The organism is Streptococcus hepaticus (genome assembly GCF_043656315.1).
In the GTDB taxonomy this organism is placed as follows: domain Bacteria; phylum Bacillota; class Bacilli; order Lactobacillales; family Streptococcaceae; genus Streptococcus; species Streptococcus hepaticus.
Genome location: NZ_JBINIY010000004.1, coordinates 1 through 115,343 on the forward strand (window position 1 = coordinate 1; position 115,343 = coordinate 115,343).

Sequence of the window (115,343 nt, forward strand, 5' to 3'; positions counted from 1 at the left end):
CCCCTGTGATTCCATCCCTAGCCTAAAACCGCCTATCCCAGCAAATAAATCTAAAAATTTCATTTTTCCTCTCTTTCCAACTAAAAAAGAGCCTTACACATGTAAAACTCTTGCTTATATATGATCATCCATTTCTGGTGCACGGATGATTTCAACAGTCAAAATGATGATAGAAATCAGATAGATTCCACCTAGTATCCACCAAATCACCTTATTCACCTCCCTTTACTTCTTGTCGTCTCAGTTGCTTGGTCCACTCTGACAGCACACCATTAAATACGTATTCAGCTATTACTTCCGCTGACCGAGCAAATCGCATATGTTCCAAAGCATACTGATAACGGTCACTAAAATAGAGCATGGCATAGTCACTAGCCGACTGAGATAGACCTGTCTGTCTTAACTGGTCATGAACCAAACCCCAAATATAGTCTCGATCGTACTTGGTCACGCCATCGACTTTTGAAGTAAAGTTTTCTTCTTGTTTCTCATCTACTAGCTGCCTTTCCTCCTCATCCTCAATAAGGAAATCACTCCCTTTAGTTTCACTATATTTAGTCTCACTTCCTTCAGTCTCACTAGGGACTGAATTTAAGACCGGCCCCGTCTTTCTTTGAGACTCCCCTAGTGTTTTTTTAACACTAGCCCTGTATGTAAGACTGGGGTAGTTTCATGTTCTAATTCCCCCAAGTAAATTTTATTTGCCATTCGACCTTTTTCACTAGAGGACTGTTGGACTTCATCAATTAAGCCATAGTCACGTAAGGTTTTCTTGATAGAGAGTAGTTTTGACTTTGAACAGCCTAATAGTGTCATCAGATTTGAATTGGAATAAATCAAGTAAATTGCTCCATCCTCATCAATCCAGCCCTTACTCAAAGACAGCTCCAACCTATCTTTTAAAACCGCGTAGGCTACCTTAACCTCCAGCTTCATATCCTTATAACGTTCACTCTCAAACAAAATTTTAGGGAGTTTATAATAACGTTCTGATGTCTGATATTGATTAGCGGTAATTCGTTTCATGATTGTCCCTCCAAGACTAAAACTCCAATATTTCCAAATTCATCAAATCGGATTAAACCTACTTGTTCTAATTCATCAACCAGATGAGTTGCTTTCTCAATATCAACTCCTAAAATAGCCACGAGATGACACATCACCATTTGGCGTGATGATTGTTCAAACTTTTGCATGATTACCTCCTGAAAATAAAAAAACGAGAACACTTATTAAAATGTTCTCGCTGAACTATTATATTTTATGACGTATCTATTTTTTGTCTACGCAGTCGACATCCAAACAGACGTTCACATCAATGTACTTTTTTTGAACCTTTTTTATGTCAAAATCACTCTTTTCAATAAAGACAAAATGCTTGAAAAAGTGCTTAAAATAAAGGATTTTTACCCGTTGCTTCGTTGTAGCAACACTACGCACTCCACGTGGCTCGAGAGGACAGAATGAATGTCATTAGAGTATGTCCGTTCTCGGAAACATATCCACTGCGTTTTTGGGGCTATCGGTAGACGGAAACATATCCATAGGCTTCGCTGTTTTTTGAAAAACTGAGGTATGCTGTTAATTTTCAGTACCCAATACTGTAAATAACGTTACTCTCCTATTCACTAATGTAATTCAACAATCTTTCTAAAATGTCATGTGTAATTTTTAAGTTATATTGTTCAATAAGGTGACTTTGCAAATCCATAACTAACAGCAAAGAATTTTTATAGGCTTCAAATAATTCTACCTTATCTAATCGAGCAGTGGTCTTTGCAAATTTTTTATAATTTTCAAGGCTAATTTCTTCTTCAAGGTTTTTACTCATGTTTAGCCAATTATCAGCATTTTTTTCTGCCATACGTATAAGTTGTAGTGTATTTTTTTGAAGTTTTGATAAGAGTTCTAATGAACGAGCATATTCTCCTCTTTTTAGAACGTTGATTCCCATCAACCATAGATTAGAGAAATTACACAACAAAAAATTAGCATTTTCTTCAGTAAGTCTATTTGGTCTTGCACCACTTATCTCTGATAAATAATTTTCTAATTGCCCTGTTTCATCGTAAATAAGCATAGCCTTCGTATCAGGAATATAACCTGAATCTTTAAACGAGGGGATTATGTTCATATCTTTTTCAGAAAGGAAATGAAATTCCCCACGTATAAGATTATCAAAAATAACTACCTCTGTTCCGTACTCATTTTTATAAAGCATCAAGTACGGAGCTACATCAAACAACCAGTTGGATGAATCAAAGCTCGAGGTTATACTATCTTTCAAAAATATATAGAACTCTATATCAGAGTATTGGTCACCTTCTCCTTTGGTAAACGATCCATACATCATACAAGCTGTAATTCGTTCATCTGACTCAGTAAGATTCTTAACGTTTGCAATTAATTCTTTTTGTTTTAACATTTCTTCACCCTTTCATGTAAATATCTTTTAGTTATTGTGGCAACTCAAAATCTCTACAAATATAAATTAATATTTTTCGTACAAATATTATTGCAAAAAGCATCATCATGCTCCACAAACAATAGTGTAGGACAATATTCCAAAATCATTTTTTCAATTTGGATACGTGAAAAAATATCAATATAGTTCAATGGCTCATCCCATATATACAAATGTGCACTTTCACAAAGGCTTTTAGCAATTAGTACTTTCTTTTTCTGACCAGCACTAAAATCCTCCATGTTCTTATCAAACTGATCTCTATTAAAATCCAGTTTACGAAGAATCGTTTTAAATAGAGTTTCATCGATCTTATTATTATAGGCAAATTCAGATAGATTACCTTTTAAATATGAAGTATCTTGCGAAATATAAGAAATTTTTAGTCCACTTGCTAACATAAAATTTCCGGTAAATTTAATATCATCTCCATTAATCAATTTTAGGATACTAGACTTACCACTCCCATTTTTTCCGATAATGGCAACTCTATCACCAATATTGACTCTGAAATTAAGATTACTGCATACTTCTTTATCTCCATAAGACAATGATAAATCATTCGCTTCTATTAGCCACTCTTTGTGAAATTCAAGTGGCGAAATTTTTAAGTCGTCATATTGTTCAATGTTGTGGAGCAGTTCTGATTTTTGTGAAACAGCTTCCTGATGTCTTGACTCAATATTTTTGGCACGTTTCATCGCTTTTGCAGCCTTATGTCCAACATAACCCTTATCCAGTTTTGAACCAGAATTTGTTGTTCCATATTTACTTTTTTCTACTTTATTTGACCAGTTTGAACTACGTTTTGCTGCATAAGACAACCTTCCTATTTCTTTAAGGAGTTTCTTGTTTTCTGCCAGTTCAAATTTATCTTGTAACGTTTTGTTCTCCCACCAAGAAGTAAAATTTCCCTTTTGGATTTCGATATTCGTTTTATTGATAGATAGTATATGGTCAACACATTGATCAAGTAAGCTTCTATCATGAGATACCAAAATAAACCCCTTCTTGCGTTTCAAATAGTTTTGCACTACATTACGTGCATCGATGTCAAGATGGTTTGTAGGTTCATCAATAAGCAGGAAACAACTCGCTGTAAGGAATAAAGCTGCAAGAAGGACCTTTGTTTGCTCACCATTTGATAGTGTATTAAACGGACGATATAAAGCATCTTCTTGAACATCAAGCAATGATATTTCACGAAAAATCTCCCAATCCATACATTCCGTACAAATACTCTTCATTACTTCAATTGTATATAGACTCTTATCTTCCACATCATAAGGAAAATACTCAAACTTAACTGTAGAACTTATATTGCCGGAATACGCATATTTGCCAAGCAGTAAATTTAAGAAAGTAGTTTTACCGCGTCCGTTTCTTCCAATAAAACCGAGTTTCCAATCTGTATCTATCTGAAAACTTACATTTTCAAAAATATTGTCATAACTTCCTTCATATGAAAAAGTTAGATTTGAAACATTTATTAAGGACATATATTTCTTTCTCCTTTACATTATAAAAATTTTATAAGCAAAGTCGGTTTTCGGCATTAATTACTCTATAATGTTATCCAACTCTGCATGGATTTTGTCATGAATGACATAGTATCATTGTCTATCACGTTTATGTTCCTTTCTTTTACCAATATTAAAAGCCGCAAGAAAGTAAATTCTTACGGCTCAAAAACAAATACTATTATTACCTTTTGTTAAACATAAGGTTACTGTAATGTATTATTGAGTGTCGAATACTTAACTTTCTTGCAATTTGCATAACAAAACAAACGGTTCTATAGCCGTTTCTTTAAATATCTTATTATGCATCATATAGTTAGCAAGAAAAGTTATACATTCTTCCACCTCCAAATAATTTTATTGTATCATATTATCTTCGAAAATCCAATATAATTTTTCTGCTTTCTTTCTAAAGATTACAACTCTATATCAATTCTGACTTTTGATTTGAATTTAACGTGAGTTTATCTTCATATATCACAACATTTACATATTTCCATTTCAATGCCAGATTTGAAAGTTATGATGAAGTTATCTTCGTAGACTGTAACATTCTGGATTATCTTCCTTACAAGCTTATCATCATATTCTAAGGTGCGGAATTTGTTCTTGCGAATAAATTCAATCAACTCATCGATTCACTCGTTCTCGCCACTGAGGGATGCATCTTCTACTAAAAGAGTCTGTCGCTTATCTCGTAGCTCATCAATCTCATCTGCCAGGCATTCATAGTCTTGACCCTTGTTAGCCAACTTGATTAGTTCTTTTTGCTTTTCCTCCAGTAAGTTGTTAATCTCTGAAATTTGGTATTCTGTCGTTTCACCAATCACCGCATGAATATTTTCTTCCAGTGTCTTTATCATGTTGTTGCCACCTGCAAGTAGCTTATTAATTGCGGTCATTACAGTACCCTAGAGCTTATCTTCTTTTACGGTTCGGTTCTTACAAACTTAAGGACCTTTCTCGATTCTAGTCATGCATCGCCAGACAAATTCTTTTCTGCCATGAATATTCCAATAGGTTCTCCTATAAATATCGCCACAATCTCCACAGAAGGTAATGGCACTTAAAGCGTACTTGCTACTATAAATTCGTTTGTTCTTGCTTGCTCCTGTGTAGATATTGCTTCTTCGATGAATTTCCTCCTGAACTTGTAGGAATAATTCTTTGGGAATAATCGATTCATGACTATTTTCAACATAATACTGCGGAACATAACCTTCGTTCTTAACTCGGTTCTTGGTAAGAAAATCTACAGTAACAGTCTTTTGTAAGAGGGCATCTCCGATGTATTTTTCATTTTGGAGGATTTTTTTAACTGATTCTGGTCGCCATCTTGGTTTTCCCGCTGCTGTTAAAATACCATCCTTCTCAAGACCTCGACCAATACCCACTAGACTCTGACCTTCAAGGTATTCTCGGTAGATGCGTTTAATAATCTCAGCTTCTTCGGAGACAATAATTAAATTTCCGTCTTCATCTTTGGTGTAGCCCATAAATCGCTTATGGTTGACCTGTACCTTACCTTGTTAGTATCGCCAAGCTACCATTATCTTGCCAATGATCTTATCAACTCACCACATCAATAAATCTATCAGTGGGCAATCGGCTTTCCATCAATCTTGGATTACTTCCCTCAAAACAAAAACCGTGATTATCCTTTACTTATCAACCCTTGACATCAATACTACCGTCTCAACGTGAAACGAGCGTATATCTTACTTTACAAGTCATTTTTGGAGTTCAGATAAATCTGTCGACAGTATTAGATTAACTATTTCTTTATATATATTCTACCAAGAAATAAAAAAAGTGTCTTGCACTAAGTACAAAACACTTAATCTATTAACCTTTTTACTTTCATTGATTGTCCTGATTTGAATACTACCTCTATGCTCTTGTCTCCTACTACAACTTTGGTAATAATTTTCCGTACAATATCTTCATCAAATTCATCTATTAAAGTTGACTGTGATTCTATGAAATCATTAATTTCAGATAACCTATTTTGAAAATTCTCCTGTTCGTTGTTCTGTATTTGAGTGTTATTTTTTATACTTAATAATTCATCTATCTCTAATATGATATGCTCATAGTTTGTATTCTGATTGATGCAAGACTCCAACTCTCGCTGTAAATCTTTGATTCTTTTTTCTATTCCAGAAAGACTTCCACTATCCAATACTATAACTTCCTCAATATCATTTTTTAAGGATTCTAACATATTCACTCTATTACCTAACATTCTATTTATCACTCGTATAATATGATTTTGAAGTTCTTTTTCAGAAATAGATTCTGAGTTGCACTTACAAATCCCCTCTGTAATTCTAGTTTTGCATCGCCATCTAACATAGTGTTTCCCTTTTGAGTTATGTTCAACTCTTCTAAGGTAATTCCCACATTTTTCGCATTCCAAAATGCTAGATAAGGCATATTTACTATTGTATGCCGTTCTACTAATTTTCTGCTGTTCATGTAGCTTTGATCTTCTTTTTAATTCTTGTTGAACTCTTTGGAACATCTCCTTGGATATAATTGCTTCATGACTATTTTCTACATAATATTGTGGTGCTAATCCATTGTTTACTACTCGCTTTTTATTTAGCACATCAACTGTGCAAGTTTTCTGTAGTAAAGCATCTCCCATATACTTTTCATTTAATAATATCTTTCTAATGCTTTCACCTCGCCAAGTTGGTTTATTAGCTGCAGTCAAAATATTATCTTTCATCAAATCTTTAGCGATTTTGTTTAGGCTTTTTCCTTCTAAATACTCCTTGAAGATTCGTTTGACTACTTCTGCCTCAGCATGATCAATAACTAAGTTCTTGTTTTCATCTTTGGTATATCCTAAGAATCGGCTATGGTTTACTCTAACCTCACCTTTTTGATATCGATACTGAATACCCATTCTAACATTCTTACTAATAGATTCTGATTCTTGTTGTGCTAATGAGGCCATAATGGTTAGTAACACTTCTCCCTTAGAATCCATTGTGTTGATGTTCTCTTTTTCAAAATAAACGGGGACATTGTATTCTTTTAATTCACGTATATATTTTAGACAGTCTAATGTATTTCTTGCAAACCGACTGATGGATTTAGTAATAATCATATTGATTTTACCGTCTTTACACGATTGAATCATACGATTAAATTCAACCCTCTTTTTAGTGTTTGTTCCACTAATGCCGTCATCTGCAAAAATTCCTGCAAACTCCCAGTCATTTCTACTATTGATATAGTTAGTATAAAACTCCACTTGGGCATCATAACTGGATGCCTGTTCTTCACTATCTGTACTAACCCTACAATAGGCTGCTACTTTCTTCTTTATGACTTTGTTATTTGTTAGTCCAACATTATGATTTGTTGATGCTGGAATGACAGTAACGACACGTTTTTCTACCAATTTATATCCCTCCAATCTTTATTAAACTATATTTGTAAGATGATTCCTCGTAGGGATCATCAAACTCTCTATCTTTTGCCTCAATTATAAAATCCAGCGAGATTTTTCTATCTTTGACTTTTTCCTTGAAATTATCTCTTCCTAGTTTTTTTGCGATTTCGCTTCGTCTTGTTTGAACCTTTTCAAATATTTCTTTTGAAATAATTGGTGGGTAGTTCAAAGCACCGATGTATTTTTCGTTCTCAAGTATTCTGCTGATGGTTCCGTGACTTCCTTTTATACCTACAGTCTCTGCTGCTTTTACTAAATTAAAACCCTCAAGATATTTTTCAAATAAAGACTGTATTTTTAATGCTTCTTCTTTGCTGACGATAATTTTCCCATTTTCAATCTTGTATCCTTTTGGTAAGTGTTTCATTCTAATCCAACCTTTCTTCTAGAGCTAAGCCACATTTCAAAATAAACTTAACCTTAGTACGGTTTATAACTTCAATGTTTTCTATAAACTCAGAAAATACTACATCGTCAAACTCTGCAAGATAGCATGATTTTTGGACAAACTCTATAAGCTTATCTAAATACATTTTTGACTTCTTTTTATTGTAATCATTACTCAACAAATGATTACTTTGTGCATTCAATCTTTCTTGATCCGATAATAGCTGATTCTTAATTCTAGAGTATGATTTAAAATCTAAGTATTCCCCATAAAATAGTTTTTCTGTTTCTTCTAACTTGATTTGTTTTTCAACTATTTTTTCCTGTAATGCTTCTAATTGCTTGTCGATAGAACGACTGTTAAGTTTTGCTAATTGCTTTTTTAGTGGATTCAATAAATAGTCACGTCCAAATATCAACTTGTTCATCATCATAATAAAAGCATGTTTAATCGCTTCTTCTTCAACATACTTCATGCTGCATTGTTCTTTATCCTCAATATGCCTACCACAGCACCAAGCGATGTACTTTCTACCTTTTGCTTTTGTATGCGTACGCCTTTTAAAAGTTCCCTTACATTCTCCACATATTATTTTGCCTGACATGGCATAACGATTGGCAGATTCTCCTTTGGCTTTATTTCCTTTTTCTAATCGTCTTTGTTCTAAAATCTCATTAGCTTTTTTATAGGTTTCCTTGGAAATAATTGCCTCATGGTGATTTTCAACCAAATAACTATCGACTTCTCCCTTATTGTGTTTTCTAGTGAAATCATCTTTTGTATATGTCTTTTGAAATATGGCATCCCCGGTATACTTTTCATTTTTTATAATTCCGTTGATAGTTCCTGCTGACCATTTTTTCTTTCGTTTCGTTTGTATATTTCTACTGTTCAAATCAGCTGAAATACTATGAGTGCTAAACCCCATAAGTGTTTTACTAAAGATTTCTTTTACAACATCTGCTTCTTCAGGAATAATCTCCATCACCCCATTGTTGTTACAGTAGCCATAGGGTGGATATGAAATAATGTAAGTTCCATTTTTAAATCGATTTTTAATTGACCATTTTTCATTTTCTGAAATGCTTTTTGATTCGTTAGCAGCAAGTTCTGCCAAAATCGAAAGCATAAGCTCGCCGTCCATATCATCAGTTTTGATGTTCTCTTTTTCAAAAAAAACAGCAACATCATAAGCTAAAAGCTTTCTAACCAATTTCAAGCAGTCTACTGTGTTTCTAGCAAATCTGCTGATTGACTTGGTTAAGACTAAATTGATGAGCCCTTTTTCACAGTCATCAATTAACCGATTTAAACCCTCTCGATTTTTTAGTTTTGTTCCACTTATCCCTTCATCAAAATACACATCAACGAATTCCCAATCTTTATTAGAATTAATGTATCTTTCATAATGCTCTTTTTGAGCTTTCAAACTAGATAATTGTTCTTCCGTATTAGAAGATACTCTAGCGTATGCTGCTACTCGAACTTTATGATTTAGCGGTATTTCTAAAGGCTTTATGGGATGAATTTTTTTCATACGATCACCTCCATTTTTGTTATGGACATATTCCCGTAATAAGTACTATTTATCAAGTCATTTGGGTGATTATTTCTGATAAATATGGTGTAAACTGGTCAATGATTTTTTGCGTGATTTTAAGCTTTTCATCACTAGTAATAAGTCCTTGTTCAAACATGTTTTTTACTATACTTAATGAAAGAAACGCATCGTACTCGTTCTCTAAATCTTTGAGGGTATAGGTAATCTCGTAGTCTCTTATTTTTGTATCTTCAATTTTGATTACTTCCATAAAAAAAACACCTCCTACAAGGTAGCCTTGAGAGGAGGTAAAATCGGACGTTTCCCTTATTCTTTTTTATAAAATTCGCAAACATATCCATCAGAATCTAGCAGTAGACCACTTGCCCAAGTTGGAACAATGGACATGGTATTACAAATAGATTCTATCGTTACATCTGATGGTGCTTCTATGATAATCTCATCATGAACATGAGCCACAATTTGGTAATCTCTTAGATTATTCATCGCATACATTAAAATATCTCTAGCAATCCCCTGTACGATGTTTTCTACAAACTTAGGACCATAACTTTCAATTCTATCCCATTTCTTTGTTGTTCCTACACCTTCATAAGTTACTGACTCGCCACCAAATTTGTTCTCTCCAATTCGCGGTTTAATATATGAGAGCTTTCTTCCACTAGGAAGTGTGATAAACAACATACCACTTTTGTATGAAAACAAAATGCCATGAGTCGATGTTGTCATTCGTTCTTTAACTGTTTGTTTGACACAGCGATCAACCGACCACCACAAATCGACAATCATAGGATTTGAACTTCGCCAAGCATCTACTAGTGGTTTTAGTTCATCTTCTTCAATGCCCATATCAAGTGCTCCCATTGCAGTTAAAGCACCAACTGAACCACCATATCCTAAGGCAAGTTCTGCAATTTTTCCTTTCTGTCTAAGTCCAGCATTCACACCATGCTTTTCCACAGGAACACCAAACATCTGACTAGCTGAAGCACAATAAATATCTCCACCATCTTTAAACACGTTTAATCGCCACTTTTCTCCTGCAAGCCATGCAATCACCCTTGCTTCTATGGCTGAAAAATCGGCAACATAAAATAAATGTTTATCTTTTGGTATAAATGCTGTTCTAATTAATTGAGAAAGTAAGTCTGGGATATCATGATATAAGATATCAACTGCTTCAAAATTTCTACTAGCTACTAAACTTCTGGCTTCACTTAAATCTCCTATATGATTTTGTGGCAAGTTTTGAAGTTGCACTAACCTTCCTGCAAATCTTCCTGTTCGATTGGCTCCTAAAAATTGAAACATCCCTCGACACCTTTTATCCCTACAAGCAACCTCCTTCATTGCTTCATACTTTTTCACTGAGGACTTTGATAGTTGTTGTCTAATTTTTAAGACCTTTGATGATTCTTCATTGGCATCTTTTAATAGCAGTTTGACTGACTTTTTATCTAGGCTTTCTGTTTCTATCCCGTTATCTGCTAACCATTTTCTAAGTTGAATGACAGAATTAGGATTTTCTAGTCCAGTGATTTCAGATATTTGATTCATTAACGTTTCTCTTGTTTTGTTATGAAGGCTTATCGCATGATTTACAAATGTTTCTTCAATCATAATGCCTCTATCATTAATTTGTTGATCCAAGTGATATTCAGACCATAATTCATCTGCCACAGGAAACCTTTGAAGTTTACTTGCTATTTCCATTTCAACTTCCACATCACGAATGTTGTAATTCTTAAAATCAGTCCATTTATTAGGATCATGAGAAGGAAGGTTTCTTGTTCTTTGTCCATTTGCTTTAGTTGGAGTACAAGGCATGCAAAAATACCTTACTAATTCTTTTCCTTGTGTCAATTTTTGTTTATCAAGACCAAGGACACTTCCTACCCCTTCAAGAGATAAAGGAAGTCCAAGTGTTGCAGACCACACCATCGTACATCTCCAAGATAATGGATTAAGATATTCTCCATTTGAAAACTTGAGATACCGAGATAAACAAATTCTTTCAAATTGGGCATTAAATGCCCATTTCACAACAGATTCATCAACTAAAGCATTCATTATCTTACTTGGTATTTCTTCTCCATTTTTTAAATCAACCACCTTAACATCGCCATCATTAACGCTATATGCAAATAACAGGATTTCAAAATCATCGGATTCAGCATATTTGTAAACACCTGATTTTTGAAGATTGACACTACTATATGTTTCAATATCACAGCTAAGCTTTTTTATTTTCTCCAAAAAATCACCTCCTAAATAAAGGTGATAGGAAAATACCTACCACCCATTTAACCTACTTTTTATTAAGTTTCTCTTTGATATCTATATAGAGATTAACCATTGTTTTTGCCACGATTTCAAACAGTAATGTCCCAATAAAAATCGTTAGAAATACTTCCATTATTTTCATCTTTTTGCTCCTCTAGTCTTTTTAGCTTTTCTATCTGCTAACCAATTACTGATGACAATTAACAATTGACCTAGGATCATTCCAACTGTTCCTCCAAAAGCAATAGATAGCATCATTTTTTCAATACCATTCATGCTTAACCTCCTACGCTAAAAAGTCATCATCTTCTAATGTCGTGAAATCATCACTCGCACTGCTACGTCCACCAAGTGGTGCTCCATCTTTAATTTTTTGAATATTTCCAAGTCCACAAGCAACCCCCTTATTGCCATTTGAATTAAAGGCATAAAAGTTAAGTGACACTCTTGCATAACAGCCTGAATAGACTTCGCTTTGGTCTAAAATCGGCTGTACTTGTTTATCTACAATTTGTGGTGCTTTGATGGAATTTGCATTTATAAAGTAATGTCCTTTATATGCTTCATCTTCTTTTTCAATATCACCATCACGAAGTGGTAATTTAATCGCCGCTTTATTTGGTTTCTTCCCTCCAAATTTCGCAATACCTTCTTCAATAGCAGCATCAATTGCTTTTTCAATTTTTGATAATGTTTCTTTGTCATCTTTTGGAATTAGAACAGATACAGAATACTTCTCAGCTCCACCATTAATCGATACTGGTTCCCATCCATTAAAATAAGATAATCTTGTGTTTACTCCTGTAATTACTTTTGTGTTGTTAAACTTTGCCATATTAGTTGTCCTCCTTGATTTCATTAAATTCTTGTTTGGCATTTACAATAGCTTGTCTTTTATCCGTTGATGTAACAAGCGTTGGTTTTCCTAATTGTTTGACGAGTTGTTCTTTAAATAATGTTTCGAATTTGGTCTTACCCATTAACTTTTGTAACTCGGTCATTGACAGTAGTGACTGTTTGTAGATATTGTCGTATCCATTTTCTTTTGCGATTGCGACAACCGTTTCTTCGTCTTTAAATTTTCTTGTACTTCTTCCATGAACGAGTTTATAACCCGTCCATTCTTTTCCACTTTGAACGGCCAGTTTAGTCGCATATTCTTTGACTTCATTTGACCACTTTACTAAATCATCAATGTGATCTAAAACTTCCTCAATCTCACTATCCGTTAGTAAATGTGGTGATTTTAGTTCAAAACGTTCTAGTTTTTTATGGTGGTCAAACCTTGCACGTAGTACAGCTCCACAGCTTGAAAATTGACACCAAGGACCATAAGTGATGACACCCTTTCCTTCAAAGGCCGCTTCTGCTTTTTCTTTTAATTCGGTTTCTGCCCATGTTGTTAGTTTATCTACTCCTAATTCAAAGGTTGAGATGTTGTATTTTCTCGGTTGAAAAATAGTCATCTTCACGGTTTCAATATCATAAAGTGCATCATAAATATTTAATGCTCCAAGTCCATATAACATCATTTGTGGATTGTTTTCTGCACTTACCTCTACTCCTTGACCATACTTAAAATCAATAATATGAAGGTTTTTATCCGAGATAATAATGCAGTCACCTGTTCCAAAACCTTCTGGTACATAATGTGAAAAGTCTAAGCGTTGTTCAATGAGTACAACAACATCTTTTGTTGTTTGTTTTTCAAGTTCTACTTGTTCCAAGATATAAGAAACATAATCATCTGTGTGCTCTTGCATTTCCTGATTAAACTTCTTCCTTTCTAATGGTGCTACTTCTTCTTTCAAAGCAACCCTTAGCTTATATTCTGCTAACTTATGAGCTAATGTCCCTTCGATGGCTGCATCGCTGATTTCATTTTGGAAAAATGATTCAAGCCTTGGAAGTGGTGGACAACTTAACCATCTGTGACTACTTGATGCACTTAATAATGCGTGTTTACTCATGAGATAGCTCCTTTGCTTTTTTAAGTAACAAAGCATAGTCTCGTTGATTAACATCGCTTAGTTTATTGACCCCAAAAGTTTGAATGAGCGCTTTGACGTCCTTTGTAAATCCTGCTCTACTTTTTTCAGCTAGCACACCTCTAACTTCTTCAAGTGTAATCACTGTTTCTTGCTTTTCTTTGATGTCACTTTCTTCTCGATTCTCACCAACAGCATTTACAAGCTCTGAAATACTTTGATTAAGATTGTCTAAGTCATCTAGCACTTGTTTAAGCAATTTCATCCTACTCATCTTGATCTCCTTTCTTTTTAATGGCTACTTCTTCAATCCTGTCACTTGGAATCAGTACAACAATGTCTCTTTTATTTCCAAATAGAAATCTTAGAAGTCTTTCTCTCATAGAAAACTTTCGACATCTCATCACACTGTCCGAGGATGGATTTTTTGAAACACTGACTTTTAATTGATGTTTCATAGTTGGTTCTCCTTTCTAGAGAGTGTTTATTTATCTCTCTAATAGTTAGCCTTGGGAGAGGACAAAATCGGACGGTAGTTTAAAAATTTTTTTCAAAAAAAAAAAAAAAAAATACCTATCCAAGTACCACGACTTAGATAGGTTTATTTCTTAAATCATCTCATTTACTTTTCTTTGTATAGCGCTATAGTCATAACCTGCTTTTGATAGACGGTTCTTTCTATCTTGCCCGTTACCCCATTTCCCATTAATGACTTCCTTAGCAATGTCATCGATGGTCTTTAGTGCTTTACTAGATTGTTCGCTTAATAACTCATTTACTTTTGCCTGAACTAGATTATAGTCATATCCAGCATGTAATAGAGTTTTCTTACGATCTGATCCATTCCCCCACTTCCCATCAATCACTTCTTTTGAGATATCTAGTATATCTTTTAGGTTTTCTTTTGAAACGGGATAGACTGTATTTCCTTTTTCATCAAACACACGATAGCCATACTTATCTGCACAAGCCTTTGCATTTTCAAAATGTCTAAATGCACCCTTTTGACTTTTCGCATCATTCCATGAAGCTCGTACTCTAAATAAACCTTCAGGTGTCACTTCTTTAGTCAACTTTTGATTTAATCTCTTGTTTACTTCAGATGCAATGTATGGAAACTTACTTCCAAGATAAGGTCCTGGACAGTTGGTATTGGCAAACCATTCATGTTTGGTTAAATTTCCTTTGGTATCTCCTGTATAATTTAATGCCTTGATGCCATTTCTCTTACAAATATCGACACAAAGCTCGATTATCTTTTCCAATGCCACATTACTAACATGCCAAGACCCACCAATCTCATCGTTGGCAACTTCAATGGTAATCGCTCTATGGTCATTTTCTGGACTAGAAGAACACCAAGAACGGTTATGTTCTTCCACATACATTCCAACTCTTCCTTTTGAGTCAACTGCGTAATTAGAACTTGCTTGTCTTGAAACAGCCTTAAATACAAGCCCACAAGTTTCAACCGATAAATTACCTGCCATATGATGGATTGTAATTCTATCGATCTTATGTTTTCTTCGTCCACTATGATTTGGACTTAAATTTACATGATTAACTAAGGGACTATTACTCATTATTTTCCACTCTCCTTATCTTTTAATTGTTCAAGTATTGATTGCAGTTTTTCAGGAATGGGAAGTCCTAAATGTGCTGCATTTTCAATGATTGAAATTCCTTCATTGGATAAATAAAAAAAGATCACAACAGAGCGTAGTACACCTGCATGACCTAATATTTGAACATCTAACAGATGACCAATTCCTACTAAAGAAAAGATGATGACTTTTCTTGCGATTCCATTAAATCCTATCTCGCTAGATAGCTTTCCATCTGATATAGCACATAGAACACCTGTTAGATAATCAACGACTACAAAAGCAATTAATGTATATAACAGCCCGTCCATTCCTCCTAATAAATAACCAAGTGTTCCACCTACTGCAGATAGTAACACTTGTATGCTTATCCATAACTCTTTCATTATTTTCCCTCCTATTTATTTCCATCTTCCGATGGCATAATAATTTAATATATAATTCGCATTTGTCGCTTCAACTCCTCTTGCGATTTGAAATGCGCCTGTGTTTGATGTTGTTGATGAATGTCCCGTAGCATTTACCAAAAAACCTACCCATGACAGTGATGATAAATTTACAATTAATGTTGGTACATCCTTAAATGCAAAAGGGTATGTCAAATTCGTATCGGTTATTGCCCCAGATACAAACAGACCACCCCATTTTGTTTTGATATCAATAGTTACTTGTTTTCTTGTTGTCATTTCCATTAAGCCACTGTTCCATTTTCTCCATCTCCAACCAAATGTTGTGCCTGTCGATTCTATAAAATCTGCGATTTGACTTCCCTTATATCCAATAGTCCAACTCGGAGAGAGGTCAAATAACAATGGCTCTTCAGATACTTTTCCGACACCGATTCCTTTACCAGTTTTGTGAAAATCTAGTAACACAAAAGCTGTCCCGACATTGACAACTGCCCTACTTGTTGTGAAAGCATCTGTTAATTGGATGCTTACTTCCCAAGTATTCTCTCCACTTGCTGGAAAAATGACACTACCTGTTTTATTAAAAGTATCCATTGTAATACTTCGTGTTGTTTGAGTTGATTGATTAAGCTGTCGATAACTGTAGGTCAGTGTCTTTTTATTTCTGTTATTAACCGGTGCAACAGCACAGGCATACTCTAGTTTGATGTGATTACCCGTTTCATCGATTGTTCCATTGGATTGACATCGATTTGCCTTTATCATTGTAATTTTAGGTTCATACCAATCATAAACAATCGGTGTTATAACCTTTGTACCAGTTAGACCTCTTGAGTCTGTTACTTTAGCTTCGATACGTTGTGTCGTAGATTTTATTATTTCTGATGTTTGGTCATTACTTTGATAAGTAATCCCATTTAATAGTAAACTCCTTGTGGTAACAACCGCTTGCTCGTAAAGGGTCTCTGTTACTTTGGCTCGAATCTTTGATTTTCCTTTTACAAACCCGCCGTATGTTGTGTAAAAGTTGTTTGCATCAGTTAAAGCGATATTGACAACAGGTGTCATATCACTTGTTGCTCTGACACTAATTAATGGCGCTTCTTTAGTTCCTATATGCTGCGATCCTGAATAGGTTAATACTCTAATTCTTAATTTATCTGTTGAATGGGTTAAATACCTCGCCCAAGTTTTAGGCAAGGTATACGTAAAGCTTGTGGCAATATTAGTTGCGATATTCGTATAATTTAACTTCCCATCAACACTTGCTTGTATGGTGTGCGTAAAAGTCGTAGATGCTCTAGGTGTACTAACGATGATACTTTCTCCAAATGCCATCGATGTTTTATTAACTGATGGCTGTGTCGCTCTTGCGATCATAGGTAATGTCCATGAACCACTTCCTCTTGAGTTTACGGCATAATAGTAAATTCCAGCTTCACAGCTGGCACTAAAGGTTTTATTCCCATCAGCATTATGGGTTATGGTATATTGGCCTGATGCAACGGTCGTAGTTCCTGTTAATTGAATACGAGTTTCCGATTGATAAACTGTCCGCCCTTCAATAACCACTTTAAAATTTCCAGACATATACCAAGTATAAGGATTTGTTCCATTTCCTCTTAATTTCCAATTTATTGTGGTTTGATTGGTTGCGACATTTTGACTTGCCACACTCCATTCAAAGGTTAAATACCTCACTTCATAGGCATTTGTATTAAATGATCCACTCATCTTAGTCCTCCACTTTTGTAAAACTTAAATTTCCAGTTTGTCTAGGAATAAAAGCAAATTTCCCTAATTTCAAACTGTTAATGAACTCTCCATCTACCGCATAGAACTTACGATTATGCCAGTAGGCACTTTCAACACCACTTTCTAAAAAGACAATTCGTTCATTTTCTATTCTTAAAACAATAGGACTATTTTGTTCTCCAAGAATGATGTTTCCATTTTCAAATCTGATATATTTGCTAAGTTCCGTAAACTTCTTGGCGTTTTCTCCATATAGCCTTTCTTGACTTTGCTTATATTGATTAAACTGAAAAGTAATAGCATTTGAGGTTTGCGTCATCAGCGTTTGAACTGATTGAAGCAGTTCATCTGATTTTTCTTTGTTATAGTATTTTTCAGACACTTCAAGCTTAATATCATTGGCAGATTGCTGGATGTATGAATTGGCTTCTCTAATTGCTCTAACAATCGCTAGTGCATTTAACTCTTTCATGTTTTCTTTTATATTTTGATGCATCGTTTCAATGGAATGAATCGTATTAAACTGAGTGGTTGTGAGTGTTTTTTCTTCACTACCGATTGTTAGAACATTACTTTCAGGATGTAGTAAATCAAGAGATAAGCCACTAATTAACATCCGCTCATTAATGTTTAAGCTTGGAACATTAACTTTTACTTTTTGTCCTAGATAAAAGGATGATACATCCTCTTCCGTTTTTGAAAGGTCCGCTGCTGTTAGCGTGATTTTGCTAAGTAGTTTTACAGAGTCAGCTAAATCTTTTCTTCCTACTCTAAGAAGATTTTGTGGGAGTGTAATGCCATCATGATGAACAACCTTTGTGATTTCGCCATACTTTTGAATCGCAGTTTCATCCCTTAAAGTCATCAAGCCATCATTAACACTTTCTATGGTTAGATAGGTTTCCTCGTCACTTTCTTCATCACTCATTTTTGCGCCAAGTGGAAGTATGATGGTTGCTAAATCTTCACTTAACCACTCCCTTTTAGCATCTAATAAGTTAACCGTTTGAGTGATTTCTTGCTCTCCTACATAATTTAGATCAGATACATAATCTAAGTACGCTTCATTGTTTTCATAACGAACATAAAAATAACCACCTAGTTTCTTTAAGAGCTTATCTCTTAAAAAAGACCATGTGGTTAAATACTCTAAGCTACCTCGAACAATATCACCACTTTCCGTATCGTTAGTAACGCTGATTGTTCCTAGCTTAAATTGTTTATCTTTTTGAACTTGCTTATTGTGTTCACTTAGTACTTTATTTAATACCGTTTGAACACTTTGTTTTCCAAAATGAAATGGTACTTGTATCGTATCATTGAAAAAGGCTAAAGCTCCTTCACACTCGATGGCTTCATTTTGAAATAGATCCACGCTCGGTGAAAAAGCACGACCTCTAAAAATGAGTTTACTATCGTCAAAGACTTTTATAATTGATTTCATATACTGTATACGACCATAAGACGGATTTGTCTTTGGAATAGTAATCACTAAATTCCCAGAAGCATTAATTTCAATATCAAGTCTTGCATCTATGACATCATACTCAGAAATCAGTGGATGATAAATCAATTCATCATCACAGTAGATTCGATACATTATAGCTCCTCCATTCTATACTGATAACTTAAGGTGCCTGACCCCGATAGGGTAAATTCGTTATTTCCTACTTCTAAAACAATACCTAGCTTATGTTCTCCTTGTGCAACTGAATACCTGTTTCCTTTATGTTCAATAATCGCATTTCCTGTTGTCTTAATTAAAATAGGAACGGGCATTCCTAGGTAAAGCACATGAATCGTTCTTGGAGTAGAACTTAAAGCAATACTTGATGACACTTCTTCATTAGAAATCTTAAATGGATAACAGTCAACACTTGCTTGAATGGTTGATTTCGCAGGATTTCTCTCATAAGAATGAAAGGTGATATTGCCTAAAAAGTAGCCATTTAAATGCGAGAACTCTACTTTTACTTGTTTATTCGTGGTGATTTGAAATAAAGCTGAACGCTTTTCTTCCCTATCTGTTTCACTTCCTGTCAGTCCAAGTGTCAAATTAATCGTTCGGTTATGAAAATGAGTAAAGCCTGTTAATGCTCTTGTCATATCTAAGTCACCATTTCGTCCAGGCACTGATACTTTATGAATTTTAGGCTCAGGAATGCCAATATCAAAGTGTTCAAGCACAATTCCCATCTCGTCATTAATATTAAAACCATCGATTGCTAATGTAATCATCCCCTTGACCTCCTTACAGCTAATTTACCTAAGCCACTATCAATGCTTGGAAGTAGCTTCCCAACAAGTGTGCCATCATCTAAATAAATGTTTTGTGTGCTGTTTTCTGCGATTATCGCTAAATATTTCTCCATTGTTTCCGTACTTCCAAGTCGCTCTGAAAACAGCTTATCCAAGTGACTATAAAACCCTTTTAATGGTAGGATGGCTTCTGCTCCTGCCTCACCACCTGCCATAAGAGATGACCCATTTAGGCCAAATACTGTTGGCTTTGTCATAATTCCACCTTCTTTGTACCAATCAATTGATAACCTTGGTACAGATGGTGGCATTAATGAAAAACTTCCTTTAATACTAAAATGTGGCAGTTTAATTTTAGGAAATGAAATCTTCATACCCGAGAAGAATCCCACAACTGAATCAATTGCTTTTTTGACGGTGTTCTTAGCCGCCTCAATTGGAGTTACAATCGCTGATTTAATGCCATTCCATACATTTGTTGCAGTAGATTTAATGCTATTAAATACTGTGCTGATCGTTGAAGAGACGGAATTAAAAACGGTAGAAACACTGGTTTTTATTCCATTAATAACCCCAGTAATGACTGATTTAATGCCATTCCAAATGTTACTAGCAGTCGTTTTAATGGAGTTAAATACGCTCGATACCACATTAAAAATAGACGACAACACAGTTGAAATAACGCTACTAATAGAATTCCAAATCGTTGTAAGGATACTGTGTATCGTACCCATCACCGTTTCAATCACACTGGATACAGCACTAATCGCATTACCTACAATGTTTTTAATGCTCTCCCATACAGACATAATAATCTCTTTACAGTTTTCCCATATAAATTGAAACGGTAGTGTGATGAGCGCAAATGCGCCTTGAATAAGAGCTACTAAAAACTGCAATCCAACATCAAGAATATTTTTTATTAGTTCCCAAGTGGTAGTAAAAAAGCTAACGATTCCATTCCAAGTTGTCATGAAAAAGTTAGCTATATTTTGGACGACAGTCATTACTGTTTGTGTGATGGTTTCCCACACACCTTTAAACCACTCAGTAATAGCACCCCAATTTTTAATCACTAAAATGATGGCTGCAATAGCAGCAATAATACCAGCGATAATTCCTATAATCGGTAATAACGATAGATTTAATGCTCCAAACCCCGTTGCAGCTCCTGTTGCAGCAACACCAGCTGCTGTAGTTCCAGCTGCACTTGCGCCTCCAGCTACCCCCATTGCAGTTGTCGCAGCACTTGTTCCAGTAATTAAACCAATAAGCGGTGCTAAAAGTCCTGTAATTGTTCCAATAGCCGATATTACTTTTCCAATGACAACGACAATTGGGCCTAATATAGCCACTAAAACACCAAATGAAACAATGGCTTCTTGCATACCTGGAGATAAGCTATCCCAACCCTTTTTGATATTCTTAAAAACTTCTGAGAGCTTTTCAAGCATAGGTTTTAAGACGGTCATCAACGTATTCCCAACTTCAGCACCGACAATTTTTAATTGGTTCATTGTAGTTTTGAAACTATCAATTGGATCAATGGTATTTTCAAAGGTTATTTCTACATTACCCAGATTATCTTGTAGGGAAGTGCCAAGTTCATTAAAGTTAAGTGATCCATTTTTACAAGCTTGATAAATTGCACCACCTGCTCTTTTACCAAAAAGTTCATAGGCTTTTTCTAAACCTTCTGTATCTGATTTCGCATTAACCATGCTATCTTGAATCTCTGCTAGTGCCTCATTGAGTGGTTTACCTTCAGCCGTTGCAGTCGCTAATGCTTTTGTAAGTCCTGTCATCACTTGAGAAGTATCTGCACCAGACATTTCGACATTGCCTAGAAAGTTTGCAGCATCACTTGCATTAAATCCTAGTTGTTGGAGCGATGCAGCATTTGAAATCATGGCACTTGTTAAAGTATCCATACTGATCCCTGTTCTCTGACCTACTGCATTCATCGTATCCAATAGGGCTCCAGCATCTTCTGTTGTAAGTCCAAAGGCTGCAATCACTTTTTGCGTGTTATCAATAGCATTAGATACATCAATGTTATTGATTTCGGCAAACTTGATAAACTTACTGGATAATTCTTCAAGCTTATCTCCTGTGACACCAAATCGAGTATTCACTTCTCCAATTGCAGCCCCTGCAGTAGCAAAGTCAGTCGGAATGCTTGTTGCAATGTTCTCCATGATGCCTTTCATTTCTTCAAGCGCATCACCACTTGCCCCTGTTTTAGTAACAATGGTATCTAAGCCTGCATCGACTTCATTAAAAGCACTAATAGATGCTGCACCAATCCCAACAAGTGGTAGTGTAAGATGGGTACTTAGTGTTTTACCAACTTCCTGTGTTTTATCACCTATCTCTTTAATTTTATCTCCAGCTTCTTTTACTGATAACGTGACAGCATTGGGTACTTTCTTGAATTCATCTTGTAGTTTGGATAATGACTGCTCTGTTTCGATAATTTCACGCTGTAAAGCATCATACTTATCTTGACCTAAGTCCCCATTTTCAAGTTGGACTTTAGCTTGTTTGTCAGCTTCTTTTAAGGCATCCAGTTTACTACTTGTTTCCTTAATGGCTTGTCCGAGTAATTTTTGTTTTTGCGATAATAACTCGGTATTCTTAGGATCAAGTTTTAATAACCTGTTCACGTCTTTTAATGCTGACTGCGTTGAACGAATGTTGTTATTGACTGATTTTAATGACTTATCTAATCCTGTCGTATCACCACCAATTTCAACAGTAATTCCTCTAATTCTTCCTGCCATATTGTCCTCCTTTCTTAAAAATGGGTATTAAAAAAGACCTTCTTTAAGGCCACTTATTCTTTAAAACCTATCAAACTCACTTTGTCCTGCTACTTTTTGATATTTAACACTATCGTTTCCTTTTTCAGTCCAAATATCTAAAACCATCCCGATAGATAATAAATCAAGTTCACTGATAGAAATACCTATCTCGACACATCGAAGTAGGAATAATGCTGTTGTCATTTCCCTACTACTTGATTGAACTTTTTTTTACTCTCAACTTCGACCCTAAGATTACTACCCCATAATTCTAGAATTTCGGGTAAGACTTCATAGATTGAAAACATCTCAAATTGATCTAACCATTCTTCAATAGTTGGTGGGATTGTGTTGTCCCCATGAAATGCCATAATATAGGCGACATTTTCAAAAATCTCTAAATCTTCAATCTCAAAATGACTATTATCTCCTTTATAGGATTTTTCTAGTTTCGATAAATCTTTAAAAATGTCACGCTTAAATTTCAAACGATATAGCCTTGGAATGGTGGCTGACGATTTGAATACTACCTCTTGGTTATTAATCATTATTTTCTTTTCTAACATTAGCTACCTGCCCTTCCTGTAGGTGATGCTGTTTCTGTTTTTGGTGTAGGTAAATACACACTCTTATACCAATTTTGATAACTTGTATCCTGAGTAGCATCTCCTGTTCTTGATTTCACTAAGCCATCTTCTCTAGGATCAGCGGTTAATGTTAATTTTTCTGTACCTGGGGAAATAGACTCTTCCTTCGTTTCCGATTCAATTGATGGTCTAGAAGTTGAACAGTTATATAGAACATGACGAATCGCTTTTTCATCGCCATCAAATTCAAAGAGTAATGCAAATTTTTCTGTTTCCTTAATGGATGCCTTCTCCACAAGCACTCCATTTTTGTCTAATTCTTCTTTTAAGATATCAGTTCTAAACCATTCAGGGATAAGTGCAATCTCTAAATCCCCACTGTATCCATTATTAGATGTCGACCTAAAATAGACGATCCCATCGGCATAAAATGGACTTGATTCTCCTTCAGCCTCTAAACTAATACTGACCGCACCTGGTATTGGCTTAGGTGTTTCGTAAGTAAATGTACCTTCTTGCGATTTTGTTAGTTTTGCAGCGTGTACATTTTTTAAATTATATTTGACTTTGTTTGCCATAATTTTTGCTCCTCCATTTCAAATGTATATAAAACTTCGTAGAGCGTTTCGCTCTCTATCCAAGTTTCATGTTTGTCATAGACAATCTCATACTTTTCTAAAATACTTTCTATCTTGCTTTCTAAAGTGATGTCTTTTTTATCTGTATAAAGTTCTAGATGAACCACTGATATTTTATGATGGATTTTCCCATCTGCTTTGAAGTGATTGGTACTTGGTAACAGATAAATTAAAAAAGGTGGACTTACCGCATTACTTTCTGCAAAGTGATGATAAGCATAAGGGAGATTCATTTCTTTAATCATGTTTATTAAACTAGTCATTTTCTAATATCTCCTTTACTTTTTGTTCAAATGAACTGACTGCTTGTTTCTCAGCATTTGCTATATGGGGCATTGCTCTTGTTCGCCCACCACCTCTTTTGGCATGTCCAAATTCAAGTAAATGCGTAAGCTGATACTTATTTCTAGAGTGAACCACTACACTCAATGAGCCACTTGTTTCTTTATCCCTTTTAACTGCCCAACTTTTCGCATACTTGCCACTTTTCTTTGGTGCGCTAGATTGGATCATTTCTTTGGTTTCTTTTCCAACTTCCTTGACGACTTTTTTTAGTTGTTCAGTTGTGACTTTTTGATATTTCTCTAATTCTTTTTGAATGGCATTTGCCATATCATCTACTTTAACTTTCATCTTTCCACCAACTGACAATGTAGCTTTAAGCTTTTCTTTCTAAAGTTCATATGGTCAATGCCTTTGATGTTATAAATTTTGTCATTAAATAATACTCTATGTTTTGTACTATCAAGATGACTCACTTCAGATGAGTAGCGAATCGTAAAATCTATTTTAGACCTATCCCATATTGCACCCACTGATGTTTGTTCAAGTGGACTTTCCTTACTAACCGTTGCAAAACAAGAATATATATCCGTCCACGCTTCTAGTTGATTGCCAATTTCATCCGTTGTCATGGTAGATTCTTGAATGATAATTCGAGTATTTAATAAGCTCACTTTCATTAGAATTCCGCCTTTCTAATTCCAAAAAGCAGACTTCTTAGTGTCAAATTTAGCTCCTTGTGGTTTGCTTCTTCTCTATGTTCATATAGATAAGCGACACTGTACAAAATAGCAGTCTTAACTTCTTCGCATAATAAAAGAGTAGACGTTTCATCTACTCTTAAAATATGCATACATAATTGTTTTGATGTTGCCAAAAGAGATTCAAGCAGTAAGTCATCATCACTTGAATCTACTCTGACATATCGTTTTACTTCTTCGAGTGTTGGACTCACTGCTTATCTCCTTTCTAGCCTTGAACACTTAAAATTTGAACTGCTTCTTTTACAATAAGTTTCGCATCAACTCTTTCTTTTGCCACATAACCAATCATGCCGTTTCCTGCAAATAACTCAGTTAATGCTTTAAATGAACGTGAACCACGATCTCCAATGTTGTAATAACTAATATCCCCAAAAGCAATCGCATTTTCTGGTGCAAATGCTGATGTATAAACTGGATAACCTAATAGTCTATCTGGCTCACCTTGTTGATAGCTTGGTTGCCAAATATAAGCACCGTTACTATCTTTGAATTTACGAATTTGCGCGATTGTCTTATCGTTTGTGATAAAGACTGCATTTTTACGATATGGACGTTTTAAGGCATGGACTAAGTTAATCACATCATCTGCTTTAATTGCAGATACCTTATCTAAGAACGTACCACCACTTGTCTCATTAAAGATACCGGTTGGTTTATTGTTACCATCACCATTTAAGAAGGCATCTTCTTCAGCATTGGCTAAGGCTTTACCGAATTGTTCTGTGATATACTCTTCTAAATCAAAAGCACTATCATAGAGTAATTCTTCTGTGACTTTAATTGCTACATGAAGTTTATGCGCATCAAGTAACATCTGCTTGAATGTCGCATCAGAGAATTTTAATTCCTCTCCCTCGTCAATCCAAGCTGCTGCTGGAGAGGTACCTGCGATATTAATTTTATGATTTCCTGATGTTTGAATAATCGTTGCTAGGCTTCGGATAATATTTTCTTCTTCAAGAACAGTAATTAAACGCTCATCATATTCTTCTGGAACTAAATAACCACCATCGGCATCCACACCTTCTTGCAGCACGTTAGATACTTGCTTAAAGTTTGTTCTAAGTGCTTTTAACATGCCATCTTTATATTCTTTACTTGCACGACCTGTCTTTTCTTGTTTGTCCTGGTGCGGTTTTTCAGTAATGGGTTTATTTATTGGTTTTGATAATTCTTTCTCCATTTGTGCCTCCCTTTGCATACGATCAATTTCTTGACTAAAGTTTTTAATCTTATCTTCCATTTGTTGGTACTGCTCCATGTGTTCTTTTGAAAGCAGTCCATCTTTGTCTTTGTTTGCTTCAACAAAAGCCTTCGCACCTTCCCATGCTTTATTTCTTTTTTCAATCATTTCTAAAATTTTACTCATACTATTTACCTCCAATTTTTCATTAAGTTGAGTCTTTCAATTAAGTCCTTTGACTTAACAGTTTCTTGTTTTGTATTGATTTGGCATTTTTCTGCTATCTTCTTTCTTAGTGAGTTTTCGACAACTACCTTTGAATATTGACTAGATACATTTGGTATTTCTATATCTGATTCTTCTCTTTCAAGTAGACCATCACAAAAACCAAGTTCAATCGCTTTATGCACATTCATCCATGTTTCGCTATCCATCATGTTGGATAATTTTTGTCTAGGAAGTCCTGTCTTAATTTCATAAGCATTCATGATGGACTCTTTGACTTGATCTAACATCGACATCGCTTGTTTCATCTGCTCTTTATCTCCAAAAGCAACCGTCATTGGATTATGAATCATCATCATAGATACAGGGCTCATCAATACCTTTGTTCCTGCCATTGCAATAACCGATGCTGCACTTGCAGCAATGCCATCAACCTTAATAACGACTTCTCCTTTATGGTCGATTAACATGTTGTAAATTTGTGCTGCTGCAATGCAATCTCCACCTGGAGAGTTAATCCAAACAGTAATATCTCCTTTGTGATTTTCTAACTCAGATTTAAAAAGCCTTGGTGTGATATCATCATCAAACCAAGACTCTTCAGCAATCGTGCCATTTAAAAATAAAATATGTTCACTATCATTTTTGGTCTTCCAGTTCCAAAATTTCTTCACTCGCATTGTCCTCCTTATTTATATTTGCAAATGCTCCTGCATTTTTTAGTGGGAGCATGTTCCCGTTAATGAGATATAAATCGCCACCTTCTTCTTTGGGAATTTTATCCAAGTTTTCAAGTGCCCTGATATCATTGGCACTCATCCAGCCATTTTGTCTACCGACTGCATAGCCATTCATTCTTGATTGGTAGTCACCACGAAGTAAACCATCTACATTAAACTTCACGTAGTATGTTGATTTTTCATTTTCCTTTAACAATCGTCTGTTGATGGCTTGTTCAAATCGAATAACCCATGGATCTAGGGTATACTTAACAAATTCTAGTGACTGTTGTTCAATATTAGAAAAGCTAGACTTCTCAAGGTCTCCCACCATATGAGGTGGAACTCTGAAAATTCTAGCTATCTCGTTAATTTGAAATTTACGTGTTTCTAAAAATTGTGCTTCATTTGGACTAATAGAAATCGGTGTGTACTTCATTCCTTCTTCAAGGATGGCTACTTTATGAGAATTACTCCCTGAAAAACCACGCATCCAACTTTCTCTTAAACTTTCAGCATTTTTAACTGTACCTGGATGTTCTAAAATACCACTTGGTGTTGCACCGTTTGAGAAAAACTTTGCCCCATACTCCTCTGCTGCAATAGACATACCAATCGCATTTTTTGCCATCGCAATAGGAGAGTAACCCATCAACCCATCAAATCCAAGTCCTGGAATATGAAGGACATCTTGAGTGGTTAGTAAAACTTTCTTACCATCACCTGATTGATATTCATAAAAAATGGTGTTGTGCTCATCCCTATCGACTTTCATCTTATCTGGCATGAGTGGATAAAGTCCTATCACATCACCTTTACCATTTCTAATAATTTGAGCATAGGCATTTCCCCAAAGTAATAAATGTGTCATAAGAGTTTCTCTAAATATAAAACTTGTCATTTCAGGATTGGGTTCATCATGTAGTAGATGATATAAGCTATGACTTGTTGCTTTTTTACTACCTACATCCGTTGTTTCATAGACATGAAGTGGTAAACTCGCTAATGTTTCCGATAAAATACGAACACATGAATAGACTGCAGTCATTTGCATTGCTGTTCTTTCGTTGACTCGTTTTCCACTAGATGAATGTCCAGTAAAAAATGTGTAGCTATTATGACTTAGTTTATTTTCTGGTTTATCTCTAGATTTAAATAAGCCACTTAATATTCCCATCGTTTCAATCTCCTTTTTCTCATCAAAAAAGCACCTATCAAATGACAGATGCTTTTAGTTTATTTAGTTTTCACTCTTATGTTTGCCTAATATATTAGAAATATTATCCCATGCAATCTTTTCAATAACATGGTCGTATAATTCTAAAAACTCCTCGCTTTCATCATCTTCCATGTTTGTCGTTAGCTTTAATAAAGGATGCATGATTTGTTGAATCATAACATAAGAGTTTATATCATTATGGTTTCGTAGAAATTCTTTAATTTTATATAGGAACATATCAACCTCCTATAAAAATCTTACTACAATTTCAAAAAATAAAACTATCATTATTGTTACGATTATTTAATAGATTTTAACCTAAAGAAAAAGCAATCCTCTATTATCATAAACACTCTCAATGTTCACATTCCCACAACGAATTGCTCTATCTAATGCCATTATGGTTGCAATCGCACCGTCAATTTTTTCTGTTGATTTTTCTTTATCTGCTTTAATATTTCCTGCAGGATCTGTTCGAATAAAAATATTATCCATATTCCATCTTAAAACAGGATGTCCACCATGTGCTATTTTTTGCTCTAAGGTTAGTTTCATTAATTCTTTTGTTGGTGGACTCATATCCTTAAACCCTTGTCCAAAGGGTACAACAGTAAATCCCATCGCTTCTAGGTTTTGAACCATTTGGACAGCACCCCATCTATCAAAGGCAATCTCTTTAATATTAAATTTTTCACCTAGACGTTCAATGAACTTTTCAATGTGTGCATAGTGAACGACATTCCCTTCAGTGGTGCCTATTTTTTCTTGCCTTTCCCAAATATCGTAAGGAACATGGTCTCGTCTTACACGAAAAGAAATGGTATCTTCTGGTAACCAAAAGTATGGCAGTATCACATACTTATCATCTTCATCAACTGGTGGAAAGACTAATACAAAAGCTGTAAGGTCTGTTGTTGATGAAAGGTCTAATCCTCCATAACACACCCTACCTTCTAATTCTTCTTCATTAACAACAAAGGAACAGGCATCCCATTTTTCCATCGGCATCCAACGGACAGCTTGTTTTACCCATTGATTAAGTCTTAGCTGTCTGAAGGCATTTTCTTCTCCTGGGTTTTGTTTAGCAGACTCACAAGCCATCTTTACCTTTTCAATCGGCACAGTTACACCAAGTGATGGGTTGGCTTTTTTCCAAGTTAATGGATCAGTCCAATCATCATTCTCATCTGCCCCGTAAATCACAGGATAAAAGGTTGGATCAACTTTCCTACCTTCTAAAATATCCTTTGCTTTTTGATGAGTTTCATAACATATGGAATTTGTATCTGTTCCAGCTGTTGTAATTAAAAAATATAACGGCTGTGTTCTAGCATCTCCTGATCCTTTTGTCATAACATCAAATAGTTTACGATTGGGCTGAGTATGAAGTTCATCAAAGACAACACCATGAATATTAAAACCGTGTTTTGAATAGGCTTCTGCTGATAACACTTGATAAAAACTATTGGTCGGTAGATAGACGATTCTTTTTTGAGAAGCTAGGATCTTCACTCTTTTATTTAACGCTGGACACATCCTTACCATATCAGCTGCCACTTCAAAAACAATACTCGCTTGTTGCCTATCTGCAGCACACCCATACACTTCAGCGCGTTCTTCAAAATCCCCACAACAAAGAAGGAGTGCAACAGCTGCTGCAAGTTCACTCTTACCCATTTTCTTTGGGATTTCTATGTACGCTGTATTAAATTGACGATACCCATCTTTTTTTACAATACCAAATAAATCACGAATTATCTGTTCTTGCCAAGGTAGTAGTTTGAATGGTTTACCTGCCCACGTTCCTTTCGTATGGGATAAACATTCAATGAAATTTACCGCATAATCAGCTAAGTCTTTGTTGTATTTAGATGTTTTTTGCTTAAACGGACTTGGTTTATATTTCACAGTTATCCCTCCCAAATTTTAGGTAATAAAAAAAGACCTTAATGGTCCAACTAACGAGAAAAAGAGCCTTCGCCTAATTTCCTTTTATTAAAATAAGTCATCTATTTTCTGATATTCTTTTTCTTTTATTTCGATTTCTTGCATTAAGCACTGTGCTCTAAATCCATTCTTACACACACTTAATTTTTGCTTTAGATCCTTGAGTTCTTGTTTTCTTCTCTTTAGCACTTCTATGCCATTTCCTTCTTTTGCATCAAGGTAGTCTATTTCAAAACGTGTCATTTATTTTCCCTCCAAGGCTAAGAACTCATCGTAGGAAATAAGTCCTGCATCATAAAGTTCGTAGTTTTCATTTCCTTGGTAGGCTAGTCTTAATTCTTCTTCTCTTTTAATTGAAAGCTTTACATATTCATTCCAGCCGATTTTTCCTTCATCATAAAGTTTTCTTTCTGGCTCTCTTTCGTAAAGTGCTTGTTGCTTTTCTTGTAATTTTCTTGTTGCTTCTTTGAATACTTCTTGTTTGTTCATCGTTGTTCTCCTTGCTTTTGTTATGTGTATATTCCCGTATAATCAAAATAATAGCAAGTTGTTTTTAAAGAAATATCGGCATTATTCTACTATTTTTTCAACTTTATCCACACCATAAATTACACTAAGAGAACTGCCATTATCCCAAGAAACAAGCAGTGATCCTAAATCATCAACACCTTTTACTGTTCCAAGTGTTCCAACAGGTAGTGCCCATGTATCATTCATTTCAATGAGTTTTACTCGAGTACCTTTTCGGTACTCAAGCCTCAAACTTTCAATTCTACTTTTCATTTTTTCCATCTGATTTACCTAATTCGTATGCTTCTTTTAGCATTTTTTCAATCCCCCACACTGACATGTCTAAATAATCATCACCATCGTTGTGTCGACTTTTCAAATCTCCTCGGTGTTCAACTGCGTAACTATGTTTTGCTGCAATGTCGTATAATTTCTTTTCTAGTTTTTTGTTCATGGTTTTTCTCCTGTGTTTTTCGTTACACTATATATCACTCTAAAGGACTTATTTATCAAGTTATTTCTGCATATTTCATCTAACATTTTTAACTTTTAGAACTTATCGTAACAAGTTTTTTCATAATGTAAACGACACAAGGAAGGGCTATTCCATTACCCCACATCTTATACTGAGCCGAGTCTGAATATGGATTTAAAAGCCATTTACGAATTTGCTTTTCAGATTTTGATTTTGTTTTACCATTAATGATTCGATACTCTTCAAACACATCTTTCCAAAAATTAAGTTCTTCAGTCGTAGGATTTAAAATAGATAAATCTTCACACCAATTATCTGGAAAGCCTTGTAGCCTTCCACACTCAGTTGGTGTTAATCGTCTTACCTTAAAGTTTCTCTCATTTACAATTGGTGGGTCTTTATAATCAGTTGCAACTAGAGTTCCCACTTCATTGGTATTTGCGATAGTATGGTGAGAATTCTTACTTGTTGAATAGACTACTGCAAGCCCACCTTGATTTCTATCTGGATTGTTTCCCCCAGTATCAATGGTTCTTGAAGTATCTGTTTCATAAATATTTGCCCTTACGTTTTTCGTGTTTTCGCTTGTAAGGCGAATATCATAAGTCTTGGCATTTACTACCAGTGGCTGATTGTTCCCACCTAAACCAAGATTTGCGCCAATTGTAGGGCTTATTTCAAGAGGACCGTTAAAGCGTGAGTCTTGTCCATGATTTTCAAAAACACATGGTGCTCTATTTCCTTTTGCCCTAAGAGTTGGTGTGTAATCGTTCGTTACATCCATTCGCTCGCCGCCATGATCATTTAAGCAGATTGTAGTGCCCTTTCTAAAACTTCTGGTAGTTTCTTTCCTCGAAGTTTCGCTCTGTTTAATATCCCCTGACAGGCTTTCTTGGTCAAATAATATTTCTCTGGCACGCTGTCCATTAAAATCTGCGACAAGAAAGATTCTTCTACGTCTTTGGGGAACTCCAAAATACCTCGCATCAAGCACTCGCCATGAGATAGAGAAAGTTCCTGCCACAATACCTCCGCTGTTAGTCCACTTTGTAGCTCTAGGGATAGATGTTTTATCTTCTTTGATTTTACAGATTTCTTCAAGGACACATCTAAAGTCTTCTCCCTTGTTACTTGAAAAGGCTCCTGGCACATTTTCCCAAATGATATATCTTGGTTTTTCTCCATTGGTCTTATCCCTCATTTCTTTTACAATTCGTATTGCCTCATAAAAAAGGTTAGACTTACTTCCGTCTAACCCTTCACGCTTTCCTGCGATAGATAAATCTTGGCAAGGACTACCAAATGTAATGATATCAACAGGATCTATTTTACTTCCATCAATCTTTTCTATATTTCCTAAATGTTTAACACTTGGTAGGTTTTTTCTAGTTACTAAAATAGGAAATGGCTCTACTTCACTATTCCAAATAGGAGTAATGCCTACCATCTGTGATGCAAGTTCAAATCCTCCAGAACCTGAAAATAAACTACCCATCGTTAGATTAGTCATTGGTATCACCTACAAGTTCTTTATATGGAATTTTATTTCCATCTCTTAGAACATACACATCATCAGAACTTCCAACTTGTTCAATGTATCTTTTTACGATAACATCGCAATACTTCTCATCAAGTTCAATCGTATAACAAACTCTATCTAACTGATCACTTGCAAGAAGTGTAGATCCACTACCTCCAAACATATCTAACACGATACTGTTTGTCATACTTGAGTTTTTAATCGGATAAGCAATAAGCTCAATTGGTTTCATGGTAGGGTGGTCTTTATTTTTCTTTGGTTTATCAAATTCCCATATCGTAGACTCTTTTCTTCCTGTATACCATTGGTGTTTTCCTTTTTTCTTCCAACCAAATAAAATCGGCTCATGTTGCCATTGATATGGACTTCTACCTAACACCAAGGATTGTTTCTTCCAAATACAAGTACCGGATAAATAAAAGTTTGCATCTCTAAAAGCTTTTCTAAAGTTATAGCCTTCTGTATCTGCATGAAAGACATAAATACTAGAATCACTTGCCATGACTTTTTCAGCTTGAGTAAATGCTAAAAGTAAGAACTGATAAAATGCACTATCTTCCATATCATCATTTTTAATTTTCCCTGCACTGCCTTCGTAGTTTACGTTGTATGGTGGATCTGTCACCACAAGATTAACCTTAGTATCTCCAAGAAGCTTTTTGTAGGTCTCTTCTTTTGTTGAATCGCCGCAAACTAAAGTGTGTTTTCCTAAATGCCACTTATCTCCAAATTTTGTGATTGCTTTTTTCTTTAGCTCTTCTTCAACATCAAAGTCATCTTCTTGAATCTCTTTTTCATCATCAAATAGCTTTGAGAGTTCTTTATCATCAAATCCAAGTAAATCCATATCAAATTCAAGTCCTTGTAGTTCCGATAATTCAATACTTAACAGTTCGTTATCCCAGCCAGCGTTTAATGCTAGTTTGTTATCAGCAATGATATAGGCTTTCTTCTGACCATCAGATAAGTGGCTTTCTTTAATACAAGGTATTTTTTCAAGACCTAACTTCTGTGCTGCATAAAAACGTCCATGTCCTGCAAGGATGGTATTATCTTCACTAACAATCACAGGATTTAGAAAACCAAACTCTTTTATACTTGAAGCAATCTGTGCAATTTGTGTGTCTGAATGTGTTCTTGCATTATTAACATAAGGAATTAGTTCATTGATGTTTGCTAAATAATACTGTGCTTCTTTTGACATAAATCACCTCTAAAAAAGACCCCACTCGGCTAGTTTTTCAAAACCACCAATGGAGTCTATATATTCTTTTGCGATATTTACGATATCTTCATAAGGAATGCCGTCAATGGTATCATCACCAATCGCACATGAGAATGTTACTGGCTCATTTAATCTTTGTGCTCTTAAAAAAGCATAGATATTTACAGATACATCGGCTTTAGATAAATCTTTACCGTGAAGTCCACCACCTGTTACGCTATCTGCCATATCGCTTCCAAGTTTTCTATTGGTAGCACCTGTATCGACATCTGGTCCACCTGTCCAATCACCTAGTGGATTTACAATGGCATTAGGATACTTAACTTTTAGAAACTGTGTATAAGCATTGCTTTGACAAATGATGAGTTTGTCATTATCTAAAATATACTTGCCATCAAATGGAAACTCTTGATAGATATTTCGTGCAATATCAGATAGTTTCTTTTGTTCATCAGTAATAGGCATCCCTTTAAAAATCCCATTATCTCCACATCTAATTTTTCCTTTTTGATTATTAGATAGATGAACATCTTGTTTTTCAAGCGTAATCTCGCATTTTAATTTTCCTGCGATTCTTTCGATAATTTTAGTGATTTCTTTTTTCGTAAGTGTCACTGTCGTTTCAATCACTACATAACACTTACCATGTCCAATTAATACTTCTACAGCAATCTTTGGATTTTCTTCTTTTGTGTATGCTAAATCAACAATCGCTCCTGCAATCCTATCTGCGATCTTATCAGGGTGCGACGGGTTTACTTTTTCAATCATATTTATATTCCTTTCCTAGAACGAAGTAATTGTTCCATCATGTCATTTCCTGTATCTTCAAATACTTCAGTACAGTTTTGTTTTACAATGTCGTAAATCTCATACCACAATAGATTGGCTTGTTTTTGAAATTGAACTGACATTTGAACAAACGGAGAGGTAACTACTCCGCCAGTTGTTGGATGTTTGCCAAGTAATCCATAGGTACTAATGGCTTCTTCACATTGAATGTATCTAGCAAAAGCCTGTGCATAAGATTCAATGAGTCTTTTGTTGACCAACTTTTCGCAATGTCTCTCTTTTAACCACAACCAAATCTCTTTATATATGGCATCTGCACCTAGAGGCATTCCGTTTTTTTGTTTGGTAGATAGGTAATCACTCGGCTTTGGTATGACACTTCCTTCGAGAACAACACCTTCTGGTAGATCGACTGCTTCTAATTCAGATATATCTAAATCAGGTATGTCATTGTTCATAATCTTGACAGATTTTCCTTGTTGTATTTTTTCATTAACTGCCTGTGGTTTTGGCCCTGTGTTCCTACGTCTGCCACCACGATTTGTTCCATCTTTTGCCATGCTTACCTTCCTTTCTGATTTATTTTTTATATCCCCCTTTGAATAGGAGTTTTTGCGCGTGTCGGGAGGCGCCCGTTATCCTTTGGGATCTAGTTTAGAGATTGTTATCCCCCTACCCCTATTTCTTTTTGTTCCAACGACTACCATCTTTGGCGTGAATTCTTGCATGACAGCTTTGACAAAGAGAAATGAGATTATCTTCATCATGTGTGCCACCTTCTGATAAAGGAACTTTATGATGCACTTCTTCAACGAGTTTCATCCTACCTTCCTTAAAACACAGTTCGCAATAAGGATGAGTTCTTACATACTTTGCACGGACTTTACGCCACTCACTTCCATATCTTTTTCTCACGATTGGGTTTCTATCATACTGTTCGTATCGTTTGTTTTCTCTTTTTTGATGTTCCTCACAAAATCGTCCATCGGTTAATTTTGGACACATGGGATAGGAACATGCTCGTTTAGGTTTAGTTGGCATAACTTCCTCCAATAAAAAAGCCCTGACGGATTTCTCCACCAGAGCATTGTTTTAATTATACTTTTTCACAATTATAGTCTATCATAGCGTCCTTACTGAATACTAGTGAACTCGACTGCACTTAACTGAACTCAACTGAACAATTGATCCAAATCTTTTAGTGCTAGTCCATGTAGCTTATATATCCATCGTTCTGAATAATACATACTTGCTGCAATCTGTCCCCACGACTTCTTTTCAAAGTATCTTTTTATCAGTAATATCTGATACTCTTTCTCAAGCATTGATATTGCATCCATCCCTTTTGCTTTTTGACTGGCAAGTTCAAATTTTAGTTCTTTTATCTCATCTTCAATTTCTAATGCTTTGGTTAATGCTTTTGCCATGGGTTCTAGTTCTCTACTTGCCTTTTTAGGCATATCAGAATATATGGGTGAACTTAAACCTTCTGCAAGTGTTCTATAGGTTTGTGCCATATAGCTTTTTGATTCGATTTGGTTTTCTAATTGTTTTAAGTATCTAAAAAATTCTTTTGATGTCATCTCTTACCTCCAAGATTTCTGAGGTAAGTTCTCTCTAGAACCTCTACTCAAGATTTGCTTTAACTGCTTCCATTAAAGCCGATTGTATTTTATCTTTTTTCTTTAGTGCCTTCATCACATCAAAGTCAATCGTTCCTTTGGTTAAGATGTGATGGATCACCACAGTATCTTTTTGTCCTTGTCTATGAAGTCTGGCATTGGTTTGTTGATAGAGTTCTAAACTCCAAGTCAGCGAGTACCAAATCAGTGTCGAGCCACCTTGTTGTAAATTCAGTCCATGACCTGCACTTGCTGGATGAATGAGTGCAACGGGTATATCTCCTTTATTCCAATGATCTATATCTTCACTTGTTTTGATTTCTCGAACATTAAATCTTTTCATGATTCTATCTCTATCACTTTGAAACCAATAGGCTACAAGGACTGGTTTACCATTGGCACCTTCAATTAAATCTTCAAGTGCATCTAATTTCTTATCATGAATAGTATGGGCGTTTTTGTTTTCATCATAGACTGTTCCATTTGCCATTTGAAGAAGTTTATTTGAAAGACTTGCTGCATTAATCGCATCAATTTCTGTATCCTTGATGGATACAATCATCTCTTCTTTTAATGTGTCGTAGACTTTCTTTTCTTTCTTATCAAGTTTTACTTCCACTTCATTCATGATACATTCAGGAAGCTTTAGGTAGTCTTTTGCTTTCATAGATATCGTAATATCTTCAATTTTCTTATATATTCTCTCTTCAGCATTTGCTTGCGGTTTATAGGAATACACGATCATTCCATTTCGCTTATCTGGTACAAAGTAGGTGTTCCTGTAATGACTAATATATCGACCAAGCCTTTCTCCAAAGTCTAGTATTCTAAACTGAGCCCATAAATCCATTAAGCCATTACTACTTGGTGTTCCAGTAAGTCCAACAATGCGTTTTATCTTTGGTCTGACTTTAAGTAAACTTTTAACCCTCTTACTTTGATAAGACTTAAAAGAACTAAGCTCATCAATCACAACCATATCAAAATTAAATGGGCATCCACTTTTATTAATTAGCCAGTCAACATTTTCTCGGTTAATGATATAGATATCAGCTTTTATCTTTAATGCTGTTAGTCTTTCTTTCTCTGTTCCAATTACCACAGAATACTTTAAGTCTTTGAGATGACTCCATTTTTTAATTTCTGATGGCCAAGTTTCAGACGCTACTCTAAGAGGTCCAATGATTAGTGCTTTACTTACATCAAAGTAATCAAACATTAAATCGTTGATTGCTGATAAGGTAATGACTGTTTTGCCCTCAGCCCAAGCCCATATCCAAAAATAATGCTGACATTTCATTCTTTACGATGTGATTGATTGAATGTGCTTGATAGTTATGTGGATTGAACTTCATTCGGCGACACCTCCTTCCCTTATTTTTCTTGTCATGCTGTTAACCTCTCTACCAATTCATCAATGCGTGTGATGTCATCAATAACATAGACATCAAAGCCTAGCGATTCAAACTGCTTTTTACGTTTCATCTGTAACGGTCTTAACTTTTTACCAGGAGCCTTAACTTCTACAAAGCAAAACTTCCCGAATGGCATCAAAATGATTCTATCTGGAACACCATTCATGCTTAAACAATTAAACTTTAAACATAAGCCATTTTTAGCTTTTACGCTTTTGACTAACTGTCTTTCAATTTCTTTTTCTAACATAGTAATCTCCTAACCTATGACAGGCTATGATACCTATTTACCTATATAATATATATACTTTATTTTTTCTATTCCTATATAAGGTTATGTAATAGACTATCATATACCGTCATATTTCTATTTATGACAATCAATTATAGTATTTTTTTTGATTCCAACTTAAAATACAAACATTCAAAACCTACTGAAATGAGCGTCATACACCATCATTCAAATTCCGATTTCAATTTAAGTCCATACACAAAAGAACCCTTCATATTCTTCTTACGCTTAAAATCTGCATTTTCAAGTGCAGAATAAAAGTCTGCAGTACCACGAGTAAACTCACCATTTCGTAAACAAAATGCTCGGTACTCACTATATAGCTCACCACTCTTTTCTGTGGCTGAAACATCCACCTCACAGCACTCTTCAATGAAGTGATTAAGCCAGTCATTATTTTCCTTATAAACTTTAATGGCATCTTCCACCACTTGTGGTTTTTGAATTTTAAAGTTAGATTTGATGACTGATTTCGCCCCTTCAATGATCCAACTTAAAATCGCACCACCACATTCTTCATATAAGTAATCGGCATAATTTTTAATACCGCTCGACCCTTCAATCTTGGCATTAAACGGTATAACGATTAACCTTCTCCAAGTTCCTTTATCTAGTGCTCCAACTCTCGGTAGATGATTGGTATAAAGAACTAATGTATGAGTAGGTACATAACTAAATGGCGATTTGAATTTCTTTTCCGCAAAAATCTCATCCGTTGAACAAAGCTGTTTTACATTAGATGTGTTCATGCGCATTCCTTCTTCAAGCTCTGCAGCAATGAGTAGTCTTTTCCCTTTCGCCTCTGCAAGTTCTGGTTTTACATTTCGTCTACATCCAACGGTCAACATATCAGCAGAGATATTGCCACTATACGTTCCAAGCACTCTAGCAATCACGTTCCAAAAGGTAGACTTCCCGTTCCTGCCTTCTCCATAAGCAATAATGAGTGCTTCAACATAAACTTTACCTACACTAGCTAGTCCGACAATCTGTTTAACATAATCTATTAGCTCTTGGTTATTCCTAAAAAATGTATTTAGCGCGTCCTTCCAAATATCCATCCCTTTATTGCTTGGTGCTACACTTGTTTGTTTTGTAATAAAATCTAGATAGTTATGATCCTGTAAATCTCCATTTGTTAAATTTATCGTTCCAGTTGGAGTATTAAGCAAAAACTCATTTCTGTCTAGCATGACAGGTTCAATTTGAACAAGTGGTCGTACTTCTTTAAGCGTAGACCAAATATACTTACTATCTCTTCTTTTAATCGCATACTTTTGATAAGTCAGTGCGTTCTTATACTTTTCGAACACTCTTTTTTGCTTATCATTAAATTGGTCCACAGCTTTTTTCTCACCAAGTGATAAGATAAGTGTCATCGCACCTAAACTATTTAATTCTTTCATGCATTTTTGAATTTCAACTTCAGCTTCTTCTAGTTGTTTTTCTGTTAACTCTTGAGATAAGGCTTGTGCATTAGGTAAAGACTCCTCCCAAAAACTGCCGTTATAAACTAAATATTCTGTTGCTGGAGAGTATTTTATTCTGTCAGCATATTCTTTAGAAAGTACATACGCTTGCCCCACATCAGAAAAATCATTAGGCATTAGCTTTAATTCTTGATTGTATAATTCAGGGTCAATATATCCAGCTTGCTTTGATACTTTACTTCCAAACTTACACGCACTAAGCCATATTGTTTTAAGTTCACTATCACTAAGCGGCGGACTGCACTTTTCTGACTCTTTCATAAATAGTTCAAAACATTCATCGGTATTGCCATATCGCTTTATAAGTTTCCCAGCAATATGGCTCATCGTTGCATTTCTTGAACCAGATTGTATAGTAGCCGATTCTTCATCTAATTGCGCAAACAGATCAGGCTCATCTGAGCTGATAACATCTTCAATATCTACACTACCTTCAAACCACATCATCTCACTAACAGCATGACCAAAGATAAACCTTGCAGCATCCAGTGCATTGCCATCTAAAAAAGGAAATCGCTCATAGACTTTTTGCTTGAAAGCCTCACACTCATTAGCAGAGTGAAAAATGCGATGAGGAAGATATAAATGATGTCTTGGTCTGGCAGATTTACCGTTTTTTACTTTGCCATCATTACGACTAGGCACTACTGCAAAACTTGCCCCTTCTAATAAGAACTCATAATCTTCAGGATAGATCCAGTCTGAGGGATCATCACTATGGTCATTATCACAATCAAACACATCACAGTTGCACTCTAAAAAGTTATCTTTGTTTCGATAATTATTTTTAAAGCTCGCACAGACATGGTCAAAACTGACCACGTCCATGAGCTCTTTTTCGTTTGTGATAGTGTGTTTATTCGGATAGATACAATTTTTAGCATTGCCCTTACTGTTTGAGTTATACATTGTTAGCTGCACGTTGTTTCCTCCTTACACTCTGTTGTAAAGTATCTAATCGGTTGACGTCTTCTTTTAGATATTTCTAATTCTTGGTGCATCCCATCTGTTATCGTATCTCCAAACACCCAGACTTCTTGACATTTCCCTAGAAAAATCTTATCCATAGATAATGCAGACTGCCTGTCTGCTAAACTTCCGTCATCTAAAAATGGAAATAGTAGATGTGGTGTAAGTGGTATTGCACCATTCTCATAAGCAAACTTCGCATACTTAACTGCTTGTTTGGTATTAAAGGTCGTATCACCACTAAATGGAGCACAGATATAAACTATCGGTTTGAACTGATGTTGTTTTTCACTAATGATTTTTTTAATGGATTTACTCATCGAAAGCCTCCTGTTCCATAAGCGGTAAGATATTATTTGACTTTAGTAACTGATAAATAAACAATCGTCCTTTTTGTGTCCAATAGGTATGAACCTTTGCACCTTGACTGCCATCATGATGAGTAAATGAATGTGTTTTTGTGTTGGTATAACCAAGTGCTGCATATTTTTGATAAAGTAGCCACGTATCACCTTGCTTGAACTGAACACCTAGATCATGCAGTTTGGCATTCATCCACTGTGCTGATTTGCCATAATCTTTGGCAAGGGTACGCATGGGAATCGCATTATTACTACTTAAAATGACATCATAATATGAAGCCTTTGGTTTCATCTCAACAATCTGTTGATTTTGAATGGCAATAGTCTTAGTCAGAGTCTTGTTTCTTTCCCTTTCTTCTTTTAATGCCGTAAATGCTGCAATGGCAATGTCTGGATTATCGAGTAGATAATCAGTCGCATACATACCTGTTTTACGAATAGAAGGTAATACTTCTGTTGTAACCCACCTTTTAAATGCTTTAGCTTTTGGCATGTGGCTAGAAAGAATTAAACTGTACAGTCCTGATTCGTTGATAACTGTTAATTCTTGTACTCCGCCAAGGGTGTCACATTTCGTTACCCCCTTGTCCTCTTCATCAACATGGTCTAATAAGGCTTTTCTAGTATTCGAGTATCCTAGAATCTCTGCTACATCTTTTCCAATAAACATTGGATTTCCTTTAACCATAATGGTCCTTACCTTGCCAAACTCATCGTTTGAAAAAATTTGAATTTTCGTCATCCTAATGACCTCCTATAAATTTCTAGAGGAGTTATCCTCTACTAGGTAGCCACGAGAGACATCAAAATCGGACGTTTCTAAAATTATTTTTTCTAATTTTTTTCGAACCCTTACTAATTTATGAGAGAGATTGTTTTCTACTTTTGCGATTAGCTTCTTGTATTCTTTCTCGCTCATCCCTTCTGGTCTTGGATTTTGAAGTATCGCAATTTCTCTAAGCGTGTATCCTTCAAAAACAACCTTAGTAAACAAATCAACAAGCTCTTGTTTATTAATGTGCTTAGTTAGAAACCTATAGCAATTTTCCAATTCTTCTTGATGACTTCTCTCAATCTCGTCTTTATAAAAGATAGTGCTATCTTCAACTTCAGTTATTAACGGTTCTTTGAAGTGACCAAAATAATCGTCTCCATCTTCAGATACTTTTTTGGAATAACCTACATGACGATTGTGTCTGTGCCAGTTGTTGTAATCTGGTTTATTGTATTTTTCGTTAATTGCTTCTTGAATTCGTTCTTGCAGTTCTTCTTCTGATTCATCTTCAATCACATCAATCTTTAGCCACCCTTTTAATTCATCTAATTCCACGTCTAGTTCTACTTTTTTGTTGTTGTCTTGCCATTTAATCTTCATAATTTCTGTTTCAACCTTCCTACTCAAAGGACGAGAAACAAAAAGAACTGTGGTATTTCAACACACCACAGTTTTAGAAGTTGGCATCAAATAGGCGCAACAAAATACGGTCGGTGCATTGAAATTTCAAAATTACCTAGACTACTACTTACTTCATCTATATAGTTGGTAATTTCTAAATTCACTTTTGCATCTCGTCCGTTCTTGTAGGCCTACTTGAACTTTTTATGAGATTTTGTATTTGTTTTTGCGAATATCATATATAGATTCGCAAATATCTTTTTTGACCCAAGATAACTGCTCGTGATATAATTAATTTACGAAATATTTATCAATTGGATCTGTCATCATTATAATAAAGGCCTCTTTTCAAATAGGGACACTTTTGTACATGATGGTACAAGTTGGTACAAAATTTGAAAGGAGGCATATATTTGGATTTTCCTACATTGTTCAAAATCTTAAAAAGACATTTATCAAATGGAGCTACTGTTCCAATATTTTTTAGAGAGCTCATTGAAATGATTACTGAAGAAGATTGTGATTCTTTTTTATCTCGAATTGGAATTGCGAGTGATAAAGCCGATTCAACTCTAATTAGTTATACAAAGCCAAATAGAAGTTTCAGTAAAAAAATGGCAACGCAACTTCTATACAACTTAAATACTGAAAATATGGAACTATCTATTGAGTCTAGAGGATTTGACTGTATTGAATCATTGGCTGATGAAATGTCAGGATATTTTCCTGATATTGACACTGATAATGTCGCAACTAGAGTCCCTCAAATTTTCGCCGATATTATTAGACAAAGAGCAGGAGTATCTCCAGCAGATGCGATTCAGAAGAATAATCTTCGTTCACAGTCATCAGCTCTTAAAAAGAAACATGGGAGATTTTTACTAGTTGAATCAAACAATAGGTGTGCATTCCCATCTTGTGATTCCCTTTTAATAAAAACAAATAATGGATTAGATTATGCGAATTATGAAATTTCAATGATTGATAAATCTAAAGGTACAGATGTATCCAATTTAATTACTTTATGTCCCGATTGTTTTTTGACTTATCAATCAGATAAAAGAAAAAGTATCACCAAACAATTGGCTAATATAAAAAGAATTCTGGCATCTAATAACATTTCTCAACAAACACTATCCGCAATACAACTCGATGAAGGAATAACAGAAGTTCTAATCCGGATGAATAAATTAAAATACGACGACTACGACATTTCGTTTGATCCTAAAGAATTAACCGATAAGATAGCGATTGACCAAAATAGAACTTTATATAACACTGTGAAAAATCAAGTAATTGATAACTATGTGACACTTGATAAAATTCTCGTTAGTTTAGATAAGCGAGGAAAAATTGATTATATTGAAATTCAAAATCAAATGAGGAGTATGTACAAAAAACTCAAAAAATCAAATAAAGATAGTCTTGAAATTTTCAATACTATCTCTGAGAAAATACATCATGCAACATTGCAGGACATATACTTTTGCCAAATGATTGTTTCTTTCTTTATTCAGAAATGTGAGGTGTTAGAGTAATGCAATTACCAAATAAACTATACTCTTATAAAAACAGCACATTGTTTTACCTTCCATTGGTACTAGAGGAAATAAAAAATGGAAACAACCATGTAGTGACGTTATTTAGAGCAATTTCTAAATACCTGAAAGAGCCAACAGACTTTTTATCTATAATGGATTGTTTATATGCTCTAAATGCAATCGAGATGTCTGATTCAGGGGAGGTAAAAATATGCTTATAGAAATGTGGTCTCCTGCCTTTAAAAAAGAAGGTGAAATTAGAGAACCTATTAAATTCCATTTAGGACTTAATGTCGTAATGGGAATGGATAATGCCGATAACTCAATTGGAAAGTCCTCTACTTTGCTAGCGATTGATTTCATTTTTGGTGGCACTAGTTATTTGAAATCTGTTGCTGTCAAAAAGGTCGGGGATCATCCCATTTACTTTTCTTTTAAATTCGATAAAACTTACTATTTTTCAAGAGATACGGAAAACTCAGAAAAAATTATTGAATACAAAAATGGATACGATGTCATTGATAAAACACATACCAAAGACGATTATATGGATTTTTTAAAAGATAAATACGATTTAAACAATAAAGGTTTATCTTTTAGACTTGGGGTTAGTGGATTTTTTAGAATTGCTGGTAAATCCAATCAAGATCTAGACTATCCATTAAAGGTTTATAGCAGTCAATCATCAGAGGGGGCTCTGACAACACTAATTCAACTTTTTGATTATTATGACGATATTGAAATCTATCGCGAAAAATTAACAGAAAGCAAAAACAAATTAAAGGCATTTAAAGAAGCTAGAAAATATAACTTCATATCAAATCTAATTGGTGGTCAAAAACAATTTGAATTAAACGCAGCAAGAATAAAAGAGCTTGAATATCAGCTATCACAATTACAAGAGGATGAAGAAAATCTAAGAATAAATTCTCAAGATTTAGAAAACAGTAAGCAAAAGATTAAGTTAAAAAATCAAAAGTTAGAACTTGAAAAACTCATGCTAGACAAACAACGAAGATTAAAGTTACTTGATATTAGTTTAGAGTATGGTCTCTACCCTACTGAAGCCGATGTTTCTTCCTTACAGGAATTTTTCCCTAGTGTAGAAGTTAAAAAAATTTTCGAGATTGAGAAGTACCATAAAAAGTTAGCAAAAATTTTGGACTCAGAATTCAGTAATGAAAAAGAACAGCTTACACACGAGTTGAAACAAATTGAAGATGTCTTACAGAACACAAATATACAACTTAGTGAAATTGGAGCTTCGACACATTTATCAGCTGATTTCTTAGATAAATACACAGAATTAACATCTACTATTAATGCCTTGAAAGAACAAAACAAAGCCTATCTTGATGAAAACAAATTAAATAAAATCAAACTGGATGCTGACAAAGACTTGAAGCGTAGTATTGAAGAAATATTGGTAGAACTTCAAAGTATAATAAACGCTAAAATGCGTGAATTCAATGATGTACTCTACCCTGATGTTCGTAAGTCACCTCAAATTACATTAAAAGCATACAACAGCTATTCGTTCCATACACCAGATGACGATGGAACTGGTACAAAATTTAAGGGTGTACTTGTGCTTGATTTAGCAATACTATACTTAACAAATTTACCAATGTTAGCGCATGACTCATTGTTATTTAAAAATATAAGTGATCAAGCAATAGCTGGACTAGTAAAACTATACACACAAACAGCTAAACTTGGTAAACAAGTATTTATTGCAATTGATAAGACCGCATCTTATGGATCAGAAACTGAAAAAGTATTAAAAGATAATACTGTATTACGACTATCAGATAATGGTAATGAATTATTCGGTATTTCTTGGAGTAAGGGAGCGAATGAAAATGAATCTTAAAATAAGCTACAACAAATTATGGAAACGACTCATTGATATAGGTTGGTCTAAAACTAAATTGAGAGAAGAATCTGGTATCAGTTCTTCCTCTCTTGCTAAATTAGGAAAAGGTGAAAATGTCACAACAGATGTGCTGTTGAAGATTTGTAGTGTTTTAGACTGCGGTATTGAAGATATTATGGAAACTGTTAAGGGGGATTAACATGTCAAAAAAATCTGATAAATTTGAAAATGATTTAGTGGAAATGGTTAATAATCATATAGGTGAAAGTTTACCAAATGATTTACCTGAATGGATGATTAAAGAAGGGATTGTTCCCTCCTCTGAAATAATCTCATGTAGGGGAATCGGTAGTGTAAATAGAAGTAATAAAACAGACGTAATTATTGAATTGTCTAAAGGAGAACCAATAAAAATATCTGCAAAGTTGACTAATGCAGACTATTTCGGAAATTGGTATGGTCACGTTAGATTTCTAGAAGAATTTGGTACAGAAGCTTTTGAAAGAATGACTTTAGAAGCTACTAAATGGGCAAATCAATGGGCAGAAACTGCTATTGCCCCTTACGTTGGTGTAAGTATTTGCTTTGGAAGAAGAACTGGAAATACCGCACAGGATTTTACCGATATCTTTACTGCTAAGGATATCCTAACCGTTGCAAGAGGGTTTGGTAAAGGAGAGCATGTTGCAAATTGTATGATAATAGATAACACTGTGCCTAATAGTATTTTAAATCTTATTAATAATTTAGAAGAAATAACTGTTGAAACAGTTATTGAAGCTACAGAGTCATTCAAAGTTGCATATAGACCTATAAATCCAATGACAGAAGGCACTAACCGCGGAAAAAATGTTTATACAAAGTTTCAACCATATGAGTCTTTAGAGCAACCAACAGTAATTGAAAATCCTAGGGAACTTTTTGCTCTAGGTGAATTTGTTACCGTAGAACCCACTAGACTTAACCATAATCATATACTCGATACCTTAGAAGATCAATACAACATTATTGTCCCAAGAAAATTATAAAAAGCAAAAACCAGCAACTATAGTATTTGCTGGTTTTTATTTTTAAAGTACTGATTTAATTGCTAATGCTATTTCATATGCTAAGTTCACAGGTACTGCATTACCAATCATTTTATATCCAGTATCTACACTATCATAGATAAACTTAAAATCATCAGGAAATCCTTGAACTCTAGCTACCTCTCTTACTGTTAATCTCCTATAGAGATGCTCTTTTCCTTCTACAAATCTACAATCATTTTTTTCAAACTTTATCATCTTTGGAGCCTGAGGATGAAGTTGACACTGTCTCCCTGACGCCTGTACAGTATACCCTTGTTCATCCCACGAACGAACTCTATTTCTACTCATGAAAATTGTTGAAAATGATCCAATGAAATATTCATTATTGTTTATTGCTTCTGGATTACTTTTATTTTTTTCACTCGCAGGTACAGCAGTTTCTTGCAAGTCCCAGATAACGTCTTTTAATGTAATCTTTTTACTATCATCAGAAGTTGATCCCTTAGGAAATTCAAAATTGACTTCTAAATCACTTCTAAATCCTATATAAAAGACTCTCTTTCTATCTTGTGCAACTCCGTAGTCTTTGGCATTAACGAGGGTCATTGTAGTAATATAACCAGCTTCCTCAAACATTTCTAAGATATTCTTAACTGCCTCTGAATGTCTATTCGCTAACATACCACTCACATTTTCCGCTAGAAAAAATTTAGGTTTAATCTCTTTTAATAAACGAATATAATCAAAAAATAACTTTCCTCTATCGTCATCTATTCCCTTTAGAGATCCTGCTTCGGACCAAGATTGACAAGGAGGTCCACCAATAATTCCATCGATATTTCCTTTGAAATGCTCTGCAATATCTTTCTTTGATAGGTTTCTAATATCGCCTTCTATTAATTTGGTATTCGGATGATTCAGTTTAAAGGTTTCCCAAATTGTTTTATCATACTCATTAGCAACTGGAATTTTAAATCCAGCTCTTTCAAATCCCAAATCTAATCCACCACATCCGCTAAATAAGCTCAATACTTGCATTTACAGTACCTCCAGATCTTTCATAGAAATTTTGAATTCAATTTCGTTTTCTTCGCAAAAATGTTTTATCTTTTTTAGCGCATTTAAATTTGGAATTGCTTTATTATTTTCCCATCTATTTACAGTGCAAAATGAAACATTCAATTTTTCAGCGAACTCTTCTTGTGTTAAAAACATCGACTTTCTTATTTGTTTTATTTTTTTCCCTATATCCATGTATTCCACCTGCTTATATAGTTAGTATAGCATAAATATAGCGTTTTATAAAGTATATAATTTTTTCAAGAAAGATTATATAAACCAACCCATCAACTCAATCCCTAAATAACAGATCTGTCAACTCCACACTCTTTTTAAATTCAAACTTTCTCTGCAAATAAAAAATTCCCAAGCGTCATTCTAAATTGAACAACACTTAGAAATCCTTTATTTATCAGCCTATTTACTCTGTCTTACCTAAATTCTAGTCAACAATGCTATACACTCCACATGATGCGTATTCGGAAATAGGTCAACAGGCTGCACCTTAGTCAACTTATAGCCCAATTCCTCAAATAAGGCAATATCACGCGCCATGGTTGCTGGGTTACATGAGATATAGGTCACCTTATCAGCCCCAGTTTCAGCTGCGGAACGGATAAAGCTTTCGGTCAAACCTTTACGCGGTGGGTCCACCATGATAACTGTTGGTTTGATGCCGTCTTTGACCCATTGTGCCATAGCATTTTCAGCGCTATCGGCGACATAGGTGCTGTTGATAATACCGTTTCGCTCAGCATTTTTCTTGGCATCTATGACAGCTTTTTCAATGACTTCAACGCCATAGACGTGCTTAACCTGCTTAGCCACAGACAGGCCGATAGTCCCAATCCCAGAGTAGGCATCAATCACTACATCATCAGCCGTCAATTCTGAAAAATCAATAGCTGTTTGATAGAGTTTTTCAGCCATGTCAGTATTGACTTGGTAGAAAGATTGGGCTGAAATCTCGTAAGTATTACCAAGCATTTGGTCCTCAATCACATCCTTGCCGTAAAGGGTGTGGAACTCTGGCCCCAAAATGGCATTGGTGTTCTTATCATTGATGTTCTGAATAACAGAAACCACTGCTGGAAAGGCTTCGACGATTTTGGCAATCATTTGCTCGACGCGGAAAATCTTAGGACGTGTGGTCACGAGGACAAGCATCATTTGACCCGTATAGTGCCCGCGACGGACAACAAAATTACGGATAAGACCTGATTGCTCTTTTTCATCATAAGGTTTGATATCAAAGCGGCAAAATAAATCACGCGTGAAATTGATCAGCGCATCAATGTCTTTTTCTTGAATCAAGAAATCATCAATAGGCATGAGGTCATGCGAATTCTTACGGAAGAAACCTGTTTCCAACTGACCATTAACACGACGAACAGGAACTTGCGCCTTGTTACGGTAGGCAAATGGGTGCTCCATTCCAAGCGTTGGTAAGACCTCCACATCTGAAATGTGGGCTGTCTTATACAAATTATCTGCCACTTGTTTTTGTTTGAACTTGAGTTGCTCTTCATAAGCAAGATGTCCCAAATCCGCAATCCCCGTACGCAAATACGCCGCATCCAAACTATCATTGCGGTAAGGAGAAGTTTCGATGTATTCTTCAACCTTACCGTAACCAATATTCTTACGCAATTTCAGCACGCGCATCTTTATGACTTCATTTGGCAGAGCATTTTCCACAAAGAAAACAAAACCATCTACCTTGGCAATCCCCATGCCTTCATGGCTCAAATCAACAATTTCTACTTCTACAATGTCGTTTTTCTGTAACATATTTCTACTTTCTATATGGGCCAATAGAATAAAAAAAGAAGAGACCCAAGTCCCTTCTAGTATATCATAAATTTAAGAGTGGTGTTGATTAGCGGAAGCCCATCTTGGCAAGCTTTTCCTTGTATTTTTCAAAGTCAATCTTAAGACCTGAACCACCGTAGACATCATACTCGTCTATCCAGTCATTGTTCTCTGGAATTGTCACTTGTTCCACTCCATTTGATCCATCAACAGTAGCACCAAGACCATTTGTCAAAATAAAGCTAAAGGGAACGCTGGTAGAGGTCAATGAATAAACTTTCCCTAGCGCTTCTGATCCTGTAAAGAGTTTGGTTGGATTCTTGACCTGCGTCAAGACAGCACTGAGAACCTGCTGTTGACGGCGAGTCCGACCGTAGTCACCCTCATCATCCTTACGGAAGCGCGCATAATTGAGCAAGGTACGACCATCCATCTGTTGCTTGCCCTCTGTAATGGTCTGGCTTGGTACCACACCATCCTTCATATTCAAATCGTCTGGCACATCTACTGCTGTCACATCTACGCCATCAATAGTTGAAAACTGTGCATCGATGGTAACCCCCTCAGGAAAAATGGTGTCAATGGCTGTCGCAAAGGTTGAAAAGTCAACCAAGGCATAGTGCTTGATGTCAATATCAAAATTCTCTTTCAAGACCTCACGAACATTTTCCGCACCTTGGTGATTGTTCTGCTCACCAAAAGTATAGGCCACATTCAACTTGTAGTCATATCCGTCGATATTAATCAGGGTATCACGCATGAAGCTGACCAATTTCACTTTTTTATCAGAGTTATTGATATTGGCTACCATTACAGAGTCCGTCCGAGTCATATCAGAAGTTTCTCCAACACGGCCATCTGTACCAAGTATCAGGATATTGACTCCGTCTTTTGTATTTTGTCCATGGAAAACTTCAGTCTCTGCGGCTTTAGCATTTGGACTGTCTTGGATTGCCTTCATTCCCTTATAGAACATGAAGGCCATTCCAGCTAAAACTGTTACTAAAATCAGAGCTACCCAAGTAAAGAAGCGCTTGATACGTCCTTTTTTACGTGGCTTTTTTTCTTTCTTAGGAATAAGGGGTTCTGCATCCAGAGGAAGTGGAACTCCCTTGATTGTTTTTTTCTTACTAGCCTTACGAGCACGAGAACGGCTTGGTTTTTCTCGAGGGTATTCTGGTAGATCATCTATCTCGTCTTCCATGTATCTCTCAGATCTATAAGGAGGAAGTTCCGCATCTCCACGACGGATAACTTTTTCAGACTGAAGAGGGGCACTAACTGCCCCATGTTGATCTTTATAAGTTAAAAAGGCTAATTCGCGCTTTTCTTTATCATTCAAAAAATGGATATTCTTTTGCAGATAATCCAATCTGAGCTCCTCATGATGACTGAGGAAACTTTTTTCATTTCTCATCGGTATTCCTTCCTATTTGACAGTGTATACCAAATAGTACCCTAGTATTTTATAAGAAATGCCGAGACTTGTCAATTCTTTCAAGGCATAGTCCACCAGTTGAATCTCTTCGTGAACCGCATCCAAGATAAAATAATACTCTCCCAAAGCTGTTTTTAACGGACGACTTTCTATCTTAGTCAAGTCAATTCCTCGCCAAGCAAAAACAGACATGGCCTTATACAGAGCCCCCGGAAGATTGTCTGGCAGAGTGAGAGCAAGAGAGATTTTATTGACCTGACTTTCCAAGGGAAGACGGACCTGTTCATTTCCCAAAATCCAAAAACGTGTAAAGTTCTCATCCATTTCCTGGATATCCTGGGCAATGACTTCCAAACCATACTCACTTGCCGCTGCTTGAGGGGCAATGGCAGCATAGGGCTGGTCGGGATTATCCGCAACCAGACGGGCTGCATAGGCTGTGCTAGCTGTCATCTCAATCTTCGCCTGTGGATAATGCTCTAAAATATACTGCTTTCCTTGGGCAATAGCTTGAGGATGAGAATAAATCACATCAATTTTCTTCTGAGACGAAGTCGCCATTAGTTGCTGAGCAATGGGCTGAATGACCTCTGCGACCGCATGAATAGGATCTTGATGAAAAAGATAGTCCAACGTTTCATGGACAGAGCCTTCTATAGAATTTTCAACAGGAACCACCGAATAATCCACCTCTCCCTGCTCAAAAGCCTTGATGACTTCCGTAATGGTCTGAAAGGGAACCAATTCATCTTGGGGAAAGGCCTGACTGGCAACGTGGTGGGTAAAGGAACCACGCGGTCCAAGATAAGCTATACGCATCTGATAATCCTTGCTACTTCTTCTGGACTACGATGGTCCGTATTGATAATCAAGTCTGACAATCCTTCATAGAGCATCATCCGACGCTCATAAATCCCGTGGAAGTCTTCTTTTGAGTTATTGAGAAAGAGAGGGCGCTGGAAAATTTTATCATTGGCAATGCGGTCATAGAGCACTTCAAAAGAAGCTGAGAGGAGCACATTGTACTTACGATTTGCACGAAGCAAGTCCCGATTTTTTTCCGAAATAACTACACCGCCACCAGTTGAGATAATGACATCACCTGATGTTTGAAGGAGTTCTTCAAGCGTTTCAGATTCAATCTTACGAAAGGCAGCTTCGCCTTCCTTAGCAAAGAAATCAGTAATAGACATGCCAATCTTTTCTTCAATAATAATGTCCATATCCAGAAATTGGTCGTAATGTTCCTGCAAATAAGAAGCAACTGTTGTCTTACCTGCACCCATAAATCCAAGTAGTAAAATTGCCATAATCTGTCTCCCTTCTAAAGTAAACTATCTAGGTCTGCAAAAAAGCTTGGATAGCTAGTGTTGATAGCTTCAGCCCGGTCCAGATAAACCTCCCCATCTTGGACCAAGAGAGCCGCAATAGCCGTCATCATGCCGATACGGTGGTCGCCGAAGGTATTGACATTGGCACCATGAAGAGCTGTTTTTCCTTCAATAATCATACCGTCATATGTCGGAGTGATATTGGCTCCCATGCTATTTAAAGCATCCGCCACCACCTGAATGCGATCTGTTTCTTTTACTTTGAGCTCTTCTGCGTCACGGATAATAGTTGTGCCATTTGCCTGCGTTGCCAAAAGCGTGATAATAGGCAATTCATCAATCAGTCGTGGAATGAGTTCACCTGCAATTTCTGTACCATGCAGATCAGATATCTCGACCGTCAACGTAGCAGACTTAGCAATCTCATCATGATTACTGATGGTCAATTTTCCACCCATGGCTCTAATCACATCTAAAATACCTGTCCGAGTTTCGTTAATGCCGACATTTTCAAGGACAATACGGCTATTTGGCACAATAAGACCTGCTACTAGCCAGAAAGCTGCACTGGAAATATCCCCAGGAACGACCACTTCTTGTGCTGTGAATTCCTGCTTGCCCTTAATTCGAATTTCCTTGCCGTCCATAGAAATTTCTCCACCAAACTGACGAATCATGTCCTCTGTATGATTGCGAGTCAATTCTTTTTCAAGGATGACGGACTCACCTTCGGCTTGTAAGGCTGCAAAGATTAAGGCAGACTTGACTTGGGCAGAAGCTACTGGTAATTGATAGGAAATAGGTTGCAGATTTTTGTTACCTTTAATGGTCAAAGGCGGCAAATCACGTTCCGTTTGACCTGAAATATCCACACCCATTTTCTTCAAGGGAATGGTCACACGATCCATGGGCCGCTTCGATAAGGAGTCATCCCCGAACATGGTAGCTGAAAAATCTTGTCCTGCCAAAACGCCTGAAATCAAGCGAATAGAGGTCCCTGAATTCCCCATATCAAGAGGTTTTTGTGGTGCCTGAAGACCATCAAAACCAAGACCGTGCACCTCCACAACAGAGCCCCTGTCTTCAATATGCACACCCAACTCACGAAATACCTGCATAGTAGATAAGACATCCTCGCCACGCAAAATATCGTAAACTTTGGTCACTCCTTTAGCCAAACTACCAAACATGATAGACCGATGACTAATAGACTTGTCTCCAGGAACTCGAATAGTCCCTGAAAGGCATTCAACACCTGTTTTTAACTGCATACACACCAACCTCTCCCTTTAAAACTTATCACCATTTTATCATACTTTTCTACTATTTATGTAAATTTTATGAAAAAATACTCAAAAAACCTTGCTTATCATTCTTTGTATTTAGAGTATCTAAAAAAGAAGCTGGAAATGATTCCAACTTCTCCTAGATTAGTTTTTAGCTTGAATATTTTCTGCTGCCAATTTACCTGATGTAAGAGCCCAAGCATTGTTGGCACCTGAAGGTGAGTCTGTCCCCATGACACCACCGACAACTTCACCGGCTGCATAAAGACCGCCGATTGTTTTACCAGAGTTATTTTGGACTTCCAGTTTATCATTGACAACCAGACCACCCATCGTTGTTGCAAAACGTGGTTTTTGCTCAATCAAGTAGTATGGTCCTTTTCCAACTGGTGTTTGCAAGAACTCAATTTGACGACCGAAGTCTTCATCTTTACCGTTTGCGACAAACTCGTTAAAGCGTGATACGGTGTTCGCAAGTGCTTGTGTATCCATACCCGCCAAGTCAGCCAAGGCTTCCAAGTTATCCGCATGGAAGAGGAATGGGGTCTTGCTTCCGTTTGCTTCCAACCAACTGTCAACTTCCTTAGCAGAAATACCACCTTCAGCGATTTCTTTACGGAAAATATCGAATGTTTCTTGGTCCATCAAGAGGTAAAGAAGTTTTGGATCTTGTTCCATAAGGACATCCAAAATTTCGTGGTTACTTGCGCGTTCGTTGATGACACGATGACCGTTGGTGTTGACCAAGATACCGTTGCGACGGAGAATGGCAATGTTACCCCCGATAGTTGATTTGGCAGTACCTGGTGAGACTTCCACACCGTTAGGGTAGATTTTCCCAAGTTCCATCATGCGAGTTGCCGCATCCACTTCTGGCGCTTGCGCCATTTGTACACCTTCACCCATAGATGAACGAGTTCCGTAGAAGAGAACGTCTTTGAGCTCGTCTGACAACATAGCCTTGTTGTTACCATAACCACCTGTTGTAAGGACAACTGCTTTGGCTGAGATACGGTGAGTTGTACCATTTTCCTCAACGGCAACCAAGCCAGTCACGTTTCCTTGGCCGTCTGTCAAGAGTTTTTCAGCCTTGGTTTGAAGAAGAAGGTTGACATTTGAAGCAGCCATTTTTTCACGAACAGAAGCTGCAAAGCCATGTCCACCATGGGCATAAGCCAATTCACGGTTCTTACGGTATTCAGCAAGAACGTGCAAACCACCAGCCATGTCATATTCAACACCGACATAGTCATGTACCCAGTCAGTCGCTGTACCAACATTGTTGGCCAGGAGATTCAAGAGTTCCATAACGTTTTGGTTGTTCCCATTTTTAAGGAAGTCTTCTGCCATTAATTCAGGAGTATCATCTGCAACTCCTTCTTCAATCTGCAAACGAGAACCCGTAACGACTTGGTTACCACCTGAAACGGAAATCGCACCACCGATAAAGCTGAGTTTTTCAACCAAGGTAGCCTTGAGACCCAGTTCGTCCGCACGGAGCGAAGCTGCGATACCAGCCGCACCACCGCCAACGATGACAACGTCTATTTCTTCTTCTAAAACTTCTGTTGAGCGCTCAATAACTGGTTTCTGACGTGCTTTCAAGACATCAACTGCATCTTGTCCACTTGCCAAACGAACTGCGTCAGACACACCATCAATGACCCCTTTACTTGTAGAAGATGCACCTGAAACGGCGTCCACATTCAAGGTTTGGAATTCGATGATTTGTTTTGGCATACGTTCAAATACCAAGTCAGACAGTCCAGCTGATTCGCCTTCACTGTCAATTTCAACAGCTGTAATACGAGATTCGTCAAAGGTTACTACCATTGGCAATTCACTGTTGTGACCGTGAGCTGTGACATGGTATTGACCTGGGTTGAATTCAAGCGGTTTGCTCATGAGTTCTTGCAGGCGTTCTGCTTTTGCTTTTTCAGCCTCAATATCTTTTACAAGACCAAAAGCATCATCCATATAGTGCCACAATGGCGTTGGAACAACCAATTCTTCACGTTCAGATACATCTGCAAATGGACGAACTTCTTGATTGTCACGGATTTTTTCAACCCAGTTTGGCTCAATCAAGAAACCTTGACCAACAGCAATCACATCATAACCAGCTTCCAAGGCACCTTCTGCGTCAGCCGTTTGACGAATATTCCCTACACCGATGATTGGAGTTTCAGCCAATTTACCTGATTTAAGTTCGTTGAATTTGCTGATAAGCATTTCTGGATTATCAGGATTAACAATCGAACCGCGTGTGTAGAGCCCCATTGAGAAGTGGAAATAATCCAAGTCATACTCTGCCAAGGTATTGAGTAAGTACATCGTATCTTCAAAGCGGATACCCGGCTCTTCCAATTCTTCTGGTGAGAAGCGGTAACCAAGGACAAAGTTTTCAGCACCTTCTTCAGCCATGACACGTTTGGCTGCTTTGACAACTTCTATTGCAAATTTAGCACGTTTTTCACGGCTACCACCCCAAGCATCTGTACGACGGTTTGAGTGTGGTGAGAAGAATTGTTGCAAGAGGAAGGTGTTAGCACCGTGGAGTTCGACCCCATCAAAACCAGCCTTGATAGCACGACGAACACCTTCTGCGAAGTTGTCAATCATAGCCAAGACTTCTTGGTGAGTCATTTCTGTCGGAACAGGCGCATTTGGACGAAGGGCTGCTACTGGAGAAGCTGAAACTGGGTTGCGACCTTCATTCATATTTGGAAAGGCCATACGTCCTGCATGGTAGATTTGGATAAAGGCTTTTGAACCTTTTTCTTGAATAGCTTTGGCTACACGTGACAAACCTTCAATCTTGTCATCTGTATCAATACCAACAGCTCCAAAGAAACCACGACCATAGTTTTCAACGAAGGCTGACTCCACAATAACCGCACCAACTTCACCTGAACGATGAGCATAGTATTCAATCAATTCTTCTGTCATGCTACCGTCAAAGTAGGCAGATTGGGTTGTCATTGGAGAGATGACGATACGATTTTTCAAGCTGACGCCTGATTTGAAGTCAATCGTTTCAAAAAGTTCTTTTGTCATGTATCTTAGTCCTCGTTTGTTAATTTCAATGTTGAGAGAATGTTGCGCAATTCTGCGACTGGTACTTGACCTGGTGCTGAAGCTTTCGCCGCTGCACCAAAAGTTGCGGATGAACCAAACACTTCACCACTAACACGGCTGACCATACCAAGCGCCCCCATTGACATAGTGATGAGTGGACGAGTAGAAGTCGCATAAACCGCTGCAGTCGCTTGAAGAAGAGTCAAGACATCCGCATTCGACTGTGGCATGACCGCAATCTTACAAATATCTGCATTCTTTTCTTCCATGAGACGGAGACGGCGTTCAATCTCTTCTTGGCTTGGTGTTGCATCAAAATCATGGTTACACATGATAATTTTTGTTCCTTTTTCATGAGCCAAGGCAATGGTATCTTGCACTTCTTGGTCAGACATGAAAAGTTCCAAGTCAATCAAGTCCGCATGACCATCATTCAATACGGCTGCATAAATGTCAAAGTAGAGTTGGTCTGAAATTTCCAACACACCACCTTCTTTGGCAGTACGGAATGTCACCAAAACTGGCTTACCAGTTGCTGCAGTCACTTCTTTTGACAAGGCAGCTACATCTGCTGGTGTCGTAACATTTTCATAAAAGTCAATACGCCATTCAATCAAGTCACAGTCTAATTCCTTGGCTTGACGTGCACCTGCAAGAATTTCTTCAGCTGTTTTCCCAACCAAAGGGACGATAATTTTTGGACGACCTTGTCCAAATGTTACATTTCCAACTGTAACAGGTTTGAAATTTTCTACCATATTTTCACCTTTTTTCATTTTGTGAGATTTTTCACTAAAATTATATCATAGGGAAATACATAAATCTAATAGATATATTTTATCCAATCTATCAATAATATTTATCTTTTCTGTCAAAATTTAGAGTATAATAGAATAAAGACAAGGAGTCGATTATGAACTTACAACACTTGGAATATTTTATCGCTTTGGCGAAAACTGAGCATATGACCCGCACAGCCCAAGAACTCAATACCTCCCAGCCCAATCTTAGTTATATGATTTCCGAATTGGAAAAAGAGCTAGGTGTCCCGCTTTTCAAAAAGACTGGGCGCAATATCCGTTTAACTCGCTATGGAAAGATTTTCTATGACGCTGCCGCCCAGTCCTTGAATGCACTTGAAGAAGGAAGTCATCGTATCCTGGCAGAAATTGACCCCAACCGTGGCAATATTCATCTGGGCTTTATCTACACCATGGGAATTGAAAAGTCTCCCACTCTTCTCAAGCAGTTTTTGGCTGATTATCCAGAGGTCCATTTTGACTTTGAACAAAATAATTCTAAGCACTTGCTGGAACTCTTGAAGGATGAAAAGTTAGACCTAGCCTTCGTTTCCAAAGTGGAAGAATTTGACTCCATTCACTTTGAACCACTCACGACAGAAAACTTGGTCCTAGTAGTGCCTGAGCAGCATCCACTTGCCGCCTTTGACCAAGTCAGCCTCGAGGAGAGCTTGAGCTACGACTACGTCTACTACAATCAAAGTAGTGGCCTCCGACCATACTTGGACCAGACCTTTGCCAATCTTGACCTGCAACCAAAAATAAAACTGGAATTAGAAAGCGACCTCAGTATTCTAGGCTTCGTCGCACAAGATTTTGGTATTGCTATCATGCCAGATATCCCTAGTATCGCCTCCTTTCCTGTCAAAAAACTCAAAATACGCAACCCTCTATCTCAACGAATCATTTACTTGGCAATCCGCCAAAAGGATTACATTTCGCCGCTCACACAGAAATTTTGTGATTACTGTTTAGCCTTTTTTGAACAAACGAAAAACTAGGTTTCGTCCAACGGAACCTAGTTTTCTTTTAGAAGTGCAATAATCCAAAGAGAATGGCGGTCAAGATAACCACGATATTTGTCACAAACATGATTGGTGCTGCATGACGTGTATATGGTCCTACTTCTTCCTCAATCAAAGAACAACCGACAAAAGTCGCCGAGTTCATTGGGGTAACAGAAGTTGCCAAGGCAAGATTACATACAAACGGTGCAATAATCATAATTGGTGACAATCCAAAGGTTGCCCCTACTGAAATAAAGAGTGGGTAGAGGGCATTGTACAATTGATAAGGTACAAAGTAAATGATTGGCACGGCCAACAAAAGGAAGATGATGTGCATGTATTTGAGCAAGAAGGCTGGGAAAATACTTTCTAATAATTGTGCCAAAGATGCAACCATTGACATTTTGCTGCCGTCTTCAGGTGCTGCGTTAAAAATAGCAAGATAGAAACAAATGGCAAGAAGCATGATTAAAACGTTAAAGAATGTCATACCAGCCTTGTTCCAAATTTGTCCAAAATTCTTAGGATAGTTGATCAAAGCTGTTACCATTGAAGCTGCCACAAAGACGAGATAAGATGGAACCTTAAATACCGCTAAGCCCACGATGACCAAGATAAAGACAAGGAAATTTACCCAGAATAAGTCAGGACGCGCGAATTCTTTTTCTTTTGCCCCTTCTGCATGATCTGCTTCCGCTTCTGCACCTTCTGGTAATCCTAGGGTACCGTGTTCTTTTTTATGGCGCCATGCAAAGTAGACGTATTGCAAGATAATGGCTGGAATAAAGCACAATCCCCAAGGAATTGAAGCTGCTGCCAAGGTTTCTGCATCTGTCCCTGCCATTGTCGCAGACATGATTACACCAATCCCCCAAGGCAACCAACACATGGCTGCAACTGCTGTTTGACAAATGATAAAGGCAAAGTCACGGTCAATCTTGAATTTTTTATAAAGAGGAATCACAATTGGAAAGACGATCAGATAGGTTGTTGACATATTGGCTGTCAAGTAAGCAATGGCTCCTAAGACCGTTGTCAAAATCATGACACCAACCACATTGAGACGATTGCCAATGATTTTCATGACAGCATTGACCATCACATCAAACATGCCTGTCTCTGTCAGCATCACAAAGTAAATCAAACCAAACAAGAGCATGTAGCCTGTTTGATTCATCACTGTGCTCAACTGCGTTAAGATAAAGTTACTCGTTTGCGTCAAGTCATAGCCCATGAGGAAGCTAAAGATGACTGGAACGGTGAACAGGACAAAATTCATTGGAATTTTGAGCTGTTTTTCAAATAAGATAAAGACAACAATAATGGCTAGCATGATCAATGCAAGAATAGCTGGGCTCATAATTTCTTCTCCTAAATAGTTTCTCTATTATTTATTTTTTCAAATCATCTAGCAGACCAAACTCACGTTTGAAGGACCAGGCCATCATTTCGTGAACAAAGTCTGTGTATGGGTGAGGCGCTGCTGTAAAGGTATGTCCTAAGCGAGGGGCTAGGAAAAATTCCATCGGAACACCTGCGCGGAGAAGGCGTTGACCATAATTCCAAGCTGAATCACGAAGGGTATCGTATTCTCCAGCAATAATCATAGTTGGTCCAAGGCCACCAATATCGTGACAAAAGGCTGGGAAGGCGTAGTAAGAAGGTTGTTGACCATTGTAACCACCAAGGTAGGCAGCTTCTGCACCGAAGGCTTTATTAGCTGGTCCCATTTTCACCTGTGTTAGCTGTTGGAAGGAGTAAGTTTCTTCAATCGCTGTATCAAAAGTTGGGCAATTGAGAACTGTCAAAGATGGTGCAGGTTCATTGTGGTCGCGGAGGTAAAGTGCCAATCCTTCCGCTAGGGTCGCACCCGCACTTGATCCATGGAGACCAAGGCGCTCAGGGTCTCCACCAAATTCTTCCGCATGATCATGCATGTACATATAAGCTGCATGACAGTCATCAAGTGGTACTGGGAAACTGTAACCTGTTGCACCGCAGAGACGATACTCTACTGCCACTACAATGGCTGGCACGCGCGACGCAATTCCAATACAGCGAGCATTGTCAAAAGCAACTGTACCAGCTACAAAGGCGCCACCATGAATATCCAAAATCATCGGTGCTTTTTCTGGCAAACCTGCTGGTGTGAAGACACGGATTAAGAGTTCCTGACCTTCTTCTGGACCAGGAATCATACGATCTTCCATGGTCATTCCTTCAGGAAGTTCGTAGGCCATCATAGCTTGACCTTGTGCCTTTTTACGAGCCAAGGTTTCCTCACTACCATCTGTCAAATAAGAAAACAGGTGATCCTCATAACCTGGAAAAGATTTCAATTTCATAGATAAACTTCCTTTCAAATCCATTGTTTTAACTGCCTTTATTTTATCACCGTTTGAGAAGTTTTTCACATGTCTTTTTTATAAAACTTATAAATCGATTTCATAAATTTTCTTTATAGATTACCAAACTTTTCCTATAAAATTTTCCATGGAATTTTGATAAAAAGAGATTATAAGCATAAAAAAGGAGGTTCTTATGAACTAACCATTGATTACTCTAGGTATTGACAAGGGCTTAAAGGACTGCCACCATTGGCAAATTACAGAGCGTATTTACGCTATTCAATGCCTAGGTTTTCTCCCTGAACCTGGTCGACTGCCTGGCTGGGGATATTGTATTTCTTATTTGATTATTGGACAAGAAAAAGCTTTACTAATCGACACGGATTTCGGTATTTCAGATCTAAAATCCTATGTGGAAAAGCTGACTTCGCTCCCGCTCTTGGTGGTTAACAGCCATGTCCTTCCCGATCATTCTGGGGGAAATCGTCAATTTGATACTGTCTGGATTGGACAGGATGAATGGCCCAGTCATGAAGGTTTTGTCTTTCCGATTGAAACGGTTCCCGGGCAAAAAGTTTGTCCTCAAGTGGAAAATGATGGTCCCTACCGCTTTGAATTTCTAACTGATGGGCAAGTCATTGACCTAAGAAATCAACAGCTACAGATTATCGCTATTCCCGGTCATACCAAAGGTTTCATTGGATTTTTCGATCTTGAAAGTCACTATTTCTTCAGCGGAGATGCTATTGTCAAACGAATTTTCTATGGAGCAGGAGTTCCACTTAGTCGCTACCGAGCAGCCATTGAATCAGTAAAGAAGCTACCTATCCGAGACATTCTCTACGCCCACTGGCCTGAACCACTTCCACCGACTTTTTTGGATAAAGTTCTACATCTGATTGATACATTCAACCCTGACCAGTCAGAGGCTGCAGAATGGGATACTCCTGACGCACCTGACTTGCGCATGTTTCATTACGGACAAGATTTTGACGACCCAGAATTTTGTGCCATGAGTTTTCGTATGGATCAATTAGAGGATATTTGTCAATAAAAAAAAACGGAGCTGGACTCATTTCCAACTTCTAAATTTTTCTTCGTTAGAATTCGTAGCTCATATCTACATTAGGCTGCCCTGGCGCAACTGGTAAGTCACTCACTTCTGATTTCAGTAATAAGTCATAGTGAACTTGACTACCGTCTGGCTTCGTGATTGTCACCATGTGCTGGTCTTTATCATAAAGTAGTTATTCTCTGGCAACATTGTATGTTTGAGCAAGTTCATCCAACTCTTTCTCAATCTGTTCTTGGTCATCTACTGTAGGAAGCAACTCTGGATCTGGACTGAGAAGGTCATCCCATATAGTATTTCCTGGTTGGCTTGGAAGGTTTAGATCTGGCTTCAACAAATCTTCTTCTTCATCTTCTGGATAGGTTGATCTGGTTGAACAGGCTTATCTTCTTCACCAGCAGGACTAAAGTTTACTGCGTAGACTTCAGCTTCTTGAGCGATGGCACCTACTTCCATATCCCATGAACCTGCTTTATAACCTTATTGAGCCACTGGGGTTGGCAAACTGATTTGAGATAAATGAGTTCCTTTACATACCAAGGCTACAAAGACTTGGCTTGATTGTAGGTTGGAAGCTAGTTGTCCATGCTCACCCTACAAAAGCGATTGGAACATAATTCTGCGAGTCATAAGGATGTTGCAAATCGTAGACTGATGGCCGATGTGAATCATTTGGATCCAATGAATTTGCTGGATTGCTTTGGATATACGTTCCAATCACTGGACTAGTCGTACCAAAACGTACTTGGAAAATACTGGTTTGAATTTGTTGGATCAATAAGCTACCTTGACAAAGTTTTTCAATATCAAAGGTTCCCTTAACAACTTCAAATCCTGGTTTTGCAATCACTGTTGGTAATTCCAAACCTGCGGCAAATACTTTTTCCCAAGATTGATCATCACGAATATAATAGATGAAATGCTCACTTCTTTCCCCTTTATACTCCAAGTAGCCATTGTCCAACGTATGGAAGTCTACACGGACATAGTCCATCTGACGAAGATGTGGGTATTTTGCACGGTCAAATATGGTAGAAGGCTGTGGTTCCAAATAAATTTGGAAAGATTCAAAATGATTTGGCTTGAAAACAGTATAGAAACTTCTATGGCGGTCTACTTGCCCCGGCTCTTGCTTGTAATCATAGCTCCAATGGTGGAAGTAATAGCCATTTTTAACTTCGTTGACAATATCTTCCTGCTTCAAATGATAACTAGAATCCGTCATCAATAAGCTTTCGCTAATAATGGCATTGTAGGGCACCTTCCCATTATAAACATGATAGTGTTCCCCGTGAAGGGGCACATAGCCATCTGCTGTAATTTTGATGACAATCTGCTCTACTGTAATCCCCTCTTTTTTAGAAACTTCCTCTGGACTCAGTTTTTCTTTCTGAATCTGGTCTGAACCTTTTTTGGCCTTGGACGTTGATTTATTTCCACCAAAAACATATGAAACTGTATTTTCTGCCTTACTATCAATCTTAGTATTCCCCTGTTTGGACAAAATATAGGCAGATGATAAGCCTAAAATCGCTGTAGTTGCTAATGATAGAGCAACTATTTTTTCTTTTCTATTTTCCTCCTTTTGATTAACCATTTAATTAATTGGTTGATTTTTTTACTAAATTATCAACTTTTGTCAACCAGTAAGGTACATTTTCCCGCAAAAAAGGAGCCAAAATGAGATTTCAGCTCCTTTCTTAAACTATTTCCTGTCAAATAGAAGATCACGAATATAGTCAACTGGCATATCCTGACCTGTGTGCAATTTGAAGGCTGCTGCTCCTTGATACAACATCATGGCAAGTCCATTAAAGACTTTTTGACAACCATTTTCTCGGGCAAATTTCAAGAGTTGTGTTTCAGCAGGACTATAAACCACATCTAAAATTACCAAATCAGGACGAATCACTGCTGGATCATTAATCAGCTTCATATCTTCAAACGGCTTCATCCCAATACCAGTTGCATCGATATAGATCGAACTCTCTCCGATTGATTTGTAGAAATTCTCTGTATCTGCTAAATCTTCCAAGGTTACTTTTGTGCTGGTCTCCTTGTTAATCGTATCGATAATACCAGCCGCAGCTTCGAAAGCCTTGTCTTTGATATTAAAAATGCGTACCTCCTTAGCACCTTCCAAGCCAAGTTGAACAGCAATAGCTGTACCAGCACCACCGATACCTGCCAGTGTAATCACTTGGTCTTTCACATCCACACCTTCTGCTTCCAAGGAGCGCACGGCACCAACACCGTCTGTATTGTGCCCCACTAGATGACCATCTTGATTCACAAAAGTATTGACCGCACCAATCATCTTAGCCGCTGGAGATAGTTCATCCATGTAAGGAACAATAGCCTGCTTATTTGGCATGGAAACATTTCCGCCGACAATTCCCAAAGCACGAATAGCCTTAATAGTAGCTGGCAATTCTTCTTGACCAACTTCAAAGGCAAGATAAGCTAGGTCAAGACCAAGTTTAGCGTAAGTCTCATTGTACATTTTTGGAGACAAACTGTGACGAATAGGGGTTGCAATAAGAGCCAACATCAAGGTGTGGCCTGATAAACGTTCTGTCATAAGACACTTCCTTCTAAGATTTTCAATATAAACACTTTCACACATGAAAAGAGAGTGGGACAAAAATTGTGATTTCGCAGAAATCGATTTTGTCGTCCCACCTCCGCACAGTTGACTAGCACCAAAGGTCTGGGGGACCTTTGGTGGCTATAAATATAGCTAGTGAAACTAGCTTCAATTATTCGAAATTACTTGCGTAGCAAGGGAAGAGAACATTCAGTCAACCACTGCGTCAAACTGTTAAAGCAGTTAAAGTGAAAGAACCTGAGACTTTTATCTCAAGTTCTGGTCAATCAATACCGCTTATTTAGCGTCGCTAAAGAATGTATCGCGGATGTATTCCACCGGCATATCTTCACCTGTGTGGAGTTTGAAGGCTTCTGCACCTTGGTAGAGCATCATGCCGATACCATTGAGGGCTTTTTTAGCACCATGTGCCTTAGCAAATTTAAGCAATTTTGTTTCAAGTGGGCTGTAGACAACATCAAAGACAACCAAGTCAGGACGGATAACAGCTGGATCATCAATCAATGAGACATCTTCTTGAGGTTTCATACCTGCACTTGTTGCGTCAATATAGATGCTTGATTCAGCGATTGACTGTTTGAAGGCAGCTTGGTCGGCCAAGTCTGTCAAGGTAGCTGAAGATTCTGTACGAGTATTAATTTTTTCAACAGTTGTTTCAGCATTTGCATAGAAATCATCTTTACGGTTAAAGATACGGATTTCTTTTGCACCATCAAGGGCCAATTGGATAGCAATAGCTGTACCAGCACCACCAGCACCTGTCAAAGTGATGATTTGGTCTTTCACGTCAACACCTTCTTCAGCCAAGGCACGAACAGCACCAGTACCGTCTGTCACGTGCCCAACCAAGTGACCTTTACCGTCTTTATTTACGACAGTGTTAACGGCACCGACCAATTCAGCAGCTGGTGACAATTCATCAAGGTAAGGAATGATGGCTTGTTTGTTTGGCATTGAAACATTTGAACCACGAATACCCAAAGCACGGATACCTTGGACAGCATCAGCCAATTCTTCTTGACCGACTTCAAATGCAAGATAGGCATAGTCCAAGCCCAATTTTGCATAAGCTTCATTGTGCATTTTTGGTGATAAGCTGTGACGGATAGGTGTAGCAATCAAGCTAACCAAGAGTGTGTGACCTGATAAACGTTCTGTCATAATAGAACCTCTTTCTTATTTGTAAAAAATTGTTTGATACCGCTTGTGAACAAGGACGAGACAAGCCGCCCCTAGAAAAGCTAGTCCAGCATTTAGGACAAAAATATAGCGCATATTTTGCTCAGCCAGAACTCCTGTCAAATAAGGAATTCCCATAACTGAAATAGATGTTGCCAGTGAATAAAAACTTGTAATCACCCCACGTTTGAAGGGAAAAAATTCCAGCAAGACCGCCAGCCCTAGTTGCCAAATTCCTCCTGCTGAGAAGAAACCGACACAGAAGGTTGCCAACATAACTGTCGCAAAACTTGGATTGAACAGCATATAGGCTAAAGCCAAGCCTGTAATGCTCGTACAGAAAATCATAAATTTTGGAATATTGATACCTCGATTGACGATAAAAGAGGTCACAAAGACAGAAATAAATGAAAAAATACTGTAATAGCTGACCAAGACCAAACTATCTGCTTCTTTCATCCGTAAAACTTCTTGTGCAAATGAAGGAATCCAAGTGATGAAAATGTTAAATAAGGATACGGACACGAATGAGAAAATCAACAAAGCTACGCCCTCAATCTTAAAATTCGCACCTGTTTCTTGCAAGGAATGCTCCGCCTTTTCCTCCAAATCTTCTTGACTTATCTGCACCACTTTTCCATCTTGAACAGCAGGAAAAGACAGACGAAGGGTCAAGAAGAGATTAAGCCCCATACAGAGAGCAGAGACGATGAAGGTCCAGCCAAAATAATAATCATTTTGCAGAATAAAGCGGGTAATGATAGGGAAGATAAACTGCCCCATAGAGATAAAGGCTTTATTTAGCACACTGAGAGCACTATTTCGTGAAGGATTTTCAAAGGCTTCGACGACTACTGGATAGGTACCAGTGTCCAGAAAGGCATTTCCAAAACCTGCAAAAATTGAGAAGACAAAGGCCCAAAGATAGTTTGGAGATAAGAGCAGACCGATAAAGAAGACAATGTAGGAAAAAATTCCCAGCAAAATCGACCGACGTCGGCCTAACTTATCAGATAAAATACCTGCGAAGTTCACACTCAAAATGCGTCCAACTCCAATGGCACTCAGTACTAGAGAGACTTCCTTGAAAGAAGCACCCCAGTTCTCCCGAAGAACCGACATATTTTGCGAAACAATGATTGCTGCAATCCCTTGGAAAACATAGTTTACATACAAACTTCCAATGGTGGGGATGTATTTATTTTTTGCCACTAAGCTATCGCCTTTCAAAGATAATACAGGTGCAAGACCGAGGAAACTCCTCAGTCCTGCACCTTATTTTTAGACATTAGAACCTGTATTCACGGTTCTTAGCCTTTTTTAGAGTTTGAGAAGATAGATACGCCGAAGATATGGCTGTAACGTGTACCTGCAAAGAACATAAGAGCCGCTGAAGCAAGACCTGTACCTGCCATGATCAACATAATCAATTCACCTTTACCTGCTGCAATCAAGCTACCAGCTGCTTTAGGAATGATGATTGAACCAAGCGCCATAACGAAGTAATAAACTGACGTATTACGACCTTTGTTTGTATCGAAGAATTGGTTAAGGACACCGTTCCCCATTTGAAGGAGACCACCAGCAGCACAGAAACCAACGATGATACCTGCAATGGTCAAGGTAGCTGGTGATGGGGCAAAGAAGACCATAAGACCTGCCAAACCTGCAAATACTGGGCTGATTGCAAGGATAGACATATCACGCACACCACGCGCCATCATGATGGAGAAGACAAAGGTTGCAACCAAACCACCCAATTGGTAGAGAGAAGTTACAGATGCCGCAGCACCTTCTGACATATTCAATACGCTTGTTGCATAGATTTTTGAAGCTTGTTGGAAAAGGTAGAAGTTTGAGTAGATGGTCAAAGCAAAGATTGACAAGACCGTACCGTCAAGAGCGAAATTACCGTGATTTGCTTTTTCAACTGAACCAACAGTTGCAACGTTTTGACGTTTTTCAAGTTCTTTGATGGCTGCTGAAGCCGACAAACCTTCTTCTTTTTGCAAATCCAAGTCTGGGAATTTGGCAAAGAGAACACCTGCAAATACAACTGCACTGAGCACGAGTGGAATCCAGATACCAATTTCAGGAGCAAGACCATTTGTCGCTACAAAGGCAACAACCAATGGGTACAAGATAGATGAAACGGAGATGAATGTTTTACCAAGAACAGATGCTGTTGACTTGTTCTCTGGGTACATTTCAAAGAGGGCTGGGTTGATAGCTCCGTCGTAGAATGATGTCATAGCACCACCGATGAAGGCCAAGAAGTTTACGAAGACAATATCTGTTGCAAACAAGAAGGATGCAAACATCAACACGTAACCAAGCAAACCAGCAACAATCAATGGTTTACGACCAATTTTATCAGATAATGGACCTGAGAAAGCTAGGAAGGACAATTTACCCCAACCAGTCCAAGCAACTGCAGCCAATACTGTACCAGTTGCAACTGCCAATTTCTTAGGATCAGTCAAATCAGCTTGTGAAATCAAGTTCCATTTGACTGCAAAGAATTTTGCATTTTGTGAAATCAAGAGAGCTTGAATCCCGTGACAGAAGTAAGCTGACCACAGCAAGAAGGCTGTAAAGTTGTATTTATTATTCTTAAACATTAATTCATAATTCCTTTCGTTATGGGTCAAAGGAGATGAGCTCTCCTCTGGCTATACGTTTGTGATTAGTTGTTTCCTTTGATACGCTCAAGGTAGGCATTGTGCTCTTTTTCAGCAAATTCACGGCGTCCACCTGGTTTTGGTGTTTGGTCACCCATCATGATACCAAACCCACCTTCTACACGAAGCTCATGGCCGTTTGTGTAGTCAGAACGGTCACTTGCCAAGTAGAGAACTGCATTAGCGATATCCATTGTGTTACCAATCCGTTTGTTGGCTGTCAATGCTTTACGACCTTCTTCAACGACTGGGTCAGCGTAGAAGCTTTCTGACAATGGTGTTTTTACAAAACATGGTTGGATACAGTTTGAACGAACACCAAATTGTCCCCATTCTGCAGCCATTTGACGTGACATCATGTTAACACCAGCTTTTGTTGAACTGTAAGCAGCTGAATACGTTTCTGGAAAGACAGATGCGATTGTTGAGATGTGCACCATGTTTCCTTTTCCTTGTTTGATAAATTGACGACCAAAGCGTTGAGATACCAAGAAGTATCCTGTCAAGTTGATATCAACTGTTTGGCGCCATTCTTCAAGTGGAAGGTCTTCCAATGGACAAGCACGAAGCATAGCTGCTGTGTTAACCAAAATATCAACTGTACCAAATTTTTCAACAGCCTTGGCAACTGCATTATCTACATCTGCTTCTACAGTTGAGTTGGTTGCAACTGCAAGTGTTCCGACACCATATTCTTTTGCGATTTCTTCAGCGTATGCCACCAAAGCTTCTTCACGGATATCCATTAAGACAACATTAGCACCTTGTTTCGCAAATTCTTGAACGATGGTACGTCCCATACCACCAACGGCACCTGTTACTGCTGCAGTTTTTCCTTCAAGGCCTAACCATTTATCTGACATTTATTTGTTCTCCTCTATCATTTAATTTCTATTATAACAAAATTCATCAGCTATAAAAACCGTTTTCATTATTTAGCTGGTACTTGTTCTGGCCATGCTTCTTCCAAGACTTTAATAGTGTTGTCAAATGTATGAGCTGAAGCTTCTGCCAGACCACGACCAAGAATTTCGTCTGAGATAACTTCTACACCGATTACTTTTGGTGAAATACCTGCATTTTTGATCATCCGCACAAAACCAGCTGTGTCTTTTGCACCAGTACCTGGAGCCAAGCGGTCGTGCATAGATTCATCACGCAAGATAGATGCTGCGTATGGACGTTCGTAAGCATCGTTGATTTGGATTGAAATCACCTTAGCTGCTTGATCTGGTGTCAAGTCAATGTAAGGTTGGTCTGCACGAACCCAGTGCCATGTGTCCAAAATCAACATCGCATTGTCACAACCTGATGCTTCAACAACTGCGTATGCTTTTTCAAATGTAGGGAGACCTGAGTATGGCATTGGCTCAACACCGATGATCAATTCACCAGCACGTCCACACAATTCTTTCAATTTTTGTGCTGTGTACTCTACTGAGTAGTTTTCCATGAGACCACAGTTGATGTGACCAACATTGAATAATTTACACATGTGGAAGCACATTTGTTCTTTGTATTTTTGTTCGTAGCTACGATGCTCTTCAGCCCATTGAACGATGTATTCAACTTCTGTTACTTTGATATCGTATTTAGCAAGAATATCCAAAATATCTTGATCCGTCAAGCCTTCTTGAAGGGCATCAACATAAGTTTCTGCACGAAGACCAATTCCTTCGTAACCTGCTTCTTTAGCCGCTTTTACACGGTCTTCAAATTTGCATTGGTCACCGAGTGTCCAAGAGCTGATTGTAATTGGTGAAAGTTCTGACATAATCCATGTCCCCCTTAGTTTGTTAATTTTTTCACTTTCTACATTTCCCATTATAATCTAGCTATATAAGAAAAACAAATCAATATTTTTACGACTATTTATAGATAAAATCTATCAATTATGCTACACTAAAAGCAAGGATAATTTGGTGATTATTATGAATTTACAACATTTACGTTATTTTCTAACCTTGGCCGACTTAGAGCACTACACTGATGCTGCACGTCAGCTTCATATTACTCAGCCTACCCTTAGCCATGCCATTATGATGCTGGAAGAGGAGCTGACCGTTTCACTTTTTACCAAGCAAGGGCGGAATATCGTCTTGACCAAGGCCGGTCGGGAATTTTACGCTACTGTCCAATCCTCTTTGGCAATCCTCGACAATGGGGTCAAGCAGTTACAAAAAAATAATAGCAGTCGCACAACACTCAACTTGACACTCCTGCGTGTGCTGGGTCGCAAGGCGATACCAAACCTAGTTCGTCGTTTCCTTGATGAACACCCAGATTCCAATATCAACTTTGACTTCCACAACGATAGTGGCATGTCCAGTGATTTGATTGATGGCGTCGTAGCAGACAAGTACGATGTGGCTTTCTGTTCGAAGCTGGATCATCATCCCACTATTTCTTATCTTCCTGTTTTTGCCCAAGACCTTGTCGTTATTGTTCCTAAGAATCACCCACTAGCGCATCAGGAAAGTATTACTTTAGAGGATACTCTACTCTTTCCACAAGTCTGGTTCTCAAAACGAAGCGGGATTCGTCCTATTATTGAGCAAATTTACGAGAAAGCAAATAGTAAACCACAAATTGCCTTTGAAGTCAGTGAAGATGAAACAGTTGCGGGCCTAGTTGCCCAGGGATTTGGTTTAGCTATCATTCCAAAATTTGACTTCTTAGATAATCTCGAGGATATCAATATTATCCCAGTAGAATCTTTGAAAAAAGCGCGTATTTACTATGCCGCTTACCGTAATGATGTTCTACCAAGTCCTGAACTGTCTACTTTCCTTGATTTTATCCGCGAGACCTCTTCTGACTTACCTGATATACGTTAAACACCGATTCAACTGAATCGGTGTTTTTTCAATTTACTAACTCAGAATCAGTTCATCGCTGGTTAAAACTTGACCGCTATTTTTGTGGAAGAGATTCATCAAATCTTGAACCGTCAGATTTTTCTTTTCCTCGCCACGGACATCAACAACAATCTTGCCTTGGTGAAGCATGACCAAACGATTCCCATACTCAATGGCATTCTCCATATTGTGGGTAATCATCAGCGTGGTCAATCCGTGATTTTCAACGATTTTCTTGGTTAATTCCATAACCATATCACTGGTTTTTGGATCAAGTGCCGCTGTATGTTCGTCTAAAAGCAAAACTTTGGGTTTGACGAGAGAAGCCATGAGGAGGGTCAAAGCTTGACGTTGTCCACCTGATAAGAACTGGGTATCCACCTTCATCCGATTTTCCAAGTTGAGCCCCAATTCCTTAAGCGCTTCAGCAAAAATCTTACGTTCACTGTCCTTGACACCCCAGCCCAAGCCACGCTTAAGACCACGACGGTAGGCAATAGCCATATTTTCCTCAATGGTCAAGCGAGAGGCTGTTCCCATTTTAGGATCTTGAAAAACACGACTAATATCTTTGGCACGTTTGGCAGCTGGGACATGCTTGATGGACTTCCCATCCAAAAGAATATCCCCCTTGTCCACCTTCAAGGCACCTGCTAAAGAGTTCATGAGTGTTGATTTACCAGCCCCATTTCCTCCGATGATGGAAATGAAATCCCCTTCTTCTACATCTAAAGTCAAGCCTTTCAGTACATGGTTTTCATTGATGGTTCCTGCTTCAAAGGTTTTATGAATTTCTTGAATTGATAATATTGTTGACATGATTTCTCCTATCCTAGATTCAATTTACGAATTTTCAATTTCTTTTGCAATTCTGGCACAAAGAGAACTGTCGCCAAGAGGATCGCTGAGAAGAGTTTCACCAAGTCAGCATCCATACCTGGAATTTCCAAAATCGCTAAAATAATCAAGCGGTACAAGATAGAGCCTAGTACAACGGAAGCCAAACGCCAACCGATACTGAGATTACGGATGATGACTTCCGCAATGATAACAGAAGCTAGTCCGATAACAATCGTTCCTGTTCCTGAGTTCAAATCCGCATAGCCATTATTTTGCGTTAATAGGGCACCACAGAGAGAAATCAAGCCATTTGATAGCATATAGCCGTAAATTTTCATGCGATCTACATTGATACCATTGGCCTCACTCATGGGAATATTATCCCCCGTTGAACGCAAAGCCAAACCAACTTGAGTCTTCATCAAGAGAGTCAAAAGACAGATAACAGCAGTAACAAAGATCGCTCCAATGACTAGAACCGCTCCCGTTTTGTCCAATCCCAAATCACGTAATTGCGTCACTAATGTCGTTTGACGTAGCAAGGCAACATTGGCCTTACCCATGACTTTCAAGTTGATAGAATAGAGTCCAGTCAAAGTGACAATCCCTGTCAGCAAGGCTGGAATTTTTAATTTAGTGTGTAAGCAACCTGAGATCAAGCCTGCTCCCATACCGCCTAGAAAGGCAAGTCCTGTTGATAGAAGAGGATTGAGTCCATTGACAATTCCTATTGCGCAAATAGCAGCCCCCAAAGGATAAGCTCCTTCTGCTGTCATATCTGCAATGTCTAAAATACGAAACGTTAAATACACACCGATAGCCATAATTGACCATAACAAACCTTGTGATAAGCTTGATAAAATAAGATCCACAATATACTCCTTAAGATACAAGTCTGTAAAAACTCAAAGCAAAAATAGGGAAACTGACGAAGTGCCAATAGACACTAGGAAGGCTCTTCTTTTTTGCAAAAAGTTTCAGACGAGTTCAATTCTAAGATACGAGGGCGTATAGAAATCCGTATGAAAATAGGAAAACTGACGAAGAAACAAGGTTTCTAGGAAGTTTTATCTTTTTCACTAGGATTCTAGCCCGAGTTCAGTTACATAAGATACAAGGGCATATAACCCGATTACAATTCACCTGGAGCTGGGCTCAAGTCCAACTCCTAAATTTATTTAAGCTAGAATTGCAAGACGCAGTGGTTGATTGGTATCTTTGTTCGCTTTTCAAGCTTCAAAGATAGCCTAATCAACTGTGCGGGGGTGGGAAAACGAACTCTTTGCTAATTGCTATGAGTTCTTTCCCACTCCCTTATTTCTATTTATTTGTCTACAGAGATGCTGGATACATCAACGCCCAGTTTTTCTGCCATGTCTTTGTTGACATGTAACTCTACCATTTCAGGATATTCAACAGCTAATGTAGCTGGGTCTTGCCCTTTCAAAACTTTAACAGCCATTTTAGCTGTTTGGCGACCAAGTGCCTCATAGTTAGTGCCGTAAGTCAAGAGACCTCCTGCATCTACCATATCTGTCGAACCGCCAATAACAGGTACCTTGCTGGCAATGGACAATTCGCCAATCATGGTCATAGTTGAAGCCACTGTATTGTCTGTCGGAACAAAGACTGCGTCTACGTCCTTCATCAAACTACTAGCCGCATCCTGTACATCATTGGTTGAGTTAATCCCCTTCCTCTCAACAGTGTAACCAGCTTTTTTCAAGAGTTTTTCAGCCTCTGCTACCTGCACTTCTGAATTGCGTTCACTGGTTGTATACAAAATGCCAACTTTTTTAGCATTTGGAAGAGCTTGTCCTAGTAGCTCTACTTGCTTATCAATTGGTGCCTGGTCACTCGTACCTGTCAAAAGACCACCTGGTTTTTTAATGGAATTAACTAAGTCTGCTGAAACAGGATCTGTCACAGCTGTGAAGAGAATTGGAACTTCCGTTGAAGCCGTTGCTAAACTCTGAGCAGACGGTGTCGCAATCGCCAAGACCATGTCATTATCTCCTACCAATTGCTCCGAAATGGTTTGCAAGTTAGCTTGGTCACCTTGCGCATTTTGATAATCTAAAATTAAGTTATCCCCTTCTTTGTAGCCTGCTTTTTCTAATTCTGCTACAAAGCCTTTGCGTGCAGCTGAGAGAGAATCATGCTCCATATATTGCAAAATCCCAACTTTAACAGAGTTTGAATCTGCCTTTTTCTCACCTGAAGAACAAGCAACCAATGCCAGACCGCTGATCGCTACAAGACTCGTTACTGCTAATTTTTTTACCCATTTATTCATCTATTTTCTCCTACATTTACTGATTCAAAGCCTTGATTGTTTCTACATCGTAACCAAGTGCTTTCGCCATATCTTCATTGACAGCAATTGCTGCTACTTTGGGTTCTTGGACTGGCAAGTCCGCTGCCTTATAACCCTTGAGCATTTTGACAGCCATTTCTCCTGCTTGGACACCAATACCGTGAAAGTCAACACCGTAAGTGAAGAGGACACCTTCAAGGTAGGCTTCATCACTTCCGATAGCTGGAATCTTTTTAGCCTTCAAGATTTCTCCAATGGTGGAAGCCGTTGAGGCAACCGTATTATCTGTTGGTAAGTAAAGGGCATCTACTTGACCTGCTAGAGATGTCATAACCTGCTGTACATCATTGGTAGTGGTAACGGTCTTGACGACTACTTTGATACCAGCTTTTTCCAAGGCTTTTTGTGCTGCTTCTGCCTGTACTTGTGAGTTCACTTCGCTTGAATTGTAGAAGATTCCTACCGTCTTGGCATTTGGCACCACTTTTAAGAGCATATCAATCTGTCCAGTCACATTTGTCGCATCAATGGAACCTGTCATATTGCCACCAGGTTTTTCCATAGAATCTACTAAGCCCGCCGATATAGGATCTGTCACGGCTGTAAAAACTGTTGGCGTATCCGCATCTACATTGAGAAGGGCCTGCGCTGCTGGTGTCGCAATCGCAAAGTTAACATCATGTTCACCTGCCAATTGCTCTACCATAGTTTGGAGATTGGCTTGGTCGCCTTGAGAATTTTGATAGTCAACTGTTAAATTTTTACCTTCCTTGTAACCTGCATCTTCCAAAGCTTCTAAAAATCCCTCACGCGCTGCTGTCAGAGCACCGTGTTCTGCGTACTGGATAATTCCAACGCTAACTTTATCAGACTTCTCCTTGGAAGAAGAACAGGCAGCTAAAGAAAATGCTGACAAAAGTGCAAAAGTAGCAAGAGTAAACTTTTTAAATTTCATAGTAAAATCTCCATTTCTATTTTCAAAATGTGAAAAATCCATTTCAGAAGAAGAATTGTATAAAAATAAGGACCGTTAGATAAAATCTAAACGGTCCTATGATTTCACTGTAAACGAAAAACAGAAAAATAATCTCAGTGCCCATTTAGATTTCATCTAGTGGGCACAGCTTAAATAACCACAGCCACATAGATACAAACTTTCGTTTCTGTGTTTGCATCCATGTAAACATGTCTACAAACACTATCTAAAGTAGCTGTAGTAATAAGAATGCTTGGCTATTTTAAGCTGACAATTCTGACTCATCTGAGTTTCTCTCTTTCTCATTTTTATTAGGTTAGTAAAATAATAAAACTTTTCAATAGCTTTGTCAAGGAATTTTATGAATAAATTTACTTTTTTTTGAATAGAGGTGCTAGATAGTGCATAAAATCCCCATGCTATTCGGCATGAGGACTTTGTTTCTGGGAAAGCTTACCAGTTGTATTGGTCAACATTGTCTTTAGTAACAAGATAAATCGGAGACACTGTTACTTTTTCTACTTTTTTACCTTGATAGTGATCAATGGCTGCCTGGATAGCAATTTCACCCATTTTTGCTGGTTGTTGGGCAATTGTTGCAGAAATGTCGCCTTTTTTAATGGCTTCATGGGCATCTGGTTGTCCATCAATTCCTACAATCAAGACATTTTGTAAACCTGCAGATTTAACAGCTTGAGCAGCACCCAACGCCATTTCATCATTTTGAGCAAAGATAACTTGAACATCTTTATTTCCTTGAATCATGTTTTGAGCAGTATTCAAGGCTTTTGCACGGTCAAAGTTGGCAGATTGACTTGAAAGGACGTCTAATTTTGCTTTAGCAATTTCGTTGAAACCTTTACCACGGTCAACTGTTGCAGATGCTCCTGGTACACCTGACAATTCAAAGGCTTTGGCCTTTTCACCAAGTTCTTTGACAACGTATTCTGCCGCCATTTTTCCTGCTTCTACGTTATCTGAAGCAACTGTTGTCAAGACTTCCCCACCTTCACTACCACGGTCAATCAGAATAACTGGAATATTGGCACTGTTGGCTGATTTGATAGCTGTAACAATAGCTTTAGAGTCAACTGGGTTGATCAAGATGGCATCCACATTTTGACTGATAAAGTTTTGAACATCATCTGCTTGACGAGCAGCATCATCTTGGGCATCTGTTACTTTGACAGTAACGGATTCTTGACTAGCAAATGTATCAATCCCATCTTTCATGGCTACAAAATAAGGGTTATTTGTCGTTGATAGGGATACACCTAACTTCAAATCCTTAGCTTCTTTTTGAGGAACTTCCTTGTTTGATTGATTGGATGAATTGCCAAGTCCTGTTTTACCACAGGCACCGAGAGTAAGAACAAGTGACATACCGAGGGCTAAAACGCCTAATTTTTTTCCAAATTTCATTGGGAACTCCTTTATGATAAATTCTATTAGATACTGAATATGAGTGATTTCTCATATTGCTGCCTAGTTTATTTTGCTACCTTCAAACGGTCAAGTAAGACGGCTATTAAAATCACAATCCCTTTGACAACCTGTTGCCAGAAAGCTGAAACTCCTATGATGTTCAAACCATTATTCAACACACCAATAATCAGGGCACCAATCAAGGTACCGAGAATGCGCCCCTTCCCTCCTGAAAGGGATGTTCCACCAAGTACAACTGCTGCAATGGCATCCATTTCATAACTAGCACCTGCTGTTGGCTGCGCTGAATTCAAACGTGACGTGATAATCAAACCTGAAATAGAAGCCATCATACCAGAAATAGTATAGATAATAATTTTAACCTTGTTTAACTTAACACCTGAGATATACGCCGCTTTTTCATTACCTCCTAAAGCGTAAATAGATTTCCCAAAGGCTGTTTTGTGTAACAAAATATACAAAATAACAAAAGTAAGGAACATGAGAATGACGGGAAATGGAATCCCCACAACATAGCCCTGTCCCAAAAATTGGAAGAGGAAGCTATCTGACAAACCTGCTGTGATTGGATTTCCGTTAGAATAAACCAGGGTCGCTCCTCGGAAAATAGTCATGGTAGCCAAGGTTACAATGAAGGGAGCCAATTTCCCAAAAGAAATAAAGAGTCCATTCAGCATTCCAAAGATACCACCCATGCAGACGGCAAGGACAATAGCAATGCCTACTGGCATCCCTTGGCCAATCAAACCTGCACTAAGAGCACTAGACAGAGCCAAGATTGAACCAACTGACAAGTCAATTCCTCCCGTCAAGATAACAAAGGTCATTCCAAAGGCAATGAAGCCATTTGCAGTTACCTGCAAGAGCAAGTTGAGCAGATTATTGGTCGTTAAGAAATTTGGATTGATAAAGGTAATCACCATCATCAAGCCAATCAAGGCAATCAGAGTGGTCAACTCTGGCATATTTTTTACGATATTTTTCAACTTATTTTCCTCCTGTTGCTAGCTGCATGACTTTTTCTTGACTAGCTTCTGCGCGACTCAATTCACCATTGATTTTCCCTTCATGCATGACCATGATACGGTCGCTGACTCCCAGCACTTCTGGCAAATCAGATGATACCATGATAATCGGTACACCTCTGTCAGTCAACTCATTCATTAATTGATAAATTTCACGTTTGGCTCCGACATCCACACCCCGAGTAGGTTCATCTAAAATCAATACTCTTGGTGCGATGCCAATCCATTTAGCTAGCACTACTTTTTGTTGGTTGCCTCCCGATAAATTCCCCACTTCCAAATCAGGTGTCCCAGATTTGATAGCTAGGCGATCAATCAATTTTTGTACAAAAACGCGACTTGTCTTTTCATCAAAAATCCCATTCTTGCTAAAGTCTTTGGTAGATGGCAAGGTCATATTATCCTTAATACTAAAATCTAGTACCAAGCCCTCATCTTTTCTATCTTCTGTCAAAAACCCAATTCCCTGCTGAATAGCCTGATAGGGACTTGCAATATTGACTTCCTTTCCGTCAATCTTAATCGTGCCAGCCGCCTTCTTGTCAATGCCAAAAATAGTTCGCATGACTTCAGTTCTTCCAGCTCCCATTAGACCAGAAAAACCAAGAATTTCTCCTTTTCTTACCTGGAAGGAAACATCTGTAAAGCCCTGTCCACTGAGTCCCTCCACTTCAAAAGCCACTTCTCCAATTTCAGATGTTTTTTCAGGATAGTAATCTTCTAATTCCCGACCAACCATTTTTCTGACTAGTTCATCTGTGTCCGTCAAGGCTGTCACCTTGGTGTCCACTACAATACCGTCTCGCATAACGGTGATTAAGTCTGTAATCTTAAAAATTTCTTCCATACGGTGAGAAATATACACAATTCCCACACCTTCTTTTTTCAAACTATCAACAACTTGGAAAAGGTGCTCTGTTTCTCTATCTGTCAAGGCAGCCGTTGGCTCATCCATGATAAGAATAGACAGTTGATTAAGCAAGCTTTTGGCAATTTCAATCATTTGCTGCTGACCAACCGAAAGTGTTCCAATAGCGACATCAAGCGGAATAGTTACTCCCAAGCGGCGGAAAACTTCTTCTGCCTTTGCTCGCATTTTTTTCTCTTGCAATAAGCCAAACTTATTCTTCATTTCACGTCCCAAGAAAAGATTTTCCAAGACTGTCATATCTGACCAAGTATTCATCTCTTGGTGGATAAAACTAATCCCAAATTCTTCAGCCTCTTGAGGATTTGAAAAGGTTCGCTCAACTCCATCAATCAAAATAATACCTGAACTAGCTGGAAATAGCCCCGTCAAAATATTCATCAGAGTTGACTTACCAGCACCATTCTCCCCCATTAGCGCGTGGACTTGACCAGATTCTAAGGTCAAATCAATCTTTTCCAGCACATGGTTAGAACCAAAGGATTTGGAAATATCCTTCATATCAATTTTCATGAATACGTGTCCTTTCTAGAGGATGACTCCTGATTGTAGAATAATATTTGAATACGGTGTATTTTCACCAGTTCGAATGACTGCTTTTACTCCGTGATTCATGGCTTTCAAGGTTTCGTGACTAACAAATTCAATATCTACTGTATCGTCTAATTTCTCAAGAATTGCTGCTAATTGTTCTGGATTGGCTGTTTTAATTTCTTCCGCCAAGACGACTTTTTCCACTAGAATATGTTCTAAGTAAACATCCAAAACTTCTTGGAAATTCGGATGACCTGCTTTCAAAGCCAAGTCAATTTTTGGAGTTTCTGTTGGTACAGGTAAGCCCAAATCACCAATGCAAACCTGATCTGTATGTCCTAAATCATCCGCCAATTTAGCTAAATTACTATTCAAAATCCCATGTTTTTTCATAATACGAACTCTCTTTCATTTCCTTCATTGTTGGCATGCCGCCTTGGGCACCAAATTTTTGTACTGACAAGTGAGCAGCCAGCGTTGCAAACCGTAAGGCTTCAAACACTGAAATCCCATGTGACAAGGCATACCCAAATGCTCCATTAAAGGTATCACCTGCACCAGTTGTATCAACAGGTTGGGTCTTCAAGGCAGGAATGTGATGCACTTGATGTCCATCTGAATAAATGGAACCTCTTGTTCCCAGCGTCACAATTAACTTCTCTGGATAATCATTCAGTAAGTCCTCCAGTTCCCTCTCCGGGAACAGCTCCTGGCACTCATGTTCATTCGGTGTAAAGTAATCCACCCAGTCTAGCATTTCCATATCGGTTGAACGGGCTGGAGCTGGGTTATAGAGAATCTTGATTCCCTGCTCTTTGCAGAATTTTGCAATGGCTACATTAGCTTGATGGGGAATCTCATTTTGCAGAACAACTAGATCTGCATTTTCAAAGGCTTTCCACTCATCCGTCCAGCTATCTGGATTGACTTCCCCATTTGCACCAGGACAATAAATAATGCGATTATCATCTTGATACAGTGTAATTTGAGCAATACCTGAAAATTGTGGTACCGTTCCCACATTGTCCACAAAAATATGATTTTCTCTTAGATTCTCTAATAAAATCGAACCAAAGGAATCTTGGCCAACCGCTCCTAACATGATAATCTCATCCTCTGGCTGACTCAAACGACCAATAGCAACTGCCTGATTGGCCCCCTTGCCACCTGGAAACATGGAGAAACGGTTACCAAATACCGTCTCTCCCTCCAGTGCAATGCGATCTGTTTCCATGACTAGATCCATAGAAACGCTTCCAATCACAATAATCTTACTCATCCTTTTTCCTCCTAAGTGTTTCTCGTTCAACATAGTGAACAGGTAATTTAATGCGATTTTCCTGAACTGGCAGCTGATTGGTAATCTTGTAAATCAACTCGGCTGCCTTTTGCCCCATGAGATAAGACGACTGATGAATCGTTGATAGGGCAGGATAAATAAAGCGGCTCATCAAAATATCATCGTAACCAACAATTTGAATATCTTCTGGAATTCGTTTGCCACAATTCAACACTTCGTGAATGTATGCAATCGCGTGAATATCTGAAGGTGCAATAATACTATCAATTTCTGGATAACTAGCTAATTGTTGCCTAGCTTCCAACTGAATTTGATCAAAGTCAAAACTACGGCTATCCCCAATCGAGAATTGAGCTTGCTTCATCTCCAGAAAATCATAACTCCCTTGAAAACGTTGGTTCAAATTTTCCGCTTTGTCCAAAGGACCTCGTACTAGAAGAATATTTTTTGCTCCAGCTTTCCAAACTAACTGGGCTGCCAAACGACCACCTTCCTCATTGTCCGAAAATACTCCATACTGTGTATCCTGTGTGACCCGATCCACTACCACTACTGGAATCGAAATTTCAGGATGGTCCTTGGTAAAATCATGGGTTGTGATAATACCAGCAGCATTACACTGCATCAAAACATTCAGATATTCTTCTTCTAAGTGCCCCTTATTATTAGTATTCCCCAGCATGACTCGATAGCCTTTTTCCTTAAGGAATTCTTCTACACCACGCGCCAATCTAGGAAAGAAAGGATTGGAAATATCTGGCAAGAGTAGTCCCACTAACTGATTTTTTTTGGTCTTCAATGACTGGGCCATAAAATTTGGAACGTAATTTAATTCTCGGATGGCTCGTTCGATGTCTTGAGCTGCCTTCTGACTAACGTAGCCTTTTTGAGAAATATATCTGGAAACTGTTGAGGTTGAAACCCCCGCTTTTTCTGCAACTTGTCGTATCGTAGTCATATCTGCTCTTTTCTAAAAATGTGAAACCGTTCTCACAGTTTGAATTGTAATCGTTTTCTAGATTTTTGTCAAGTATTTTTTTAAAATTTTTTTACTAACTTTTGCGAGAAATATAAAAGAAAGTATAAAAAATCGAGATTTGACCAAATCAATTTTCCTTCACTACTATATTTCACTCACACCTGATACAGTTCGGTATGGAAGAATTTTTATGATTACTCTCAATTATTCGAGATCGCTTATGTGCAAGAGAATGAGACTGTGCAACCAACTGTTACACCAAACTAGCATCTCTATAAATATCAAAAAACTTGAGACTTTCGTCCCAAGTTCAATTCATTTTTATAACAAATCCTGCAACGGTTTGAAAATTAATTTCTCCAAATCTGAGATATAAAGAGATAATTGCTGTTGCTTCGTAAAGTAGTCTGTCAAGATTGGATTGCCCTGAACTTGCCGACTAAAATCTTGCATTTTAGCCTGTACATCATCTTCTAGCATTTGACCAGATTGTAATTTAGCCTGAATATCCTTTTGATAGTCCATGTAGGCATCAAAAATTTTCTTGGCTTCTGGATTGCTCTCCACTGCCACTTTGGCAACTTCTGCTGCCTTGTACTCTGGCAAATGGCGGATTGCACGCTCTAATTCGTTGGCAATATCGTAAATATTTATTGACATATTGGTTCCTCCTAACTAATGAAAACTTGGTAGTCTGTATTTTCACGGATGACACGCGCCGCCCGTTCCAAGTCCTCTTTATTTTTAAATGTAATTTGTAAAATACCGTGAATATCCTCACGATTTTCCTCATTAATCCGAAGATTAACCACTGAAGTTCCACGTAGCAATTCCAAAATCATGAGAATAACGTCTTCTTCATCGGGAACATTGATGAAAATATCGTAGAATGAGTCCACACCCGCTCGCTTATGAATTTCCATTTCCTTGCGAGTACGACTTCCTTGATCAAAAAATTCCCAAATAGCAGTTTCATCACCATTAGCAATCTTTTCAGCAACTTCTGACAAACGCGACTGAAATTCCGAAATCCGCTCCAAAATCGCTACCTGATTGGTCATGAGGATACTGGTCCACATACCTGGCTCACTCTCGGCAATTCGTGTCATATCCCGAAAACCACCTGCCGCAAAATTATTGGTAAATGGGTGCTCATCCGCATAGTCCCCAGCTTGATTCATGAGGCTTGACGCTAAAACATGAGGAAAATGTGAAATCTGACTGGTCACACGGTCATGCTCTGCCGCATCAATCTCAATAAACCGCGCCTTGAGTCCTGATAAAAGATCCGTCAACCGAGGAATCGCATCTTTCTTGGTCAACCGACTCGGTGTGAAAATAAAGTAGGCATTTTCAAAGAGTAAAACGTCCGCAGCACTCGCTCCTGTCTTATGGCTACCTGCCATTGGATGACTGCCAATGAAGTTAGCTGTATCGGGTAAGTACCGCTCTGCCGCTGCCACAATCTCTGCCTTGGTCGAACCAGCATCTGTAATCAGAGCCTTTTCCTTGAGCTCCATCTGTCCCAATTCTTTCAAAAAGGCAATGGTCTGCTTGATCGGTACCGCTAAAATGATAACATCTGCTTCAGGTACAAATCTTGCAAAATCATCTGTCACCTCATCTACAATACCTCGTTCCAGAGCGATATTCCGTGAATTTTCTCCAAGATTATAGCCTAGCAACCGATAATCTGGATGATCACGACGAATTCCAAGAGCCATAGATGAACCAATCAGCCCTAAACCTGCAATAAAAATAGTCTTTGTCATCCTACCTCCTTTTATTTTCATGTTCGTCTGATAGTAGAACACTCCGAGTAGGTTCTACCCAGAGTGTGTTTAGAAATTCTTGACATAGTCACGGTAACGCGCGACTGCTTCTTTTAACTCTTCCATATTGTCTGAAGAGAATTTTTCTAAGATTTCCGTCGCAATAACCGTTGCCACTACTGACTCCATGACCACACCAGCAGCTGGTAAAGCTGTTGGGTCTGAGCGTTCCACCGTTGCCTTGTATGGCTCATGTGTCTCAATATCAACAGACATAAGTGGTTTGTAAAGAGTTGGAATAGGCTTCATAACTCCACGAATAACCAGCGGTTGACCGTTAGACATACCGCCTTCAAAACCACCCAAATGATTGGTACGACGAGTATAGCCATCTGCCTCATTCCAAAGAATTTCATCCATGACTTCTGAGCCTTTACGGTAACCCGCTTGGAAGCCAACACCAAATTCTACACCCTTGAAGGCATTGATAGACACAACAGCTTGAGCCAGTTTACTATCTAACTTTTTATCCCATTGGACAAATGAACCCAAACCTGCTGGAACTCCACCGATAATCGTCTCAACGATACCGCCGATAGTATCTCCTTCGCGCTTGATTTGGTCAATGTAATCCTTGATTTCCTGCTCGCGTTCTTGATTAACCACCGAAATCTCAGACTTTTTAGCCAATTCTTTGATTTGTGCAACGGTCAACTTGTCTGGAACATCAATTTCCTTGCCTCCAAAGACAACTACATGGTTGGCAATGTCAATGTCCAACTCTGCTAAAATCCGTTTGGCAACAGCACCGATTGCAACACGCATGGTTGTCTCACGAGCAGATGATCGTTCCAAAGAATTCCGCAAATCATCAAAGCGGTATTTCATGCCCCCTACCAAATCGGCATGTCCTGGACGCGGATGAGTGATGCGACGCTTACTTTTGAGCTTTTCTTCAATGTCTTCAACAGACATGATTTCAAGCCATTTTTGGTGATCTTTATTGGTGACATTGAGTGTAATTGGCGCGCCAGTCGTTTTTCCATGGCGCACACCTGCTGTAATCTCAACCTGGTCTGTTTCAATCTTCATACGTCCACCACGACCATAGCCGCCTTGGCGTCGTTTCAAATCTTCATTGATATCTTGAGCAGTCAGAGAAAGCCCTGCTGGAACTCCTTCAATAATAGCCGTTAAACGTGGTCCATGGGATTCACCCGCTGTCAAATACCTCATCTACTTCTCCAATTCTTCTAAGAATTTTTTCATGTTGGCAAGAGAAATTTGCCCTGGCGCACTAGCTTCGTCCAGACTAGCAAAGGTCCAGCAAGAACCTGTCAACACACCAGATAAGCGAGATAATTTCCCTAAATCTCCCATAGACATAGTGGCATAAGCTTGCTCCATATTGAGTGTCTTGAAACCGCGCGTATAGTTCATGACATCCAATACATCCTGCTCTGTCTTTGGCATAACAGCCATCTTAACAACTGCTGGGGATAAACTGGTCAATTCTGACATGATTTCCATGTAGTTTTCTGGTGTTTCTTGGAAATTATGATAACTCAAGACCAAATTAGGAAACTCCATCATTTCTTCAAAAATTTCCTTATGAGAATAATATTCAAAATCAATAAATTCAGGCTGATAGAGACTAGCAACTTCTTTAATCAAAGCCACATATTCCGCATCTGTCACTTCCAATAAGCCACCTTCACAACTAGTTCGAAGTGTAAAAATAACTTCACGCCCCACCAACTTTTCAAAGACAGCTGGCGCAACTCGTAAAATCTCATCTTTTGGAAGATAGTCAGCACGCCATTCAATCAAGTCTGCTGCTGCCAAGCGCTCTATGTCTAGCAACTCAACATCTTCCATACTTCGTGGCATAATCGGTACGACTATTTTCATTTCTCTACCTGTATCGTAAATACCTTGAGGTAATTACTACTTTCATCATTTTTATTATAAGCAAAATCAGCTGGTAAGCGATTGGTTGCTAGATAACGGAACTTGGTCTGCCCAAATCCTTTTTTCAATTCTTTTTTAAATTTTTCAGCCGTCAGATTAGAAGCATTGGTTGAAGCAATGATGATTCCATGAGGATTCAAGATTTCCAAAGCCTCCGCAATCAATCGATGATAATCTTTGGCAACTGAAAAAGTTTGTTTTTTATTTCGTGCAAAACTCGGCGGGTCAATCACGATAACATCATAAGAAAGACCTTTTCGCTTAGCATAACGGAAGTATTCAAACACATCCATGACCACAAAACGATGGTTTTCTAAAGGAAGTCCGTTGGCAATAAAATGCGCCTCCGACAATTCTCGAGACCGTTTGGCTAGGTCAACAGAAGTCGTCTCAAGGGCGCCTCCCATAGCAGCGGCCACTGAGAATGCGGCTGTGTAGGAGAACATATTGAGCAAGGATTTCCCCATTGCTAAGCCATCTACTAAGCTACCACGAACTTCATGTTGGTCTAGAAAAATTCCTGTCATGAGACCATCATTGAGGAAGACTTGGTAATTGACTCCATTTTCCTTCACAATAAAGGTAGCTGGGGCTTCTTGCTTGTATAAATGTGCAGATTCAAGGTCCAAGCCCTTAAAGCGAATTTTCTCGTAAGCTCCTTTGATATCAGGAAAAATAGAAATAAAAGCTTCTACGATGATCTCTTTTTGGGAGTATATAAATTCATTATACCATGTAAAGAGTGCATAGTCCTCATAAAAGTCAATTGTCAAACCACCAAATCCATCTCCATCTTGATTAAAGAGACGGTAGGCTGTCGTTACATCTGATTGAGCATAGGAAGAACGCTTGTTTTTCGCTTTCGTAAACAGGCTCTTAAAAAATGCACTATCTGCTTTAAAAGGTTCCTGAGAAACCAACCATCCGATTCCTTTATTTTGCTGTGAAAGGTAGCCTTGTCCCAGCACTTTTCCAGCTTCATCAGCCAATAAAACATAGCGATTATTACCCGAAAAAGACTGTACATCAGTCTCTTCTAAAAGACAGATTCCCTGCCTAACTTTTCTTTGACCAGTTCGATTGAGTTTTACTGTTTCCATAAACAGTATTATAACAAATTCACCTTCATATCTCAAAAAAACTTTTGTAGTCCATGGTCCAATCAAAAGTGTGGTATAATAGTCAGTGATTTTATAGATATTGTATGAGGAAATTTCTGTGAAAAAAATACAAAACCAAATCAATGAAGTACTGAGAACCCGACTAGGCTTTGTGTTCAGTCTGGTTCTTCTCTATTGGATAAAAACCCTAGTTGCCTATGCAACAAATTTTAACTTGGATACGGAAGGTTTCTACCAGAACCTGATTGCCTTTATCAATCCTCTCCCCTTAGCTCTTCTGCTAATTGGGGTAGCACTCTACGTTAAAGGTACGAAAGCTTTCTACACCGTAGCCTGCACAATTTATTTTTTATTATTTGCTTGGCTATTTTCAAATGCTATTTACTACCGTGAATTTTCAGATTATATTTCCATCTCAACCATCATGGCTAGTAAAAGTGTGGCAGGTGGCTTAGGAGAATCAGCCTTCAAACTCTTTACTCCGTGGGATATTCTCTACTTTGTAGACTTCTTTTACTTCTTTTATTTACGTTTCAAGAAAAAATTTATCATGGATCAACGTCCCTTCAATAAACGAGCGAGTTTTGCAGTCACTGCTCTTTCGACCATGCTCTTTTCAGCCAATCTTTTCCTAGCTGAAATTGATCGACCTGAACTCTTGACCCGTGGTTTTTCAAACACTTATATCGTTCGTGGGCTGGGACTTCCAGCCTTTCTAGCCTATAATGCCAACCAGACATACAATGCCCACAAGGACCGTTCAGAAGCGACAGCCCAAGACCTGGTTGCAGTACAAGATTATGTCAAGGCTCACTACGCAGCACCGAATCCAAGTCTCTTTGGAATTGCCAAAGGACGTAATGTCATCTATCTTCACTTGGAAAGTTTCCAACAATTTCTGATTGACTACAAATTAAAGGTCAATAATTCTGAATACGAGGTTACACCATTCCTCAATTCTCTCTACCATTCACCTGAAACCTTTGCTTTCTCAAACTTTTTCCACCAAGTCAAGGCAGGTAAAACTTCTGATGCTGAAACAACCATGGAAAACTCATTGTTTGGACTTGCGCAAGGTTCCTTCATGGTACAATACGGTGGCAGCAATACTGCCCAAGCAGCCCCACACATCTTGAATGTTGAAGGTGGCTATACTTCAGCTGTTTTCCACGGAAATTCAGCGACCTTCTGGAATCGAAATAACACCTATAAACAATGGGGTTATAATTACTTCTTTGATTCATCTTACTTCCGTAAACAAACCGAAGACAACTCCTTCCAATACGGTCTCAACGATAAAAATATGTTTGCTGACTCCATTCAATATTTAGAACAAATGCAGCAACCATTCTATGCTAAATTTATCACTGTATCTAACCACTATCCATATATGTCTAACCTTAAAGGGGATGAACTTGGTTTCCCATTCGCAGAAACCAAAGACGAAACCATCAATGGATATTTTGCTACCGCTAACTACCTAGATACCTCTGTTAAGTCATTCTTTGACTATCTAAAAGCAGTTGGTATTTATGACAATTCGATCATTGTTCTCTACGGAGATCACTACGGTATTTCTAATTCACGAAATACGGATTTGGCTCCTCTTCTTGGCAAAGATGCTGAGACTTGGACTGATTATGACAATATGATGCTCCAACGTGTCCCATATATGATTGTCATCCCCGGTATGAAACAAGGAAAAATCGTTCATACCTATGGAGGCGATGTAGACAACTTACCAACTCTTGAGCATTTGCTTGGTATTGACACTAGCAAATATATCCAAGTTGGACAGGACCTGTTATCATCTGGACATAACCAAGTAGTAGCAACACGTACTTCTGGCGCATTTGTAACACCAAAATTTACAAGTTATGGTGGCAAGGTCTACTATACGGAAACAGGACAAGAAATCACGAATCCTGACGAATCTACACAAAAAGAAATTGATGTTGCCAAAGCAGCTGCGGACTCTCAATTAGCAGCTAGCGATGCTGTTCAAACAGGAGATCTCCTCCGCTTCCTTGACAACGGCCTGCCTAGAGTAGATACCAGTCAATTCAGCTACAAAGATTCAATGGACGTTTTAAAAGCTATTGAAGACAAACTAGCTGACAAATCTACTAGCATTTATAATAAAAATGGAGATAAATCAACTGTTGATCTCTATCAATCACCAAGTTATAAAGAATTGCATGAGGAGCTTACAACCACCTCAAGCAGCAGTTCTTCTCCAAGTAAGTAAACAGAAACTGAGACTCGTTCTCAGTTTTTTTATCTCCTTTACTTTTCCATTATCACTCTTGACTAAGCATGTTACATGTATTGTGACCCATACTAGTTCACGGTTAGCATCTACATGATGACAACTAAAAACTTAGAACACTTCTAAACTTTACTCAAAAACACAAAAAAACTAGCCTAGGCTAGTTTTTTTGATTATAAGCTTATTTTGCCAAAGCTGATTTAGCAGCTTCTGCAAGTGCTGAGAATGCTGCAGCATCGTTTACTGCCAAGTCAGCAAGCATTTTACGGTTAACATCGATTTCAGCTTTTTTCAAACCGTTCATTAATTTAGAGTATGACAAACCATTCATACGAGCAGCCGCGTTGATACGAGTGATCCACAATTTACGGAAATCACGTTTTTTCTGACGACGGTCACGGTATGCATAGTAGTAAGAGTTCATTACTTGTTCTTTCGCAGTGCGGAACAAGAGATGTTTTGAACCGTAGTAACCTTTAGCTAATTTTAAAATACGTTTACGACGTTTGCGTGAAACAACGCCACCTTTAACACGTGCCATTTATTTTTCCTCCGAATAATTCTCTAATTTCAAGTCTTGTCTTATTTAAGACGAGTAAGCATAGCTTTGATACGTTTGAAGTCACCAGCATGTACCATACCTGCTTTACGAAGGTGACGACGTTGTTTTTTAGTTTTACCGTGGAAACGGTGTGATGTGAAGGCGCGGAAGCGTTTCAAGCCACCAGAACCTGTACGTTTGAAACGTTTAGCTGATGCGCGGTGAGTTTTTTGTTTTGGCATGATTTTTCTCCTTTAGCTTTCTGAGCTTATTTTTTTTCTGAAATTGGGGCAAGTTGCATGAACATTTGGCGTCCATCCATCTTAGCACGTTGTTCGATAATCGCTACATCTTGAGTAGCTTCAGCGAACTCTGCCAAGACTTTCGCTCCAACTTCCTTGTGCGTAATCATCCGACCCTTAAATCGAATAGATACTTTGACCTTGTTTCCTTTTTCAAGGAATTTGCGGGCATTACGAAGTTTGGTATCAAAGTCACCCTTATCAATCGTTGGACTCAAGCGAACTTCTTTAACAGTAACAACGGTTTGTTTCTTACGTTGTTCTTTCTGTTTCTTCTGATACTCAAATTTGAACTTGCCATAGTCCATAATCTTCGCAACAGGTGGTTTAGCTTGCGGTTGGATCAGAACCAAGTCAACATTAGCCGCGTCAGCCAAAGCTTGCGCTTCGTTGAGTGGTTTGATACCTAACTGTTCACCCTCGATACCGATAAGACGAACTTCACGCACACGAATTTCATCATTGATGAACAAATCTTGCTTTGCTATGGTATTCACCTCTTTATAATTTTTTAGAGAAAAACGAAACGGACTTGCTCACAAGTCCGTCCCTACATTATCATTTCAAAAGAAATTGTAACCGTAGAGCCAGACAACGTTAGTCGCAAGGCGAGAAGCTCTCACTTCTGCTTTTCTCATTGTTACTAGTATATCAGTAGATTTTCTACTTGTCAAGAATTTCTTTTGCTTTTTCTGAAATAAATTGAACCACACCTTCAATAGACACACCTGTCGTATCAAAAGTAATGGAGTCATCAGCTGGTTTCAAGGGAGAAACTTCACGGTGACTGTCCTTATAATCACGCGCTGCAATTTCTTCCTTAAGCGTTTCTAAGTCTGTTGGAATCCCTTTTTCTTGATTTTCCTTAAAGCGACGTAGGGCCCGTTCTTCCACAGAAGCCACCAAGAAAATCTTCAATTGTGCTTCTGGCAGGACAACCGTACCGATATCACGACCATCCATGACAATGCCACCTTGAGCAGCAATCCGACGTTGTTGTGCAACCAATTCCTCTCGAATTTCTGGAATGGCTGAAACCCAAGAAACATTATTAGTCACATCATTTTGACGAATAGCCAAGCTGACATCACAATCTCCAAGAAAAACTAGTGCAGTACCGTCTGCTGCTTTCCCGAAGCTAATAGGATGAGTCGATAACTCTTCTAACATTTGAGGCACTTGTTCTCGGCTCAAGTTATTTTTGAGAGCCAAATAAGTGGCACAACGATACATAGCCCCTGTATCTAGATAGGTATATCCTAAGTTTTTAGCAATAATTTTTGCAACTGTACTTTTACCGCTTGAAGCAGGTCCGTCAATTGCGATTTGAATAGATTTCATGTGACTCCTTATTTAATACGGACAATGTCACCTGGGTTGGCAAACCAAGAACCTGTTGACATTTTGTCTGGATTGAGGCTTTCCAATTCTGCAATCGAAATACCAGCACGTGCAGCAATAGAAGCTTCTCCCTCACCAGCATTCACTGTTAAAGTTGAACCATCCGCTGCGGACGTAGTTGTTGAACTAGAACTTGTCTCCTCTGTTGAAGCTTCTGTGCTACTTTCTTCCGTACTTGTAGAAGACTCAGTGGTCGTTGACGAACTTGATTTGGCTGCATTGCTCGCATTGTAAAACTCTTGACTTGAATTGGTTTTACTACCTCCGCTTGAAAGGTAGATTGATAAAGCAATAATAGCAATCACTAGCACGACAAAAATACTCATCAAAATTGTAAAAATGGTTGTACTAGCTTTTTTACGACCGCTACGGCTCCGACGAGAAGCCTCTCCATTATCAACTGTTTCGTAAATTTCTTCATTCCATGGTTCTTGTGACATTTGACGATTTCTCCTTGTGTTTTCTATAAATATTGATTACAATAGCAGTATGAACATTAAATTATTTCCTGAAAAATGTATTGCCTGTGGGCTCTGCCAAACTTATTCACCGGCTTTTGACTACGATGATGAGGGAATTGTTGTTTTCTCTAATCATCCAGATAGACGTGAAGCAGTATTGTCGGATGACTCTGACCTGCTCTTAGCTAGCAAATCTTGCCCGACAAAAGCTATTCAGATTGACTAATTTTTAGGCGCATAATATTCTTCAAAATAATCTTGTTTGATGAGATGGTCTGATAATTCTACTTCTCCAGCAAAATATGGATTCAACGCCAAAGCATTGACAAAGTATTTTTTAGGCCATTTTCTCATATAAAAAATCTTACCATTTGGGTATTGGCGACAAAACAGTTCAATAGACAAATAAGTCACTGAAATTTTTTCAATCTCTGCAATAGGGATTTTTTTTATTGCCAAAGGATTAACCGACGCAATCTCCAAATTCTCATCTTCAATGACAAAGTATCTGTGTAGCCCAACTAAAGCCAGTAGGATAAAGACCCCGAACATGGCTAAAATAGAACGCGATACCTGTAATTTTTCAAAGAGCATAGAAAGTCCAATAAAAAAAAGTGACAGCACTGCTGACCAGTAAATAATGGACCAGGACAACTCGGGTTGCCAATGATAGCGCATCTTACCAAATATTTTTATCATGGTCTCCCTCCTCCCTATTATTTTAGCATAAAGAGGGGAATTTTACCATGCAATTCTTTTGGAGAAAGAGATTTTTCTAACAAAAAAAGTGTCAACTAATAATCACGATAGACCATCATCAGAACACCTAAACTTTTCAAATTTATACGGTCAATTCTATCAACCTCAAAAAAAGAGAGAAAATGGAGAAAGATGTGCTATTAAACTGGCAAAGCTTTTTAACAACATAAATTTAGGAGTTGGACTTTTGCCCAGCTCCTAATTGGTATTATGAGACAGCTACTAAGGTTGACAGACAACCCTAACTAGCCTACAAATTGAATAATGCTGGAAACAATTCCATACGCGTTATCCCAATCTTGTGATGGGTTTAAACCAGTAACACTACCACTGATTACCACTTGATTAATATTCCCTGTTGCTACAATACCTGGATTCGTTCGAAATTCATGTGTTCTCCAAGTCTTATTAGCTTGGTACACACCATTTGCTTTGAGCTTAGCTTAATATTGGAGAAGACTGCCTTTAGACTATCTCCATTTTTACGACCTGACCCCTCTACTCGTAGAGCAATATCTGTCCGATTAGCCATTGCTGCATTGCGTCCTTGTGCAACGGCTGCACCATTTATGTAGGCTGTATAATTTCCATCTTTTTGGACAGCTAACATTAAATGATAGGTTGCTCCTTTATTTTAGGCATAGAGATTAGTCCACTGATAAGTTTGCCCACCTGCATTATTATTACCGATGTTTTCAACCATAAAGGACGTTTTTCCTGTATGTGGAGCACAGGCAGCTACATCATATTGTAAGCCAAAGCTAATAGCAGAAACTGGACTAACAGCTAAAATCTTTGCATGATAACCTGTTCCAGATCCCGTTAAAGAGACATCTGCTTCTATAGTGTATTGTGAACCTGTATTTTCAATAGTGTTATTCCCTGAGGGAAGTGCTTCATAATATTGTGTGCGAATAGGAACTCCCACTTGGATAGCGTTTAGTTTAACACCTTCTTGCTTCCAACCATGTTGTGGCAACACATTATATTCATTTGTATCTGTTGTCAAATGATGAAGTCCACGTAGCCCTTTGTTGTACACACGGTAAATAGCAGCATCACCGCCTGAATAAAAGACAGGTCTTCCCCCATTATCCTTTTTCCAACCATGCTTGCTTGTTAATACATTCACCTCATTGGTATCAGTTGTATACAAATGATTTTGCAACCCAGGATTATAAAGGTGATATACAGGAGAACCTTGACCTGCATCAGGAGCATACCATGACTCTCCCTCATATCCCCATCCGTGCTGTCTAAATAGGACCTCTTTTTCATTTGCATCTGCAGTGTACAGATGCTCTCCATTACGATTATTATATAGACGATAAATGGTCGTATTAGCTTGTACTTCTATTGATAAAAACATTGCAAATACAACTGACAAGCAGAGCAATAGTTTGATTAATTTTATATTTTTCATAAAACCCCTTTTTTATTTAAGCTTACACAAAAAGAAAGTCTATATCAATGAATTTTCTTACCGTTACTGAGGCATTCGCTTGTATAACTTATCAAATCCAACCCCAGCTATCGGAATCAACAAGTAGACATACGGATAGACATATTGACTTTTGGTTTCCCAAATGAGATGGAAGAGAAAACCTGCTGATAAATAGATAAGGATTGCTAAGAATACATTCCGACCCTGATATTTTCCAAATAACTCTATTGTCCCTAAAAGGCTCAATCCATAAAGAATTGGTAAAAGACTGGCTGAATAGACATAAAGGATGTCTAATAACCTCCCTCCCTCATAAACAGAAGTCATAATCGAGCCTTCCACCTTTTGTCCCTCAACTTTAGAGCGAGGTAAGGGACCAGACCATACTGATTGAAATAGCCCGTCTGTCCATGTCGAAACCAATTTATTTTTGAAAAATTTAATCGTATAAGCAGGGTTATTTTTCATATACTGGAGACGCTCACCAAGTTTCTTCTGACTTGCTTGCGTGATTTGTTCTGCATTTCCTTCGTTCTCCGTATAAACATTTTCCACATAAGCATCATACCAACCTGGGATACGATTATAGACTGGATTATCATCTAATCCCATAGCAATCCATGCTATTTTAGGCTCCCCTTGCAGTTTCGCTCCTGTCAAATCTTTATAATAAGTAATCAGTCCCCAATTAGTCCCCATTGGTACGACGATGACAAGAATAGTCAGCAACAAACTCCTATGATAATGATTTTGAAGAAAATCCAAAAAGAGTAATAAACAAATGGATAGTAGCAAAAGTAGATTATTACTACGAATTAGATAGGCCATTGACAAACTAGATAGGGTCAAAACAGAAGCCAGCAAACTTCGATGTTGAAGATAAGCCTGCAAACCTAGCAAAGCTAGTAAAACAAAAAATAAGCTATAGGTTAAACCATAAACAAATAAAATATAGAAAATTTGCGGCAAAAACAAGAAGGATAGCACAATCGTTGCTTGAGCCACCTTGGTTTTTGGAAACTGTCTACGGACCAACCAATAAAGCAGGAGGTTATCTAACATGGCAAATACTAAATTTATATAGAAAAATATTTGAACATTTTTTTCGCCAAAGAAATGCAGAAAAATCCTTTCAAATGTAACCAACCCTAGCTGGTGGGGATATTTAAAAATATATCCATAAACCGATGTAAGAGGAGAATATTCATTCCGATTGATGGCTCTAGCCGCCTCCAAAACAGCCAAAGCATCATGACGCAAGATATTATTTTGATGAATAATCAAAATAATCCCCATTGCTAGATAGAACAAAAATCCGCCTAAAAGTAAATATGCCGCATCTAACTTTATTAAAGCGCAAAGAATCAAAAATAAAACTAGCCCAAACAGAGAGAGCCCCAGCCAAAACCAGAGGTTATTCTTTTCGATGATTGCCATCTCTGACCCATCCATTGGTAACCGTGTATGATAAAAAATGGAAGCTAAAGTTAGGCAGGATAAGAGCCCAACAGACCAGATCAAAACACTGTTTCCCAATAATTTACCTAAATACTTCATATCACTCTTTTCCTAAATAAACCCTTTCTTCCCTCATCTTTTTTTGGCATAGGAAGATATAAATCATAAGAAATAGAAAACTCATATACAATAAGAAATATGTCCGTTTTCCAGAAGCAAATACTGTTGGAGAAAAACCAATCATTAGGCGTGTGCAAATTCCTATCGTTAATACTAAGATAGCAAATAAAGACTGTAGCTTATCTGAAAATAAGGCATATAGAACCCCTAGCACACAGATAATTCCTACCATAAAAACAACTACATTATCTAGTAAGAAGATTCCTTGTGAAGCCGCCATATCTGCTCGATGACGATAAGCAAGAACTGAAGCAAACGGAAACCATGTTCCTACAACAGGAATTAGAGGAAGGACTATTAGCAAGGCTAACTTCTTTCTTCCATGATATAGACATATCATAAGTAAAAATAATAGGAAGACTAAAAATGGTAAATTCGCTTCAAAAAATAAGGTATTCATCGTATCAGTGAACCCAAGTTTGATTTTTGTCAATGTCGATAATTCTTTAAATTGAGGGAAAAATCGTTTTATTTCAATGGCTGTTCGAACTTTATTTCCCGGTGAAATAAAAATGTTTACAAAACTTAAAAAAGAAAGGGACAAGGGGATGAGGGCAAATCGAAGCTTAGAATCCTCTTTTTTATAAACTCTAAAAAATACTCCCCAAAGAAATAGGCTCCCTAGTATGACACAAGCGAGCTGTTCCTGATTGGCTGCATAGATTAAACTAAGTAACCCCAATAGATAGAGCCTAATAGAAAATTTTTCTCCTCGGAAGCGTTTGGAAAATAGATAAACTACTATTAAAAAAGCTGCATACGGAAATATATAATTTGTCGTCGTCGCAATCCAACCGGCATCTTTGTAAACCTCTTTAGGTACTATCCACAAAAAGCCAAAAGATAGTAGCAGTGTCCGATAATCTAACTTATGAAGTGGGCTGAATATCATACTTGGAAGAATACTTGCTGTACTGAATGCCAGTGCGACTAAGCATTTCCATAAAACTGGAAACTGAACAAGGATAATTAGAACCACTTCGATTAGAGTCCGAGAGGTCCATTCTTGATAACGTTTTACTGAAAATGCAAATACATCATGATGATAAATATTGCGTATACAATGCAAGAACCAAGCGTCATCATTTTGATAATCAAACTTTATGAGTAAAAAATATAGAAACCAAGTGATGACAATCATTCCCATCACTTGTAGAGATTTCTTATCTAGGCTATTATTTTTCATATTTCCTCCACTAATTTATATTCTTCTCTTTCTTTATGTTACAGTTTAGTAGAAAAAAGAAGGCTTGTCAACGCCTTCTTTTTTCTGATTCTTGGGGTACCTGTGTTTTAGCTGCAAAATATTGATCTAACAAGGTTCGAATAGTTGCATCATTCGTTTCTGAAAGTGGCGCAATAGCAGAATGGTCTGTACTCAAAAGATAAGCATTATCATAAAAAACTGTATCAAATGAGTTATTATTTTCTTTATAGAAGAATAATGATTGCCCCAAGAAGTAATTTGGCTCACTAATATCTAAATAATCGAGCACCGTAGGCGCCATACTGAGAGAATTACGTCCTTCTACATCTCGGTCATAATCCAGGACTCCCTTGTGATAAATAAAAAGTGGCATGCGATCAAGATCTGAATTTGCTCGTTGATAATTAGGGTAGGCTTTGATAAAATCCTTATCTTGGAAGGTAGCATGATCTGCTGTGAAAACCAAGATTGTATTCTCTGACAAACCACTTTCGTCAAATTTCTTGATAAATTCATTGAAATAGTAATCAAAATTGTAGAAACGATCTAACAGATTCAGACTCCCATCTCCAAAACTCTTATCAGCTGTATCAAAACTCATATGAGTACCATATGTATACATGGCTGTAAAAAATGGTTGATTGGATTTACTTTGTTTGGAAATTTTCTTAAAGAGCTCTTCAAATGCTGTCTTATCTGTTAAACTGCCGTTCACACCATCTGCTCGCTTGGTATCGTTGACCAATTCCTGAAATTTCAGATTCTCTAAATAAGTAGTAAATTGTGTATTAGAAGGCTCTGTATTGATAAATGTTGTTTGATAACCTTGATCTGCAAGAATATCCTGCATCGAAATCAAGGTATTCGTATCATAATTGTTCAATTGATATCCAGAATATAACTGTCCAATCAAACCACGATAGGTTGCAAAAGTGTGATTATAGTAATTGGTGAAATTCAATGACTTTTCTTGTAAAGCTTTTAAATGCGGCATCACATTGCGCTCATCATCAATAATATTTTGAGAAAGACCTTCTGCAAAAATCAATACAACATTTGGTTTTTCTGGTAAATTTTTTGGTTTTTCAATTGAAGATTGAATTTCTCTTCGATAAAAGTTTTTTGTCTGATCTGGTTGATCTGCTATAGCCGCAAGCTGCTGCTGATAGACTCTAGCATCTAAACCTAAGCGGTAAACTGCAAAAATAGGGGAGTTGCTATTGCCATACAGAGCAGTCATTGCCAACTCTAACAAGAGTGCTCCTGATAAAATCCAACTCGTCCGCACTACCTTAAAGTTCAAGAGGTGAATAGGTAGGAGAGTAAAAATAAGAAGAGCGACAACTCCCACTCCAATGGGCAGTGCATTTCCTTTTAGTGATTCCAAGGACTCCAAGTTTGTCACCATTACTAGGGTAGTAAAGGAACGTCCAAAAAACATCACTAAATTTTGGGCATTGTAAAGAAAAAGCATAACAACATTGAACAAATAAGCTAGCCATTTTGTCCATTTATGTTTTAATTTTAAGAGAGAATTTGTCAACATTGCAATGATGATCAATTCTATCAAGCCCACAATAAAAAATTTCCTACCTCCATTTGAGGTATAAGCTAAACATAAAAGAACCAGTGAAAAAAGGTACTTACTTAGAGTAATTAGTAACACGGTCCTATTTCCTAAACGTTTCAATATATCTTCCTCCTTATTCGTTTCAAAATATACTTAATCGCCCGAGCTGGCCCTACAAATATGTATTTGAGTGCTCCTTTGATTCCTCCTAGATGGTCAAAGTTAACAAAGGTACTTACTTAGAGCATTAGTAACACGGTTCTATTTCCTAAACATTTCAATGTATCTTCCTCCTTATTCGTTTCAAAATATACTTAATCGCCCGAGCTGGCCCTACAAATATGTATTTGAGTGCTCCTTTGATTCCTCCTAGATGGTCAAAGTTAACATAGGTGTGAGGAAGAGCATCCCCTCTTTCATTGAGCAATTTATTATCAATAAATGCTGTTAGTGGAACTGGATTCGGTACAATTCGGAAATCGTACTGATTTGCCCAACCAATGTAAATCAAGAGGCGTTCAATGGCATGAAGGATCGAATTTTGAGGCAAGGGTTCTGCTGGAACATCCTTATCTGTCAAATCAAGTTCAAACAAAGGCTTCAAAGCATCATACTTAAACCAGACGTAGGTACCATAGGACATGACAAAAGTATGGAGATGATTAAAATCAATTGATTTTTCCAATCTCATTTTTTCCCACAAATCATTCATGGCAGGTGCAATTTGATGTTCGTTGTAGGCATCTACAATTTTATTGTAACGGAAGAAGGTTGGAATATCTGCAATAACCATTCCTAATCCATTCTGATTGATAAGATTTGCTAAAATCATATCTGCTGGCACCACCAACATATCAATCAATTCTTTTCGCCAAGACTCACCTGCCCAAAAATCTGCCTCTTTGGACTTCTTAGTATGGAAATGACCAACAAAATCATAGTCTTGCAAGTGTTCTTTGAGCTTCAACATCGGTAAGACATCACGTCCAATATTACCCGTTACAAAAATTCGTGCTACTTGCTGGTTTATATCCAAGATCGTTTGAATCTCTGCTTCTTTACTAGACACATCTGTCGTAATAAATAAATCGTAATCAAAGTGGAAATGATCAAAAGCATCCAAAAACTCCTGCAATAAATCTACATAAAAGACATGCAAATGAACTGCAATTTTTTGACCTGCAAAATTTGCTTGTGCTGGTTTCAAAAGCTTCCTACCAAGAAGATACTTGAAATCTGGATAGTTAATGTTGGACATATGTTCGACAATCAAATCCACTGGGTAATCCGATGTACGCTCGATTTCATCCAAAATATATGGAGTAATATGTTGATTAGCATCAATGGTTTTAACCTTAATAAAAGGAACTTTATGCTTTAGAATCGCTGTAGGATTATAGTAAGAAAAATCTGGATGCAACATCCCCGTTGTGTCCAAATCAACAGTATCTAAAACAGTTTTATAACGAAAGCCTGCATCTGTCAGAACTGTCGTTACACGTGTTTCGTAGTTGTCGATCACATCCTGAACAGCTGTAAAATTCTGTACCGTCATCCAAAATTCTTGGAAAACTTGTGATTTCAAGACAGGATTTTTAAAAGACAGATAGTAACTTTGAATATGTTCACGGAATTGAGCATTTGCACGGAAATTAGTCATTCCCCAAAAATCTACATCGACATTCTCTTCAAATTGACGGTATACTTCTCCCATATCCCAAAGCGGACCAAAACAAGTGTCATTCATCAGAGTTACAGAGTCATAATCTTGAAGACGATCAAAACCAACAAAGCTCATCCCATCGCGCCAAGCCGCAAAATCAAATCCGACATTCTCTCGACGGAAACAATCATCAATCAAGGATGCCTGCCGCAATTCTTGTTCCAATTTTTCTGAAAAAGAACTATTTGAAATAAAAACAACCTTTGAAAAGAGCGGTCGCATATGTTCTAGTTGATACTTAACGTGCGAACTGAGTGAATGAAATTTATTAAAATGCACGTATAAAAGTAGGCGCTTCATTATTTTCTCCTAAAGAAATTGATAATTTTTGTTGGGATCGTCCAACGGCGAGAATGGATGACAGAATTATAAAGACGAGTAATCTCTTCTAAGTCTGCTTGTTGCTGTTGAGTTACCTCACGAAGTGTCAGTAATTCTTGGATATTTTCAACTTTTTCATGAGTCAAATTGTGGACCAAGAGTTTTTCATTTTCCCAGCCTCTAGCTAGCACTTTTCCAATATAGTCTTCAGAATAAATATCATTCATTTCCGCAACTTCATAGGACAATATAAAATCTTGCCCATACATATCCGTATTGATTTCATAAATCATCTGGGGATCAGGATTCGGAAAGACAATATTCCCACTGAGAAGAAGACCATTCATATAATGAGGCAACAATCTTGTCCCAGAAGATTTCATCTGTAATTTTACGAACGAATAAAAACTAGGTCTCTCAGATAAATCTATCCGAATACGTTGGCAATTATCTGGTAAGTGAATAGCAACCGTACCCTTTTTTTCTAATGGCACCTGAAAGATATTCTCTTGCGTAAAACCATGATGATCACAATCAAAGTAAATCGTTACACGTTCAAATCCTAGTTGTTCCAGTCCTGCAGATTGTTGCGTTAAGGTCAATTCATAGCGGTTATTTCTATCCAATAAAATCCTAAGCATTTCACGATAATCACTACTTGGATACTTGTCTAGATAGTTATTTTGAGTAGCAAGTAATTTATTAAAGCGATTTTCTAATTTTAAGAAATCTTTTGGACGAGAATCTGATCCCTGGTTGACACGATAGGCAACTGTGGCATCTTCTACATAGGATAACTTAGTTTCTTGAAATAGTTCTAATTGTAAGTCAAACGTGTCATCAGCTGTATCCAAATCTATGCGATGATTAACTTCGCGCATTAAGGCTGTTTCAACCAACCAAGTTGAAGGAGCCATAAATCCTCTTGTCGCCAACATGGTTTCAAAACTATGAACCTTTGGCATCTGCCCACTTTCAAAAATAGCTTGTCCAATACTATTTCCAGTCTCATTCACAAAATCAATATCTGTAGAAGACCATTTAGATTCTGGACGCTCTTGCAACACATCAAATTGCTTTTGCAATTTAAAAACATCGATCCAATAATCATCGCCGTCACATCGGGCGATGTAGTCTCCTGAAACCATATCGCAAACTTTTACCCAAGTCCTTGCAATGCCAAGATTCTTTTCATTGTAAAATGCTTTAATTAAATGAGGATATTTTTCTTGATAAGATGCAATGATTTCCCGTGAAGTATCTGTTGAACAATCATCAATCAAAACGATTTCAATAGGAAAGTCTGTTTTTTGGTTCAAAAAACTGTCTATGGTCTGTTGCAACCATGGAGCCTTATTATAAACTGTACAAACAATTGAAACGACAGGCTTCATATCAGCTCTTCCTCACTTATTCTGTAATAGTCCATGTACCATTGCGCTTAATCAAACCTGCTGCCGAGTCTACTGCTGAAAAATCATCTGGATCAATGTCTGTTCTATTCACCATAATTAAAGGAGCATTTTCAGCATTTGCATAGGCTAACATTTCTCGTTCAGCACCTAATATGGTCACCTGTAGCTGCAACTTGATATCATTTACTTGAGCCAAACTACATGAATAATGCAATACTTTATGGCCCTTGCCAGTCGTAGGCCGATCATAGGCATTATCATTGTAAATCCAGATATTCCGATCAATGTCTGTCATTGAAAAGACAGGATGAGTCGCAATATTTTCTAGCACATCATAAGAAATTTCAAACTCGACTAAATCTTTCTGATTTATGCGATTGGGTGACAATAACTTAACTTGAAGATTCTCTACTAAAACTCTAGCATCTTGAGCATGTTCTTCAGTAGTCTCTTGACCTTCTTCATCCGGTTCTTCAAAATGAACAGGATGTGCATTGTCCATACTGTACTGATTGGCTACATCACTTGGGTTCCCCAAAGCTTTTACCAAACCATACTCAATCAAAACGGCCTTGTTACAATATTTCTTAACAGCCCCCATGTCGTGGGTTACCAAAATAGTGGTTTTACCACTTCTTTTACGTTCCATGAAGTAGTCATTACATTTACGCTGGAAGGCTTCATCTCCAACTGCTAAAACTTCATCCAAAATCAAAATATCTCCCTGTGCCTTAATCGCAACAGAGAATGCCAAACGCACCTGCATTCCACTAGAATAATTCTTGAGTTTTTGGTTCATGAAGTCCTTCAACTCAGCAAATTCCACAATGTCATCGTACATGGCATCAACTTCTTCTGTCGTAAAGCCAAGCATGGCTCCATTCATATAAACATTTTCCCGACCGGTCAATTCAGGATTGAAACCGACACCCAATTCAATGAAAGAAACTAACTTCCCATCAATTTCAACAGAACCTTTTTCTGGAACATAAATTTGAGAAATGATTTTTAAAAGGGTTGATTTACCTGAACCGTTTCGACCAACAATCCCAAAAAAATCTCCTTTTTCAACTTCAAAAGAAATATCTTTTAAGACATGCTGCTCGCGGTAACCTTTGATGCCCTTGAAACGGTTAACCATAGCTGTGCGCAAACTATGAGTTTGTTCTGTCGGCAAGCGGAAAAACTTGCTAACATGATCTACTTTTACTGCAATATTTTTGTCCATCATTAAATAATCTCCGCAAATCTCTTAGCATTACGATTGAACACTGTCAAACCAAGGGCAAATACAAGAACTGGAATAATATATGGAATAACAATGTACCACCAGTGATTTGATAATTGCCAAATCGGAATATTCGCACGATCCATTAAAATATAACGTGAATCTTGGATAATCTGCGCTAAGGGATTGAGCATAATCAATTTGGCCGCAACTTCACTGCGTTCTCGCACAAATCCAATAGAATAAATAATCGGTGTCGCATAAAGTCCAGCCTGCATAACTACTTCCCAAATTTGCCCCAAATCTCGAAATTTCACAAACAGTGAGGACAACAAAAGCGCAATACCAAAAGCCAACAAAAAGAGCTCAAGGAAAAGAACTGGGATGAAAATCACACCATTCCAAGCAACATGAACCCCATTGATCGCTGCAAAAATCAAAACGACAACTAGGTTAATCGCAAAGTTAATCATGGCTCCACAAATAGCAGACATCACGATAATATGCTTGGAAAAATTTAGCTTACGGAGTAAGTCCCCACGGCTAACAATCGAAACCATTCCCATGTTGGTTGCCTCTGAAAAGAAAGACCAAATGACATTTCCTAGCAATAAAGCAACTGCAAAATGAGGCACATCGTTCCCCATACGAAGGAAACGAACAAAAACGGTATACATAATCGCAAACATCATAAGTGGCTTCAAAATAGACCACATATAGCCAACAACACTACCTTGGTAGCGCAATTTAAAATCTGTTTTAATCAATTCTTTCAAAAGAATTCGATTTTTCTTGGAAAAAATATCCATGTTTACTCCTTATAAGCAAATTTTGTCAATATCAAAATGGTAAATACAAAAGTATGAAAGGCCTTATTTTTCTTAAAACTATACTTTTTCAATATCCGTACCCGCTCAATCAGTCCTTTGTCCATAATGGTTACATAGGCTTGCACTAAGTCTCGTTTGTCAGGCGTCAAGGGCAGCTGTAAAAGATGACTGGCCTGAAGTTGACTATCTTTTATGAGTTGCCAATACTTAGCAAATAGTAGGTGTGGGCGGATCCAATGTTGCATACGCTTAGATAACGTCCTCGCCCCCAACACATTACTATCATGCTGGCGATAGAGTTCACCTGCTTGATCAATGTAGACTAGTTTGCCAAAAGCTGTGGCTAAAAGAGCTAGGTACCAGTCATGCATCAGAATATTATCTGGACGAGTCCATAATTCTGCCAAAGAATGGTTAATCATCATGGTTCCACCTGTGACGGTATTTTCGGTCAATTCTTGAATGAGACTAGTATTGGCGTGGTAGGATTGACTTCGAATCATGCTCTCTGACAGAACTTCCAGCTCCTGATTGACCACTTTTAAGTCTGTGTAGATAAGCAAGGGCTGGTCAGCAGGATAATGCTCTGCTTCTGCCAAGGTCATGGCCATTTTTTCTGGCAACCAAATATCATCTTGGTCCGAAAAGAAATAGACATCTGCCTTTTCATATTTGAGCAAAGTATAAAAATTCTTGATGACACCAAGATTTGTCCTGTCTTCCGTATTCATAAAGTGAATACGACTGTCCTTTTCAACAAACTCTTGAATAATTTCTGGTGTTCTATCATTAGAGCCATCATCGCGAATTAACAACTTCCAATTCGTGAAGGTCTGGTCTTGAATACTTCGAATCTGCTCTGCTAGAAACCGTTCACCGTTATAGGTGGACATGAGAATAGTAACTTTCATCTTAAAAACAAGTCCTCATATTGGCTGACAATTTTCTCCCACGTGTACTGTTCTTGCATTTGTATTTTAGCTTTCTGTCCCAATTCTACATTTTCAGGAGTTTTGTCAACTTGGTCAATCAAACCTGCTAAGTCGCCAGCTTTTTTTGTCCAATAATGTGCGGTGCTCTGGGCCACTTTCTGGTTAAAATCTACACCTAAAACAAGATTTTCATTGGTCTGAGAAAGAGCTTCAAGCAATCCCGGATTGGTGCCACCGACTTCATGACCGTGCAAGTAAGCACGCGCTTCCTGACGAATATACTTGAGCAAATCTTGGTCATAAACTGTTCCGACAAACTTGATGCGTACATCCTTATCAAAGTTCGTTTCAGCTTTCAATTGGTCAAAATAGACAGAACCATCATGATTGCAGATAATCACCAAATCCCGCTTAGTCTGCGATTTCATAAACTCACGGATAATCGTCGCATAGTTATTTTCAGGAACAAAACGACCAACAATCAAGAAATACTCCTTTTCCGTCATCTTCCATTTATCAAAGAAGGTCCGCACCTTGTAGTCTTGGTAGCTCAAACTAGTCTTCGCTAAATCTGTCCCATAAGCGATAAAGGTGGTCTTAGACCAAGGATAGATCCGACGGATATAATCTTCAATTCCTTCGTTATCAGACACAACCAGGTCTGCATAGCGCGTCATGACTTTTTCAGAATACTTGAGATAGGCTTGTACAGGCTTGGTCCACTTACTCCGCTTCCACTCTAATCCGTCTGGATTGATAAAAAGCTGTCCACCCACCTTGTGGATTTTTCTTGCAAAAGGCGCGATGAAAGCACCGATGGTATTGCCTAAAATGTAAAAAATGGGTTTCTGTATTTGTTGCTGTTTCACCATTTCCAAGGCATAGCTGATAGCCTGCATATCATAAGCAATGACGCGAGCTGGTCCTAGCTTTGGTGGATTAATTGTAAAACAATCCACCCCCTTGTAGTCGCTGTGCACATGATGACTATCGTCTGATAAACAGGCAACATGATAAGTAATATCTTTTGATACTTGGTGGGAAACCAGCTGTTCAACAAAGGTTTCAAAGCCACCATATTTGGCTGGTAATCCACGACTACCAATAATAAATACGTCTTTCATAGTCCTAACTTCTAAAAAGTATAATCAGATTATTATACCATAATCTAGCTTAAATAGACAGAAAAAACAGGCTGACGCCTGTTTGCTTACTTGTCTTGACCTTGTTTGTAGAAGGCTTGCAGAGCTTCTTGCCAAGTTGGAATTTGGAAACCTGTTGCCTTAGCTTTTGCCAAACTCATAGTTGAGTTGAGCGGACGTTTTGCCTTGGCTGGGAATTGGTCTGAAGAAACTGGGTTGACAGTGACAGCCTTATCTTTCAAGATTTCAACTGCAAAATCATACCAGCTAATCCCTTTTTCAGAATCATTTGACAGATGATAATAACCATATTCTTCCTTGTTATCCACCAAGTAGGTCATGAATTCTGCCAAGGTACGAGTCCAAGTTGGGCGACCAAATTGGTCATTGACCACACCCAGTGTGTCGCGAGTTTCTGCCAAGCTTTGCATGGTAAAGACAAAGTTTTTACCGTAGTTTCCGAATACCCATGCTGTACGAACTGTGTAGAATTTTGGTGCGTATTTTTCAACTGCTTCTTCACCCAAACGTTTTGTACGACCGTACTCTGTTTGAGGGTTGGCTGGTTCATCAACTTCCAACTCCAAACCAACTGGCTTTTGTCCTTCAAAGACATAATCCGTTGAGATATAGACCAAGGTTGCATCGTACTTAGCTGCAGCTTTAGCAACATTTTCTGTACCAGTTACGTTAATCTTATAGTTGAGCTCTTTTCCTTCATCTTCAGCTGCATCAACTGCTGTGTAGGCCGCACAGTGGTAAACAATTGTTGGCTTCACTTCTGCAAAGAGAGCATCTACTTTGTCAGCATCCGTAATATCCATTTCTGCTACATCTGCTGCTACATAGTCAATGCCACGCTCATCAAGAAGGTAGCGCATTTCTGTACCAAGTTGACCATTTGCTCCTGTAATTAAAATCATGAATCTTCTCCTTTTACTTGTATCAGTCATCACTCATTATACCAAAAAAGAACAAGGTTTGTGATATTTTAGTCTAGGATTCTTAATTTTGTGACGACCATTCCAGACAGAGCTAACAGAAGAACACCTCCTCCAATCCAGAGGAAACTACTTAATTGAATCGCGTTTGGCATAACAGATATGAGCCAGGTCCCCAGAGGCATAAATAGGATAGCCACTGTAAAAACTGCTGAAAATACTCGTCCCATCAATTCGTTTGAAACTCGCATCTGAATTTGACTCAAAAAATGAATATTAAACATCGTCATAAAAAATTCAGAAAATAAATTTCCACTATAGGTAAGCCAGGTTGGTAGTAAGAGAACCGACGATATTCCTAAAATCATGACTCCAACACCACTCAGTCCAAGACTAATCAGTAAATTGCTCATCTTCCCCTTCATTTTTCCTGAGACAAGAGCAGCCAGTATTGATCCGATTGCTCCTAAAGTCAACAGACTTGCGTATGCCTCTTCTTGCTTATGCAATTGATCTGCAAAAGGAAGTAAATAGGCGAAACCAGCCAATAAAAAATTGACCAAAGCTGCTAGAACCAATAAGAACAAGACTTGTTTTTCCCGATAGATATAGCGCAACCCTTCAAAAATGTCCTCTATTATCCCTCCAACAGTCAATCCTGCCTTAGCTTGAATTTGGTAATGACTTTCTTCTGGTTTGATCGCATAAATCAAGAAAAATGACACTAGAAAACTAATCGCATCCACCAGCAAGGTTACTCGTAAACTAGTAAAATGAATAACCAAGAAGGAAAAGATGGGAGAAGCAACGCCTATCACCTGCAAAACAGTTTCTAGTTGAGCATTGTACCGAATAATCTCACCCTTCTCCACCAGCTCCGTAATATAAGATTTATTGGCAATTCGGGAAAATGAAGTTGAAATCGTGAGTACAATATTGACAATCACTAGAGCATAGAGCATGAGTCTGTCATTTGAAACTAGGGCTGCTAATAGACAGGCTATCGCGCAAAGCAACGAGGTCGTTAACAAAATTTTGCGGCGCTTAAAACGGTCAACAATGGCACCGCTTATAGGATTAAAGAGAATAGATGTGACCGTATCAGACATTTGGTAAAAAGCTAAAAATTGCTGACCAACTGCTCCCATAGAAGCTAGCCAAACACTATTTCCATAGTCATAAAAAATATTCCCGATCTTATTGATGGCACGGCTGGTTAATAATTTAACGATTGTTTTATTCATAAAAAACCTCCTAGATAATAGACAGTATTATAGTCTAAAATATCTAAGAGATTTTATTTTTTGCATATATGAGAATTAAAACACCATCTTATAACATGTGGCTTCAGTTAGAGTCGAAAAACCAAGTTGCTGGGTAAGCAAATGATCCTCTTGATCGGTGAAAAAATACAGAAAGTCAGCATGCTTGTCTTTTGCAGCTTGGATAGAAGCTTGAAGCAAGGCCTCTTTAATCGTAACAGATAGAGATTCTTCCAAAGAAATCAATCCAAAAATTTCATGGATTTGCTCATTTTTTTGGCTAGTAAAAACGACTTCAATCGCCACACCTGCTTCTACTGCTACAAAGATCGACCACCTATCCAGCTGTCCACGAAACTGCTCTATATCCCAACCAGTTTCTGGCACCTTGCCTAACAATTGAGCAAAAAGGGAAACATTTTCTTCTGTAATCGGAACAATTTTCTCAGATAAAAGACTATCAACCGTATTGTTTAGAGAAAGCACATCAACAAATGATTGATCAATGCAGGGATAGGACTCACTTAGGAATCTGTGGGCACTTCTATTTTCTTTGGGAAAATAGAGTCGGAATTCATAAGCTGGGTACCGCGCCGTCAAATAATCAATCCATGTTCTTAGCATGTGGAGATTTTCCTCGCTAAACACAAAACTGCATAGTCCCAACTGTTGCGCTTCTTCCACTACAAAATAATGGCACCAAGCTTGCGCAACTCCCTGGTCTTGATAGACTATGATATGCTCCTCCTCTCGACTCATTCCCTCTTCTGCCCAACGGAAAAAGTCAGCCTTTGTTTTCATCCCATCGCAAAAGAGAGGTAAGGCTGTTTTTTGTAAATCTTGCTCCTACATGCTTTTTAAAATGTTTTCTATAGGTACGAGCATGGTGCTGATTACCAATCCAATCCATCGCTTGAATAGCATGAAGCATATCTTCTTGACCGGTTTCATCATGCATTTTAAACTTGAGAAATCCTTTAACATAGAGATAAATTAAGCGATGATAGGCATTGCGCTCATTGGATAAGAGAGGACACAGTAATGTATCATACTGAACCGCCTTAGACACTTCCTCCCTCTCAGCCAAAGTTAGAATGATATTTAGAAGCGTCACTTCAACAAGATTCTTATGTGTGGGAATATCAAGGTAAAAATCACGCCTTGCCACCACTTCATCTACCAAGCGACACATCAAATCAGTGGGATAATACTGATAAAGATTACCAATCAGAATCAACTCATCAATTTGCCAATCTTCTGTACAGAAAAGATGATCAGACACAAAAGCTAAATCTTCCTCCATCATCTGACGGGTAGAATCCAAATCACACAAGGCTCCCTGGAGCAATATGGCATTGAGATGGGCTCGCTTGTTTTGAGGATTTTCGATAAATAGCTTCTCTTGACTAGATTTCAATTGCTCTAAGGTCTCTGAATCTTCTTGGTAATGCGCACGCGCCATCTGCGACATAAGGTGAATTTGATCATTCCTACGATAGTCATTCACTCGGTTCATAAATTGGGTGGGAGTTAATTTTAGCTTTTCCAAAACATAAAAAAATTTTGTAATAGACAGATCTGAATCCCCACGTTCAAATCGAGATAGTTGAGAGACTGATAGTTGTTCATCTGCCAAGTCTGTCAAGGTCAACTGCTTGTTGAGACGAAACTCTCGAAAAATTTCTCCGTAATGACTCATCCCTCTACCTGCTCGCTCAGTTCTTCCCATTCTTCCATGAGGTCAACCTGCTCGTTTTGGATGGTTTCCAACTCTTTTTGCAAATCGGATAGTAGACCAAGTTCATTGATTGTCAGCATTTCTTGGGTAATCTCAGCTTCACGCGCTTCAATGATGTCTAGTCTTTCTTCGATTTCAGTGATACGGCGCGTGAGTTTGCGGAGTTCTTTCTGGTTGGCCTTTTGAGTAGCATAATCGTTGACTGGCTGGATCTGATTGACAGCCTCAACTGGCTGATTCTGAGCTTGAGCCATAACTTCTAGCTCTGCCTTTTTCTCCACATAATAATCATAGTCGCCAAGATATAGGGTAGAGCCTTCCTCCGAAATCTCCAGCACTTTTGTAGCTACGCGGTTGATGAAGTAACGGTCGTGACTGACGAAGAGCAGGGTACCGTCAAAGTTAATGAGAGCATTTTCCAAGACTTCTTTACTATCAATATCCAAGTGGTTGGTCGGCTCATCCAGAATCAGGAAATTATTGTTTTCCATGGACAGCTTTGCCAGTAACAGACGCGCTCGTTCACCACCAGACAACATGGCTACAGACTTCTTGACCTCATCGCCTGAGAAGAGAAAGGCGCCTAGACGATTGCGAATCTCCTCTTCTGGCGTGGTTGGAAAGGCATTCCAGAGCTCATCAAGTACAGTGTTAGTCCGCGTCAAATTGGTCTGATTTTGGTCATAGTAGCCCGCTTCAACATTTGCGCCGTAGCTTGAAGTTCCCTTGATAAAGGGAATTTGTCCTACAACAGACTTGATAAAAGTTGATTTTCCGATACCATTTGGACCGACAATGGCAATGGCATCCAATTTTTTAACGTCAAGAGAAATAGGCTCAGCCAAAACTTGGCCATCGTAACCAATGGCGGTATCTGTTACTGTCAGGACAACATTGCCAGAAACCTTATCGGCCTGAAAGGTCATATTGGCTGACTTTTGACCAGTTGTCGGCTTATCCAAACGATCCATTTTTTCCAACTGTTTGCGACGAGCTTGGGCGCGTTTTGTGGTGGAAGCACGGACGATGTTGCGGTTGACAAAGTCTTCTAACTTAGCAATTTCTTTCTGCTGTTTCTCAAAATTCTTTTCCTCTGTCGCCAATTTCTCCGCCTTGAGGTCCATGAATTTGGAGTAATTTCCCACATAGCGATCCAAAGAATGCGTAGTCAAGTCATAGGTAATGGTCGCTACCTTGTCCAAGAAATAGCGGTCATGACTAACGATAATGAGGGCGCCTTGGTAGTTGACCAAGTAAGTTTCTAGCCAAGCAATGGTTTCAATGTCCAAATGGTTGGTTGGCTCGTCCAAGACCAAGAGTTCTGGTTTTTCAAGCAGCATTTTAGCCAGAGCCAGACGGGTATTTTGCCCACCAGACAAATCAGAAATGGGCATGCCCCACATGGTTTGGTCGAACTTAAATCCATTCAAAATAGCACGAATATCACTTTCATAGGTGAACCCACCACGTAGACGAAATTCCTCAGACAACAGGTCATAGGTCTTCATGAGTTGGTCAAGTTCCTCACCTGACAGCTCCCCCATTTGCAACTCCATATCCCGTAGCTTTTTCTCAGTCTGACGTAGATCATCAAAGACATGAAGCATTTCATCGTAAATCGTATTTTCTGATAAAAAACGGCTATCCTGTGCCAGATAAGACAAGGTGAGGTCGCGTTTGGTATTGAGTTCACCAGAAGTTGGCGCTTCTTCTCCCACCAAAATTTTCAAAAGAGTTGACTTACCAGCCCCATTTCGCCCTACTAAGGCAATCCGGTCTCGCTCATCCACTTGAATGTTAATATTGTCAAATAAGACATCGCCCGAAAATGAGCGCTCAATTTTATTTCCACTAAGTATAATCATGTTTTTATTTTATCAAAAATAGGCCCATCTAGCTATATAAAGAGAGCAAAAAAAGACGGCTGAAAACCGTCTTCTTATCTATCTTTTCGAAAAAGCGAAATAGAATTTATTAGAATCAAAGCAACCGTGCAGCCCCATAATGCCGTAGACATTGTTGGCATAATATCCATGAGGCCACTCCAGTCTTCTTGAAGAACCCGTCTACTACTATCCGCGTAAAAGGCATACAGAGTCAGGGCTGTCAGTGATAGACTGACAAAACTATAGTAAAGTCCTCGCTTCTGATTTAACAGATTTAAAAAGCAAAGATGATGGCTCCAAATGCAAAAATCATCCACATAATGCATTTCTACCTTGATTCTAAATATTTAACCAGATAAATCTTTTCAACACCCTTAAAAGGCATATCTTTTAAGCGTCCGAATTCTTGATAGCCAAATTTCTCATAGAAGGCCTGCGCTTGATAGGATTCCGTCGAAATTGTGATAACGTGGACTCCCTTTTGCCGTGCCCAGTCTTCCATTTCATTCATCAAGCGCGTGCCAATCCCTTCTTTTCGGTGGTTCAACTTCACTGCCAACTCTGATAAATGCAGACTATCAAACAATTTCTTGGCGATCAATCCAGCCACGACTTTTTCTTCTCTAATCGCCTGCAAAACCAGTTGGTCTGAATGTTTTTCAATTTCCAACTTATGCCCTAAAACTTGTTCATCATATTGGTCGAAAAAGCGTTGAATATGTGCCTGTGTTGTGCCCGCATCAGCATAGTGAATTTCCATTAGGACAACCTTTCTTCTTTTACATAATGAATCGGCAGCATTTCTAGAAAGATTTCAATTTGTTTTTCCCAATAATACCAATCGTGTGTCCCGTGGTCCGTGCGATAGGTAATATCCAGTCCCTGGTCTTCAAAATGCTTGACTGCTTGATTGTTAGCAGAGTAAAGAAAGTCCTCCTTGCCACACCAGGCATAAAACTTGGTTTTGCCATCCGCATGCTCAACCATATTCAAGAGATTATCTTGACTAGCATCGAACTCCTCTATATTACCAAAAATCCCTTCCCAATAAGGGCGATTATTCTCAATCTCCACCAAACGCTGATCATCAAACATGAGGGCCCCTGAGAATGAACCAGCGTAGGCAAAGCGATTGCTGAGAAAAGCTAGCTTAAAGGCACCGTAACCGCCCATGGACAGACCCGCAATAAAGGTTTTCTCCCGTTTTTGCGTCATGTTTGGGAAAAATCGTTTGAGCACCGCAGGCAGTTCTTCTACTACCGCATCGTAATACTTAACGCCATACTTGGTATTGGTATACCAGCCATTTTGTGTATCAGGCATAACGATGATCAGGTTGGTCTTGCGCACCAAGCGCTCCAAGTTTGTCCGTGAACGCCATGAATTGTGATTGCCCCCCATACCGTGTAAAAGGTAGAGAACCGGAATGTCTGTATCTGTCACTTCTGCCAGATCCAACTGGTCTGCATCTGGGTAGATGACGGATACTTGACGATATTGTCCCAAAACCGCAGACGAATACTCTATTTCAAAAACTGCCATAAAAACTCCTTTTACGTATGTGAAAAGCTGGAACTTGGTCCCAGCCTTTGATTAAATGATTACTTGACTTCCATAATGACTGGAAGGACTGCTGGACGACGTTTGGTTTGGTCATAGAGATACTTAGACAAGTCATCGCGTACAGCTGACTTGAGTTCTCCCCAGTCAAAGCTATCTTTGGTAAAGTATTTTTCCACAGCACTGTTCACCACATCCGCTGCTTCACGCAAGATATCCTTGCTCTTCTTGACATAGACAAATCCACGAGTGTGGACACGCGCTTTAGAAATAATCTTCTTCTCACGCTTGTTAACTGTGATTGCCACGATAAAGATACCATCTTCTGAGAGGATTTTACGATCCCGAAGGACTATATTGCCCACATCGCCCATGGCATTTCCGTCAATCATGACATCCCCAGCTGGTACAGAACCATTGTGGACAAAGTCGCCTTGTTCGTAACTCATGACATCGCCACGTTTGACAATGAAAATATTCTCTGGGAACATACCGATTTCAAGAGCTGCATTAGCATGGGCATCCAATTGACGGTACTCACCTTGAATTGGGAAGAGGAATTTTGGTCGAAGAATATTGAGCATGAGCTGCAAATCACGGGCATTCCCATGACCAGACACGCGTAAGTTTTTCGTGATAGACTTGACCACACCGCCCGCTTGGTAGACCATATTTTCCACACGAGCGACAACAGCTTCTTTAGAAATACTTGGTGTGGTAACGATATAAACCAAGTCTCCGTCTTTGATTTCCACATAGCGGTGACGGCCGATAGACATCTTGCGCAGACCGTTCAAAGGCTCGCCCATACGACCTGTTTCTAAGATAATGAGTTCATTATCTTCAAACTTAGACATTTCTTTTGGCTTGATAAGTAACCGCTCGCTGACCAGACGTAATTTTTTCAAGTTAATAGCTGTGCGGACAATGTTTTCCACATCATGACCTGTCAAAACTACACGACGACCAGTCGCCTCTGCTGCATCAAAAATCTGTTGGATACGAGCAATATTACTGGCAACTGCAGCAACAATCACACGACCATCCCAATCTGCAATAGTATCTAAAATTTCATTGGCTTCCTCATGCATGCTAGCAACTTGGATATGGCTTTCTGCATTTGCTGAAGCGGATAAAAGCGCAAGCACACCTTCACGACCAATTTCAGCCAAGCGTGAAAAGTCTGTCTTGTAGAATGGATCTGCTGCTTGGTCAAACTTGAAATCGCCTGTGTAGACGATATTGCCCTCGTCCGTCTTCACCACAATTCCCAAACTTTCTGGAATAGAGTGGGTTGTCTTGAAAAATGATACTTGAGTAGCTCCAAAGTCAATCTCAGCCTTGGCATTGATAACGTGGAAATCGTTGAACTTCTTAGTAGCTGGGTAGTTTTTGACGAAAAGTTTGGCCAACTCAATGGTCAAATGTGAACCGAAAACAGGTACCTTCACTTTTTCAAGCAAGTAAGGCAGAGCTCCGATAGCATCTGCGTGTCCGTGGGTCAAGAAGACACCTGCAACACGGTTTTTATTTTCAATCAAGTAATCAAAGTTTGGCACGATGACATCCACACCCAATTGTTCATTTTCAGGGTATTTGAGACCAGCGTCCAAGACAAAAATCTGTTCATTGACCTCAGCGATGTAGAGATTTTTTCCGTTTTCTCTGACACCACCCAGGGCAACAATTTTTATTTCACTCATGTGAACTCCTTTTTGAGTTTATTTTTTTACAAACGGTCCTTGCGTCCAATTTTTTCTGGTTGGCAAGTCGAATTACAGCCTGCGATTGCTCGCATATCAGCTATATTATACACTGTTTTCATCATTTTTTCAAAAAATCAAGCAGCTTGCTATCACAAAAATATATCCATTCTTAAAAACAGCGAATCCGTATTTGAAAAATCTCTAGGTAACGAAACTAATAAAACTTTAACCTAACATCCTTGTATAGAAAAAACAACCCACTGACTGGTTGCATTTTCATTTCTACTCAAAAAATTGGTAATAATCTTCTAATTTCATCTGTGATTTTTGATCATGTGCCATGTCCTGCACAATTTTTCCATCTTTCATGACAATGAGACGATTGCCATATTTGAGAGCAGCCTCCATATGATGGGTAATCATGAGGGCCGTCAACTGACTGGCTTCAATCAACTCTTGGCTCAAATTCATGAGCGACACACTGGTTTTAGGGTCAAGGGCCGCTGTATGTTCATCCAAAAGCAGTAAATCTGGCTGGGTCAAGGTAGACATGAGGAGACTGAGGGCTTGACGTTGTCCGCCCGACAAGAGACCCGCAGGTGTTTCCACATGTTTTTCCAGACCGTTACCAATTCGGCTGACTAACTGGGTAAATTCCTCAGTATATTTGTGCAGATTTCGTGAAACAAGACCTCGTTT

General features: G+C 38.2%; 121 protein-coding genes, 2 pseudogenes and 1 other annotated feature (1 of these 124 running past the window's edge). Of the genes and pseudogenes, 10 read left to right on the forward strand and 113 right to left on the reverse strand.

The window, feature by feature from the left end; all coding sequences use genetic code 11:
- From ACHUFA_RS04705 to ACHUFA_RS04950, 51 genes and pseudogenes are all read right to left on the reverse strand, one after another.
- Positions 1-63 (reverse strand): DNA cytosine methyltransferase (locus ACHUFA_RS04705; protein WP_161947232.1); only part of this gene is annotated, 63 nt, incomplete at its 3' end.
- A 148-nt stretch (positions 64-211) separates the two neighbouring features.
- Positions 212-1,026, reverse strand: a pseudogene (locus ACHUFA_RS04710) (replication initiator protein A).
- The gene (locus ACHUFA_RS04715; RefSeq protein WP_394405052.1) at positions 1,023-1,196 is read right to left on the reverse strand and encodes a hypothetical protein; all 174 of its coding nucleotides are present in this window, start codon (positions 1,194-1,196) and stop codon (positions 1,023-1,025) included. The pseudogene ACHUFA_RS04710 and the gene ACHUFA_RS04715 overlap by 4 nt, the downstream one beginning before the upstream one ends.
- A gap of 425 nt (positions 1,197-1,621) precedes the next feature.
- Positions 1,622-2,425, reverse strand: coding sequence for a lincosamide nucleotidyltransferase Lnu(B) (gene lnu(B) / locus ACHUFA_RS04720; protein WP_172071388.1), 804 nt, complete (start codon positions 2,423-2,425; stop codon positions 1,622-1,624).
- 53 nt (positions 2,426-2,478) lie between these two features.
- Positions 2,479-3,963, reverse strand: a complete 1,485-nt coding sequence (lsa(E), locus tag ACHUFA_RS04725; RefSeq protein WP_172071387.1) for an ABC-F type ribosomal protection protein Lsa(E) — start codon at positions 3,961-3,963, stop codon at positions 2,479-2,481.
- Positions 3,964-4,622: 659 nt separating this feature from the next.
- Entirely contained in the window at positions 4,623-4,886 is a 264-nt protein-coding gene (locus ACHUFA_RS11150) for a hypothetical protein (protein ID WP_428848821.1), read from the reverse strand.
- Positions 4,887-4,934: 48 nt separating this feature from the next.
- A complete protein-coding gene (locus tag ACHUFA_RS11155; RefSeq protein ID WP_428848822.1) occupies positions 4,935-5,480 on the reverse strand; it encodes a recombinase family protein in 546 nt (181 codons plus the stop codon).
- A gap of 341 nt (positions 5,481-5,821) precedes the next feature.
- Positions 5,822-7,372 carry a recombinase family protein gene (locus ACHUFA_RS04735; protein WP_161547369.1) on the reverse strand — a complete coding sequence of 517 codons (1,551 nt, stop codon included), beginning with the start codon at positions 7,370-7,372 and terminating at the stop codon, positions 5,822-5,824.
- Between the two features lie 28 nt (positions 7,373-7,400).
- Entirely contained in the window at positions 7,401-7,817 is a 417-nt protein-coding gene (locus ACHUFA_RS04740) for a recombinase family protein (RefSeq protein WP_124748744.1), read from the reverse strand.
- Position 7,818: 1 nt separating this feature from the next.
- Entirely contained in the window at positions 7,819-9,375 is a 1,557-nt protein-coding gene (locus ACHUFA_RS04745; RefSeq protein WP_124748745.1) for a recombinase family protein, read from the reverse strand.
- A gap of 52 nt (positions 9,376-9,427) precedes the next feature.
- On the reverse strand, positions 9,428-9,649 hold the full coding sequence (locus ACHUFA_RS04750; protein WP_124748746.1) for an SHOCT domain-containing protein: 222 nt from the start codon (positions 9,647-9,649) through the stop codon (positions 9,428-9,430).
- 56 nt (positions 9,650-9,705) lie between these two features.
- Complete coding sequence (locus ACHUFA_RS04755; RefSeq protein WP_394405137.1) at positions 9,706-11,646, reverse strand: DNA polymerase; 1,941 nt, start codon at positions 11,644-11,646, stop codon at positions 9,706-9,708.
- Positions 11,647-11,820: 174 nt separating this feature from the next.
- Positions 11,821-11,958 carry a hypothetical protein gene (locus ACHUFA_RS04760; RefSeq protein WP_161547366.1) on the reverse strand — a complete coding sequence of 46 codons (138 nt, stop codon included), beginning with the start codon at positions 11,956-11,958 and terminating at the stop codon, positions 11,821-11,823.
- 10 nt (positions 11,959-11,968) lie between these two features.
- Entirely contained in the window at positions 11,969-12,541 is a 573-nt protein-coding gene (locus ACHUFA_RS04765) for a DUF2815 family protein (RefSeq protein WP_428848825.1), read from the reverse strand.
- Positions 12,519-13,652 (reverse strand): DUF2800 domain-containing protein, encoded by a 1,134-nt coding sequence (locus tag ACHUFA_RS04770; protein WP_394405054.1) that lies wholly within the window; start codon positions 13,650-13,652, stop codon positions 12,519-12,521. Before ACHUFA_RS04770 ends, ACHUFA_RS04765 begins: the two co-directional genes overlap by 23 nt.
- Positions 13,645-13,935 carry an rRNA biogenesis protein rrp5 gene (locus tag ACHUFA_RS04775; RefSeq protein ID WP_394405055.1) on the reverse strand — a complete coding sequence of 97 codons (291 nt, stop codon included), beginning with the start codon at positions 13,933-13,935 and terminating at the stop codon, positions 13,645-13,647. Before ACHUFA_RS04775 ends, ACHUFA_RS04770 begins: the two co-directional genes overlap by 8 nt.
- 1 nt (position 13,936) lies before the next feature.
- A complete protein-coding gene (locus ACHUFA_RS04780) occupies positions 13,937-14,128 on the reverse strand; it encodes a hypothetical protein (protein ID WP_394405056.1) in 192 nt (63 codons plus the stop codon).
- Positions 14,129-14,278: 150 nt separating this feature from the next.
- Complete coding sequence (locus ACHUFA_RS04785) at positions 14,279-15,253, reverse strand: N-acetylmuramoyl-L-alanine amidase (RefSeq protein WP_394405057.1); 975 nt, start codon at positions 15,251-15,253, stop codon at positions 14,279-14,281.
- Positions 15,253-15,660, reverse strand: coding sequence for a phage holin family protein (locus tag ACHUFA_RS04790; protein WP_124748752.1), 408 nt, complete (start codon positions 15,658-15,660; stop codon positions 15,253-15,255). The genes ACHUFA_RS04785 and ACHUFA_RS04790 overlap by 1 nt, the downstream gene beginning before the upstream one ends.
- A 15-nt stretch (positions 15,661-15,675) precedes the next feature.
- Positions 15,676-17,418, reverse strand: coding sequence for a hypothetical protein (locus tag ACHUFA_RS04795; protein ID WP_394405058.1), 1,743 nt, complete (start codon positions 17,416-17,418; stop codon positions 15,676-15,678).
- Between the two features lies 1 nt (position 17,419).
- Positions 17,420-19,039, reverse strand: a complete 1,620-nt coding sequence (locus ACHUFA_RS04800; RefSeq protein ID WP_394405059.1) for a phage tail protein — start codon at positions 19,037-19,039, stop codon at positions 17,420-17,422.
- Entirely contained in the window at positions 19,039-19,677 is a 639-nt protein-coding gene (locus ACHUFA_RS04805) for a hypothetical protein (protein WP_394405060.1), read from the reverse strand. The genes ACHUFA_RS04800 and ACHUFA_RS04805 overlap by 1 nt, the downstream gene beginning before the upstream one ends.
- Positions 19,674-22,481, reverse strand: coding sequence for a phage tail tape measure protein (locus tag ACHUFA_RS04810; protein WP_394405061.1), 2,808 nt, complete (start codon positions 22,479-22,481; stop codon positions 19,674-19,676). Before ACHUFA_RS04810 ends, ACHUFA_RS04805 begins: the two co-directional genes overlap by 4 nt.
- 60 nt (positions 22,482-22,541) lie before the next feature.
- On the reverse strand, positions 22,542-22,706 hold the full coding sequence (locus tag ACHUFA_RS04815) for a hypothetical protein (protein ID WP_185690661.1): 165 nt from the start codon (positions 22,704-22,706) through the stop codon (positions 22,542-22,544).
- Positions 22,703-23,068, reverse strand: a complete 366-nt coding sequence (locus ACHUFA_RS04820; protein WP_394405062.1) for a hypothetical protein — start codon at positions 23,066-23,068, stop codon at positions 22,703-22,705. Before ACHUFA_RS04820 ends, ACHUFA_RS04815 begins: the two co-directional genes overlap by 4 nt.
- Positions 23,068-23,667 carry a major tail protein gene (locus ACHUFA_RS04825; protein WP_394405063.1) on the reverse strand — a complete coding sequence of 200 codons (600 nt, stop codon included), beginning with the start codon at positions 23,665-23,667 and terminating at the stop codon, positions 23,068-23,070. Before ACHUFA_RS04825 ends, ACHUFA_RS04820 begins: the two co-directional genes overlap by 1 nt.
- Positions 23,640-23,990 carry a hypothetical protein gene (locus ACHUFA_RS04830; RefSeq protein WP_394405064.1) on the reverse strand — a complete coding sequence of 117 codons (351 nt, stop codon included), beginning with the start codon at positions 23,988-23,990 and terminating at the stop codon, positions 23,640-23,642. The genes ACHUFA_RS04825 and ACHUFA_RS04830 overlap by 28 nt, the downstream gene beginning before the upstream one ends.
- A complete protein-coding gene (locus ACHUFA_RS04835; protein ID WP_394405065.1) occupies positions 23,983-24,360 on the reverse strand; it encodes an HK97 gp10 family phage protein in 378 nt (125 codons plus the stop codon). Before ACHUFA_RS04835 ends, ACHUFA_RS04830 begins: the two co-directional genes overlap by 8 nt.
- Positions 24,357-24,689: a phage head closure protein gene (locus ACHUFA_RS04840; protein WP_394405066.1), complete on the reverse strand. Its 333-nt coding sequence runs from the start codon at positions 24,687-24,689 to the stop codon at positions 24,357-24,359. The genes ACHUFA_RS04835 and ACHUFA_RS04840 overlap by 4 nt, the downstream gene beginning before the upstream one ends.
- Positions 24,689-24,964, reverse strand: a complete 276-nt coding sequence (locus ACHUFA_RS04845; RefSeq protein ID WP_394405067.1) for a head-tail connector protein — start codon at positions 24,962-24,964, stop codon at positions 24,689-24,691. Before ACHUFA_RS04845 ends, ACHUFA_RS04840 begins: the two co-directional genes overlap by 1 nt.
- 14 nt (positions 24,965-24,978) lie before the next feature.
- Positions 24,979-26,142 carry a phage major capsid protein gene (locus tag ACHUFA_RS04850; protein ID WP_394405068.1) on the reverse strand — a complete coding sequence of 388 codons (1,164 nt, stop codon included), beginning with the start codon at positions 26,140-26,142 and terminating at the stop codon, positions 24,979-24,981.
- 5 nt (positions 26,143-26,147) lie between these two features.
- Positions 26,148-26,855: a head maturation protease, ClpP-related gene (locus ACHUFA_RS04855; RefSeq protein WP_428848823.1), complete on the reverse strand. Its 708-nt coding sequence runs from the start codon at positions 26,853-26,855 to the stop codon at positions 26,148-26,150.
- Positions 26,821-28,077 carry a phage portal protein gene (locus tag ACHUFA_RS04860; protein WP_394405070.1) on the reverse strand — a complete coding sequence of 419 codons (1,257 nt, stop codon included), beginning with the start codon at positions 28,075-28,077 and terminating at the stop codon, positions 26,821-26,823. Before ACHUFA_RS04860 ends, ACHUFA_RS04855 begins: the two co-directional genes overlap by 35 nt.
- Positions 28,078-28,140: 63 nt before the next feature.
- Entirely contained in the window at positions 28,141-28,296 is a 156-nt protein-coding gene (locus tag ACHUFA_RS04865) for a hypothetical protein (RefSeq protein ID WP_394405071.1), read from the reverse strand.
- Positions 28,297-28,437: 141 nt separating this feature from the next.
- Positions 28,438-30,027 (reverse strand): terminase large subunit, encoded by a 1,590-nt coding sequence (locus ACHUFA_RS04870; RefSeq protein WP_394405072.1) that lies wholly within the window; start codon positions 30,025-30,027, stop codon positions 28,438-28,440.
- An 87-nt stretch (positions 30,028-30,114) separates the two neighbouring features.
- The gene (locus ACHUFA_RS04875) at positions 30,115-30,309 is read right to left on the reverse strand and encodes a hypothetical protein (protein WP_394405073.1); all 195 of its coding nucleotides are present in this window, start codon (positions 30,307-30,309) and stop codon (positions 30,115-30,117) included.
- Entirely contained in the window at positions 30,310-30,555 is a 246-nt protein-coding gene (locus tag ACHUFA_RS04880) for a hypothetical protein (protein WP_332060122.1), read from the reverse strand. It lies immediately after the preceding gene.
- Positions 30,556-30,636: 81 nt separating this feature from the next.
- Positions 30,637-30,858, reverse strand: coding sequence for a DUF4314 domain-containing protein (locus ACHUFA_RS04885; protein ID WP_428848824.1), 222 nt, complete (start codon positions 30,856-30,858; stop codon positions 30,637-30,639).
- Entirely contained in the window at positions 30,839-31,030 is a 192-nt protein-coding gene (locus ACHUFA_RS04890) for a DUF6900 domain-containing protein (RefSeq protein ID WP_394405074.1), read from the reverse strand. The genes ACHUFA_RS04885 and ACHUFA_RS04890 overlap by 20 nt, the downstream gene beginning before the upstream one ends.
- Before the next feature lie 88 nt (positions 31,031-31,118).
- On the reverse strand, positions 31,119-32,561 hold the full coding sequence (locus ACHUFA_RS04895) for a DNA cytosine methyltransferase (RefSeq protein ID WP_394405075.1): 1,443 nt from the start codon (positions 32,559-32,561) through the stop codon (positions 31,119-31,121).
- The gene (locus ACHUFA_RS04900; RefSeq protein WP_394405076.1) at positions 32,554-33,795 is read right to left on the reverse strand and encodes a site-specific DNA-methyltransferase; all 1,242 of its coding nucleotides are present in this window, start codon (positions 33,793-33,795) and stop codon (positions 32,554-32,556) included. Before ACHUFA_RS04900 ends, ACHUFA_RS04895 begins: the two co-directional genes overlap by 8 nt.
- A 9-nt stretch (positions 33,796-33,804) precedes the next feature.
- The gene (locus tag ACHUFA_RS04905; RefSeq protein WP_394405077.1) at positions 33,805-34,587 is read right to left on the reverse strand and encodes an S-adenosylmethionine synthetase N-terminal domain-containing protein; all 783 of its coding nucleotides are present in this window, start codon (positions 34,585-34,587) and stop codon (positions 33,805-33,807) included.
- A 2-nt stretch (positions 34,588-34,589) separates the two neighbouring features.
- A complete protein-coding gene (locus ACHUFA_RS04910; RefSeq protein ID WP_394405078.1) occupies positions 34,590-35,168 on the reverse strand; it encodes a P27 family phage terminase small subunit in 579 nt (192 codons plus the stop codon).
- Between the two features lie 118 nt (positions 35,169-35,286).
- The gene (locus tag ACHUFA_RS04915) at positions 35,287-35,649 is read right to left on the reverse strand and encodes an HNH endonuclease (protein ID WP_027972806.1); all 363 of its coding nucleotides are present in this window, start codon (positions 35,647-35,649) and stop codon (positions 35,287-35,289) included.
- A 131-nt stretch (positions 35,650-35,780) separates the two neighbouring features.
- Positions 35,781-36,191, reverse strand: a complete 411-nt coding sequence (locus tag ACHUFA_RS04920) for a hypothetical protein (protein WP_124748775.1) — start codon at positions 36,189-36,191, stop codon at positions 35,781-35,783.
- Between the two features lie 43 nt (positions 36,192-36,234).
- Positions 36,235-37,585, reverse strand: a pseudogene (locus ACHUFA_RS04925) (SNF2-related protein).
- Between the two features lie 31 nt (positions 37,586-37,616).
- A complete protein-coding gene (locus ACHUFA_RS04930; protein WP_027972804.1) occupies positions 37,617-37,895 on the reverse strand; it encodes a VRR-NUC domain-containing protein in 279 nt (92 codons plus the stop codon).
- Between the two features lie 206 nt (positions 37,896-38,101).
- Positions 38,102-40,348, reverse strand: a complete 2,247-nt coding sequence (locus ACHUFA_RS04935; RefSeq protein WP_394405079.1) for a phage/plasmid primase, P4 family — start codon at positions 40,346-40,348, stop codon at positions 38,102-38,104.
- Complete coding sequence (locus ACHUFA_RS04940; RefSeq protein ID WP_027972802.1) at positions 40,339-40,716, reverse strand: DUF7768 domain-containing protein; 378 nt, start codon at positions 40,714-40,716, stop codon at positions 40,339-40,341. The genes ACHUFA_RS04935 and ACHUFA_RS04940 overlap by 10 nt, the downstream gene beginning before the upstream one ends.
- Positions 40,709-41,500, reverse strand: coding sequence for a phage antirepressor (locus ACHUFA_RS04945; protein WP_124748776.1), 792 nt, complete (start codon positions 41,498-41,500; stop codon positions 40,709-40,711). The genes ACHUFA_RS04940 and ACHUFA_RS04945 overlap by 8 nt, the downstream gene beginning before the upstream one ends.
- A gap of 12 nt (positions 41,501-41,512) precedes the next feature.
- Positions 41,513-42,133 (reverse strand): hypothetical protein, encoded by a 621-nt coding sequence (locus ACHUFA_RS04950; protein ID WP_027972800.1) that lies wholly within the window; start codon positions 42,131-42,133, stop codon positions 41,513-41,515.
- A gap of 434 nt (positions 42,134-42,567) precedes the next feature.
- Here ACHUFA_RS04950 and ACHUFA_RS04955 point away from each other — a divergent pair, with 434 nt between their 5' ends.
- From ACHUFA_RS04955 to ACHUFA_RS04975, 5 genes are read left to right on the forward strand one after another with little or no spacing between them, the layout of a single operon-like run.
- A complete protein-coding gene (locus ACHUFA_RS04955) occupies positions 42,568-43,692 on the forward strand; it encodes an ABC-three component system protein (RefSeq protein ID WP_027972799.1) in 1,125 nt (374 codons plus the stop codon).
- Entirely contained in the window at positions 43,692-43,916 is a 225-nt protein-coding gene (locus ACHUFA_RS04960; protein WP_027972798.1) for an ABC-three component system middle component 7, read from the forward strand. Before ACHUFA_RS04955 ends, ACHUFA_RS04960 begins: the two co-directional genes overlap by 1 nt.
- Positions 43,907-45,568 carry a DUF2326 domain-containing protein gene (locus ACHUFA_RS04965; protein ID WP_027972797.1) on the forward strand — a complete coding sequence of 554 codons (1,662 nt, stop codon included), beginning with the start codon at positions 43,907-43,909 and terminating at the stop codon, positions 45,566-45,568. Before ACHUFA_RS04960 ends, ACHUFA_RS04965 begins: the two co-directional genes overlap by 10 nt.
- Positions 45,558-45,770 (forward strand): helix-turn-helix domain-containing protein, encoded by a 213-nt coding sequence (locus ACHUFA_RS04970; RefSeq protein ID WP_027972796.1) that lies wholly within the window; start codon positions 45,558-45,560, stop codon positions 45,768-45,770. The genes ACHUFA_RS04965 and ACHUFA_RS04970 overlap by 11 nt, the downstream gene beginning before the upstream one ends.
- 1 nt (position 45,771) lies before the next feature.
- Positions 45,772-46,599: a hypothetical protein gene (locus ACHUFA_RS04975; RefSeq protein ID WP_027972795.1), complete on the forward strand. Its 828-nt coding sequence runs from the start codon at positions 45,772-45,774 to the stop codon at positions 46,597-46,599.
- Between the two features lie 42 nt (positions 46,600-46,641).
- On the opposite strand, the gene ACHUFA_RS04980 is transcribed toward ACHUFA_RS04975, so the two are convergent.
- The 9 genes from ACHUFA_RS04980 to aroD (ACHUFA_RS05020) all read right to left on the reverse strand — a co-directional run bounded on the left by ACHUFA_RS04980 (position 46,642) and on the right by aroD (ACHUFA_RS05020) (position 57,364).
- Positions 46,642-47,640, reverse strand: coding sequence for a DNA cytosine methyltransferase (locus tag ACHUFA_RS04980; protein WP_027972794.1), 999 nt, complete (start codon positions 47,638-47,640; stop codon positions 46,642-46,644).
- A complete protein-coding gene (locus ACHUFA_RS04985) occupies positions 47,641-47,856 on the reverse strand; it encodes a helix-turn-helix domain-containing protein (RefSeq protein ID WP_027972793.1) in 216 nt (71 codons plus the stop codon).
- A gap of 240 nt (positions 47,857-48,096) precedes the next feature.
- Entirely contained in the window at positions 48,097-49,452 is a 1,356-nt protein-coding gene (gene rlmD / locus ACHUFA_RS04990; RefSeq protein ID WP_394405080.1) for a 23S rRNA (uracil(1939)-C(5))-methyltransferase RlmD, read from the reverse strand.
- Between the two features lie 88 nt (positions 49,453-49,540).
- Positions 49,541-50,890, reverse strand: coding sequence for an LCP family protein (locus tag ACHUFA_RS04995; RefSeq protein ID WP_394405081.1), 1,350 nt, complete (start codon positions 50,888-50,890; stop codon positions 49,541-49,543).
- Positions 50,891-50,902: 12 nt separating this feature from the next.
- Entirely contained in the window at positions 50,903-51,730 is an 828-nt protein-coding gene (gene pheA, locus ACHUFA_RS05000) for a prephenate dehydratase (protein WP_394405082.1), read from the reverse strand.
- Complete coding sequence (locus ACHUFA_RS05005) at positions 51,721-52,221, reverse strand: shikimate kinase (protein WP_394405083.1); 501 nt, start codon at positions 52,219-52,221, stop codon at positions 51,721-51,723. The genes pheA and ACHUFA_RS05005 overlap by 10 nt, the downstream gene beginning before the upstream one ends.
- Positions 52,222-52,235: 14 nt before the next feature.
- Positions 52,236-53,513, reverse strand: a complete 1,278-nt coding sequence (gene aroA, locus ACHUFA_RS05010) for a 3-phosphoshikimate 1-carboxyvinyltransferase (RefSeq protein ID WP_394405084.1) — start codon at positions 53,511-53,513, stop codon at positions 52,236-52,238.
- Positions 53,514-53,672: 159 nt separating this feature from the next.
- Positions 53,673-56,585: an oxidoreductase gene (locus ACHUFA_RS05015; RefSeq protein ID WP_394405085.1), complete on the reverse strand. Its 2,913-nt coding sequence runs from the start codon at positions 56,583-56,585 to the stop codon at positions 53,673-53,675.
- Between the two features lie 5 nt (positions 56,586-56,590).
- Positions 56,591-57,364 (reverse strand): type I 3-dehydroquinate dehydratase, encoded by a 774-nt coding sequence (aroD, locus tag ACHUFA_RS05020; protein WP_394405086.1) that lies wholly within the window; start codon positions 57,362-57,364, stop codon positions 56,591-56,593.
- A gap of 155 nt (positions 57,365-57,519) precedes the next feature.
- On the opposite strand from aroD (ACHUFA_RS05020), the gene ACHUFA_RS05025 reads away from it, so the two are divergent.
- Entirely contained in the window at positions 57,520-58,407 is an 888-nt protein-coding gene (locus tag ACHUFA_RS05025) for a LysR family transcriptional regulator (RefSeq protein WP_394405087.1), read from the forward strand.
- A 28-nt stretch (positions 58,408-58,435) separates the two neighbouring features.
- On the opposite strand, the gene ACHUFA_RS05030 is transcribed toward ACHUFA_RS05025, so the two are convergent.
- A complete protein-coding gene (locus ACHUFA_RS05030; protein WP_394405088.1) occupies positions 58,436-59,773 on the reverse strand; it encodes a Na+/H+ antiporter NhaC family protein in 1,338 nt (445 codons plus the stop codon).
- A gap of 31 nt (positions 59,774-59,804) precedes the next feature.
- Positions 59,805-60,782 carry an alpha/beta hydrolase gene (locus ACHUFA_RS05035; RefSeq protein WP_318530385.1) on the reverse strand — a complete coding sequence of 326 codons (978 nt, stop codon included), beginning with the start codon at positions 60,780-60,782 and terminating at the stop codon, positions 59,805-59,807.
- 184 nt (positions 60,783-60,966) lie between these two features.
- Between ACHUFA_RS05035 and ACHUFA_RS05040 the strand changes: the two genes are divergently transcribed.
- Positions 60,967-61,815 (forward strand): MBL fold metallo-hydrolase, encoded by an 849-nt coding sequence (locus tag ACHUFA_RS05040; RefSeq protein WP_394405089.1) that lies wholly within the window; start codon positions 60,967-60,969, stop codon positions 61,813-61,815.
- Positions 61,816-61,861: 46 nt separating this feature from the next.
- On the opposite strand, the gene ACHUFA_RS05045 is transcribed toward ACHUFA_RS05040, so the two are convergent.
- The 10 genes from ACHUFA_RS05045 to ACHUFA_RS05090 form a co-directional block, all read right to left on the reverse strand.
- Complete coding sequence (locus tag ACHUFA_RS05045) at positions 61,862-61,984, reverse strand: hypothetical protein (protein WP_318530380.1); 123 nt, start codon at positions 61,982-61,984, stop codon at positions 61,862-61,864.
- Positions 61,985-62,008: 24 nt separating this feature from the next.
- Entirely contained in the window at positions 62,009-62,170 is a 162-nt protein-coding gene (locus tag ACHUFA_RS05050) for a hypothetical protein (protein ID WP_394405090.1), read from the reverse strand.
- Positions 62,164-62,289, reverse strand: coding sequence for a hypothetical protein (locus ACHUFA_RS05055; RefSeq protein WP_318530381.1), 126 nt, complete (start codon positions 62,287-62,289; stop codon positions 62,164-62,166). The genes ACHUFA_RS05050 and ACHUFA_RS05055 overlap by 7 nt, the downstream gene beginning before the upstream one ends.
- Before the next feature lie 133 nt (positions 62,290-62,422).
- On the reverse strand, positions 62,423-63,430 hold the full coding sequence (locus ACHUFA_RS05060; protein WP_394405091.1) for a pneumococcal-type histidine triad protein: 1,008 nt from the start codon (positions 63,428-63,430) through the stop codon (positions 62,423-62,425).
- A gap of 108 nt (positions 63,431-63,538) precedes the next feature.
- Positions 63,539-64,414 carry a quinate/shikimate dehydrogenase gene (locus ACHUFA_RS05065; protein ID WP_222347834.1) on the reverse strand — a complete coding sequence of 292 codons (876 nt, stop codon included), beginning with the start codon at positions 64,412-64,414 and terminating at the stop codon, positions 63,539-63,541.
- Positions 64,415-64,717: 303 nt separating this feature from the next.
- Complete coding sequence (locus tag ACHUFA_RS05070) at positions 64,718-65,602, reverse strand: shikimate dehydrogenase (protein WP_222347835.1); 885 nt, start codon at positions 65,600-65,602, stop codon at positions 64,718-64,720.
- A gap of 15 nt (positions 65,603-65,617) precedes the next feature.
- Positions 65,618-66,832 carry an MFS transporter gene (locus tag ACHUFA_RS05075; protein ID WP_222347836.1) on the reverse strand — a complete coding sequence of 405 codons (1,215 nt, stop codon included), beginning with the start codon at positions 66,830-66,832 and terminating at the stop codon, positions 65,618-65,620.
- Between the two features lie 98 nt (positions 66,833-66,930).
- Positions 66,931-68,241, reverse strand: coding sequence for an MFS transporter (locus ACHUFA_RS05080; protein WP_222347837.1), 1,311 nt, complete (start codon positions 68,239-68,241; stop codon positions 66,931-66,933).
- 65 nt (positions 68,242-68,306) lie between these two features.
- Complete coding sequence (locus ACHUFA_RS05085) at positions 68,307-69,164, reverse strand: SDR family NAD(P)-dependent oxidoreductase (RefSeq protein WP_394405092.1); 858 nt, start codon at positions 69,162-69,164, stop codon at positions 68,307-68,309.
- A gap of 68 nt (positions 69,165-69,232) precedes the next feature.
- Positions 69,233-70,075 carry a sugar phosphate isomerase/epimerase family protein gene (locus ACHUFA_RS05090; protein ID WP_222347839.1) on the reverse strand — a complete coding sequence of 281 codons (843 nt, stop codon included), beginning with the start codon at positions 70,073-70,075 and terminating at the stop codon, positions 69,233-69,235.
- Positions 70,076-70,232: 157 nt separating this feature from the next.
- Between ACHUFA_RS05090 and ACHUFA_RS05095 the strand changes: the two genes are divergently transcribed.
- Positions 70,233-71,138: a LysR family transcriptional regulator gene (locus tag ACHUFA_RS05095; RefSeq protein ID WP_222347840.1), complete on the forward strand. Its 906-nt coding sequence runs from the start codon at positions 70,233-70,235 to the stop codon at positions 71,136-71,138.
- A 36-nt stretch (positions 71,139-71,174) separates the two neighbouring features.
- On the opposite strand, the gene ACHUFA_RS05100 is transcribed toward ACHUFA_RS05095, so the two are convergent.
- From ACHUFA_RS05100 to ACHUFA_RS05170, 15 genes are all read right to left on the reverse strand, one after another.
- Positions 71,175-71,978, reverse strand: coding sequence for an ABC transporter ATP-binding protein (locus ACHUFA_RS05100; protein WP_222347841.1), 804 nt, complete (start codon positions 71,976-71,978; stop codon positions 71,175-71,177).
- Positions 71,979-71,986: 8 nt separating this feature from the next.
- Positions 71,987-72,871: an ABC transporter permease gene (locus tag ACHUFA_RS05105; protein ID WP_222347842.1), complete on the reverse strand. Its 885-nt coding sequence runs from the start codon at positions 72,869-72,871 to the stop codon at positions 71,987-71,989.
- 452 nt (positions 72,872-73,323) lie between these two features.
- Positions 73,324-74,295, reverse strand: a complete 972-nt coding sequence (locus tag ACHUFA_RS05110) for an ABC transporter substrate binding protein (RefSeq protein ID WP_222347843.1) — start codon at positions 74,293-74,295, stop codon at positions 73,324-73,326.
- Between the two features lie 16 nt (positions 74,296-74,311).
- A complete protein-coding gene (locus ACHUFA_RS05115; protein ID WP_222347844.1) occupies positions 74,312-75,271 on the reverse strand; it encodes an ABC transporter substrate-binding protein in 960 nt (319 codons plus the stop codon).
- A gap of 474 nt (positions 75,272-75,745) precedes the next feature.
- Positions 75,746-76,714, reverse strand: coding sequence for a substrate-binding domain-containing protein (locus ACHUFA_RS05120; protein ID WP_222347845.1), 969 nt, complete (start codon positions 76,712-76,714; stop codon positions 75,746-75,748).
- A gap of 68 nt (positions 76,715-76,782) precedes the next feature.
- Positions 76,783-77,703 carry an ABC transporter permease subunit gene (locus tag ACHUFA_RS05125; protein ID WP_394405139.1) on the reverse strand — a complete coding sequence of 307 codons (921 nt, stop codon included), beginning with the start codon at positions 77,701-77,703 and terminating at the stop codon, positions 76,783-76,785.
- A 22-nt stretch (positions 77,704-77,725) separates the two neighbouring features.
- Positions 77,726-79,204 (reverse strand): sugar ABC transporter ATP-binding protein, encoded by a 1,479-nt coding sequence (locus ACHUFA_RS05130; RefSeq protein ID WP_222347848.1) that lies wholly within the window; start codon positions 79,202-79,204, stop codon positions 77,726-77,728.
- A 15-nt stretch (positions 79,205-79,219) separates the two neighbouring features.
- Positions 79,220-79,618, reverse strand: coding sequence for a D-ribose pyranase (gene rbsD, locus ACHUFA_RS05135; RefSeq protein ID WP_222347850.1), 399 nt, complete (start codon positions 79,616-79,618; stop codon positions 79,220-79,222).
- A complete protein-coding gene (gene rbsK / locus ACHUFA_RS05140; RefSeq protein ID WP_394405093.1) occupies positions 79,593-80,504 on the reverse strand; it encodes a ribokinase in 912 nt (303 codons plus the stop codon). Before rbsK ends, rbsD begins: the two co-directional genes overlap by 26 nt.
- Positions 80,497-81,483: a LacI family DNA-binding transcriptional regulator gene (locus tag ACHUFA_RS05145; protein ID WP_222347854.1), complete on the reverse strand. Its 987-nt coding sequence runs from the start codon at positions 81,481-81,483 to the stop codon at positions 80,497-80,499. The genes rbsK and ACHUFA_RS05145 overlap by 8 nt, the downstream gene beginning before the upstream one ends.
- Positions 81,484-81,825: 342 nt before the next feature.
- The gene (locus ACHUFA_RS05150) at positions 81,826-82,164 is read right to left on the reverse strand and encodes a YlbF/YmcA family competence regulator (protein ID WP_222347856.1); all 339 of its coding nucleotides are present in this window, start codon (positions 82,162-82,164) and stop codon (positions 81,826-81,828) included.
- A gap of 11 nt (positions 82,165-82,175) precedes the next feature.
- Positions 82,176-83,276: a prephenate dehydrogenase gene (locus tag ACHUFA_RS05155; protein ID WP_394405094.1), complete on the reverse strand. Its 1,101-nt coding sequence runs from the start codon at positions 83,274-83,276 to the stop codon at positions 82,176-82,178.
- Between the two features lie 69 nt (positions 83,277-83,345).
- Positions 83,346-84,512, reverse strand: a complete 1,167-nt coding sequence (gene aroC / locus ACHUFA_RS05160; RefSeq protein WP_222347860.1) for a chorismate synthase — start codon at positions 84,510-84,512, stop codon at positions 83,346-83,348.
- Positions 84,513-85,187 (reverse strand): type I 3-dehydroquinate dehydratase, encoded by a 675-nt coding sequence (gene aroD / locus ACHUFA_RS05165; RefSeq protein WP_222347862.1) that lies wholly within the window; start codon positions 85,185-85,187, stop codon positions 84,513-84,515.
- Complete coding sequence (locus ACHUFA_RS05170; RefSeq protein ID WP_394405095.1) at positions 85,184-86,347, reverse strand: class I SAM-dependent rRNA methyltransferase; 1,164 nt, start codon at positions 86,345-86,347, stop codon at positions 85,184-85,186. The genes aroD (ACHUFA_RS05165) and ACHUFA_RS05170 overlap by 4 nt, the downstream gene beginning before the upstream one ends.
- 118 nt (positions 86,348-86,465) lie before the next feature.
- Between ACHUFA_RS05170 and ACHUFA_RS05175 the strand changes: the two genes are divergently transcribed.
- Positions 86,466-88,616: an LTA synthase family protein gene (locus ACHUFA_RS05175; protein ID WP_394405096.1), complete on the forward strand. Its 2,151-nt coding sequence runs from the start codon at positions 86,466-86,468 to the stop codon at positions 88,614-88,616.
- Between the two features lie 202 nt (positions 88,617-88,818).
- On the opposite strand, the gene rplT is transcribed toward ACHUFA_RS05175, so the two are convergent.
- The 5 genes from rplT to ACHUFA_RS05200 all read right to left on the reverse strand — a co-directional run bounded on the left by rplT (position 88,819) and on the right by ACHUFA_RS05200 (position 91,321).
- Positions 88,819-89,178 carry a 50S ribosomal protein L20 gene (rplT, locus tag ACHUFA_RS05180; RefSeq protein WP_222347868.1) on the reverse strand — a complete coding sequence of 120 codons (360 nt, stop codon included), beginning with the start codon at positions 89,176-89,178 and terminating at the stop codon, positions 88,819-88,821.
- A 41-nt stretch (positions 89,179-89,219) separates the two neighbouring features.
- Complete coding sequence (gene rpmI, locus ACHUFA_RS05185) at positions 89,220-89,420, reverse strand: 50S ribosomal protein L35 (RefSeq protein WP_222347870.1); 201 nt, start codon at positions 89,418-89,420, stop codon at positions 89,220-89,222.
- A gap of 26 nt (positions 89,421-89,446) precedes the next feature.
- Positions 89,447-89,977 carry a translation initiation factor IF-3 gene (gene infC, locus ACHUFA_RS05190; protein ID WP_222347872.1) on the reverse strand — a complete coding sequence of 177 codons (531 nt, stop codon included), beginning with the start codon at positions 89,975-89,977 and terminating at the stop codon, positions 89,447-89,449.
- Between the two features lie 15 nt (positions 89,978-89,992).
- Positions 89,993-90,117 (reverse strand) — a sequence feature (ribosomal protein L20 leader region).
- Between the two features lie 26 nt (positions 90,118-90,143).
- A complete protein-coding gene (gene cmk, locus ACHUFA_RS05195; RefSeq protein WP_222347874.1) occupies positions 90,144-90,821 on the reverse strand; it encodes a (d)CMP kinase in 678 nt (225 codons plus the stop codon).
- A gap of 8 nt (positions 90,822-90,829) precedes the next feature.
- Positions 90,830-91,321 (reverse strand): SAG1386/EF1546 family surface-associated protein, encoded by a 492-nt coding sequence (locus tag ACHUFA_RS05200; protein WP_222347876.1) that lies wholly within the window; start codon positions 91,319-91,321, stop codon positions 90,830-90,832.
- Positions 91,322-91,370: 49 nt separating this feature from the next.
- Here ACHUFA_RS05200 and ACHUFA_RS05205 point away from each other — a divergent pair, with 49 nt between their 5' ends.
- Entirely contained in the window at positions 91,371-91,568 is a 198-nt protein-coding gene (locus ACHUFA_RS05205) for a ferredoxin (protein WP_222347878.1), read from the forward strand.
- On the opposite strand, the gene ACHUFA_RS05210 is transcribed toward ACHUFA_RS05205, so the two are convergent.
- The 21 genes from ACHUFA_RS05210 to ACHUFA_RS05310 all read right to left on the reverse strand — a co-directional run.
- Positions 91,565-92,041: an EbsA family protein gene (locus ACHUFA_RS05210; protein ID WP_222347880.1), complete on the reverse strand. Its 477-nt coding sequence runs from the start codon at positions 92,039-92,041 to the stop codon at positions 91,565-91,567. The two genes, ACHUFA_RS05205 and ACHUFA_RS05210, sit on opposite strands and share 4 nt — an antisense overlap.
- Before the next feature lie 421 nt (positions 92,042-92,462).
- Positions 92,463-92,711 (reverse strand): hypothetical protein, encoded by a 249-nt coding sequence (locus ACHUFA_RS05215; RefSeq protein ID WP_394405097.1) that lies wholly within the window; start codon positions 92,709-92,711, stop codon positions 92,463-92,465.
- A 24-nt stretch (positions 92,712-92,735) separates the two neighbouring features.
- Positions 92,736-93,524: a hypothetical protein gene (locus tag ACHUFA_RS05220; RefSeq protein ID WP_394405098.1), complete on the reverse strand. Its 789-nt coding sequence runs from the start codon at positions 93,522-93,524 to the stop codon at positions 92,736-92,738.
- Positions 93,525-93,587: 63 nt separating this feature from the next.
- On the reverse strand, positions 93,588-95,102 hold the full coding sequence (locus ACHUFA_RS05225; RefSeq protein WP_222347885.1) for a glycosyltransferase family protein: 1,515 nt from the start codon (positions 95,100-95,102) through the stop codon (positions 93,588-93,590).
- Between the two features lies 1 nt (position 95,103).
- Positions 95,104-96,369 carry a DUF6056 family protein gene (locus ACHUFA_RS05230; RefSeq protein WP_394405099.1) on the reverse strand — a complete coding sequence of 422 codons (1,266 nt, stop codon included), beginning with the start codon at positions 96,367-96,369 and terminating at the stop codon, positions 95,104-95,106.
- 67 nt (positions 96,370-96,436) lie between these two features.
- Entirely contained in the window at positions 96,437-97,966 is a 1,530-nt protein-coding gene (locus tag ACHUFA_RS05235; protein WP_394405100.1) for an LTA synthase family protein, read from the reverse strand.
- 271 nt (positions 97,967-98,237) lie between these two features.
- Positions 98,238-99,983, reverse strand: a complete 1,746-nt coding sequence (locus ACHUFA_RS05240; protein ID WP_394405101.1) for a rhamnan synthesis F family protein — start codon at positions 99,981-99,983, stop codon at positions 98,238-98,240.
- Positions 99,983-101,398 (reverse strand): glycosyltransferase family 2 protein, encoded by a 1,416-nt coding sequence (locus ACHUFA_RS05245; protein WP_222347890.1) that lies wholly within the window; start codon positions 101,396-101,398, stop codon positions 99,983-99,985. Before ACHUFA_RS05245 ends, ACHUFA_RS05240 begins: the two co-directional genes overlap by 1 nt.
- A gap of 16 nt (positions 101,399-101,414) precedes the next feature.
- Positions 101,415-102,650 (reverse strand): ABC transporter ATP-binding protein, encoded by a 1,236-nt coding sequence (locus tag ACHUFA_RS05250; protein WP_222347892.1) that lies wholly within the window; start codon positions 102,648-102,650, stop codon positions 101,415-101,417.
- Positions 102,650-103,456 carry an ABC transporter permease gene (locus ACHUFA_RS05255; protein ID WP_222347893.1) on the reverse strand — a complete coding sequence of 269 codons (807 nt, stop codon included), beginning with the start codon at positions 103,454-103,456 and terminating at the stop codon, positions 102,650-102,652. The genes ACHUFA_RS05250 and ACHUFA_RS05255 overlap by 1 nt, the downstream gene beginning before the upstream one ends.
- A gap of 2 nt (positions 103,457-103,458) precedes the next feature.
- Positions 103,459-104,388 carry a glycosyltransferase family 2 protein gene (locus tag ACHUFA_RS05260; RefSeq protein WP_222347894.1) on the reverse strand — a complete coding sequence of 310 codons (930 nt, stop codon included), beginning with the start codon at positions 104,386-104,388 and terminating at the stop codon, positions 103,459-103,461.
- Positions 104,385-105,533 (reverse strand): beta 1-4 rhamnosyltransferase Cps2T, encoded by a 1,149-nt coding sequence (gene cps2T, locus ACHUFA_RS05265; protein ID WP_394405102.1) that lies wholly within the window; start codon positions 105,531-105,533, stop codon positions 104,385-104,387. The genes ACHUFA_RS05260 and cps2T overlap by 4 nt, the downstream gene beginning before the upstream one ends.
- An 86-nt stretch (positions 105,534-105,619) precedes the next feature.
- Positions 105,620-106,474, reverse strand: a complete 855-nt coding sequence (rfbD, locus tag ACHUFA_RS05270; RefSeq protein ID WP_222347896.1) for a dTDP-4-dehydrorhamnose reductase — start codon at positions 106,472-106,474, stop codon at positions 105,620-105,622.
- Positions 106,475-106,542: 68 nt separating this feature from the next.
- Positions 106,543-107,736 carry an MFS transporter gene (locus tag ACHUFA_RS05275; RefSeq protein WP_394405103.1) on the reverse strand — a complete coding sequence of 398 codons (1,194 nt, stop codon included), beginning with the start codon at positions 107,734-107,736 and terminating at the stop codon, positions 106,543-106,545.
- Positions 107,737-107,811: 75 nt separating this feature from the next.
- Positions 107,812-108,555, reverse strand: coding sequence for a hypothetical protein (locus tag ACHUFA_RS05280; RefSeq protein ID WP_222347898.1), 744 nt, complete (start codon positions 108,553-108,555; stop codon positions 107,812-107,814).
- Positions 108,539-109,453, reverse strand: a complete 915-nt coding sequence (locus ACHUFA_RS05285; RefSeq protein WP_394405104.1) for an Rgg/GadR/MutR family transcriptional regulator — start codon at positions 109,451-109,453, stop codon at positions 108,539-108,541. The genes ACHUFA_RS05280 and ACHUFA_RS05285 overlap by 17 nt, the downstream gene beginning before the upstream one ends.
- Complete coding sequence (locus ACHUFA_RS05290) at positions 109,450-111,357, reverse strand: ABC-F family ATP-binding cassette domain-containing protein (RefSeq protein ID WP_222347900.1); 1,908 nt, start codon at positions 111,355-111,357, stop codon at positions 109,450-109,452. Before ACHUFA_RS05290 ends, ACHUFA_RS05285 begins: the two co-directional genes overlap by 4 nt.
- 349 nt (positions 111,358-111,706) lie before the next feature.
- Positions 111,707-112,138 carry a GNAT family N-acetyltransferase gene (locus tag ACHUFA_RS05295; protein WP_394405105.1) on the reverse strand — a complete coding sequence of 144 codons (432 nt, stop codon included), beginning with the start codon at positions 112,136-112,138 and terminating at the stop codon, positions 111,707-111,709.
- Positions 112,138-112,920 (reverse strand): alpha/beta hydrolase, encoded by a 783-nt coding sequence (locus ACHUFA_RS05300; protein ID WP_222347902.1) that lies wholly within the window; start codon positions 112,918-112,920, stop codon positions 112,138-112,140. The genes ACHUFA_RS05295 and ACHUFA_RS05300 overlap by 1 nt, the downstream gene beginning before the upstream one ends.
- Positions 112,921-112,979: 59 nt before the next feature.
- Entirely contained in the window at positions 112,980-114,641 is a 1,662-nt protein-coding gene (locus ACHUFA_RS05305; protein ID WP_394405106.1) for a ribonuclease J, read from the reverse strand.
- Between the two features lie 285 nt (positions 114,642-114,926).
- Positions 114,927-115,343, reverse strand: partial view of an ABC transporter ATP-binding protein gene (locus ACHUFA_RS05310; RefSeq protein ID WP_394405107.1) — the 3' portion only. It continues 342 nt past the right edge of the window; the window shows 417 of its 759 coding nt (coding positions 343-759); its start codon lies off the right edge, out of view; the stop codon is at positions 114,927-114,929.

Coding starts and splice junctions, on each gene's coding strand:
- ACHUFA_RS04740 (WP_124748744.1), bottom strand. CDS start 7,817: ATGAAACACTTACCAAAAGGATACAAGATTGAAAATGGGAAAATTATC.
- ACHUFA_RS11150 (WP_428848821.1), bottom strand. CDS start 4,886: ATGACCGCAATTAATAAGCTACTTGCAGGTGGCAACAACATGATAAAG.
- ACHUFA_RS05290 (WP_222347900.1), bottom strand. CDS start 111,357: ATGATTATACTTAGTGGAAATAAAATTGAGCGCTCATTTTCGGGCGAT.
- ACHUFA_RS04810 (WP_394405061.1), bottom strand. CDS start 22,481: ATGGCAGGAAGAATTAGAGGAATTACTGTTGAAATTGGTGGTGATACG.
- ACHUFA_RS04915 (WP_027972806.1), bottom strand. CDS start 35,649: ATGCCAACTAAACCTAAACGAGCATGTTCCTATCCCATGTGTCCAAAA.
- ACHUFA_RS05085 (WP_394405092.1), bottom strand. CDS start 69,164: ATGTCAGATAAATGGTTAGGCCTTGAAGGAAAAACTGCAGCAGTAACA.
- ACHUFA_RS04975 (WP_027972795.1), top strand. CDS start 45,772: ATGTCAAAAAAATCTGATAAATTTGAAAATGATTTAGTGGAAATGGTT.
- ACHUFA_RS05055 (WP_318530381.1), bottom strand. CDS start 62,289: ATGGAAGTAGGTGCCATCGCTCAAGAAGCTGAAGTCTACGCAGTAAAC.
- ACHUFA_RS05030 (WP_394405088.1), bottom strand. CDS start 59,773: ATGAGCCCAGCTATTCTTGCATTGATCATGCTAGCCATTATTGTTGTC.
- rfbD (WP_222347896.1), bottom strand. CDS start 106,474: ATGATTTTAATTACAGGAGCAAATGGTCAACTTGGTACAGAAATGCGC.
- ACHUFA_RS04950 (WP_027972800.1), bottom strand. CDS start 42,133: ATGAAGATTAAATGGCAAGACAACAACAAAAAAGTAGAACTAGACGTG.
- pheA (WP_394405082.1), bottom strand. CDS start 51,730: ATGCGTATAGCTTATCTTGGACCGCGTGGTTCCTTTACCCACCACGTT.
- ACHUFA_RS05080 (WP_222347837.1), bottom strand. CDS start 68,241: ATGTTTAAGAATAATAAATACAACTTTACAGCCTTCTTGCTGTGGTCA.
- ACHUFA_RS04860 (WP_394405070.1), bottom strand. CDS start 28,077: ATGGGAATATTAAGTGGCTTATTTAAATCTAGAGATAAACCAGAAAAT.
- ACHUFA_RS04960 (WP_027972798.1), top strand. CDS start 43,692: ATGCAATTACCAAATAAACTATACTCTTATAAAAACAGCACATTGTTT.
- ACHUFA_RS04770 (WP_394405054.1), bottom strand. CDS start 13,652: ATGAGTAAACACGCATTATTAAGTGCATCAAGTAGTCACAGATGGTTA.
- ACHUFA_RS05295 (WP_394405105.1), bottom strand. CDS start 112,138: ATGGAAATTCACTATGCTGATGCGGGCACAACACAGGCACATATTCAA.
- ACHUFA_RS05210 (WP_222347880.1), bottom strand. CDS start 92,041: ATGATAAAAATATTTGGTAAGATGCGCTATCATTGGCAACCCGAGTTG.
- ACHUFA_RS04715 (WP_394405052.1), bottom strand. CDS start 1,196: ATGCAAAAGTTTGAACAATCATCACGCCAAATGGTGATGTGTCATCTC.
- rpmI (WP_222347870.1), bottom strand. CDS start 89,420: ATGCCAAAACAAAAAACTCACCGCGCATCAGCTAAACGTTTCAAACGT.
- ACHUFA_RS05250 (WP_222347892.1), bottom strand. CDS start 102,650: ATGATGGACAAAAATATTGCAGTAAAAGTAGATCATGTTAGCAAGTTT.
- ACHUFA_RS05015 (WP_394405085.1), bottom strand. CDS start 56,585: ATGACAAAAGAACTTTTTGAAACGATTGACTTCAAATCAGGCGTCAGC.
- ACHUFA_RS05205 (WP_222347878.1), top strand. CDS start 91,371: ATGAACATTAAATTATTTCCTGAAAAATGTATTGCCTGTGGGCTCTGC.
- ACHUFA_RS05240 (WP_394405101.1), bottom strand. CDS start 99,983: ATGAAGCGCCTACTTTTATACGTGCATTTTAATAAATTTCATTCACTC.
- ACHUFA_RS05225 (WP_222347885.1), bottom strand. CDS start 95,102: ATGAAGTATTTAGGTAAATTATTGGGAAACAGTGTTTTGATCTGGTCT.
- aroA (WP_394405084.1), bottom strand. CDS start 53,513: ATGCAGTTAAAAACAGGTGTTGAATGCCTTTCAGGGACTATTCGAGTT.
- ACHUFA_RS04875 (WP_394405073.1), bottom strand. CDS start 30,309: ATGACACGTTTTGAAATAGACTACCTTGATGCAAAAGAAGGAAATGGC.
- ACHUFA_RS05070 (WP_222347835.1), bottom strand. CDS start 65,602: ATGACAGAACGTTTATCAGGTCACACACTCTTGGTTAGCTTGATTGCT.
- ACHUFA_RS05120 (WP_222347845.1), bottom strand. CDS start 76,714: ATGAAATTTGGAAAAAAATTAGGCGTTTTAGCCCTCGGTATGTCACTT.
- ACHUFA_RS05170 (WP_394405095.1), bottom strand. CDS start 86,347: ATGGAAACAGTAAAACTCAATCGAACTGGTCAAAGAAAAGTTAGGCAG.
- ACHUFA_RS05045 (WP_318530380.1), bottom strand. CDS start 61,984: ATGGTGACAATCACGAAGCCAGACGGTAGTCAAGTTCACTATGACTTA.
- ACHUFA_RS05100 (WP_222347841.1), bottom strand. CDS start 71,978: ATGTCAACAATATTATCAATTCAAGAAATTCATAAAACCTTTGAAGCA.
- ACHUFA_RS05060 (WP_394405091.1), bottom strand. CDS start 63,430: ATGGTTAATCAAAAGGAGGAAAATAGAAAAGAAAAAATAGTTGCTCTA.
- ACHUFA_RS04815 (WP_185690661.1), bottom strand. CDS start 22,706: ATGACAACAGCATTATTCCTACTTCGATGTGTCGAGATAGGTATTTCT.
- ACHUFA_RS04745 (WP_124748745.1), bottom strand. CDS start 9,375: ATGAAAAAAATTCATCCCATAAAGCCTTTAGAAATACCGCTAAATCAT.
- ACHUFA_RS04910 (WP_394405078.1), bottom strand. CDS start 35,168: ATGGCAAAAGATGGAACAAATCGTGGTGGCAGACGTAGGAACACAGGG.
- ACHUFA_RS04920 (WP_124748775.1), bottom strand. CDS start 36,191: ATGACATCAAAAGAATTTTTTAGATACTTAAAACAATTAGAAAACCAA.
- ACHUFA_RS04800 (WP_394405059.1), bottom strand. CDS start 19,039: ATGTATCGAATCTACTGTGATGATGAATTGATTTATCATCCACTGATT.
- rbsK (WP_394405093.1), bottom strand. CDS start 80,504: ATGAGTAAGATTATTGTGATTGGAAGCGTTTCTATGGATCTAGTCATG.
- ACHUFA_RS04980 (WP_027972794.1), bottom strand. CDS start 47,640: ATGCAAGTATTGAGCTTATTTAGCGGATGTGGTGGATTAGATTTGGGA.
- ACHUFA_RS05300 (WP_222347902.1), bottom strand. CDS start 112,920: ATGGCAGTTTTTGAAATAGAGTATTCGTCTGCGGTTTTGGGACAATAT.
- ACHUFA_RS04940 (WP_027972802.1), bottom strand. CDS start 40,716: ATGAGTAAATCCATTAAAAAAATCATTAGTGAAAAACAACATCAGTTC.
- ACHUFA_RS04830 (WP_394405064.1), bottom strand. CDS start 23,990: ATGACTAGTTTAATAAACATGATTAAAGAAATGAATCTCCCTTATGCT.
- ACHUFA_RS04885 (WP_428848824.1), bottom strand. CDS start 30,858: ATGGAAAAAATGAAAAGTAGAATTGAAAGTTTGAGGCTTGAGTACCGA.
- ACHUFA_RS04825 (WP_394405063.1), bottom strand. CDS start 23,667: ATGGCAAACAAAGTCAAATATAATTTAAAAAATGTACACGCTGCAAAA.
- ACHUFA_RS04900 (WP_394405076.1), bottom strand. CDS start 33,795: ATGTCAAAAGAAGCACAGTATTATTTAGCAAACATCAATGAACTAATT.
- ACHUFA_RS04765 (WP_428848825.1), bottom strand. CDS start 12,541: ATGAAATCAAGGAGGACAACTAATATGGCAAAGTTTAACAACACAAAA.
- ACHUFA_RS05065 (WP_222347834.1), bottom strand. CDS start 64,414: ATGACAGAACGTTTATCAGGCCACACCTTGATGTTGGCTCTTATTGCA.
- ACHUFA_RS05260 (WP_222347894.1), bottom strand. CDS start 104,388: ATGAAAGTTACTATTCTCATGTCCACCTATAACGGTGAACGGTTTCTA.
- ACHUFA_RS04840 (WP_394405066.1), bottom strand. CDS start 24,689: ATGAAAGTGAGCTTATTAAATACTCGAATTATCATTCAAGAATCTACC.
- ACHUFA_RS05200 (WP_222347876.1), bottom strand. CDS start 91,321: ATGTCACAAGAACCATGGAATGAAGAAATTTACGAAACAGTTGATAAT.
- ACHUFA_RS05125 (WP_394405139.1), bottom strand. CDS start 77,703: ATGCCAGAGTTGACCACTCTGATTGCCTTGATTGGCTTGATGATGGTG.
- ACHUFA_RS05130 (WP_222347848.1), bottom strand. CDS start 79,204: ATGAAAATTGATATGAAGGATATTTCCAAATCCTTTGGTTCTAACCAT.
- ACHUFA_RS04985 (WP_027972793.1), bottom strand. CDS start 47,856: ATGGATATAGGGAAAAAAATAAAACAAATAAGAAAGTCGATGTTTTTA.
- ACHUFA_RS05145 (WP_222347854.1), bottom strand. CDS start 81,483: ATGACTACGATACGACAAGTTGCAGAAAAAGCGGGGGTTTCAACCTCA.
- ACHUFA_RS04820 (WP_394405062.1), bottom strand. CDS start 23,068: ATGTTAGAAAAGAAAATAATGATTAATAACCAAGAGGTAGTATTCAAA.
- ACHUFA_RS04850 (WP_394405068.1), bottom strand. CDS start 26,142: ATGAGTAAAATTTTAGAAATGATTGAAAAAAGAAATAAAGCATGGGAA.
- ACHUFA_RS04995 (WP_394405081.1), bottom strand. CDS start 50,890: ATGAGAAATGAAAAAAGTTTCCTCAGTCATCATGAGGAGCTCAGATTG.
- ACHUFA_RS04805 (WP_394405060.1), bottom strand. CDS start 19,677: ATGATTACATTAGCAATCGATGGTTTTAATATTAATGACGAGATGGGA.
- ACHUFA_RS05115 (WP_222347844.1), bottom strand. CDS start 75,271: ATGAAATTTAAAAAGTTTACTCTTGCTACTTTTGCACTTTTGTCAGCA.
- ACHUFA_RS04895 (WP_394405075.1), bottom strand. CDS start 32,561: ATGACTAATCTAACGATGGGTAGTTTATTTTCAGGTTCTGGAGGATTT.
- aroD (WP_222347862.1), bottom strand. CDS start 85,187: ATGAAAATAGTCGTACCGATTATGCCACGAAGTATGGAAGATGTTGAG.
- ACHUFA_RS05220 (WP_394405098.1), bottom strand. CDS start 93,524: ATGAAAAATATAAAATTAATCAAACTATTGCTCTGCTTGTCAGTTGTA.
- ACHUFA_RS05245 (WP_222347890.1), bottom strand. CDS start 101,398: ATGAAGCCTGTCGTTTCAATTGTTTGTACAGTTTATAATAAGGCTCCA.
- rlmD (WP_394405080.1), bottom strand. CDS start 49,452: ATGTTACAGAAAAACGACATTGTAGAAGTAGAAATTGTTGATTTGAGC.
- ACHUFA_RS04905 (WP_394405077.1), bottom strand. CDS start 34,587: ATGATTGAAAAAGTAAACCCGTCGCACCCTGATAAGATCGCAGATAGG.
- ACHUFA_RS05005 (WP_394405083.1), bottom strand. CDS start 52,221: ATGGCAATTTTACTACTTGGATTTATGGGTGCAGGTAAGACAACAGTT.
- ACHUFA_RS05155 (WP_394405094.1), bottom strand. CDS start 83,276: ATGACAAAGACTATTTTTATTGCAGGTTTAGGGCTGATTGGTTCATCT.
- ACHUFA_RS04780 (WP_394405056.1), bottom strand. CDS start 14,128: ATGAAACATCAATTAAAAGTCAGTGTTTCAAAAAATCCATCCTCGGAC.
- ACHUFA_RS05230 (WP_394405099.1), bottom strand. CDS start 96,369: ATGAAAAATAATAGCCTAGATAAGAAATCTCTACAAGTGATGGGAATG.
- ACHUFA_RS04775 (WP_394405055.1), bottom strand. CDS start 13,935: ATGAAATTGCTTAAACAAGTGCTAGATGACTTAGACAATCTTAATCAA.
- ACHUFA_RS05255 (WP_222347893.1), bottom strand. CDS start 103,456: ATGGATATTTTTTCCAAGAAAAATCGAATTCTTTTGAAAGAATTGATT.
- aroC (WP_222347860.1), bottom strand. CDS start 84,512: ATGAGGTATTTGACAGCGGGTGAATCCCATGGACCACGTTTAACGGCT.
- cmk (WP_222347874.1), bottom strand. CDS start 90,821: ATGAAATCTATTCAAATCGCAATTGACGGACCTGCTTCAAGCGGTAAA.
- rbsD (WP_222347850.1), bottom strand. CDS start 79,618: ATGAAAAAACATGGGATTTTGAATAGTAATTTAGCTAAATTGGCGGAT.
- ACHUFA_RS05280 (WP_222347898.1), bottom strand. CDS start 108,555: ATGAAAACAAAGGCTGACTTTTTCCGTTGGGCAGAAGAGGGAATGAGT.
- aroD (WP_394405086.1), bottom strand. CDS start 57,364: ATGGTAGAAAATTTCAAACCTGTTACAGTTGGAAATGTAACATTTGGA.
- ACHUFA_RS04760 (WP_161547366.1), bottom strand. CDS start 11,958: ATGAATGGTATTGAAAAAATGATGCTATCTATTGCTTTTGGAGGAACA.
- ACHUFA_RS05215 (WP_394405097.1), bottom strand. CDS start 92,711: ATGTTAGCTGTCCAAAAAGATGGAAATTATACAGCCTACATAAATGGT.
- rplT (WP_222347868.1), bottom strand. CDS start 89,178: ATGGCACGTGTTAAAGGTGGCGTTGTTTCACGCAAACGTCGTAAACGT.
- ACHUFA_RS04880 (WP_332060122.1), bottom strand. CDS start 30,555: ATGAACAAACAAGAAGTATTCAAAGAAGCAACAAGAAAATTACAAGAA.
- ACHUFA_RS05275 (WP_394405103.1), bottom strand. CDS start 107,736: ATGAATAAAACAATCGTTAAATTATTAACCAGCCGTGCCATCAATAAG.
- ACHUFA_RS05035 (WP_318530385.1), bottom strand. CDS start 60,782: ATGGATTTGAAAGGAAGTTTATCTATGAAATTGAAATCTTTTCCAGGT.
- cps2T (WP_394405102.1), bottom strand. CDS start 105,533: ATGAAAGACGTATTTATTATTGGTAGTCGTGGATTACCAGCCAAATAT.
- ACHUFA_RS04835 (WP_394405065.1), bottom strand. CDS start 24,360: ATGAAAGTTAAAGTAGATGATATGGCAAATGCCATTCAAAAAGAATTA.
- ACHUFA_RS04945 (WP_124748776.1), bottom strand. CDS start 41,500: ATGACGAAAATTCAAATTTTTTCAAACGATGAGTTTGGCAAGGTAAGG.
- ACHUFA_RS04970 (WP_027972796.1), top strand. CDS start 45,558: ATGAATCTTAAAATAAGCTACAACAAATTATGGAAACGACTCATTGAT.
- ACHUFA_RS04965 (WP_027972797.1), top strand. CDS start 43,907: ATGCTTATAGAAATGTGGTCTCCTGCCTTTAAAAAAGAAGGTGAAATT.
- ACHUFA_RS05095 (WP_222347840.1), top strand. CDS start 70,233: ATGAATTTACAACATTTACGTTATTTTCTAACCTTGGCCGACTTAGAG.
- ACHUFA_RS05150 (WP_222347856.1), bottom strand. CDS start 82,164: ATGTCAATAAATATTTACGATATTGCCAACGAATTAGAGCGTGCAATC.
- ACHUFA_RS11155 (WP_428848822.1), bottom strand. CDS start 5,480: ATGGGCTACACCAAAGATGAAGACGGAAATTTAATTATTGTCTCCGAA.
- ACHUFA_RS04785 (WP_394405057.1), bottom strand. CDS start 15,253: ATGAGTAATAGTCCCTTAGTTAATCATGTAAATTTAAGTCCAAATCAT.
- ACHUFA_RS04750 (WP_124748746.1), bottom strand. CDS start 9,649: ATGGAAGTAATCAAAATTGAAGATACAAAAATAAGAGACTACGAGATT.
- ACHUFA_RS04865 (WP_394405071.1), bottom strand. CDS start 28,296: ATGATTCAACAAATCATGCATCCTTTATTAAAGCTAACGACAAACATG.
- ACHUFA_RS05025 (WP_394405087.1), top strand. CDS start 57,520: ATGAACTTACAACACTTGGAATATTTTATCGCTTTGGCGAAAACTGAG.
- ACHUFA_RS04930 (WP_027972804.1), bottom strand. CDS start 37,895: ATGTTAGAAAAAGAAATTGAAAGACAGTTAGTCAAAAGCGTAAAAGCT.
- ACHUFA_RS04795 (WP_394405058.1), bottom strand. CDS start 17,418: ATGAGTGGATCATTTAATACAAATGCCTATGAAGTGAGGTATTTAACC.
- ACHUFA_RS04890 (WP_394405074.1), bottom strand. CDS start 31,030: ATGAACAAAAAACTAGAAAAGAAATTATACGACATTGCAGCAAAACAT.
- ACHUFA_RS04790 (WP_124748752.1), bottom strand. CDS start 15,660: ATGAAAGAGTTATGGATAAGCATACAAGTGTTACTATCTGCAGTAGGT.
- ACHUFA_RS05110 (WP_222347843.1), bottom strand. CDS start 74,295: ATGAATAAATGGGTAAAAAAATTAGCAGTAACGAGTCTTGTAGCGATC.
- ACHUFA_RS05090 (WP_222347839.1), bottom strand. CDS start 70,075: ATGTCAGAACTTTCACCAATTACAATCAGCTCTTGGACACTCGGTGAC.
- ACHUFA_RS05305 (WP_394405106.1), bottom strand. CDS start 114,641: ATGAGTGAAATAAAAATTGTTGCCCTGGGTGGTGTCAGAGAAAACGGA.
- ACHUFA_RS05285 (WP_394405104.1), bottom strand. CDS start 109,453: ATGAGTCATTACGGAGAAATTTTTCGAGAGTTTCGTCTCAACAAGCAG.